Origin of the sequence: Anabaena sp. FACHB-595 (assembly GCF_048568275.1) — a bacterium.
In the GTDB taxonomy this organism is placed as follows: Bacteria; Cyanobacteriota; Cyanobacteriia; order Cyanobacteriales; family Nostocaceae; genus Trichormus.
In genome coordinates this window covers 3,427,743-3,543,085 of the sequence record NZ_CP183473.1, presented here as the reverse complement: position 1 = coordinate 3,543,085, position 115,343 = coordinate 3,427,743, and the positions used below count along the sequence as shown (strand labels likewise).

The 115,343-nt window shown below is 40.5% G+C and carries 88 protein-coding genes, 1 tRNA gene and 2 CRISPR repeat arrays (2 of these 91 cut by a window edge); of the genes, 30 read left to right on the top strand and 59 right to left on the bottom strand.

Annotated features, from left to right (window positions below; genetic code table 11):
- Positions 1–49 carry the 3' end of a Uma2 family endonuclease gene (locus tag ACN222_RS14505; protein ID WP_010997056.1) on the top strand. It extends 521 nt beyond the left edge of the window, so 49 of the gene's 570 nt are visible here — the last part of the coding sequence; its start codon lies beyond the left edge, outside the window; its stop codon occupies positions 47–49.
- A gap of 61 nt (positions 50–110) precedes the next feature.
- Positions 111–1,283, top strand: coding sequence for an MFS transporter (locus ACN222_RS14500; RefSeq protein WP_010997055.1), 1,173 nt, complete (start codon positions 111–113; stop codon positions 1,281–1,283).
- A 9-nt stretch (positions 1,284–1,292) separates the two neighbouring features.
- Here ACN222_RS14500 and ACN222_RS14495 read toward each other — a convergent pair whose 3' ends face one another.
- From ACN222_RS14495 to ACN222_RS14480, 4 genes are all read right to left on the bottom strand, one after another.
- On the bottom strand, positions 1,293–2,111 hold the full coding sequence (locus tag ACN222_RS14495; protein ID WP_010997054.1) for an SDR family oxidoreductase: 819 nt from the start codon (positions 2,109–2,111) through the stop codon (positions 1,293–1,295).
- Between the two features lie 773 nt (positions 2,112–2,884).
- The gene (locus ACN222_RS14490) at positions 2,885–3,295 is read right to left on the bottom strand and encodes a HetP family heterocyst commitment protein (protein WP_010997053.1); all 411 of its coding nucleotides are present in this window, start codon (positions 3,293–3,295) and stop codon (positions 2,885–2,887) included.
- 399 nt (positions 3,296–3,694) lie between these two features.
- Positions 3,695–3,847, bottom strand: coding sequence for a hypothetical protein (locus tag ACN222_RS14485; protein WP_158303717.1), 153 nt, complete (start codon positions 3,845–3,847; stop codon positions 3,695–3,697).
- Positions 3,848–3,902: 55 nt separating this feature from the next.
- Positions 3,903–4,133: a hypothetical protein gene (locus ACN222_RS14480; RefSeq protein WP_010997052.1), complete on the bottom strand. Its 231-nt coding sequence runs from the start codon at positions 4,131–4,133 to the stop codon at positions 3,903–3,905.
- Between the two features lie 245 nt (positions 4,134–4,378).
- Between ACN222_RS14480 and ACN222_RS14475 the strand changes: the two genes are divergently transcribed.
- The 4 genes from ACN222_RS14475 (at position 4,379) to ACN222_RS14460 (ending at position 10,529) form a co-directional block, all read left to right on the top strand.
- On the top strand, positions 4,379–5,281 hold the full coding sequence (locus ACN222_RS14475; protein WP_010997051.1) for a cation diffusion facilitator family transporter: 903 nt from the start codon (positions 4,379–4,381) through the stop codon (positions 5,279–5,281).
- 547 nt (positions 5,282–5,828) lie between these two features.
- Positions 5,829–8,084, top strand: coding sequence for an ATP-binding protein (locus ACN222_RS14470; protein WP_190449567.1), 2,256 nt, complete (start codon positions 5,829–5,831; stop codon positions 8,082–8,084).
- Between the two features lie 46 nt (positions 8,085–8,130).
- Positions 8,131–8,586, top strand: coding sequence for a response regulator (locus ACN222_RS14465; RefSeq protein ID WP_044523073.1), 456 nt, complete (start codon positions 8,131–8,133; stop codon positions 8,584–8,586).
- A 2-nt stretch (positions 8,587–8,588) separates the two neighbouring features.
- Positions 8,589–10,529 carry a PAS domain-containing protein gene (locus ACN222_RS14460; RefSeq protein WP_010997048.1) on the top strand — a complete coding sequence of 647 codons (1,941 nt, stop codon included), beginning with the start codon at positions 8,589–8,591 and terminating at the stop codon, positions 10,527–10,529.
- 156 nt (positions 10,530–10,685) lie between these two features.
- Here ACN222_RS14460 and ACN222_RS14455 read toward each other — a convergent pair whose 3' ends face one another.
- The gene (locus ACN222_RS14455; protein WP_010997047.1) at positions 10,686–10,877 is read right to left on the bottom strand and encodes a hypothetical protein; all 192 of its coding nucleotides are present in this window, start codon (positions 10,875–10,877) and stop codon (positions 10,686–10,688) included.
- A gap of 99 nt (positions 10,878–10,976) precedes the next feature.
- Entirely contained in the window at positions 10,977–11,756 is a 780-nt protein-coding gene (hisF, locus tag ACN222_RS14450) for an imidazole glycerol phosphate synthase subunit HisF (protein ID WP_010997046.1), read from the bottom strand.
- Between the two features lie 154 nt (positions 11,757–11,910).
- Between hisF and ruvB the strand changes: the two genes are divergently transcribed.
- Together ruvB and ACN222_RS14440 are read left to right on the top strand one after the other, a co-directional pair.
- Positions 11,911–13,011, top strand: coding sequence for a Holliday junction branch migration DNA helicase RuvB (gene ruvB / locus ACN222_RS14445; protein WP_010997045.1), 1,101 nt, complete (start codon positions 11,911–11,913; stop codon positions 13,009–13,011).
- Positions 13,012–13,051: 40 nt separating this feature from the next.
- On the top strand, positions 13,052–13,858 hold the full coding sequence (locus ACN222_RS14440) for a tetratricopeptide repeat protein (protein WP_010997044.1): 807 nt from the start codon (positions 13,052–13,054) through the stop codon (positions 13,856–13,858).
- A gap of 15 nt (positions 13,859–13,873) precedes the next feature.
- Here the strand turns inward: ACN222_RS14440 and ACN222_RS14435 are convergent.
- Positions 13,874–13,947: transfer RNA gene (locus tag ACN222_RS14435), tRNA-Val, on the bottom strand.
- Between the two features lie 51 nt (positions 13,948–13,998).
- Complete coding sequence (locus ACN222_RS14430; RefSeq protein ID WP_010997043.1) at positions 13,999–15,495, bottom strand: hypothetical protein; 1,497 nt, start codon at positions 15,493–15,495, stop codon at positions 13,999–14,001.
- A gap of 183 nt (positions 15,496–15,678) precedes the next feature.
- On the opposite strand from ACN222_RS14430, the gene ACN222_RS14425 reads away from it, so the two are divergent.
- Complete coding sequence (locus ACN222_RS14425; protein WP_096637157.1) at positions 15,679–16,455, top strand: SDR family NAD(P)-dependent oxidoreductase; 777 nt, start codon at positions 15,679–15,681, stop codon at positions 16,453–16,455.
- 22 nt (positions 16,456–16,477) lie between these two features.
- Here ACN222_RS14425 and ACN222_RS14420 read toward each other — a convergent pair whose 3' ends face one another.
- The 7 genes from ACN222_RS14420 to ACN222_RS14390 all read right to left on the bottom strand — a co-directional run bounded on the left by ACN222_RS14420 (position 16,478) and on the right by ACN222_RS14390 (position 23,188).
- Positions 16,478–17,257: a photosystem II S4 domain protein gene (locus ACN222_RS14420; protein ID WP_010997041.1), complete on the bottom strand. Its 780-nt coding sequence runs from the start codon at positions 17,255–17,257 to the stop codon at positions 16,478–16,480.
- Between the two features lie 113 nt (positions 17,258–17,370).
- Positions 17,371–17,877: a hypothetical protein gene (locus tag ACN222_RS14415; protein ID WP_010997040.1), complete on the bottom strand. Its 507-nt coding sequence runs from the start codon at positions 17,875–17,877 to the stop codon at positions 17,371–17,373.
- A 137-nt stretch (positions 17,878–18,014) separates the two neighbouring features.
- Positions 18,015–18,392, bottom strand: coding sequence for a hypothetical protein (locus tag ACN222_RS14410; protein ID WP_010997039.1), 378 nt, complete (start codon positions 18,390–18,392; stop codon positions 18,015–18,017).
- Between the two features lie 88 nt (positions 18,393–18,480).
- On the bottom strand, positions 18,481–20,709 hold the full coding sequence (locus ACN222_RS14405) for a TolC family protein (protein ID WP_010997038.1): 2,229 nt from the start codon (positions 20,707–20,709) through the stop codon (positions 18,481–18,483).
- 104 nt (positions 20,710–20,813) lie between these two features.
- On the bottom strand, positions 20,814–22,373 hold the full coding sequence (kaiC, locus tag ACN222_RS14400; RefSeq protein WP_010997037.1) for a circadian clock protein KaiC: 1,560 nt from the start codon (positions 22,371–22,373) through the stop codon (positions 20,814–20,816).
- A gap of 74 nt (positions 22,374–22,447) precedes the next feature.
- On the bottom strand, positions 22,448–22,774 hold the full coding sequence (kaiB, locus tag ACN222_RS14395; RefSeq protein WP_010997036.1) for a circadian clock protein KaiB: 327 nt from the start codon (positions 22,772–22,774) through the stop codon (positions 22,448–22,450).
- Between the two features lie 105 nt (positions 22,775–22,879).
- Positions 22,880–23,188 (bottom strand): circadian clock protein KaiA, encoded by a 309-nt coding sequence (locus tag ACN222_RS14390; RefSeq protein WP_010997035.1) that lies wholly within the window; start codon positions 23,186–23,188, stop codon positions 22,880–22,882.
- Positions 23,189–24,113: 925 nt separating this feature from the next.
- Between ACN222_RS14390 and ACN222_RS14385 the strand changes: the two genes are divergently transcribed.
- Positions 24,114–27,455: an ATP-binding protein gene (locus tag ACN222_RS14385; RefSeq protein ID WP_044523071.1), complete on the top strand. Its 3,342-nt coding sequence runs from the start codon at positions 24,114–24,116 to the stop codon at positions 27,453–27,455.
- Positions 27,456–27,721: 266 nt separating this feature from the next.
- A CRISPR array of direct repeats spans positions 27,722–28,266; the repeat unit is 37 nt; unit sequence GTTTTAACTAACAAAAATCCCTATCAGGGATTGAAAC.
- 174 nt (positions 28,267–28,440) lie between these two features.
- Positions 28,441–28,989: direct repeats of the CRISPR family, unit length 37 nt; unit sequence GTTTTAACTAACAAAAATCCCTATCAGGGATTGAAAC.
- Between the two features lie 70 nt (positions 28,990–29,059).
- On the opposite strand, the gene ACN222_RS14380 is transcribed toward ACN222_RS14385, so the two are convergent.
- The 6 genes from ACN222_RS14380 to ACN222_RS14355 all read right to left on the bottom strand — a co-directional run bounded on the left by ACN222_RS14380 (position 29,060) and on the right by ACN222_RS14355 (position 36,728).
- Positions 29,060–29,692 carry an exopolysaccharide biosynthesis protein gene (locus tag ACN222_RS14380; protein WP_010997033.1) on the bottom strand — a complete coding sequence of 211 codons (633 nt, stop codon included), beginning with the start codon at positions 29,690–29,692 and terminating at the stop codon, positions 29,060–29,062.
- A gap of 145 nt (positions 29,693–29,837) precedes the next feature.
- Complete coding sequence (locus ACN222_RS14375; RefSeq protein WP_044521530.1) at positions 29,838–30,713, bottom strand: lipid kinase; 876 nt, start codon at positions 30,711–30,713, stop codon at positions 29,838–29,840.
- A 639-nt stretch (positions 30,714–31,352) separates the two neighbouring features.
- The gene (locus ACN222_RS14370) at positions 31,353–32,222 is read right to left on the bottom strand and encodes a nitrate ABC transporter ATP-binding protein (RefSeq protein ID WP_010997031.1); all 870 of its coding nucleotides are present in this window, start codon (positions 32,220–32,222) and stop codon (positions 31,353–31,355) included.
- A gap of 122 nt (positions 32,223–32,344) precedes the next feature.
- Entirely contained in the window at positions 32,345–34,348 is a 2,004-nt protein-coding gene (locus ACN222_RS14365; RefSeq protein ID WP_010997030.1) for a nitrate ABC transporter ATP-binding protein, read from the bottom strand.
- Positions 34,349–34,421: 73 nt separating this feature from the next.
- Entirely contained in the window at positions 34,422–35,261 is an 840-nt protein-coding gene (gene ntrB, locus ACN222_RS14360) for a nitrate ABC transporter permease (protein ID WP_010997029.1), read from the bottom strand.
- A 90-nt stretch (positions 35,262–35,351) separates the two neighbouring features.
- Complete coding sequence (locus ACN222_RS14355; RefSeq protein WP_010997028.1) at positions 35,352–36,728, bottom strand: CmpA/NrtA family ABC transporter substrate-binding protein; 1,377 nt, start codon at positions 36,726–36,728, stop codon at positions 35,352–35,354.
- A gap of 579 nt (positions 36,729–37,307) precedes the next feature.
- Between ACN222_RS14355 and ACN222_RS14350 the strand changes: the two genes are divergently transcribed.
- From ACN222_RS14350 to ACN222_RS14340, 3 genes are all read left to right on the top strand, one after another.
- Positions 37,308–38,765 (top strand): protein adenylyltransferase SelO, encoded by a 1,458-nt coding sequence (locus tag ACN222_RS14350; RefSeq protein ID WP_010997027.1) that lies wholly within the window; start codon positions 37,308–37,310, stop codon positions 38,763–38,765.
- Positions 38,766–39,463: 698 nt separating this feature from the next.
- Positions 39,464–44,917 carry a PAS domain S-box protein gene (locus tag ACN222_RS14345; protein WP_010997026.1) on the top strand — a complete coding sequence of 1,818 codons (5,454 nt, stop codon included), beginning with the start codon at positions 39,464–39,466 and terminating at the stop codon, positions 44,915–44,917.
- The gene (locus ACN222_RS14340) at positions 44,914–45,906 is read left to right on the top strand and encodes a response regulator (protein ID WP_010997025.1); all 993 of its coding nucleotides are present in this window, start codon (positions 44,914–44,916) and stop codon (positions 45,904–45,906) included. Before ACN222_RS14345 ends, ACN222_RS14340 begins: the two co-directional genes overlap by 4 nt.
- Positions 45,907–45,950: 44 nt before the next feature.
- On the opposite strand, the gene ACN222_RS14335 is transcribed toward ACN222_RS14340, so the two are convergent.
- Complete coding sequence (locus ACN222_RS14335; protein ID WP_044521526.1) at positions 45,951–46,955, bottom strand: glycerate kinase; 1,005 nt, start codon at positions 46,953–46,955, stop codon at positions 45,951–45,953.
- Between the two features lie 26 nt (positions 46,956–46,981).
- A complete protein-coding gene (locus tag ACN222_RS14330) occupies positions 46,982–47,314 on the bottom strand; it encodes a DUF565 domain-containing protein (RefSeq protein ID WP_010997023.1) in 333 nt (110 codons plus the stop codon).
- 478 nt (positions 47,315–47,792) lie between these two features.
- On the opposite strand from ACN222_RS14330, the gene ACN222_RS14325 reads away from it, so the two are divergent.
- The 4 genes from ACN222_RS14325 (at position 47,793) to ACN222_RS14310 (ending at position 52,993) form a co-directional block, all read left to right on the top strand.
- Complete coding sequence (locus ACN222_RS14325; protein WP_010997022.1) at positions 47,793–48,404, top strand: hypothetical protein; 612 nt, start codon at positions 47,793–47,795, stop codon at positions 48,402–48,404.
- A 310-nt stretch (positions 48,405–48,714) separates the two neighbouring features.
- Complete coding sequence (locus ACN222_RS14320; RefSeq protein ID WP_010997021.1) at positions 48,715–50,640, top strand: ArnT family glycosyltransferase; 1,926 nt, start codon at positions 48,715–48,717, stop codon at positions 50,638–50,640.
- A gap of 319 nt (positions 50,641–50,959) precedes the next feature.
- Positions 50,960–52,264, top strand: a complete 1,305-nt coding sequence (locus tag ACN222_RS14315) for a hypothetical protein (RefSeq protein ID WP_010997020.1) — start codon at positions 50,960–50,962, stop codon at positions 52,262–52,264.
- Between the two features lie 39 nt (positions 52,265–52,303).
- The gene (locus tag ACN222_RS14310; RefSeq protein ID WP_231865460.1) at positions 52,304–52,993 is read left to right on the top strand and encodes a hypothetical protein; all 690 of its coding nucleotides are present in this window, start codon (positions 52,304–52,306) and stop codon (positions 52,991–52,993) included.
- Between the two features lie 178 nt (positions 52,994–53,171).
- Here the strand turns inward: ACN222_RS14310 and ACN222_RS14305 are convergent, their stop codons facing one another.
- The 11 genes from ACN222_RS14305 to ACN222_RS14255 form a co-directional block, all read right to left on the bottom strand.
- Complete coding sequence (locus ACN222_RS14305) at positions 53,172–54,389, bottom strand: glycosyltransferase family 4 protein (RefSeq protein WP_010997018.1); 1,218 nt, start codon at positions 54,387–54,389, stop codon at positions 53,172–53,174.
- Between the two features lie 18 nt (positions 54,390–54,407).
- Positions 54,408–55,247: a glycosyltransferase family 2 protein gene (locus ACN222_RS14300; RefSeq protein WP_010997017.1), complete on the bottom strand. Its 840-nt coding sequence runs from the start codon at positions 55,245–55,247 to the stop codon at positions 54,408–54,410.
- A gap of 2 nt (positions 55,248–55,249) precedes the next feature.
- Complete coding sequence (locus ACN222_RS14295; RefSeq protein WP_010997016.1) at positions 55,250–56,206, bottom strand: class I SAM-dependent methyltransferase; 957 nt, start codon at positions 56,204–56,206, stop codon at positions 55,250–55,252.
- A gap of 22 nt (positions 56,207–56,228) precedes the next feature.
- Complete coding sequence (locus ACN222_RS14290; RefSeq protein ID WP_010997015.1) at positions 56,229–57,407, bottom strand: glycosyltransferase; 1,179 nt, start codon at positions 57,405–57,407, stop codon at positions 56,229–56,231.
- A gap of 38 nt (positions 57,408–57,445) precedes the next feature.
- A complete protein-coding gene (locus tag ACN222_RS14285) occupies positions 57,446–58,501 on the bottom strand; it encodes a glycosyltransferase family 4 protein (RefSeq protein WP_096637154.1) in 1,056 nt (351 codons plus the stop codon).
- Between the two features lie 42 nt (positions 58,502–58,543).
- Complete coding sequence (locus tag ACN222_RS14280; protein ID WP_010997012.1) at positions 58,544–59,950, bottom strand: O-antigen ligase family protein; 1,407 nt, start codon at positions 59,948–59,950, stop codon at positions 58,544–58,546.
- Between the two features lie 66 nt (positions 59,951–60,016).
- Entirely contained in the window at positions 60,017–61,258 is a 1,242-nt protein-coding gene (locus ACN222_RS14275; protein WP_010997011.1) for a glycosyltransferase, read from the bottom strand.
- Between the two features lie 115 nt (positions 61,259–61,373).
- Positions 61,374–62,252 carry an FkbM family methyltransferase gene (locus tag ACN222_RS14270; RefSeq protein ID WP_010997010.1) on the bottom strand — a complete coding sequence of 293 codons (879 nt, stop codon included), beginning with the start codon at positions 62,250–62,252 and terminating at the stop codon, positions 61,374–61,376.
- 129 nt (positions 62,253–62,381) lie between these two features.
- A complete protein-coding gene (locus ACN222_RS14265) occupies positions 62,382–63,146 on the bottom strand; it encodes an FkbM family methyltransferase (protein WP_010997009.1) in 765 nt (254 codons plus the stop codon).
- Positions 63,147–63,171: 25 nt separating this feature from the next.
- On the bottom strand, positions 63,172–64,635 hold the full coding sequence (locus ACN222_RS14260; RefSeq protein ID WP_010997008.1) for a lipopolysaccharide biosynthesis protein: 1,464 nt from the start codon (positions 64,633–64,635) through the stop codon (positions 63,172–63,174).
- A gap of 421 nt (positions 64,636–65,056) precedes the next feature.
- On the bottom strand, positions 65,057–67,267 hold the full coding sequence (locus tag ACN222_RS14255; RefSeq protein ID WP_010997007.1) for a GumC family protein: 2,211 nt from the start codon (positions 67,265–67,267) through the stop codon (positions 65,057–65,059).
- A gap of 1,266 nt (positions 67,268–68,533) precedes the next feature.
- Between ACN222_RS14255 and ACN222_RS14250 the strand changes: the two genes are divergently transcribed.
- From ACN222_RS14250 to ACN222_RS14240, 3 genes are all read left to right on the top strand, one after another.
- Positions 68,534–69,943: a sugar transferase gene (locus ACN222_RS14250; protein ID WP_010997005.1), complete on the top strand. Its 1,410-nt coding sequence runs from the start codon at positions 68,534–68,536 to the stop codon at positions 69,941–69,943.
- Complete coding sequence (gene galE / locus ACN222_RS14245; protein ID WP_010997004.1) at positions 69,940–70,950, top strand: UDP-glucose 4-epimerase GalE; 1,011 nt, start codon at positions 69,940–69,942, stop codon at positions 70,948–70,950. Before ACN222_RS14250 ends, galE begins: the two co-directional genes overlap by 4 nt.
- Before the next feature lie 319 nt (positions 70,951–71,269).
- A complete protein-coding gene (locus ACN222_RS14240) occupies positions 71,270–72,385 on the top strand; it encodes a metallophosphoesterase family protein (RefSeq protein ID WP_010997003.1) in 1,116 nt (371 codons plus the stop codon).
- A 93-nt stretch (positions 72,386–72,478) separates the two neighbouring features.
- Here the strand turns inward: ACN222_RS14240 and ACN222_RS14235 are convergent, their stop codons facing one another.
- Positions 72,479–73,699, bottom strand: coding sequence for an FIST signal transduction protein (locus ACN222_RS14235; protein WP_010997002.1), 1,221 nt, complete (start codon positions 73,697–73,699; stop codon positions 72,479–72,481).
- Between the two features lie 529 nt (positions 73,700–74,228).
- Here ACN222_RS14235 and ACN222_RS14230 point away from each other — a divergent pair.
- The 9 genes from ACN222_RS14230 to ACN222_RS14190 all read left to right on the top strand — a co-directional run bounded on the left by ACN222_RS14230 (position 74,229) and on the right by ACN222_RS14190 (position 82,676).
- Complete coding sequence (locus tag ACN222_RS14230; RefSeq protein ID WP_010997001.1) at positions 74,229–74,465, top strand: Calvin cycle protein CP12; 237 nt, start codon at positions 74,229–74,231, stop codon at positions 74,463–74,465.
- 320 nt (positions 74,466–74,785) lie between these two features.
- Positions 74,786–75,379 (top strand): DUF3177 family protein, encoded by a 594-nt coding sequence (locus ACN222_RS14225; RefSeq protein WP_010997000.1) that lies wholly within the window; start codon positions 74,786–74,788, stop codon positions 75,377–75,379.
- Positions 75,380–75,419: 40 nt separating this feature from the next.
- Positions 75,420–75,716: a hypothetical protein gene (locus ACN222_RS14220; protein ID WP_010996999.1), complete on the top strand. Its 297-nt coding sequence runs from the start codon at positions 75,420–75,422 to the stop codon at positions 75,714–75,716.
- A 36-nt stretch (positions 75,717–75,752) separates the two neighbouring features.
- Entirely contained in the window at positions 75,753–76,865 is a 1,113-nt protein-coding gene (gene cbiD, locus ACN222_RS14215; RefSeq protein WP_010996998.1) for a cobalt-precorrin-5B (C(1))-methyltransferase CbiD, read from the top strand.
- 227 nt (positions 76,866–77,092) lie between these two features.
- On the top strand, positions 77,093–78,715 hold the full coding sequence (gene guaA / locus ACN222_RS14210) for a glutamine-hydrolyzing GMP synthase (protein WP_010996997.1): 1,623 nt from the start codon (positions 77,093–77,095) through the stop codon (positions 78,713–78,715).
- A 395-nt stretch (positions 78,716–79,110) separates the two neighbouring features.
- Positions 79,111–79,923 carry a cation diffusion facilitator family transporter gene (locus tag ACN222_RS14205; protein ID WP_049942525.1) on the top strand — a complete coding sequence of 271 codons (813 nt, stop codon included), beginning with the start codon at positions 79,111–79,113 and terminating at the stop codon, positions 79,921–79,923.
- A complete protein-coding gene (locus ACN222_RS14200) occupies positions 79,920–80,123 on the top strand; it encodes a hypothetical protein (protein WP_010996995.1) in 204 nt (67 codons plus the stop codon). The genes ACN222_RS14205 and ACN222_RS14200 overlap by 4 nt, the downstream gene beginning before the upstream one ends.
- 52 nt (positions 80,124–80,175) lie before the next feature.
- Entirely contained in the window at positions 80,176–82,134 is a 1,959-nt protein-coding gene (locus ACN222_RS14195; protein WP_190449559.1) for an alkaline phosphatase, read from the top strand.
- 47 nt (positions 82,135–82,181) lie between these two features.
- The gene (locus tag ACN222_RS14190; protein WP_044521516.1) at positions 82,182–82,676 is read left to right on the top strand and encodes a PEP-CTERM sorting domain-containing protein; all 495 of its coding nucleotides are present in this window, start codon (positions 82,182–82,184) and stop codon (positions 82,674–82,676) included.
- A 159-nt stretch (positions 82,677–82,835) separates the two neighbouring features.
- Here ACN222_RS14190 and ACN222_RS14185 read toward each other — a convergent pair whose 3' ends face one another.
- From ACN222_RS14185 to ACN222_RS14090, 20 genes are all read right to left on the bottom strand, one after another.
- The gene (locus ACN222_RS14185) at positions 82,836–84,260 is read right to left on the bottom strand and encodes an O-antigen ligase family protein (protein ID WP_010996992.1); all 1,425 of its coding nucleotides are present in this window, start codon (positions 84,258–84,260) and stop codon (positions 82,836–82,838) included.
- Positions 84,261–84,284: 24 nt separating this feature from the next.
- A complete protein-coding gene (locus tag ACN222_RS14180; protein ID WP_010996991.1) occupies positions 84,285–85,232 on the bottom strand; it encodes a glycosyltransferase family 2 protein in 948 nt (315 codons plus the stop codon).
- Positions 85,232–86,377 (bottom strand): glycosyltransferase family 4 protein, encoded by a 1,146-nt coding sequence (locus tag ACN222_RS14175; RefSeq protein ID WP_010996990.1) that lies wholly within the window; start codon positions 86,375–86,377, stop codon positions 85,232–85,234. The genes ACN222_RS14180 and ACN222_RS14175 overlap by 1 nt, the downstream gene beginning before the upstream one ends.
- A 165-nt stretch (positions 86,378–86,542) precedes the next feature.
- Complete coding sequence (locus ACN222_RS14170; protein WP_044521515.1) at positions 86,543–87,430, bottom strand: glycosyltransferase family 2 protein; 888 nt, start codon at positions 87,428–87,430, stop codon at positions 86,543–86,545.
- 68 nt (positions 87,431–87,498) lie between these two features.
- Positions 87,499–88,473 (bottom strand): glycosyltransferase family 2 protein, encoded by a 975-nt coding sequence (locus ACN222_RS14165; protein ID WP_010996988.1) that lies wholly within the window; start codon positions 88,471–88,473, stop codon positions 87,499–87,501.
- Positions 88,474–88,592: 119 nt separating this feature from the next.
- Positions 88,593–89,561, bottom strand: coding sequence for a glycosyltransferase (locus ACN222_RS14160; protein ID WP_010996987.1), 969 nt, complete (start codon positions 89,559–89,561; stop codon positions 88,593–88,595).
- A 186-nt stretch (positions 89,562–89,747) separates the two neighbouring features.
- On the bottom strand, positions 89,748–91,571 hold the full coding sequence (gene hepA, locus ACN222_RS14155; RefSeq protein WP_010996986.1) for a heterocyst formation ABC transporter subunit HepA: 1,824 nt from the start codon (positions 91,569–91,571) through the stop codon (positions 89,748–89,750).
- A gap of 558 nt (positions 91,572–92,129) precedes the next feature.
- Complete coding sequence (hepC, locus tag ACN222_RS14150; protein WP_010996985.1) at positions 92,130–92,897, bottom strand: heterocyst development glycosyltransferase HepC; 768 nt, start codon at positions 92,895–92,897, stop codon at positions 92,130–92,132.
- Positions 92,898–93,673: 776 nt separating this feature from the next.
- The gene (locus ACN222_RS14145) at positions 93,674–95,899 is read right to left on the bottom strand and encodes a GumC family protein (protein WP_044523061.1); all 2,226 of its coding nucleotides are present in this window, start codon (positions 95,897–95,899) and stop codon (positions 93,674–93,676) included.
- Positions 95,900–96,015: 116 nt separating this feature from the next.
- Entirely contained in the window at positions 96,016–97,104 is a 1,089-nt protein-coding gene (locus ACN222_RS14140; protein WP_010996983.1) for a glycosyltransferase, read from the bottom strand.
- A gap of 406 nt (positions 97,105–97,510) precedes the next feature.
- A complete protein-coding gene (locus ACN222_RS14135) occupies positions 97,511–98,824 on the bottom strand; it encodes an NAD(P)H-dependent oxidoreductase (protein WP_010996982.1) in 1,314 nt (437 codons plus the stop codon).
- Positions 98,825–98,893: 69 nt separating this feature from the next.
- A complete protein-coding gene (gene rfbC, locus ACN222_RS14130) occupies positions 98,894–99,463 on the bottom strand; it encodes a dTDP-4-dehydrorhamnose 3,5-epimerase (protein ID WP_010996981.1) in 570 nt (189 codons plus the stop codon).
- 84 nt (positions 99,464–99,547) lie between these two features.
- Complete coding sequence (locus ACN222_RS14125; RefSeq protein WP_010996980.1) at positions 99,548–100,360, bottom strand: hypothetical protein; 813 nt, start codon at positions 100,358–100,360, stop codon at positions 99,548–99,550.
- Positions 100,361–100,367: 7 nt separating this feature from the next.
- On the bottom strand, positions 100,368–101,381 hold the full coding sequence (locus ACN222_RS14120) for a glycosyltransferase family 2 protein (protein ID WP_010996979.1): 1,014 nt from the start codon (positions 101,379–101,381) through the stop codon (positions 100,368–100,370).
- Positions 101,382–101,458: 77 nt separating this feature from the next.
- Positions 101,459–102,487 carry an NAD-dependent epimerase/dehydratase family protein gene (locus tag ACN222_RS14115; RefSeq protein ID WP_010996978.1) on the bottom strand — a complete coding sequence of 343 codons (1,029 nt, stop codon included), beginning with the start codon at positions 102,485–102,487 and terminating at the stop codon, positions 101,459–101,461.
- Positions 102,488–102,563: 76 nt separating this feature from the next.
- Positions 102,564–103,778 carry an L-2-hydroxyglutarate oxidase gene (gene lhgO, locus ACN222_RS14110; protein ID WP_010996977.1) on the bottom strand — a complete coding sequence of 405 codons (1,215 nt, stop codon included), beginning with the start codon at positions 103,776–103,778 and terminating at the stop codon, positions 102,564–102,566.
- A 110-nt stretch (positions 103,779–103,888) separates the two neighbouring features.
- Positions 103,889–104,662, bottom strand: coding sequence for a glucose-1-phosphate cytidylyltransferase (gene rfbF / locus ACN222_RS14105; RefSeq protein ID WP_010996976.1), 774 nt, complete (start codon positions 104,660–104,662; stop codon positions 103,889–103,891).
- 534 nt (positions 104,663–105,196) lie between these two features.
- On the bottom strand, positions 105,197–107,395 hold the full coding sequence (locus ACN222_RS14100; RefSeq protein ID WP_096637153.1) for a tetratricopeptide repeat protein: 2,199 nt from the start codon (positions 107,393–107,395) through the stop codon (positions 105,197–105,199).
- Positions 107,396–107,484: 89 nt separating this feature from the next.
- Complete coding sequence (locus ACN222_RS14095) at positions 107,485–108,267, bottom strand: PP2C family serine/threonine-protein phosphatase (protein WP_010996974.1); 783 nt, start codon at positions 108,265–108,267, stop codon at positions 107,485–107,487.
- A 211-nt stretch (positions 108,268–108,478) separates the two neighbouring features.
- On the bottom strand, positions 108,479–109,153 hold the full coding sequence (locus ACN222_RS14090) for a vWA domain-containing protein (RefSeq protein WP_010996973.1): 675 nt from the start codon (positions 109,151–109,153) through the stop codon (positions 108,479–108,481).
- A gap of 603 nt (positions 109,154–109,756) precedes the next feature.
- On the opposite strand from ACN222_RS14090, the gene ACN222_RS14085 reads away from it, so the two are divergent.
- The gene (locus tag ACN222_RS14085; protein ID WP_010996972.1) at positions 109,757–111,130 is read left to right on the top strand and encodes a response regulator; all 1,374 of its coding nucleotides are present in this window, start codon (positions 109,757–109,759) and stop codon (positions 111,128–111,130) included.
- A gap of 38 nt (positions 111,131–111,168) precedes the next feature.
- On the opposite strand, the gene ACN222_RS14080 is transcribed toward ACN222_RS14085, so the two are convergent.
- From ACN222_RS14080 to ACN222_RS14065, 4 genes are all read right to left on the bottom strand, one after another.
- Positions 111,169–111,807 (bottom strand): hypothetical protein, encoded by a 639-nt coding sequence (locus ACN222_RS14080; RefSeq protein WP_010996971.1) that lies wholly within the window; start codon positions 111,805–111,807, stop codon positions 111,169–111,171.
- A gap of 603 nt (positions 111,808–112,410) precedes the next feature.
- Positions 112,411–112,665: a hypothetical protein gene (locus ACN222_RS14075; protein ID WP_010996970.1), complete on the bottom strand. Its 255-nt coding sequence runs from the start codon at positions 112,663–112,665 to the stop codon at positions 112,411–112,413.
- Positions 112,666–112,966: 301 nt separating this feature from the next.
- Positions 112,967–113,446 (bottom strand): HetP family heterocyst commitment protein, encoded by a 480-nt coding sequence (locus ACN222_RS14070; protein WP_010996969.1) that lies wholly within the window; start codon positions 113,444–113,446, stop codon positions 112,967–112,969.
- A gap of 1,165 nt (positions 113,447–114,611) precedes the next feature.
- Positions 114,612–115,343, bottom strand: the 3' portion of a protein-coding gene (locus ACN222_RS14065) for a cysteine peptidase family C39 domain-containing protein (protein ID WP_010996968.1). Its footprint extends 2,403 nt past the window's final position; only the last 732 of its 3,135 coding nucleotides appear in the window; its start codon lies beyond the right edge, outside the window; it ends in the stop codon at positions 114,612–114,614.

The following is a 115,343-nucleotide window of genomic DNA, read 5'->3' as shown; positions in this document are numbered from 1 at the left end:
TTGGCAATTAACTGTAGAAGATATTTTTAGTTGTTTGAATTTTAGTTGAAAAAACAAATAATACATATTTTGTAGGGGTTTACGGCGTAAACTCTTCTTTTTAAATCTTTATGAATGTATCAAAATCGCATATCTTATGGGTACAAGTTTGGGTATTGGCAGCACTACAGGGAGCAATCACCCTTGCTTGGATCATATATAACGCCTACGTACCCCAACTTCTAGTTCAGTTTGGTTTTCCCGCATCCTTGGCAGTGGGTTTGCTGGTGCTGGAAAATGCCTTGGCTGTGATTATGGAACCACTCATGGGAGGGCTTTCTGATCAAGCACAGCGTTGGGTGGGTAGTCGATTTCTGTTAATCTCCGCAGGGGTGATTCTATCAGCGACACTATTGATCGCTATCCCCTGTATTGTCACTTTCGTTCCCCCTACCGTTGTTTGGCGATCGCTTTTACCAATAGTATTGGTAGCCTGGGCTTTGTCTATGACAGTGTTTCGCAGTCCGGCGATCGCTTTATTAGCCAAATACTCAATGCCTGCCGAGCTACCTTTAGCATTTAGTGTTGTAGTCTTGACAGGAGGTATAATTGGTGCATTTCGACCAATTGCCAATAAGTTTATCCTCAGTTTAGGGCCAATTTTTGCTTTTGCGATCGCTTCTTTCGTGTTACTGGCTGTAACGGCTGCATTGCGCTTCGTCAACCCTCCTAGTACACCCGTTGCCAATCCAAGAGAAATTACACAGTTACCCAACAGAGAATTAAGTTTAATTTTAGGTACTGGTTTTGGTGTGGCCTGGGGTTCGCGGTTAGTCATGGATATTTTAGGAAAAATTCTCCCAGTCCAACTGCAAATCACCAGTAATGATTGGTTGATGGTATGGGTAGGACTAGCGATCGCACTTGCCAGCTTACCTGCGGCATGGTTCACTATGAAAATAGGCGATCGTCAAGCCATGCTGATTGGTATTGCCCTAACTACTTTGTCACTACTAGTTATGGTTTGCTTCAATATCCCAATTCCTTTTTTATTAACCCTAATTGTGGGATTTAGTGCCATTATCAACGGTACAATTCCGTTTTGTTTACGACTAGTGTCTCAACCTTGGGAAGGTTTGGGAATTGGGATGTATTTTGGTGGGTTTGCTTTAGCGATGAGTTTATTTGGAGCAATTTTTCCCCAACCCCAACAAATTACACCAGTTGCAGGTCTAATTGGGTTGATTTTAGCTTTTTTACTAGCTGGGGGATGTATTGCGGTTAGTGGTGAGACTAATTCTTAATTCACCTTTTTAAGTGGGTAATTGTAAAAAAAGTGTTTCCCAATCAATAGTAGGTGGTCTTATTCCCTTATTGACCAGTTCAAAAACCTGTCCTTCACTAGCTGAATAAAAAATAGATTCCACACAAGCTGCGGCGACATCAATTCTACTCGCGTCACCTGCTAAGGTGTCACCTTTGCCAATAACTACATTTAGCTTACCGCCTGTGGTAGCTTTCAGGAGTGTATTCAGGTCATAGGAAGTATAGGGGCCATCAATTAAGCGTCCTGGGCGAATGATGGTATAAGGTAACCCAGAATTGATAATCGCTTCCTCTCCCTTTTTTTTGGCATCTAGCACACCGAAAGCATTCAAAATATTAAAAGGCGGCTGATCCTTGCGAAGAATCCCCACGGAAGATACAAACACAAACCTGCTCAAATTTTTAGGTGCGGTGGCGACTAAGTTACTCACACCCTCTGCATCAACCTTGGCTGGTGTATTTTTTGCCGTTGCTTCTCTATAGTCAGAATCTAGAAGAATTTTACCCCATTCAAACAAGTTGGGTTCTGGGTCAAATTCCCATCTAGCAGAGGGAAAGGCTGTAGTTCCAGTACAACATATAATGTGGGTGACATGATCCACTGCTGCTGGGAGTGTGTTGGGTTTGCGGATGTCGCCTACAAAAACCTCAACTTTGTCATTGAACAGCTTTTTGGCTTTTTCGGCGTTCCGTGTGAGGATGCGAACCTTTGCACCCTTCTCCAATAACTTACCCACGACAATTTGTCCTACTCCACCAGTCGCACCAACAACTAACACCAAATCTTCAGTTCTTCCAAAAGTCATAACTGTCCTAGAGATAGCCTATTTTTAATTTACTCAAAAATATGAGTATGCTGTTTGCTACCACAGGGGGATATCACAGACAAAAGCCCGGTGGTTATGTCCGGGCTTTTGTAAATGCAGTGGGGATATATTCCCCAAAGGTTTTGATATAGAAGTTCTGTATAATTCGTTGTACTGATAGGTAATACCACGGCGTTTTTGGCAATTCCGGAAAAACAGCAGAAATTTTTCGCGGTTTACATGAGGAATATACTGATAGCTTGAAGGCGTAGGATGGCGATAAGCAGAGATTTTGTTGTAATTTACCGCATTTTTACTGATGAATTATTTATCTGGTAGCTGGCAAGAATGGTTAACTGTATCAGCTTATTTGGGTTTGATGGTTGTTGTCATGTGGTTTGTATTTACCACACAGAGGAGATGAATCAATTCAAAATTCAAAATTCAAAATTAAAGACAGCCACCCACAATTCCTGATCCAGTCTCGTGGGCGGTGAGTGCAGCCACACGTGCGGCTATGCCGCCGGGTGGACTGCCGAACCCGAAGGGGTTTCCCGACTTGAGAGAACTGGCGTTGGGGTTTCTACCTACCTTGTGAGATAAGGATTTTTTCGCCCACTAGGGGCGTTAGCGTAGCGGGACGCAAGTCCGGTTTTGAACCTAGCTTTTTCCGATAAAACAGGGGTGTAAGGGTTTTAAGTATTTACGCCCCTATACCCTTACCCCCTTACACCCAGTCTCAACAGACGACCTGGGTACATAAATTCTGCTTTCTATTGATTCCGGCTATACATTACTGCCATTTTTGTTTCTAAATACCCTGGAATATTTCCCCTCTTATCTGGTTCAGGAGTGGTTAAGTAATCAGAATTATTCGACTGGTTTAAATCCTGAGTAGAAGCTTTATTAACTACGCTAGAGTTAGTTATGGGGGAATTGGCACTTATGGATTTTCCATTATTTAATGAACCAGGTATATTGGCAACTTGTCTATTGTCCTTCATAAGACGGCTATAAGTCCGTTGGGGAATAAAGTGAAGAGGATTGTACCCAACAAAACGTAAAATTAAAACACAAGCCCAAGAATATCTTCCATCAGTAATAGCTTCGATGACTTGATTCAATTGTTCAGTCGTAATTATTTTGTGAAACCGATTTTGGGAAGAATTTATGTGGTAGCTCATAGTGTCTTGGAGATATTTATCTAAATATGAAATTTATAGACTGATTCCACCAGTTTTTAGCTGTTTATGGAACATCAAAAAATAAACTATCCGCAATTAATGGTTTGGCAATGTGCGTCAGCATGAACCATTTCTAATTATATTTAGGTACTATCAAATTGATGCGCCATACATTTTGGATATGGTATTTGCATGGAGGCTGAATTAAATGAGAACCTTGCTATTAGTCATTTCATTTGCTATTGAGATAGCCGTCTTAGCTCCATCTATTTTGCTTTTAAACCCCAGTAGTTGAGTTAAGTAAAATCCTTCAACTATAAGAGTTTAGAAGCAATTACCATGATTTTTTAATCAAAAAATGCTTGTTATAAAGATAAGGTCTAGTAATCGTAGAAATAGTTAGCAATTGCCCAAGAAAAGTTTTGCTGATTCGATAGTGTGTAATTTTGTCTGTTCTGGAATGCTGAAGATGGTAAATAAGTGATCAAGAGCATCACTTTGATTGTCCCATTTTTGAACTTTGCCGTTAGAAGATTGAAGATTTATTACCATTTCTTAACCCCAGATACTATTTTCACAGACAAAAAATTTATCGCAAAACAGTTACCTAAAATACAGAATACAATTTTCCTACGTCCAATTCAGCCAGTTTGGCATTTTTTGTCCATTTCCCCAGAAAAACGGAGGGTGAGGGAGATGAAGAATCACTATTGACTGTGCGGCAGTCGCATTCTTCTGTAAGTTCGCGGTAGCGTTGCGTAGCAAAGACAGATACTGCGCCTTCACAAAGTGTCCCGTAGGGAAGATTGCGAGCGGTAGCGACGCTCTTGAGCGTCACCCGGAAGGTTGACGGCTGACTCTTAATGATAAAAATATGCTGTATTCTTTCAAATAATTACTACTGTCTAACTATGTTATGACAGTTTTAAACTATAATTAATCTCAATAAAATAGATATTCAATTAACGATAACAGAGATATATAAGTCTTACAGTGTAAGACTTTGATACATTTGATTGATGTTTAAATATCTACATTAGAAGTAAACTTAGAAGTCATAGAACTGGGTGTTTAAAAATATCTATGGCTTACGATAACCGTGCGGTGGTACGCAAAGTTTTATTGATTACCCTACTGCTCAACTTGTTTGTTATGGGGTTAAAAGCATTTGTAGGGTATTTAACTGGTTCTCTCAGCTTGTTAGCCGATGCGTTGCATAGTGTGACAGATAGTGCTAACAATATTCTCGGATTATTCGCCAGTAGCTTTTCTTCTCCATATCCCGATCGCGAACATCCTTACGGACACCACAAATTTGAAGCTGTGGGTGCTTTGGGAATCGCCGCCTTTTTAGGAATAGCCTGCTTTGAAATTCTCCAAGGTGCGATTGAGCGTATTCTCAAGGGTGGCGCACCTGTCAGAATTTCACCGCCTGAGTTGTGGTTGTTGCTGATTGTTTTGGGCGTAAATATTTTTGTGGCGTTCTATGAACGTAATGAAGGTAAGCGGGTAGGTAGTCAAATCTTAATCGCCGATGCGACTCATACTATGAGTGATGTGTGGGTAACAATCTCAGTAATATTTGGTTTGATTGGGGTTTGGCTTGGGTATCAATGGCTAGATATAGTGTTAGCTTTTCCGGTGGCGTTGTTGGTATTTTGGAGTGGTTGGTCAGTGTTAAAAGAGAATTTACCTTGGTTGGTGGATCAAATGGCGATCGCACCAGAAGCCATACACGCGATCGCCGTTGCTGTACCTGGGGTAATTAATTGTCACGATATCGCCTCACGGGGTGTCCTTGGTCGTCAAATCTTCATGGAAATGCACTTAATAGTTGATGCGCCAGATGTGGAAACGGCTCATCGCATCACCGAAGAAGTCGAAAGACGACTAGAAGAACGCTTCAGTCCAGTCAGGATTATCATTCACGTCGAACCACCAAACTATGAGTCTGAGCAAATCAGTTTTGAAACGGGATCGAAATAGAGAATAGGGGAAAAAGGCTGTGTTCATCGCGCCTAGCTGCGAAAAAATCAAATAGGATGGCGATCGCTTTATTTGATTTAATACAACTACATCTTTATTTATACTTCCACAAGCAAAGTCTTACTGCTATATTTAGCATTTTGAATTGAATTTAAGCCTACTCATGTATACAAGTACAAATAATGAGTAAAGAGATGATTACTCATATCTGCACGAATTGTTATGCTGAGACAGTCAAGTATTCTTGATGGACAAGAATTCAGTATTTTTTAATGCTTCAATATAATTGTTACATCAATAGGACTTACGCATGAAAACGAAAGATCAAGGGTTTGGACAAGGGTGTAGGAGTATAAGGGTATAAATGCTTAAAACCCTTACACGCGCCAGTTTGTAACCTGCGGGAACGCTTAACAGCAAACAAGTAGGGAGACCCGTCCACGCAACTGGCTCCCCTATACCCTGATACCCGGTCTCAACAGATAACCTGTTCGCGTAAGTCCTAATCAAAAGTCTTGGTAATGGTTGTAATTTTAAGGACTGAGAAGTGAACATCAACGATATCACTATTCCCTTTCAGGTAGACCTCAGTAACTGTAGCAAAGAGCCAATTCATATTCCTGGGTTAATTCAACCTCATGGAGTACTTTTAGTATTACAAGAAGTAGACTTAACGATTCTGCAAGTTAGTAATAATACATTCAATATTTTGGGAAGACATCCCGAACAGTTACTCAATCAACATTTAAGCTGTTTACTAGAAGCGGAACAACTTAGTTTATTAAAGGATTGTTTGGCACAGGAAGATTTACAAATTATTAATCCCCTGGAATTTATTATAAAATCCCATAACGAAAGCATTAGTTTTGATGTTATTGCCCATCGTTCTAATAATTTGTTAATTTTAGAATTAGAAGCTAATTTATCAGACAAAACCCATTCGTTTTTCCGATTTTATCACCTTGTAAAACTAGCGATGCTAAAACTACAAGGTACAGCAACCACAACAGAAATCAGCCAGATATTAGCTCAAGAAGTCCGGAAAATTACTGGCTTTGATAGAGTGATGGTTTATCGTTTTGATGAACAGTGGAATGGTAAAGTTATTGCCGAAGTAAAACCAGAATATCTTACATCTTATTTAGGGTTAAATTATCCAGCATCTGATATTCCACAACAAGCTAGAAAACTCTATAGCCAAAACTGGCTGAGGTTAATCCCAGATGCTAAATATCAACCAGTACCAATTGTTCCCATTAATAATCCCCTCAATGACCAGCCTTTAGATTTAAGTCGCTCAGTTCTTCGCAGCGTCTCCCCATTACACATTGAATATATGCAGAATATGGGCGTGACAGCTTCTATGTCGATTTCAATCATGAAAAATCAGAAGTTATGGGGACTCATTGCCTGCCATCATCAATCACCAAAATATATACCCTATGAAATACGGAGCGCCTGTGAATTTTTAGGACAAATGACTTCTGTAGAAATGAGTGCCAAAGAAGATAGTGAGGATACAGAAGATAAAATTCAAGTGAAATCGGTGCATAGCAAATTAGTACAATATATGTCGGCTGAAAATGACTTTATTAATGCCTTAATTGACCATCAGCCGAATATACTTGACCTGGTAAAAGCACAAGGAGCAGCAGTTTGTTTTAACGGTAATTCTTGTACAGTTGGTCAAGTTCCTCCCATGCCAGATATTCAAGTTCTTGTGGAATGGATGAGTCAAAATATACATGAGGAGATTTTTGCCACAGATTCACTCGCAACAGTTTACCCAGATGCCGAAAAATTACGGGATGTGGCTAGCGGCTTGATAGCGCTTTCTATTTCTAGAAGTCAGAAAAACTATATTTTATGGTTTCGGCCAGAGGTGGTAAGAACTGTAGATTGGGGAGGAAATCCTCATAAACCTGTAGAAGTTATAGCAAATGGTGAAATACGCCTATCACCTCGCAAGTCTTTTGATTTATGGAAAGAAACTGTACTTTTAAAATCACAACCGTGGAAATCTCATGAAGTGAATGCAGCACTAGAGTTAAGAAGCGCAATTATTGGTATAGTGTTGCAAAAAGCGGATGAACTAGCACAGCTCAATATTGAACTGGAACGCAGCAATCAGGAACTAGATGCTTTTGCTTATATCGCTTCTCACGATTTGAAAGAACCACTAAGGGGAATTCATAATTATTCTAATTTTTTGATGGAAGATTATGGCGAAATTATCGATGCACCAGGAAAGGAAAAGTTACTCACCCTGATTCGTCTCACCCAACGGATGGAAGATTTGATTGATTCGCTGCTGCATTTTTCCCGTTTGGGACGGGTTGATTTATCCATGCAGGACACCGACCTCAATGAAAATGTGCATCGCATTCTAGATATGTTAAGTGGGCGAATTGAGGAGACAGGGGTGGAAATTAGGATTTTACAATTACTGCCTGTAGTGTACTGCGATCGCATCCAAATCGGCGAAGTCTTCAGTAATCTGATTGCCAACTCCATCAAATACAATGACAAAGCCAACAAATGGATTGAAATTGGCTACATCGACAATCCACCGCTACCACCCACATTTTACGTGCGAGATAATGGCATTGGTATTCGAGAAAAACACTTTGAAACTATTTTCCGCATCTTCAAACGACTACACAGCCCTAGCAAATATGGCGGTGGTACAGGTGCAGGACTCACCATAGCCAAAAAAATTGTCGAACGACACGGCGGTAAAATTTGGGTGGAGTCAACCTACGGCGAAGGTAGTACGTTTTATTTCACGCTGCAAGATGTGTAGCAACATGACCAATTCAAAATTTAGAGAACTTTTAAGCACTCCCCAGATGATTGGTAACAACACCCAACCTTTATTAGTAATTGAAGATAGCGACGAAGACTTTGAAGCCTTCCAGCGAGTCATGCAACGAGAAGTAGTGTTAAATCCTGTTTTTCGTTGCACTGATGGCGAGGATGCTTTAGATTTTCTCTACCATGCAGGAGCTTATCTCAACCTGGAAATGGCTCCTTGTCCCTCGATTATTTTGCTTGATCTTAATTTACCGGGAACTGATGGACGAGAAGTATTAGCCCAAATTAAACAGGATCATAACCTGAGACATATTCCTGTGATTGTCCTCACAACTTCTTGTAATCCTAAAGATATTGAAATATGTTACCGATATTGCGTCGCTAGTTATATCCTTAAGCCTATAGATATAAACCGTTTAGTTAAAACAATTCACAGTTTTTTAACTTACTGGTTAGATATTGTGATTCTTCCTGATGCTGTTAGCAATTAGTCATGGCACAACCGCTAACCGTTCTAATTATTGATGATTGTGTTGAAGATCGCCAAGTTTATCGCCGCTATCTCCAGCAAGACCAAGAGCATAACTATACAATTCTGGAAAAAGACTCAGGAGAGGAAGCACTGGAATTATGTCGGCAGTTGCAACCTGATGTAATTTTATTAGACTTTTTACTGCCAGACCAAGATGGACTAGAATTTCTGGCTGAATTACAAAAGCTGGTCAAGGGAAGTATGCCAGCTATAGTCATGTTAACTGGTTACGGTAATGAAGCGATCGCCGTACAAGCAATGAAAAGTGGTGTTCATGACTATCTGGTAAAAGAACAAACAACAGCAGAACGTTTACGCTCAACTCTCCACTCAGCAATTATCCAAACGCGATTACGTCAAGAACTCTCCCGGAGTGAGGAGCAATTACACAATAGCCAAAAATTTATTAAACGCATTGCAGAAACCACTCCGGGAATTCTATACGTTTACGATTTAGTCGAAAAGCGCAATGTTTATCTCAATGGTAAGGTTGGAGATTTATTAGGTTATACTCCCCAAACGATTCAAGATTTGGGAAAAGAATTTCTCATCAAATTAATGCACCCTGAGGATTTAGTTCAACTTCCGCAAGTATTTCAGCAATTTGACTCAGCCAAAGATGGGGATATCATCGAACATGAGTATAGGATGCACCACGCTAATGGTGGATGGTGTTGGTTTTTTAGTCGTAATTCCGTGTTCACGAGGAATGCTGATGGTTCACCACGCCAAATAGTTGGTACAGCCTTTGATATCACTGCTCGTAAGCAAGTTGAAGAAGAACTGCGCTCTAGCAATGAACGTTTCCGACTAGCAGCCGCCGCCATTAATGCTCTCATTTATGAATGGGATGTAAAAAAAGGTACGGTGACCAGAACGGAGGGACTGACGCGGATTTTAGGCTACTCTGTGGAGGAAGCCACCCCAACTATTGAATGGTGGCAAGAGCAAATTCATCCTGAAGACCAGGATTTTTTGGTTCAGCAATTCCAAAATTTACCTGTTAATCAAAATCGTTATACTTTTGAATATCGCATTCGACACAAAAACAAACAGTATTTATACGTATTAGACCAAGGGGTAATCACCAGAGATGAAAATGGCCAGCCAGTGCGAGTAGTCGGCAGTACAACCGATATTAGCGATCGCAAACGTGCGGAAACAGAACGCAACCAACTATTGCAATTAGAAAAATTAGCTCGTGCAGAAGCGGAAGCCGCCAATCACACAAAAGACGAGTTTGTGGCCATGGTATCTCATGATTTGCGATCGCCTCTGAATGCAATTCTCGGTTGGTCACAATTGCTACGTACTCGCCAGCTTGATGAAACCACATTTACCCGTGCCTTAGAAACCATTGAACGCAATGCTCAATCACAGTCAAAACTTTTGGAAGACTTACTGGATATGTCTCGTGTCCTCAGAGGTAAGTTACAGTTGGAATTTTGCCAAGTAGATTTAGCTGCCATTATTGGTGTAGCAATTGAGACTGCTTATCCCTCAGCAAAAGCTAAGAATATTCATTTAAAGTCTGTGATAGATGAATCAATTCCACTGATTCCTGGTGATATCAATCGCTTGTTACAAGTTTTAGGCAATCTGCTCTCAAATGCGATTAAGTTCACACCCCCAGAGGGACAGATCACAGTCCAACTATCATATACAGACTCTGAAGCCCATATCACGGTTACTGATACAGGTATTGGTATTAAGTCAGAATTTTTACCCTACGTTTTTGATCGCTACCGTCAAGCAGACTGCCAACATAAACAACATGGTTTGGGTTTAGGGTTAGCGATCGCCCGTTATCTCATAGAATTACACGGTGGGGCGATTCATGTCACTAGCCCTGGTGAAGGACAAGGAACTACTTTCACTATTAAATTACTTTTGTATAAATAATATTTGTGCAAATTGGTAATGCGTAAAGATTCCCTACTCTCCATCTGATGCGGTGATTGGTGATTTTTTATTTGCCAATCCCGAATTCCTCACAAGTTCCTCAAATTTAATCAATATCATAAATACGATCTCATGATCTTGGCTTGTGGGTACCGATTACTTAACTTGTAACAAATAGCTCATGCAATGCCCCATGAGAAAGTAGACTACTAACATAGCCGCAGCAGCTAACGCCACCAATGTGCCTGCCAACATGAGAGAGAATTCCTTATGTTCTACAGCCTTCTCCATTAGGTGCAGTGACCAAGCCACCAGCGCCACATCAAATAATAAAATAGGAATCAACATATTTTTTAATATTTATTAATACTTGTAAAACAATCTTAACATCCTTTTCGAGAACTGTACCCGACTTGTGCTAGACGTAATGTAAATTCCATGATGTCTTTAGAACTGTGTGTATAAGCGGACAGGAACTTGGCTCTCGTGCAAATAATTCTTAATTTCAGCCACGCTGAGTTGACCATAATGTAGCAGCGATGCCAATAACGCAGCTTCCGCTTTCCCTTCAGTTAAGGCAGTGTATATATGTTCACAGTTACCCGCACCACCGGAGGCAACGACTGGTATTTCTACTGACTCAGCAATTGCCCGTGTTAACTCGATATCATAACCGGCTTGAGTACCATCAGCATCCATACTTGTTACCAATAGTTCTCCTGCACCCCGCTTTTCTACTTCCTTCGCCCATGATAAGGCATCTAAACCAGTGTTTTCCCTACCACCACGCACGTAAACATCCCAGCCGGGATTACTAGGATCTACTCTGCGTCTAGCATCAATTGCTACAACAATGCACTGATTACCAAAGTGATCGCTCGCTCGATCAATTAATTCTGGGTCACGTACCGCCGCAGAGTTAATACTAACCTTGTCTGCCCCAGCGCGTAACAAAGCTTTAACATTTTCTAAGGATTGAATACCACCACCTACAGTCAGGGGAATAAAGACCTGCTCGGCAGTCCGGTAAACAACGTCAATGATAGTATCTCGGTCTTCATGAGTAGCCGTAATATCCAGAAACACTAACTCATCAGCCCCAGCATCGTTGTAAACCTTCGCCAGTTCTACAGGATCGCCAGCATCCTTAAGATCAACAAAGTTAACTCCTTTAACTACCCGTCCCGCCTTCACATCTAAACAAGGTAAGATTCTTTTAGATAACATAATAATTTTTTTACTCCTGGGTAATTGTCCGGAATTTAAATTTTAAATTGACCTGTGTATTTTCTCACTAAAATCTTCGCCGCCATTTCTACTACCAGTATTACGGCGAAGAATTAACGCAAACAGTCCTAAACTTAGAGTTGCAAGCTGAATTATGGCGATCATCTCCTCAAAAAAACAGCCCCCAGAACCCAACGGACAACCAAACAAGCGCCCGGAGTCAGCACCATCCGTTCCCAAAGAGAAGGTTTTGCAACCTGAAGCTGCTATTGATGAGCAAGGTAAGCAAGAAGAAAGTATCAGACCACAAAGATTTGCCGACTACATCGGGCAGAAAGACCTGAAAGACGTGCTGGACATTGCCATCAAAGCAGCCAAGTCGCGGGGTGAAGTTTTGGATCACTTGCTACTGTATGGCCCGCCAGGATTGGGTAAAACAACAATGGCAATGATATTAGCTTCGGAAATGGGAGTCAATTACAAAATCACTAGTGCGCCTGCTTTAGAACGTCCCAGGGATATTGTCGGGCTACTAGTGAACCTCAAACCCGGTGATATTTTATTTATTGATGAAATCCATCGACTTTCGCGGATGACCGAAGAAATTCTCTATCCGGCAATGGAAGACTACCGCTTAGATATCACGGTGGGTAAAGGTTCCAGCGCCCGGATTCGGAGTATACCTTTGTCCAAGTTTACCTTAGTGGGGGCAACAACCCGCGTGGGTGCATTAACTTCACCACTGCGCGATCGCTTCGGCTTAATTCAAAAACTGCGCTTTTACGAAGTTGACGAACTCAGTCAAATAGTCCTGCGGAGCGCTCAGTTACTCCAAACCCAAGTTACCGACGACGGAGCCACAGAAATTGCCCGTCGTTCACGGGGAACACCACGTATTGCCAATCGCTTACTTAAACGCGTCCGCGATTATGCACAGGTAAAATCCTGTGCAGAAGTTAGCCAAAACATTGCCGCCGAAGCACTACAGCTATTTCAAGTAGACCCATGCGGACTCGATTGGACAGACCGCCGAATGCTCAGTGTGATTATCGAGCAGTTTAACGGTGGCCCCGTAGGTTTAGAAACAATCGCCGCCGCTACCGGAGAAGATACCCAAACAATAGAAGAAGTATACGAACCTTACCTGATGCAAATTGGCTATCTCAGTCGGACTCCCCGTGGTCGCACAGCCACCAAAGCCGCATATAAACACATGGGCTTTACACCACCAAATGAGCAGCTATCTTTACTGTAGTAATTAGTCAACAGTCAACAGTCAACAGTCAACCCAGATAATGATTAAGTTAATTAGTGTTGTTCTCAGCTTATTAGTTTTATTTGGCTGGGTTACACCAGTCATGGCACAATCTCAACAACCATGGATTACCCAGGAACAAATAGAACAAGGGGAGGAATGGAAAAATCAGGCATTTACTGCCACAAATAAAGGTGATTTTGTCACCGCAGAAAAGTATTGGACAAGAATTATTGATAATTTCCCTACTAATGCTGGGGCTTGGAGTAATCGGGGCAATTCGCGGGTGAGTCAGAATAAGTTACAAGCCGCGTTGACAGATTTCAACAAAGCTATAGAATTAGCCCCAAATGTTACCGATCCGTATTTAAATCGGGGTACAGCATTAGAAGGCTTGGGGAAATGGTCTGAAGCGATCGCCGATTATAATCATGTCTTAGAACTCGACCCCAACGATGCAATGGCCTATAACAATCGGGGTAATGCTAAAGCAGGTTTAGGGCAATGGTCTGAAGCGATCGCTGATTACCAAAAATCCTTTGAAATTGCCCCCAACTTTGCCTTCGCCCGCGCCAACTATGCTATTGCCCTCTATGAAACTGGGCAAAAAGATGAGGCAATCCGGGAAATGCGTAATATTGTTCGTAAATACCCCAACTTCGCAGATGTTCGCGCCGCCCTAACAGCTATCTACTGGGTAAACGGACAACAGGGTGAAGCCGAAAGCAACTGGGTTGCGGCTTATGGTTTAGATACCCGATATAAAGATATGAACTGGGTAAAAAATATCCGTCGCTGGCCGCCTAGTATGGTGTCAGCCTTAGATAAGTTTTTGCAAATCAAATAAGATATGTTTACTTTATGGACGTAACTGGATTCGAACCAGTGACCTCTACGATGTCAACGTAGCGCTCTAACCAACTGAGCTATACGTCCTTAACCACACGATTTATAACAGTAACACACATTTTTCATAAAAGCAAAGTTTTATTGTTTCAGTCGCTTCTGCGCCAAAGCCAGTAGTCTTTGCCCTTCAGGGTAGGCGGTTGTTCCCGGCTTGATAGTGTTGAGTTGGTTGATAATCCCTTGTATTTGACCTTGGAACCGTTGCGGGTCGGAGGGAGGAGCAGCAATCAAACTTTGAATTTGCTCATTAGCTTGTTTCAGTGATGACTGCGACTCAGTTTCAGCTTGCAGTCGAGTTTCGATAATTCCTAAGTTGGTTTGGTACGTTGCTAATAATTTCTGCGCTTCCACATAACCTGGTTCTTCTACGCGCACATTTTCTAATTGCTCAATTGCTGTTGACCACAGTTTAGCAATTTGCCTCCATTGTGTTTCTGTATGTGGTGGGTTTTGGGAGGCTTGAGCAGCAGCCAAGGCGAATTGTTTGGCTCCCTCAATCAATTTGCCACTTTTAGGATCAACAATGCCCTGAATTTTGCCTTGGTAAATTGCTAATAACTTTTGTGCTTCCAAGTATCTAGGGTTTTCTAAGGGAACTTGGTTGATGCGATTCATGGCTTGTTGCCATAATTCCGAGGCTGTCTGTGGCTGTGTTTGCTTGATTTTCTCGGCGGCGAGATCAAATTCTTGAGCCGCGACAATGAAACTACCAATTCGAGCGTTTTCAAAATCCCGTGTGTAGGCTCTTAGCTTCGCTTTTGCGGTTTTTGCGGCTAATGTTTGTGCGGGAATTTCTTCCAACTGGTCGATTCCTGCTTGCCAAGAAGCGATCGCCTGTTCTCTATCTTTGCTATTAGTAGCTTGTTCATATTGTTTTTTCGCCAATTCTATCGCTAGTTCACCTTGATTGAGAGGTGTTAAAGCGTTCTTATCTTGAAAAACAACGGCACTAATTCGCGCTGTCCGTTGACGAGCTGCTTCAAACTCATCTAAAGTGAATCGCCAACTGCAACCAAACAAACTACAGTAAGCCTGGGGATAATATCCCAAAAACCAAACTGGTAGATTATCTAGATGTTTTTGTGCTTCTTTGACCTTTTTTCCTCCCTCCTCAATATCAGATGAACTCGTAGCTTTATTAATTAACTGGTCAGCTTGCTCCAGATTTTGAATTACTCCCCGATAGTGATAATCCATACTCATATAGCTGGGTAACAGTAGGATTGGTAATGTTCTCGCCACAGGCCAGCGAATCATGGGATAAGGTAAATTCACTACCCAGACAATCCCCGCCGAACTACCCACGAGAATTACTGTCCATTTGATTTTGGTAAATATTCCAGGCGCTTGATTAGCTTTTGCAGCTTGCTTGAGGATTTTCTCACTGAATTGTGGATATATGTCCACCACTGTATCTCTTAGTTCGTCTATCTGTGCAGGAGAGCCTTTTTCTGAACGTAGCTTTTCTAACCTTTTATTTACTATTTCCCGTTCAATCTTACTAACTTGGTCATTACCACTACATTTTTCCACTTCTGCTAGCAATAGTTTCCAGGCTCTTTGATTAAGGCGATACATAGAGATAAAATAGAACTTATGATACTAGTATTCCCAGGATTACCTAAAAAATTAACTGGCAGAAATAAAACAGCGTGTAATCAGGTCAATAGTCTACGGTACTAGATTTTTACTAATGACTAATGACCAAAAAATCTATTGTTAAAATTTATAAGTAGCATAAGAAAATACTTATTATCTAAAATGTCAACTGCTTTAATTACGGGTGCTTCTGGTGGTATTGGTAAAGCCTTTGCTCAAGAATTAGCTGCACGTCAGACCAATCTTGTACTTGTGGCGCGATCGCAACATAAGTTACATCAATTAGCTCAAGAATTACAACAGCAACACAAAATTCAAGTAGATGTAATCGCTAAAGACTTAACAGAAATAGATGCGGTCGCGGATGTATTTGATATAACAAAAAGCAAAGGATTGACGATCGATTGTTTAATTAACAATGCTGGCTTTGGTGATTATGGTGACTTTGCTCAAAGCGATCGCACAAGACAAATTAAAATTATCCAGTTAAACGTTTTAGCATTGGTAGATTTGACCCATAGATTCTTGCCTTTAATGCGTCAAAACCGTTCGGGAAGTATTATTAACGTCGCTTCCATTGCAGGCTTTCAACCGATACCTTATCTTTCAGTGTATGCAGCGAGTAAGGCTTTTATTGTCAGTTTTAGTGAAGCTTTATGGGCAGAAAATCGCCAATATGGTGTTCGTGTTTTAGTTACTTGTCCAGGCCCAACGGAAACTGACTTTTTTGCTGAGGCTAATTTTCCCCAGGCTTTGGCGGAAACCACCAATAAGGTAATGAGTTCTGAGGAAGTTGTCTTGAAATCACTCAAAGCCTTGGAAAACTGGGAACCAACTGTAATTATTAGTGATACCAGTACCCAACTGAGAAGCAATGTGGCTAGACTTGTGCCGCGCAAAACTTTGCTTAGTCTTTTAGCTAAACATTTCAAAGCTTAGTTATCAACTGTCAACTGTCAACTTACATATACCTGGTGAGTTGGACGCGATAACGTTCTTTTTTCGTCACGGCAATTTCTCCAACTTCTAAGCGTCCTTTACCGCGAATGGCGATTAAGTCACCCGATTTTACTTGTGAACTAGCTTGGGTGACTTCTTTCCAATTGACACGGACATCACCGGAATCAATGAAGTCTACCATCTTACTACGGGACATCCCAAAACCAGCAGAGGCGATCGCATCTAACCGTAAAGAAGCTTCCACTGTAGTCAATTCTTTCTTTTTCGGTTCCCGAACTTTTAACTCAGTTAGCTCAATGGGTTGGGTTTTTACAGGAACAGAACGCACCTGATTAAGATGAATTTGCAAAAATTCTGCCAACTCTGGAACAACGATGGCTTGCGCTCCCCGTTCACCCAGAACAATAATATCGCCAGTTTTCTCCCTGACAATCCCCGTTCCCAGCATTGCGCCTAAAAAATCGCGGTGAGTCGCCGAGTCAAATAGGAAATTACCAGCGATTTCAAGCACCAAAAGACTAACTTGAGATTGATCTAAGGGTAACTCAGCACGGGCGATCGCTAATCTTTGGCGTTCTGCTTGCGGATATCCACCCCAAGCCACCAACTGCACGTCTGTTAACCGACTAAACACCCGTTGAATCTCTGCCAACTCTGGCGGAGACAAAAAATCTGTCACAACCACTTCCCAAGTCTTAATAGCTTGCTCTGCTTGATCAATTACACGAGCTACACTATCTCGATTTTCAACACCCTTTAAAAGTTCTTCTCGTGGCAACATTTTTATATAGTCGGTTGTCGGTTGTCAGTTGTCAGTTGTTGGTTGTCGGTTGTTATCTTCCGATACTTACCTAATCCTTAGTCCCCAGTCCCCAGTTTCCAATCCCCAATTCCTCACACAGGACTTGTATCAGCGTAACCTTGGATATTTTCTGGCTCAAACTGACGCAATATTCGGGTTGCTTGGCGAGACAGAGTTTCCGAACCTTGAACTACAACTAAATATTTACCTGCATCTAAGCGATTACGGTAAGGTAAAGCGTCACCACCACCAATAATTAAGCCCACTCCTCCGCCAACAACTACACTACCCATAGCACCACTAGCAGCGCCTAAAATACCGCCAACAACGTGATTACCAATTTCACCCGCCCAGGCGAAGGTATTCAAACCAGTGATGTAGCTAAAGGTAAAACCGGCGAAAAAGCCGAATGGCACTAACCAATATGCCATTAACTGTACTTGCTTTTTAGCTTGGAGATTGGGATCAATCAAGCCAAACTCATCAGCAGTTTTATATCCTCTACCTAAGATAGTGCTATTAATACCTTCTCTTTCTAAGGCTAAGTAAGCAGCTTCTGCTTGGATGCGATCTGGTAATACGGCTACAAGGTAATTCATTGATAGAAAAATTTATCTGATAAAATTTTGCCCTAATTACCAGGGTATCAGTCATTGTTCCATCAATGCAGGCAATGAGGAGATGAGGCAGGGGAGCAGGGGAGAAAAATTTACCCAGTCCCCAATCCCCTACCTCCTCACTTAAGCGCATCTAAAGGCTCACAAAAGTCATTAACACCTTGCTTGAGAATATATATCAAAACTGGTGTTGCCAAAATATTCGGAAATGTGGGCATGGTTTTGAGATGAGCCATCATCTCGGTAATTGAGCCGTTAAGCAAAGCACTACGGAATTCTGGCTCACAAATAACAGCACGCCACTTTCTCGCCAGAGCATCTAACCACTCGGCGTTAGCTCGTTCTGGTTCTTGTCCTGCTTTGATGGCTAGTGTCATCGCCGCATCTTCTAAATCTCCTTCGCAGTCCTCAATTAAGTCCAAAGCCTCCATTGCCCCCAGATCGTCTGCCAATTGAGAGCGAAACAATGCTATTTCTTGTGATGTAACTGTAGTCATGAGTAAATAATCAGTAGTGCATAGTCCATAGTTTATAGTCAGTTGACCGTTGACTAATGACCGTTGACTAATGACTACTGACTACCGACTACTGACTACTAATTAATGCTCTAGAAGTGACAGCACGTTGTAGTTCAGCTAAGGCGCGGTTGTAATCGAGAATTGCCGTGATTCTGTTACCTTCAGCTTGTGTTAAGTCATTTTCTGAGTTAATCACATCTGTTTGAGTGCCTACACCAGCTTGGAAACGCAACCGCGCTAGACGCAGTGCTTCTCTAGCCTGTTCTAAGGCAACATTGGCAGTTTGCACGTTTTCTAAGTTGGAGCGTTGGTTGGTAAAGGCCTGCTCTACTTGGAAGCGGACTTGGTCTCGCTGGCTAGCAAATCGAGTTTCGGCGATCGCAATATTAGCTCTAGCTTGGGATGCTCTGGCTCTAGCGGCTCCACCATCGTACAAGTTTAAGGTCGCCCTCACGCCGACAGAATAACCGTCAGTCAGACCGACACCATCATCAAACTGATCGAGCAGGTTGTAGTTAGCAACAAAGCTGACTTGTGGCCCCAAGGTTGCTAATGCTTGCCGGCGTTGTTGCTCGCTGATGTTTCTTTGTGCCAATTGCTGATGCAATTCGGGACGGTTTTGATAGGCGAGGATGATGCTTTGTTCTAGGGATTGGTTCCACAGCCCTGCTAATTGTACAGGGTCGGCAGCGCTGATATTTACAGCCTGAGGAACGCTTAACAGGGTTGCTAGTTGACGACGAGTCGTTTGTTGCCGAGACAGGTTATTTGTTAGCTGTTGGGTGTTATTAGCTAAGTTTACTTGCGATCGCAGCACATCAAATCTAGTACCCACCCCAGCCCTTTCTAAGGCTTCCGCATCTCGCAAGCTAGCTTGGGCATTTTCCACAGCCGACCGAGCAATACGGACTTGTTCATCTGCCTGTTGCAAGTCGTAATATGCTCTAGTCACACTCAGGCGAATTTCTTCTGACTGGCGCTCTACATCCAACTCATTAAAACGTACCTGTTCCTCAGCTTCTTGAATAGCAGCTTTCCTTCTCCCAGAAGTATAAAGGTCGTAGGATAATTGTGCTTGGCTATTAAAGGCTGTACCAGGTTCATCGTTGTTGCCAACTCCTCCCTGCTTACTAATCAATTCGTCCTGAAGTTGACCGCTTGCAGACTGACTGCGGGTAACGTCACTACTGACAGATAAGTTGGGTAATAAAGCGGCCTGTGCTTCTTTTAGCAAGGCTTGAGTGCGTTGCAGTTCCAACAAAGAAACTTGTAAATCCCGATTGCTCCGCCGTGCCAGTTCCAGCGCTTGTGTCAAGGTAATCGGCTGATTCTCCTTGAGTGTCACTTCTTCTGGTTTGGTGGGAAATTGCAGAGGATTGGCATTGGGAATCAGGTTTTGCGGCACTTCTACAGCACCCGCAGGTGCTTGAGTATTGACTGGCGCTGATTCCGTCTGGACAGGTGCAACTCTTGGTGACTGAGTATCTGCTGGTGCTGATTCAGTCGATACAGGAGTATCTGTCGGTGCTGATTCGTTCGGTACAGGAGTATCTGTCGGTGCTTGAGTATCTACTAGCGTTGATTCGTCCGGTACAGGAACAGAAGCAGGGTCTTGTGTAGTATTACCCTGAGCTATCTGCTGTCCAGTTAGCTTGGTCAGTTGACAAGTTTGTGGTGAGCAACTGCTGATATTTAAGAGTTTTGCTGCGCCGACATGATTTGCTTTGGTCTGCAAAAGCATTGGTAACTGGGTTTTCAGTTTTTCCTGTGGCGCAGGATTTTGTAAATAAGACGGAGAAAAAGTTTGTTGTCCAGCCAGCAGGGTAGAGGAGGTAGTAGAAACTACTTTTGTTACTAATTTCGGTTTAGTAATCCCTGAGTTAATTTGTTTTTGTTGGCTGGAAAAACGCCTTTGTTTTAGCCTTTGAGAAAGAGTCAGTTTAGATTTGAGAGGGAAATTTTTAACTTCATCTTGTCGAGATTTTTGTTCTCTATCGATACCAGTATTTTCTGTCAAGATTATTGGGTGACTGTGACTACTGGAAAATTGTAAATTTGGTGTAGTCACACCAGAAGTGGGAATGATGTCTGGAAAAATCTGGACTGTAGCATTAGGCAGTTGTGTCTGACTTTTGTCTACTAGCAAAGTTTGACTATTTTGAGTAGCCACAACACTAGAAGAAGGCACAAGTTGTACACTACTTACTTTCATGGCTTCAGCCACAGCTGGCTGAGTCGTCAATACTGCTGCTGTTACACCAGGCAAGAAACTATAGAATAAGTGTTGTCCTTTCACCGCATCCCCTCACACGAAAATTAATCTGGCGGCAGAAAACTTTTCTTCACCACAGAATATAGCACGATACTAAATTTAAAGAGGAATATAGTACGATACCAAATTTAGGAATCGGAACCCTGTTTGTCTTCAAAACGTCTGACTATCCGAGAAAGTTCCGCTTTCTCGTCAATACTAACGCGGGTAGGAGAGCCACTGACAATTCTTTCGTAGTTACGGAAAGAATCTTGAATTTCTGGGCCATCTGCCGTGATATTATATTCTCTGATTCCTTTGTCGTGCCAGGAACCTCTCATCTTAAATACGTTAATTGCTCTTGACATTTCCCCACGAATCTCTACGTACTGTAGCATTAAGATTGTGTCGGTAATTGTAGAGATGTGAGAGTCAGTTATGGAATGAGACCCCATAAATTGGTCAGTTGTGTTAGTAAAGAAGCCAGTAATTTCTTCTTGTTTGGCATAACCTGTGACACCAATAACAAACTGCCGGAAAGCATTATTACTTACACCTCTAGCAAGTGCTGACAGTGAATCAATAGCAATTCTCGCTGGTTTAAAATAGGCAATTTCGGACTTAATAATTTGCAGGTGGTCTTCTAAGCCAGTTGATTCTGGGTAGGTACAAATAATTTTCAGTAAACCTTGGCTTTCTAATTCTTCAAAATCAATACCCCAAGAATAAGCATTCCGAGATAGTTGAGCGCGTGATTCTTCATAAGCGAATAATATCGCTCGCTCGTTGTTGACGCAGCCATTTTGTAAAAATTTGCTCACTAACAGGGTTTTACCTGTACCTGTAGCGCCTGTGGCTAAAATAATTGAGTCTTTAAAGAACCCACCACCGCACATTCCATCTAGAGTTTTAACACCAGAAGAAACCCGGACATTAGAAGACCTTTGAGTCAAGCGCATTGCTCCTAATGGGAAAATGTTCACACCATCATTGGTAATTGTGAAAGGATACTCACCTTTCATGTGAGTTGTACCGCGCAATTTCAGTATTTCAATGGTGCGGCGGCGACGTTCTCCTTCTAAAACGTTACGGGCTATGACCACGTTATCGGATACAAATTCCTCTACACCAAAGGAGGCTACTGGCCCATATTCTTCGCTGCGTTCGGTGGTAATTATTGTAGTGACATTCAGTTGTTTGAGACGCGCTACTAGGCGAAAAATCTCTCGACGCACCACTCCCACTGCTTCATACTGCTGGAATACGGCGGTGATGGAGTCGATGGATACTCTTTTGGCTTTGTATTTGCGAATGGCATATTGCAAGCGCTCAATTAATGCAGAAAGGTCAAAGTTACCAACGATATCTTGACCTTCTGGGTCGGGGGATGCGTCCAGAATAAATAATTTACCCTCATTAATTAGGCGTTGTAAGTTCCAGCCAAAAATATGAGCATTTTTGATGATGTCGCTGGGCGATTCTTCAAAGGTGACAAATACACCTGGTTCATCAAAGAAGCTGATGCCGTTAAAGAGAAACTGTAGAGATAATAAAGTTTTGCCTGTTCCAGAGGTTCCACTGACTAAAGTAGTTCTACCAACGGGCAAGCCGCCATGACTAATATCGTCAAAGCCTTCAATCATCGTGCGAATTTTTTCTACACCATTACCAGATGTATTTTGTTGTTCCTGCTGCTCTTTCTCACTCATCGTTTGCTAATAATGGGGTGCTATCCCCAGTTTTTATATGACTAAAGTTGGTAAATTATTTTTAACACCAAAGATTAAAGATTACTTTGTGCTTCCCAATCTTCTTCTGTTAGTTCTTCATACAACAAATCTAAGCCAATCAGAACTCTTTCCCGATCTGAAAGATCACCAATGATTTTGCGGACTGGTGGGGGTAAAATCTTTGATAATGTCGGGGTGGCTAATATTTTATCTTCTTCTGCTAATTGTGGGTTTTTCAGCACATCTATTACTTTTAGGGCATAAATACCTTGAAACTCCTGTTCTAAAATATTTTTGAGTGTTTTTAACGCCCTGACTGAATTTGGTGTGTTGCCTGCTACGTAAAGCTTGAGGACGTATGTCTTTCTGGCTTTATTCATAAAGGTAGATGATAGAAGTAAGCATTTCAATATAAGGTATCTTCATGAATTTTGTAGTCAGTTAGGTTTCTTTTTTGTGACCACTTATGGTGTAGGGAAATCCTATTATTTAAATATTGCCCCTCTATAGGCTTCACAAAGATGAGCCAGGATATCTATCAGGGTGAGGCGATAATCCATTAAAGTTTCATCACCTCTGCCCTCTAGTCGTAGCTGCTTAGAAAATTCATCAATTAGTTCCATATGAATTTCAATAATTTCTGGCACAGGAATATTAGCACAAAATACTGCATTGATAAATTTATCAATTTTTTCTTTTAATGCTTTGTCTGTAGTAAAGTAACTTAAAAGAATCTGGCGATAATCTGATTTGAGTTGCTGCAATAATATTTGCTGATCAACTTCTTGAGTCATGTGCTGACAAACCTACAGTGCTTGTTGCTTTTGGCATACGAATAAGGAGATTTACTGAAAAAATTTCCGTTAGTCTCTGGGTTTAACCATCTCAGTAAGTAATAGGTTTTTGTACTGATGGCAGGAAATAGAGACAAGAGGGATGGGGAAATGTTTGCAGACCACCTTAAAATCCAAGGCCATGTGCGTAATACTGCACTAGTAGCTAGTTTTAATGGATGATCTAAATTTTCTTTAACATCTGGTGGAAGAATCAATATTAATAGTAGCATTTACATACTTGTGTATTTTGCAATCACCGTCATCCATAGAGGTATGAAAATTAGTGAAAATAATTGGTATTTTTTAAATTAGTAATCCCATTGTTAAAAGATACTCTATGTCAAAATATAGAGTCATAGCTTTTTACTCATTTGTCTATCTGTAATAGTAAATAAGTAAAATGGTTACATTTTGTAAAGTTGTTCATTATCCAAAATAAGTTAGCTAATTCATGATTTACAGATGTATATCTATCCGTGTAGAGATTTCCTATTCTGCTCCCTGATAAGATACTTAAACGGAATTAAAGTATTGTCTCATTCCTAATCATTATAATTCCTCAAGGTTCTAAAGCGAATGTTTGGAGCCATAATTGTTCTAGCCGTCATTATCAACAAAAAATTGAAACATCTGTAGAAAACTGGCGTGCTGATGTTGCCAGAGTTCGGAGGAGCAAAGGAAAATGTCACCGCTCTGAAAGCTAATGAATGCAAATAGTAGTGTTCGAGAGAACCAATCTATTGTTTCAATAGTGTTAAAGCTCTACCAAAATCTCTTATATGAGTCTTCTTGAAAGATATTGCCTCCGGCAGTAACACTATCTGCTCCAATGCTCATGGTGGAGCCAGAGGCTTTCAGAGGAAGAATGATCCCCCAAAGCCTTATGTCAATGCTACAGTATCCGCTTGATGAATTTCTAGCCAATGTAACCAGTTGCTTAGAAACAAGTACTCTGGCAATGGTGCTGGAGATTTTTGAGCAACAGCAATGCGATGGGCGTTCGCGTAGCGTCTCAAAGAGAAGCCCCGCCTTGGGCGATCGCTTGGTGATAGTAAATGAGCAGCAATGCCCCGTTGGGTTGCTGCACTCTGGCCAGCTAGCACGAAAGTTGTTAGCAGCCACAGGTAATGAACTATTTTTAAACTTACAACAGCCACTGTCAACCTTTAGTCAAGCCTTAATTGAACCAATACAGATATTACCAGCCAGCCATAGTGTAGAGCAATTAGGCGTATTCTGGCGGTATCACCAAGCCCATAACTGGGAATATGTATTGGTTGATGGAGAAGGTAAATTCTTGGGTATTCTCGACAGTGTGCGTTTATTGGCAGCATTGGCAAAAGAGCAAACAGCGAATCATCCTCATGCCCCTAACTCTACATATATAGATGGTGTCGAGGCTGGTTTGAGGGGATCACCTATGGGGGGTGGAACGCCATCTCTACAAGAGGCTGCGCCAACGCGACGTTCATTGCGGGATGTCGCCCGTTCTCTGCGAGAGACACCACCAGCGTCTAGAAGCGACCAACTCCAACCATTGGTACAGTTATTAGAGCGCCTACCTTGGCCTTTAATGTTGCAAACCAGTGCAGGTGAGGTGTTAACACGAAATTTAGCTTGGTGGCAACAATTGGGAGCCTTGAAAGATCCAGAGGGTGTGCGTCAACAAGTGGAAGCAATTTTGGCAGCTACCAGGATTAAACAGCCAGAATACGTTGGTCAAAGAAGTACCACAGGCACAAATCATATTCAAGGCTATGAGCAAGTAGGAGAGGAGTTAGCGCAAATACCTGCCACAGGTTTGCTACCCCTATCACCCTACGAACCAACAACCAGCGCCAAAACTAGCTCTAGTCGCTGCTTTTTAGATAGTCAAATGGGTACTTGTACCTGTGTGGTAGAAGTACAGAACGGACAGGAGCGAGTTTGGCAGTTTGCCAAAATTCTGTTAGATAATACCGATTTAAAATTGCCCAACACCGATGATTTATGGCTGGTGTTGGCGACGGATGTCACAGAACAGCAGCAACTTTGTAAAGAACTTGCTGCCAAAAATGCTGATCTCATTCAGTTAAATCGCTTAAAAGATGAATTTTTAGCTTGTATCAGTCATGAATTGAAAACACCCTTAACAGCAGTTTTGGGCTTATCGCGGTTGTTGGTAGACCAGCAATTGGGGGAACTCAACGAACGCCAAGCTCGTTATGCGGGGCTAATTCACCAAAGTGGTCGCCACCTGATGAGCGTGGTGAATGACATTTTGGATTTAACCCGCATGGAAACAGGGCAAATGGAATTGACCCCAGTACCAGTGAGTATTAGGGCTGTGTGCGATCGCGCTCTTTCAGAAGCCAAAGCGATCCATAATCAAACTAGTAAAGGCAGCACCACAGAAGCCACTCGCCAATCTACTCCTGAATTTACCCTTTCAATGGAACTGGACTTAGACCAGATAGTGGCTGATGAGTTGCGTCTGCGCCAAATGCTGGTTCACCTGTTATCTAACGCTTTCAAATTTACAGAAATATCCGGCGAAATTGGCTTAAGAGTCAGTCACTGGGAAGGATGGATTGCCTTTACAGTTTGGGATACAGGAATTGGTATTCCCGAACACCAACAACATTTAATCTTTCAAAAGTTCCAACAATTAGAAAATCCCCTCACCCGCCAATTTGAAGGTACAGGCTTAGGATTGGTCTTAACTAGGGCTTTAGCTCGTCTCCACGGCGGCGATGTCAGCTTTTTGTCGCGGGAAGGTAAAGGCAGTCAATTTACCTTGTTGTTACCACCTAGCCCACCCAGCAGTGGTTTTGCTGAGTCGGAAACGGTGGTGGAAGATATACCCACCGCCAACACCAACACCCGCAATCGGGTAACTAATACTGGGCAAAATCATAATATTTCCTCCCAAAGATTAGTCTTGGTAGTGGAAGCCGTAGCCCGATATATAGAAGACTTGACAGACCAACTCAAAACTTTAGGCTATCGAGTAGTAATTGCGCGCTCAGGAACAGAAGCTGTGGAAAAAGCCAGGCGTTTGCAACCGAAAGCCATCTTTTTAAATCCCCTGTTACCTTTGCTGTCTGGTTGGGATGTGCTGACTTTGCTAAAATCCGATGGTGCAACTCGTCATATTCCGGTAGTTGTCACTGCTACAGGCGCAGAAAAAGACATAGCCTTTGCTAACCGCGCCGATGGTTTCCTCAGCTTGCCAGTAGAGCAGCAATCTCTAACACCATTGTTAGATAAACTATGTGGCAAACCGACGGTGCAGTCACTAGGTTTAGGGATTAATGAAAAGAATCAATCAAAAAAGACTCTAAGGATTCTGCGGTTAGTTGATGCGGAACTGGAATCTATCAATCCCCATCCTTCACTACAGGAACACCGGGTGATTGAGGTGGATGATTTAGACCAAGCCGAACTTTTGGCTAGGGTTTGGCAGTTTGATGTCATTTTGTTGGATGTAGAAACTTCTCTAGCCCAAACTTATCTACAACAATTAACTCAGCATCCCCGCCTAGCCGCTTTACCGTTAGTAACTTGTGATGTAGAAACGACCTTGGCTGCTTCCCAAATTCCTGGTCTTTCTGTGTTTCCTTGTTTAACACCCCGTGTGAGGGATAACGATAGTGAGCTACGCAAGGGCAAACTAGATCCCTTACTATCTGTGCTACAAATTGCCTCTGGTATCTGCTACCCACCAAACATCTTTGTAGTAGACTTGGCAATGCTAGAGGATTTACCACAAACTAGACGCAAACCAGCCAAGGTTTCTGGTACAGAGAGAAAAACTGTCAGCCGTGGGGAAGTTGCAGAACGGGGAACTGAATGGTTCCAAGCTTTAATTCAGTACTTACAAACAGCCGGCTTAAAAGCCACAATGGCGCGCTGTTGGGCAGAAGTCTTACAACAAATTCGCCACAATAGCGTTGATTTACTGCTGATTTGTCTAGGAGAATCAGCTATCCATCCAGAAGCAGTAAAAGCTTTGAAAGCACTACAGGATTTACCTTGCAATTTGCCACCGATTTTAGTTATTGACCAACAACTAAGTCGCTCTCAAGTTACTTCTCGCAGTAAACTGACTCATGCCAAAAAGCAGGAATCTGAATCTATCGCGGGTGTGGCAAAAGCGATCGCTACCCAAATTGTCCCACGTTCCATCTCAATGGAAGACTTATTAACTCAAATTCATCAAACTTTGACTCTCAATGAACGCTAAGGAGTGGCGAGGATTAGCGTCAATCTATAGGTGTTTTTTTCACAGTACCAAATTTTACGGCTAAAATGCTTATACTGTCATGGCTTGAGTCAGTTTAGCTTCAGTATGAGGTTGACGCGATCGCCTGAACCTTTGCTAGAGTATCTTTTTCGGTATTTTTTAAGATGCTACTCTTGACAACCCAATGGCTGAAAAGCTACCTTAGTTTCAGATTGACGCAACCGCACCTTGAAAACTAAATACAGTAAGCCTTCTAGACTCAGGCAGTTTTAACTAACAAAAATCCCTATCAGGGATTGAAACGCTCTTACTGATGCCACATCAATCGCTGTAGATGGTTTTAACTAACAAAAATCCCTATCAGGGATTGAAACTGATGTCTAACCCCAGCAATCTAATCGCTGGCGGGTTTTAACTAACAAAAATCCCTATCAGGGATTGAAACGAATCTTCACCCACCCCCCCCCCATCCCGCAAAAAACGTTTTAACTAACAAAAATCCCTATCAGGGATTGAAACTGTTTACTTAGCAAAGAATAGCTTAAATACTTTTGCTATGGTTTTAACTAACAAAAATCCCTATCAGGGATTGAAACAAGAGAAGAGGCAAAGTGAGCCACCCCCCTAGCAGTTTTAACTAACAAAAATCCCTATCAGGGATTGAAACACCCTCAGCCTCTCTATCACGCAATCCAAAGCTAAAGTTTTAACTAACAAAAATCCCTATCAGGGATTGAAACTGACTGTATTAGACGATTTGCTGATAATGTGTGTGTTTTAACTAACAAAAATCCCTATCAGGGATTGAAACCAGACTCATTGATTACAGGTGATCGCTTCTTGTGTTTTAACTAACAAAACGCCGTGTGCAACTTTCTCCCAGACCTAACCCCCAACCCCTTCCCTACAAGGGAAGGGGAGTAATAATTAAAGCCTCTCTCCTTGCAGGGGAGAGGTTTGGAGAGGGGTTTTAAGAATAAGTCGCACATCGCGTTAACAAAAATCCCTATCAGGGATTGAAACTCGCTTATACAACAAAGGGATCTTCTTCAATGTGTGGAACGAAGGTTTTAACTAACAAAAATCCCTATCAGGGATTGAAACTCGCTTATACTGCGTGGGGAAAAACAAGAAAAGGGTTTTAACTAACAAAAATCCCTATCAGGGATTGAAACAGGAAACAGCATCAAAAATAAATAATCTAGCCTCAAGTTTTAACTAACAAAAATCCCTATCATGGATTGAAACTGAGCTTTTTTATCAAGCTATCTTCACTCATGTTTTAACTAACAAAAATCCCTATCAGGGATTGAAACTCGCAGGGCAACCCTCAACAACGGAACCATATCGGTTTTAACTAACAAAAATCCCTATCAGGGATTGAAACAAGTACAGATTCAAGTTGCATCAGCAGTAGCTGCAAGTTTTAACTAACAAAAATCCCTATCAGGGATTGAAACGCTAAAATGCTAAAAAAACAGCAATAACGATTGATAGGTTTTAACTAACAAAAATCCCTATCAGGGATTGAACAAACTCTTAAAACAACCTGCACCTAAAGCCGCTTTACGTAGGGTTTCAAAAAACAAACCCTGGCTAATTATCTATTTAAAAATAGACGGTAGAATGCTAGGAGCCAACCATAAACCGTAACCAATAAATGCAAATATAACTGTAATGACAGCAGTGACGACATAGCTGAGGCAAATTAGTAAACCATCAGATTCAATTGTGGCGATCGCTAATAATAAAATACCAACAGTAGGTATCGGGTTAGTTAAGGGAATTGGTGAGATAAGTAATATTGTCAACCAAGATATACAAAACCCGTTGATACGCCAAATTAATGGGTTATGAGCTATTTTGCTTAACCGGGGACGGGCGATTTTCTCTACAACCTTGGTGACACGCCGCAGATTTTGGAGGAGAAACTGGGCAAAAGGACGGGGGAATTTATAATGAGCGATTTTTTTAGGTAGCCAAGGCGATCGCCTACCCAAAAGCATCTGTACCGATAATATCAGACAGGCAGCACCAAAAGGCCCTGTTGCCCCTGGTGGCATGGGAAACAAGAAAGGCAAAACCAATAATGCAATTACCAAGCTAAAACCACGTTCTGAGGTTTCTGCCAAAATGTCGCCAAGTGTCAAATGCTGTTCGGCTAAACGTTGCAGCAATGACTTAATTTCTTGAGAAAAGCTCAAATGTATTTGGTGTGAGTTGATGTGAATTGCCACAATAATCCCACTTAATCTAACTTAAAATAAATACGAAATATCAATACAAATGCACCCACCATTATTTCTTACGATATCAAGTCAGTTGTCAGTTGTCAGTTGTCAGTTGTCAGTAGTTATGATTTCCCTCTGCTTCGTCTCTACCTCACACTGGCGGAACTAAAACAGCTACGGCTTTAGGAAGAACGCGAAATGTGGCGGGGGTGTAGGTTGTGATTTCACCATCCGTATTGATGGCACGGGGTTTACGTGTATAAACTTCAAACTCCTGTCCGTTGAGGGCGCGGACGTTTTGTCGATGAATGTGTCTGCCATTTCGCATTGCAGGTAATAAGGGAATAATTTCCCACCAATGACTAATTTCTAAACTATAAAGGTCTAGTCTTTGGTCATCAATGCTGGCATCAGGAACTATAGCCATACCACCGCCGTAATAGCGACCATTTCCAACAGCAATTTGTACAGTTTTAACACGGAATACTCTATCTTTAGAGCGAATTTCCGCACTGAAAGGACGAGATTCCCAAATAACTTGTATTGCTGTGACAGCATAAGCAAATACACCCCAACGACGTTTAAATTCTTTAGTAAGTCGGCGGGTAATTTTTACACTTAGCCCTAAACTGGCAACATTAAAAAAGTGTTTACCATTTACCCAACCTAAATCAATACGTCTTAATTCTCCTTCGGCAATTGTTTTACAAGCTTCAGGCAATGAGTTAGAAATTCCTAATGTTCTGGCTAAGTCATTAGCAGTTCCTAGTGGCAAAATTCCTAAAGGTAATTGTGTCTCTACTAAAGCGTCAACGACAGCATTTAATGTACCATCACCACCCCCAACTATAACTAAATCAACTTGATCTTTATATTTATGTATAACTTGCGAAAGGTGTTTAGGATGTTCTGTTGTCTCTTCAATTAACTGAAAATTGAATTTTTTCAGATGATCAATTGCTTCCAATAGACGTTCTTGTCCTTGGCGGGCATGACGATTTACTAATAGCAGTGCGCGGAGGCTCATAAGAGTTCGTAATTTGTAATTCGTGGTTAAGATATAGGAATCTGATTTGATTAGTGTTGGCGTAGCCTGCACTGGCGTATAAAAATCTCAGTATGTGTAGGGTGGGCAATACCCACCGAAACCATGATACGGTGGGCATTGCCCATCCTATGTATATTTCATAAATCAAATATGAGTCCTATATATGGGAATCGAGTTTGACTCTGAAAAGCTTGCTGAAATTTAAAGTCTAAGTGTAAAATGGGCAATTCTCACTATTGACTTTTGTACTATATAGGTTCCGTTATATAAGCTACCAATAACTGTATTTTTGTTAGCAATTTGTACTGTTTGAAGTCAGCTAGTTTAGCTTTAGTTGGCTATTGGTGTGTTAATTCTAACGTAATGATATGGTCATAGATGATTTAGAATATAGCAAGGTCGTTTCCTAAAAAACATCTATATTTATCATAGTTAAAAAATATAATAATTGTTGCATACCAAAGATCCCCGAATTCTCAAAGGAGTCGGGGATCTAGTATCTCACAAATTATTGATGATTGCTATTTAAAAAAAAGGTAGAAGATAAGTGGTAAAACCGGGTGATTTTACCTTTTATCTTTTACCTAAGTGCTAACAGTCATCATCTGGGGAACGTTGTTATCCCACATCATCATGGGCAAATCTATTAAAGAGAAAATCTAGGGCATAGTTACGCAGTTTATAGTATTCTGGATCTTCCATGATACGGGCGCGATCGCGTGGGCGAGAAAATGGAATTTCCAACACTTCACCGATTTTGGCGTGGGGGCCGTTGGTCATCATTACCAATTTGTCGGCTAAAAATAGCGCCTCATCGATGTCGTGAGTAATCATCAATACTGTGCAGCGATTATCACCCCAGATTTTCAACAATTCTTCTTGTAATTCTTCTTTGGTAATGGCATCTAGCGCCCCAAAAGGTTCGTCTAAAATCAGGACTTTGGGACGAATTGCCAAAGCACGGGCAATAGATACCCGTTGTCTCATACCACCGGACATTTGCATGGGTTTTTTCTCCATCGCGTCAGCCAGTCCCACCATTGCCAAATGTTCCCGGACAATAGCCCTTTTCTCCGGTTCTGGCTTGTTGGGGTAAACGGCGTTCACCGCTAGGTAGATATTCTCAAATGCAGTCCGCCAAGGAAGGAGGGCATAATTTTGAAACACCACCATTCTATCGGGGCCTGGTTGGGTGATGGGTTGACCTTCTAGTAATACTTGCCCGGAGCTAGGAAAGTTAAAACCAGACACCATATTTAGTAGTGTGGATTTACCACAGCCAGAGTGACCGATAACGCAGAGAAATTCACCCTGTTCTACATTTAAGTTAACGCCATCAAGGACGGTGAAGGGGCCTTTCTTGGTGGGATAGACTTTGCTAACGTCTTTAATTTCTAGGAAAGGTCTGTTGTAATTAGTCGCATCGGCTGACTGTCTTTCCTGTATGCTTCTGGTGGTTTCGGTAACGCTTAAACTGCGGTTTTGCATGGTGGTGAAGGGGGTATGATTTGGGGGGGTTTGTAGGGTGTGTTAAGGACGTTAGTCCTAACGCACCGATAATCTTGGATGGTGCGTTAGCCTGCGATAGGAGTATTTTGAATTTTGAATTGTTAAGCTACTCTTCTGCTTGGTGAGTCGAGGATGACTTCCGCAATGGAGAAATCACGCTTAATATGCAAGCTGTTGAGATAGGCTATGGGGTCGTCGGCGTTAAAGGGTGTGCCATCAAATAATTCGATGGGTTGGCGAGTATAGCTGATGTCCAGACCTAATTCTCTAGCGGCGGTACTGAAGACGCGCACACGGCAAACCCGTTCTACAACTTCTACCCAATTTCTGGGGAAAGGCGTATCACCCCAGCGCGCCAACTGACTCATAATCCAGATTTGTTCGGTACGGCTGGGGCGGTTGATGGCTGACTCGGCAAAAAATTGGTGGTGGGCGTAGTCCCGTAATGGGTGGTCTATATCACAGACAAGGCTATTCGGGTCTTCCAGTTGAATGTAATCTAAATCTGTGCTGACGTAATCTCTACCCGCTACTATTCTTCTGACTTCTTCGACATTTTCTGGTCGAGAACAATATTCGCAGGCTTCCAGCAAAGCTTTAGTCAAGGCGATGTGGGTGTTGGGATATCTTTCTGCCCAATCTTCCCGCACACCGAGGACTTTACCAGGGTGTCCTAACCACACTTCCAAATCGGTAGCAATGGTAAAGCCGACATTTTCCACGGCGGCGCGGTAGTTCCAAGGTTCACCCACGCAATAACCATCAATACTTTTGTTTTGCAAGTCGGCTACCATCTGGGCTGGTGGGATGGTTCTCATGTCCACATCTAAATCCGGGTCAATTCCACCAGCCGCTAACCAGTAACGTAGCAATAAATTGTGCATCGATGCGGGATGGACTACCCCCATGATGTGGCGTTGGTCACGGGTACGCAACAGGTAATTTTTAAAATCCGATAAGCTGCGGACACCTTCATCATAAAAGCGTTTTGCCAAGGTGATGGCGTTACCGTTGCGGGTCATGGTGAGGGCGGTAACCACTGGTAGGGGTTGGTTATCATGTCCACCCAAGGTTAACCACATAGGCATCCCGGAAGGCATTTGGGCTGCGTCTATGTAACCGCCTTTCATGCCATCAACGATACCCCGCCAGCTAGTTTCCCGCACTAAGTTAACTTCATCTAAACCATGCTTGGTAAAGAAACCTTTTTCTTTGGCTACAGCTAAAGGGGCGCAAGCTGTCAAGGGTAAGAAACCTATTTCCAAGTTAACTTTTTCTAACCCATGACGAGCCACATCTGCGGTTTTCCGGGCGCGAATTTTCTTCACCCGCTTCTGCTGGTTCAGGAAGTAAATCATTTCACTCCGCAAACTGTAGTAGCTTGGGTGTTCTACTACTTCCATGCGTTTGCGGGGTCTGGGAATATCAACTTCCAGGATGTCACCAATTTTGGATTCGGGGCCGTTGGTCAACATGACAATTCTGTCAGACAACAGCACGGCTTCATCTACGTCGTGAGTCACCATTACCGCAGTGACTTCATTTTCTTCGCAGATTTGCATTAACTGTTCCTGCAAATTACCCCTGGTGAGGGCATCCAACGCCCCAAAGGGTTCATCCAATAGTAATAGTTTAGGACGAATTGCCAAGGCGCGGGCGATCGCTACCCGTTGTTTTTGTCCCCCAGACAACATCCCCGGTTGTTTATCTGCGTGGGGACGCAAACCCACCATATCTATATATTTTTCGATAATTGATTTGCGTTCAGCTTCCGGCATCCCCTTCATCACTGAGTTTACAGCCAGGGCAATATTTTCTCTCACCGTCCGCCAAGGCAACAAAGAATAGTTTTGGAAAACCACCATCCGGTCTGGCCCCGGTCTACTCACTCTCTGTCCTTCCAGAGTGACTATACCTTCACTCGGCAAATCCAAACCAGCAATCATATTCAATAAAGTGGACTTACCGCAACCGGAGTGACCAATTAAAGAAACAAACTCACCTTTTCTAATCTGGAGGTCAATTCCTTTAAGGGCGATATATTTCCCACCACCAGTTAATTCAAATACCTTATCAATTTGGTCAACTGCAACAAATACGCTCATTTCCTTTGTTCCCCATGACTTTGTTAGTTGCTCATTAGTCATTAGTAAAAAACTAAGGGCTAATGACTAATGACTACTTCTGTTCTGTTGGTAAAATCAAGTTTTGAATCCAAACCATCAGCTTGTCTAGTAACAAACCCACTGCACCAATGTAAACAAGTGCCAAGATAATTTCGCTGATGTAGTTATTTTGGTAAGCATCCCAGATAAAAAAGCCAATACCTACAATACCTGACATCACAATTTCTGCGGCGATAATCGCCAACCAAGCTAAACCAATTGCAATTCTCAAACCTGTAAAAATGTAGGGTAAGGCAGCAGGAATGAGGATATTCAAGAAATACTCTTTTTTTGAAAGTTGCAGAACTTTGGCGACGTTATTATAGTCTTGAGGAATTTCTTTGACACCAACCGCAGTGTTGATAAGAATCGGCCAAATTGCAGTGATAAAAATTACGAATAGGGCGGCAGGTTCGTTTTGACGTAGGGCTGCTAAGGAAATAGGCACCCAAGCTAAAGGCGGTACAGTTCGTAATAACTGAAATAGAGGATCTAAAGCTTTAGACATGGTTTTATTAACACCAATGACAATGCCTAAAGCAATACCAACCACGGCAGCAAAAAAGTAACCAATAGCTACCCGTTGTAGACTAGCAAAAATCTGCCAAAATAATCCTTTATCAATACCGCCTCTATCATAGAAAGGATACAAAATCAACATCCAAGTATCCTGTACAACCTTGATTGGTCCTGGTAATGTTGCCCCAGGAGTCCAAGAAAATAATTGCCACAAAGCTAGAAAGATAGCAATGGCGATCGCTGGCGGTACAATGTTGGGAAATTGCTTTTGTAGTTGAGACAAAAAGCCGTGGTCAAATTTAGGATTAGCGGTTCTTCTTTGAGCTACGGTCATGACTTTAATGTTCCTCAGATGACGAATAACGCGTGGAAAAATGTTGCAAGAGTGTAGCGATTTTCTTGACTGATGACTGATGACTAACTGCTAAACGCTCACTTTCTTAATTTGCAAACTCTTCAGATATGCTTGAGGATTTTCGGGGTCGAATTTTACACCATCAAAAAATTCTTCTATACCACGAGATGTGCTAGTGGGAATGTCAGCAGCCGCAATACCGGCTTCTTTCGCTGCTTCTTTCCAAATATCTTCGCGGTTAACTTTATCAATTAATGCTCTCGCTTTAGCAGCATTATTATCAATGTAATCCTTGGGTAAGAATCCCCAACGTACACTTTCGGTAATGAACCACAAATCATGGCTCTTATAAGGATAAGAAACGCTGCCTTTCTCATCTTTCCAATACAAGGCTGCCATTGATCTATCATCAATTTGGCGACCTTCACCCATGTCATATTTACCCATATATGGGTCGATTAAAACATCAACTGGCACGTTGAAGTAAGCCCGTGCTGCGACAATTTCTGCCAGTTCTTTGCGGTTATCAAAGTTATCACACCATTGTTGAGCTTCCATCAGACCTTTTAACAGTGCTTTCGTCGCTTTGGGATGTTGGTCAACCCAGTCAGATCTCATAGCGAGATATTCTTCGGGGTGATTCTTCCAAATTTCTGCTGTTAATGCAGCCATGAAACCGACTTTGTCTTTAACGATGCGGAAAGGCCAGGGGTCTCCAGTGCTGAACGCATCCATTGTTCCTGTCTTCATGTTGGCGACAGTCTGCGCTGATGGAACTGTGAGCAGTTTCACGTCTGCATCAGGGTCAATACCACCAGCTGCTAACCAGTAACGAATCCAGAAATCTTGATTAACTGCGGGGAAGGTTTGAGCAGCTGTGAAGGGTGTGGGGGAGGCTTTGAGTTTGGAAAATAAAGACTTAGCACTAGCTAACCTTAGGCCTATACCACTACCTTGATGTTTGTTGGCGATCGCAATTCCATTCCCATGTGTAATTAATTGACATAATACATACATGGGGATCTTTTGATTACCTTTGGTAATTAAACCTTCGGTAATTAAATGTGGCATAGGCATTTGCCATTGACCACCATCAATTCCACCACCAGCAGAACCAATTTCTACGTTATCTCTAGCAGAACCCCAAGAAGCTTGTTTAGAAAGCTCTACATTCGTCAATCCATACTTAGCAAAGAAACCTTTTTCCTTAGCAATAATTAAAGGAGCAGATTCTACAATGGGAATGTATCCTAACTTCACTGTAGTGACTTCCGGTGCTTGCTCTGCGCTAACATTAGCAGCAGGTTGCGCCGTTGGTGCAGATTGTGTTCCTCCAGTAGTTTCCGGTGGATTTCCCAAGCAACCTTTGAGGAACACAGCACTTGCCGAAGCTCCTGCGGTAAATATAAATTTACGGCGAGAAAATTGATTAAAAAACTCTGTCATATATAGCCTCTTAAATCGAATTTAAATTTTTGTAAACATGACAATTCATGCAGGCAAAATAGATGTTTCGTGCAATATACGAAAACCTTTTTCACCATACTAAGTAAGTCGATCCCCCCTATTTCTGTGCAGAAATAGATTGGATCACTACTGAGTAAATAAAAATAGCTGCATTAGTTGGCTTTACTTGAGCGTTCCTTGCGGTCGCTCGCTGTATTGAAATTTAGTGTACAGGTTTTATTCTCAAAGTGGTTAACTCTGAACAGGTAATTATTAAATAAATATTAGATTGGTTATATAAGTAAAAATTGATCTTCGCAGACAAAAGTAAGCATATTGATTCAATGTATCGATGTTTATCAATGATGAGCATTCATTAAGAAGAGGATTGACTCAATTGATCCATATATTGATGTAATTTTCCAATAGAAACCTGGGGATTTATCAATGCAAATTATCATCTAAAACTATAGATATAGTTTTTATACTTACTGAATTTGTAAATTAAACTTGGCGATTCACAAGAACTTGCTGAGGACGATAGTATTGAGGGAAGAATCAATTAAGCCCGGCTTATCAATGACTTTAGCGGAAACTTTCAATACCGAAAATCATGGCAATCCTCTGATTACCCTGAACTACGAACCAGCCTTAGAATCTTTGGGTAACGACTACTATGATGAGGTGACAGCAGCCGAATTTCCCCAACTTACCCTACGCTGGCGGAATGACGCGATATTACCCAGGCTGGGACTAAACCCGCAAATAGTGACAGATGAAGATTTCATCACAGCTTTTGGTCTATTCCAAGGACGCAAGCCATTGTTAGCACTGCGTTACCACGGCTATCAATTCGGTGAGTATAACCCCAACTTGGGCGATGGTAGAGGCTTTTTGTATGGACAAGTTCGCGGTACTGATGGCGAACTGTATGACTTTGGCACCAAAGGTTCTGGAAGAACACCCTATTCTCGTGGTGGTGACGGAATGCTGACACTCAAAGGTGGTGTGAGAGAGGTTTTAGCCGCCGAAGCATTACACCAATTAGGAGTTAGAACCTCTCGCTGTCTCACCATGATAGAAACGGGTTTAGGTTTATGGCGTGGTGATGAACCTTCACCTACCCGTTCATCCGTGATGGTAAGAATGAACAAGTCTCATATCCGTTTTGGAACTTTTGAGCGTCTGCACTATTTTCAACGCTCAGATTTAATTAAAAAACTGTTAGATCATGTAATTGAGCATTATTACCGACACTTAGCCCATGAATCAGATAAGTATGCTTTATTCTATGCGGAACTAGTGAAACGGGTAGCAGAATTAGTCGCTCAATGGATGGCCGCAGGCTTTTGTCATGCAGTTCTCAACACTGACAATATGTCAATTACTGGGGAAAGCTTTGACTACGGGCCTTATGCGTTTATTCCTACTTATAATCCCTACTTCACGGCTGCGTATTTTGATTATTACGGACGCTATTGTTACATCCAACAACCAAGTATTTGTCAGTGGAACCTGGAAATGCTGCAAGTCCCATTAAGAGCAGTTATTGATAAAGCTGATATGGAAGCAGGATTAGCCAAATTTAGTGAGTATTGCCATGCAGAATATAACTCTTTGATGTTGAAAAAATTAGGCTTTGAGGAGTTAAAGACCCCAGAAGCGGAAGAACTTTTAAGCCTCACCCTCAAGTTCTTACAAGAAAGTCAAGTTGGCTATCACCAGTTTTTCTATGAGATGGCGCGTACATTTTCAATTAAATGGAGAGATGAGCCAGGACTAGTATTAAGTGGTTCAGATATTGTTCCTCCATCAGGTACAGATGCAAATTTTGATAATTGGTGTGTGCTTTACCATAAAATTCTGAATAATTTCGACTATGAACAAGTGAAGATAATTGCTCAGAATCTAACTCACTATAATCCAAAAACTTCATTATTAAGACCCACAATCGAAGAAGCTTGGGAACCGATTGTTCAAGAAGATAATTGGCAACCTTTTTATGATTTAGTTAAGAGCATTCAATCAAGAGGCTAGTAACGTAAACAGAAGGTTATTAAGGCGGGATATCCTACGGGGAGGCTTACGCCGACCCAGGGACGCAAGCTAGAGAAATCAAATTTCATACAAAGTAAACATTTTTGTGGGCAATGAGTTATTATTTATGTTGTGATCTATTAGTGGATATTTCATGATTTTACCCTCCTTTCATAGGCAGCTAAATCTAACTCTATCTACGACCTTCATTCACGGGCTTTTTAGCAAATGTTTTAACCATGAGGTAATAAATATGTTCTATTTCCTCATGAAAACCATTAACAATAGAGAATTTTCATGGGAATTATCTAACTAATATATATGTCTTATTTTTACCAAAACCAATAGTTATATTTAACAGCAGATAACAGGTTAATAGCCACACATTTAAATTATTTTATTGATGGTTTAAGTTCATAACTTTGATACCCATTAGATATATAAATATTAAAGTTAAATTAATTTTTGTTGTGAAAGAACCAAATATAAATTAATATCGCTTGCACGGCTTTTATAAAGAATTTACCATAAAGATTCTTCAATAAAAACTATCTAACTCAGGTGAGGATTTCCTACCTCATTTTTCCTAGAAATAATTTAGGTGAATGTCCTGTTGTTATTAGTATTTTTATTGACATACAAATGAAGACTAGTGTTAAGTAGTGTGACCCATATTAAATGTGCTGGAGGTGAAATAAGTGAATAGGCAGCACAAACATCACCGATGTAATTCAGTGAATTTGTTAAGCAAACAAAATTTGCTGCCGTTTTTGCTTGGTATTGTGATTTTATTGGTTGTGGTGATGCTGTGGCTGAGACTACAAGCCGAAGAAGAAATCAAAATTCAACAGTTGATTAAACAGCAAGCGATCGCCACCCAAACTGAATTAGTAACACAACTTAATACTCGCATTCTGGCATTAAAACGCATAGGTAAACACTGGGAAATGCACGGTAACATTCCCCAGGCGCAATGGGAACTGGAAGCAAAAGCATATCTTGAAGATTATGGAGGTTATCAAGCCATCAAGCTAGTTGACCCATCATGGCAAGTGCTGCGGGCTGTTTCTGTAGCAAACAACAAAGCAGCCGAGAATTTAGAGATGATACCAAAATTCCCACAATGGACGGGAGCGACGAGCCATGAAACTACGGTAACTCGTACAGTTAACCTCAACCAAGGCGATCGGGTATTCTTCGCTTGTGTACCTCTATGGATGGGAGATAAATTTGGTGGTGCCGTCTTAGGAGTTTTTCAAGTTAAACAGTTGTTTGAGTCAGTTTTACACATAGCACCAGGTTACAAAATTAGAGTATTTGATGGTCAAGAGTTGATCTATGACCAAGATAGACAGTCGTCAACCCTGCCATTATGGCAACAGGCAGTGAACATCGACTTTTATGGGATGACTTGGCAATTGCAGATTTACCCAACTCCAGAGCTATTAAAAGATTTATTTTCACCTCTGCCAACAGTTGTATTAGTAGCCGGAATTTTCAATGCTGGGGCAGTTACCCTACTCATTTATTTTGCTCAAGCCACCAAACTCAGTAACCATAAGATTGGCAGAATCAACCAAGAACTAGCTGACAGAATTGAAAAACAAACACAGGTAGAAATTGCCTTGCGTGCCAGTGAAACCCGTTTGCGAGAGTTAGTAGAAACAGTCAGAGTTATACCTTGGGAATTTGACTTAAAAACTCAGCATTTCACCTATGTTGGGCCGCAAGTAGAAACTTTATTGGCATACCCCGTTGCTCAATGGTACGAAGAAAATTTCTGGGACAATCATCTACATACCCTTGACCGGGATTGGGCAGTGAGATTTTGCCAGGAGGCGGCCAACAAAGGGCAGAACCACGAGTTGGAATACCGAATGCTAGCGGCTGATGGCAGAGTTGTCTGGCTACGAGACGTTGTGAATGTAGTGCAAGTTGATGGAACTCCCGTAATGCTGCGGGGGTTCATGTTTGATATTACCGACCTCAAGCGAGTTGAAGAAACTTTGAGATTACGGGAACGAGCATTAGCTGCCAGCAGTAATGGCATTGTTATTAGCGATGCTAAACTTCCCCATTATCCAGTCATATATGTTAACTCTGCCTTTGAGCAGATCACAGGTTATAAAGCGACAGAAGTTGTCGGACGCAACTGTCGTTTTTTGCTAGGTAACGACACTCAACAATCAGCAATCGAAGAATTGAGGTCAGCACTCAAAGCAGGCAAAAATTGTAAGGTGATTCTGCGTAACTATCGCAAAGATGGCAGTTTATTTTGGAATCAGTTGAGTGTCTCTCCCATTTATAACGACAATGGCCAGTTAAGTCACTTTATTGGCATTCAAACTGATATTAGCGATCGCCAGCAAGCAGAAGCCTCTTTACGTCGGCAAGCCCTCACCTTTGAAAATATTTACGATGGTGTGATTATCACCAACTTACAAGGGCAAATTCTGGACTGGAATCCCGCCGCAGAAAGGATGTTTGGTTATAGCAAAAATCATATTTGTGGACAAAGTATTAGTACTCTGCACAAGGTAGACGAGGATGCAGCCCTAAATAGCGCCATTATTGCAGAAATCACCAAGCAAGGACGTTGGTCAGGAGAAATTAACTTTGTTCGCCAGGATGGCAGTCAAGGAATTTGTGAAACAACCATAGTTGCCCTACAGGATGACCAGGGACAAAGTATGGCAACAATTAGCGTCAATCGTGACATTACTGAACGCAAGCACGCTGAATTATTGCTCAGGCGTAGCGAAGAACGTTTTCAAGCATTCATGAATCATAGCCCCACACCTGCTTGGATTACGGATATAGATGGCACGATTGTTTATGTGAGCGAAACTTATCGGCGTACTTTTCAATTACCAACACAAGAACTTATCGGTAAAAATATTGTTGACATTTATCCACCCGAATTGACTCAAACTTTCCGAGAAACTATCCAAATAGTTGCTCGTACCCGTCAAGTTATGGAAACTGTAGAGTCTGCACCCTGTAGTGATGGCACAGGACGAGATTTTTTGGTTTATAAATTTCCCATATCTAGTAAACCTGACGAGTGTTTAATTGGCTGTATTGCTATTGATATTACTGAACGCAAACAAGCCGAAGCAGCCCTGAGAAAAAGTGAAGAACGTTGGCAATTAGTCATTGAAGGTAATCAAGACGCTATTTGGGATTGGAATATCATCACCAATGAAACTTTTCGTTCTGCGCGGTGGGCAGAACTGATCAAAGAACAAAACTATCAACCCATAGCTGATCACGCAGATTGCGTTAGCCGCATTCATCCCGATGATTATGAGCGGGTTATGGCAGTTAAGCAAGATTGTCTCAGTCGGAAAATTCCTAATTATGTAGTGGAGTATCGTTTGCGTTGTAACGATGACAGCTATAGGTGGGTATTAGTTCATGCCACTGGTCAATGGGATGAGCAGGGTAATCCGGTGCGGATGGTTGGTTCTATCAAAGACATTACTGAACGCATAGAAGCTCAAGAAGCCTTACAAAGACAATTACACAGAACCTTATTACTAGAAAAAATTACCCAAAAAATTCGCCAGAGTCTCGATAGTAAAGAAATTTTTGAAACAGCTGCCACCCAAATTGGACAGGCTTTAGCAGTCGATCGCTGCCTCATACATTCTTACATTAGTCATCATGACCCACATATTCCCTTAGTCGCTGAATATAACAACGTTCTCGATTACTGCTCAATGCAGAAATGGGAATTTACTACCACGGGGAATCAGCACATTTTAAAAATGATGTCCCAGGATAAGGCGATCGCCTCTGCCAATGTCTACACCGATCCTTTACTACAAACAGCAGTACCTAGCTGCTGTGAAATTGGGGTCAAGTCCATGCTAGCCGTCCGTACTTCCTATCAAGGGGAACCAAGCGGAGCTATTTGTTTACACCAGTGTGGGTATTTTCGCCAGTGGACTAACGAAGAAATTGAATTACTAGAAGCCGTGGCGGCTCAATTGGGTATAGCCTTAGCCCAAGCTCAGTTATTAGAGCAGGAAACCCGCCAACGGGAAGAACTCACTATCAAGAATTTTGCCTTAGAACAAGCAAAAAGGGCAGCAGAAGCCGCCAATCGGGCAAAAAGCGAATTTTTGGCCATGATGAGCCACGAAATCCGCACTCCCATGAATGCTGTGATCGGGATGACAGGATTACTCTTAGATACGGAATTAACTTCCCAACAACGAGACTTTGTGGAAACAGTTCTCACGAGTGGCGATGCTTTGTTGAGTATTATTAATGACATCCTAGATTTCTCCAAAATTGAATCTGGTAAGTTAGAACTGGAAGAACAACCTTTTGAGGTGAGGACTTGTGTAGAACAAGTCATCGACCTCTTAGCCGCTAAAGCTGCCCAAAAAGATATTGAACTCGCTTACCTGATTCATCCTCAGGTACCCATGCAAATCGCTGGAGATTTAACTCGCCTGCGGCAGATTTTGACGAATCTCCTCAACAATGCGATCAAATTTACCCCAGAAGGAGAAGTTGTAGTCTCTGTGCGTAGCCAGCCATCACCCAACCAAAAAAACAAGAACTGCTGCGAAATTATCTTTACCATCAAAGATACAGGTATTGGTATTGCCCCGGAAACAATGGATTTGTTATTTCAACCATTTGTCCAGGCTGATGCTTCGATGACAAGAAAATATGGCGGTACAGGACTAGGACTCGTTATCAGTAAAAGATTGGGTGAGATGATGGGCGGCTATCTTTGGGTAGAAAGTCGGGGGTGCGTTGGTGGCAACCCTCCCCCTGGATGGCAAACTAAAAACTCAATCTCATCCGCTTCTGTGGCTACAGGTTCCACCTTTTATTTTTCTATGACTGTGCCTGTGGTGGCTCATGCAGATTTAGAGACTCCCATCACTTCCCCAGTCCAACTAAGTGGTAAACGGTTGCTAATTGTCGATGATAATCCGACAAATCGCCAGATTTTGAGATTACAAGCCGAACCTTGGCAGATGGAAACTTACACAGCTCCATCTGGTGCTGAAGCTTTAGCTCTGATAGACCAGGGAATGGCCTTTGATATTGCCATTTTGGATGTGCAGATGCCGGAAATGGACGGTCTGACACTGGCAAGGCAAATTCGTCAGCGTCCTAGTTATCAACACCTACCCTTGGTGATTTTAACTTCTTGGGGTCAACCAGATACTGACTTGAGTGATATCGAATTTGCAGCTTGTTTGAATAAACCAATTAAACAATCTCAACTTTATGATGTCTTAGCTTCTACTTTGGGCAATCAACCTATCCGTGCTAGCGTTGTTCCTGATCGTTCCACTGAAATCAATTCATGCCTGGCACAGCAGATACCTCTACGCATTTTGCTAGCAGAAGATATAGTGGTGAATCAGAAAGTGGCTCTGCTGATCCTGAAAAAAATGGGTTATCGAGCAGATGTAGTGGCTAATGGACTAGAAGTGCTGGAAGCTTTACAGCGTCAGTTCTATGATGTAGTGCTGATGGATGTGAATATGCCAGAAATGGACGGGTTGAAAGCCAGCCAAATCATTTGTCAAACTTGGAGTCCTAGTTCTCGTCCATATATTATCGCTATGACAGCTAATGCCATGCGGGGCGATCGCGAAGCTTGCTTGGCGGCGGGAATGGATCACTACATTAGCAAGCCTTTACAACTTGAGGAGTTAGCCAAGGCACTGGGCAAATGTCACCCCTCAGGTAGTGCTATAGAGAAAGCACTGGAAAAAACCAGTAGCCAAAATCAGACTTTTACAGACATTAGTGATTTAAAATTTGCCACAATAGATACAAAAATTTTACAAGCATTACGGGATATGTTAGGAGGAGATAAAGTAGCATTTGCTGAATTAATCAACTGTTACCTCACCGAATCCCCAAAATTGATTCAAAATATAGATGTAGCTATTAATACGAAAGATACTCAGGGAATATGGAAGACAGCGCACAAATTTAAATCTAGTAGTGGCTCAGTTGGGGCGGTTTTTTTAGCACAACTTTGTAAATTACTAGAAACGAAGGGGCGCAATAACAATCTAGAGGGTTGTGTAGAACTTGGCTCACAGTTACGTCAAGAGTATGAACTAGTCCAAACGGCTTTGCACAGAGAAGTGAACAAGGAGACATCATGAAAAATACAGTTCCAGAGAGCCAATGCCTCATTCTCATTGTCGATGATGAACCATTCATCCGAGCGCAGTTACGGCTCTCTCTACAATGCGAAGGCTACCGCACAGCCGAGGCTGAGGATGGTAGACAGGCTTTGGCTATTTTTCAAGAACTGCAACCTGATATCGTACTGCTGGATGCAATCATGCCTGACCTAGACGGCTTTGAGTGTTGCACTCGTTTGCAGTTATTAGAAGACGGTAAATACACACCAGTCTTAATGATTACTGGACTAGAGGATCAAGAATCAGTTGATCGGGCATTTGAGGTGGGAGCAATTGATTATGTTACCAAACCCATTCACTGGCCAGTTTTGCGTCAACGGGTCAAACGTTTAATTCAGCAATTCCATCTCCAACAAAAGCTAGAAGCGGCTAACAGAGAATTGCAAAGGTTGGTGACGATTGATGAGTTAACTCAAGTAGCCAACCGCCGCAGATTTGAGGAATATTGCGCTCAAGAGTGGCAACGCATGGCGCGGGATCAACTACCGTTATCTCTGATTTTGTGTGATGTCGATTTTTTTAAAGCTTACAACGATACTTATGGTCATCGGGCGGGCGATCGCTGTTTACAATTGGTGGCAAAAGCGATCGAAAGCTGCGTTAATCGGCCTGCTGATGTAGTCGCTCGTTATGGTGGCGAAGAATTTGCTGTGATCCTACCCAGAACATATCCTGATGGAGCTATTCATTTAGCTAACGCTATCTGCACTGCTGTCAGAGAATTGCAAATTACCCATCTCACTTCTCAAGCTAATACTTGTGTCACTATAAGTGCTGGGGTAGCTACAGAAATTCCCGTACCCAACTCTGATTTTCAAGAAATTATTAATGCAGCCGATCGCGCATTATATCAAGCCAAAATGACCGGACGTGATGGCTGTCAACAATATATTAAACAATCATCCTCTCCTGTTTATTTTTTAAATGCTCACCATCGACTAGCTTAAGCAAGAAGTTAGAAGCTAAGGTAGATATTTCCTTCAATAACCGATTACCAATTCGGTTGATAAACTTGACCAAATGTATGATCAGGGTGAATCTCAACTACTAAATCGACTAGAGCAGCACATTGAGATAAGGGTTGAATAAATAATTCAGGATGTAGCGATCGCCAGAAATAATTTACAAATTCTTCTATTTGTGTATTTGACATTCCTGTTTTACCAGCAGCAATCATTTTTTGTTCGGCTTGTTTGCGCCATTCCAGAGAGCAACGGTAATCAGTGGGATACAACAAAATTAAACTGTCTAATTTCTCCCATAGTGGTAAATAATGATTTAGCCGAAGATTCATATCACGAGCAAAGGCTTTATCTTCATCGGTGAGAATCGGCGATGGGGGGAAATTAAAGAGGCTGGGATCAATTGGGCGGACACCAACAAACCATCCCTCAAAAATTAAAATATCAACTCCTGTAATGACATCTGGCTTAGTGCGATCGCCTGCACCAGCATGAGCAGATTTATCAAAGCGGGGAACAATTACAGGGCTTTTTCCTTGACGGATTTGTTCTAAAACATTCAAACCTAAATCAATATCATGGGTTCCTGGTGGGCCACGCCAAATTAAACGAGGGTCTTGTTGGAGTAAAACTAGGCGATCGCTATAAGTTTTATATAAGTCATCTAACGACAAACTCAAGGTACGATATCCCAAATGCTGGAGAATGAGCTGAATCACCAGGGACATGGTAGTTTTACCCGTTCCTTGACTACCTAAAATTCCTTGAATAAAGGGGCGTTTTAACTGTTGATGTTGTGCGGCTATTTTCATCCCCAGTGGTAGCCATAAGTCCCACAAAACCGGGAACATTTGTTCTGGTGGTATTTTCAGATTATTTTGACAGAACTGATTAAAAGCTGGCAGCACCCCTTGTAAAAGCTGCGATCGCTCTTGGATCATTTCCTCTACATTTGCCGCCGTGATCCCAAAAGCTTTAGCCCTTAATTCATCTGCTAAAGCTGCTGCCTCCGCTTCTTTCTGCCCAACTTGCATCACGTCGCCCAACTCCTCATTCCTAACTATGATCCCAGCTTAAAGGCTTCAATAAACAGGCTATAGATAAAACCGACTTTGAGAAGATTGAGTGATTCTACTAAGAGCGATCGCCTAGCGAAAAAGCCTTGCATATAAAATATTCTGCTGGTAACCTCTGTCAGGAATACTAAAAATGCCGCGATCACAATATCTAGTTCTGACCTTTGACCTGCCGTGGTAGAAATTGCTGTACCTAGAAAAATGCCGAACAGAAAGCTAATCAATAGTAGCGACAACCGCCGCCAAGGATTTAAAAACCATTGCCCCAACTGCCGAGCAATGGTATCGAACAAGTTGTTAAGACGAGTGTTTTGCATCGGTGAGGTTTTTGGGAAATGATGGGCAGTCAGGAAGGCTTCATCAAATTAGTTTAAAGCAAGGGGTTCTGATTAATTCACTGGGGTAATGTTACGAAATGTAAACATTTTTTTTGCCCAAGACCTAGTTTTGGGGGAGAATAGCTTGTGCCTCAAACTACTTACTTCCCAAAAATTATTATTGTCTTTATCGGTATAAATATATAATTAATGTATTTTATAATATGGATATTCCGGCTAAAATTATACGTCATTCCCAGCATAATTAAGCTTTTAAACCCTTTCTCCGTTAAAAAATCAGGTAATTATTCATGCTTCCAGTTTTTGGGAAAACTGATACTTATGCTACATTCTTGAGCAAAATTCTACAGAATTACACACCCAGGAAGTAAGCAATTTTATTTGATTATCTCTAGGGAGAATAGGCTACTATTTGGTCAAGCCTACAAAAATAATTATTTCTAAAATCAATATCAATATGAAATCTTCAGTGTATCGTAACGCTGTGGTAACAGCTTGCGCCTTGGGTCTACTGGGGTTACTGGTAGGTTGCTGGGGAATGACAGTATCAATTGAAGCTACAAATCCAGATATACCTTCAAGTATGTCTACCGATATTCAGGAGATAAAAAACAACCCGGTTTTACCGGGTAATTCTACTGAAGTTGTAAATAAAACAAATTCACCCACGAATTTAATTACGCAAAAGAGTAAGCCAACAAATTCCGTTTTGGCTGCACGCCAATCATTACCCAGTGACACCAAGTATCTGGGTAAATTACGCATGAGTAATCAAACAGATCAACCTGTGCGATTGGCTTTATTAGCTCGCCAGTCAAGTAATAAAGGCTCAATTACCAAAGAAAGTGGTGTTCCTGCTCATTGGGATTTTGATCCCCAAGAAGGTAGTGAAAGAGGGTTAATACTCTCTCTACCAAATGGAAGCATGAAACTGGAAAAAGGCGATATTTTAGTAGCCTTTGCTCAAGATGGTTCCCGACGCTACTGGGGCCCTTATGTTGTCGGAGAAACGCCTCAACCCAGTTGGAATCCCCAAAGCCAAGAATGGGTTTTAGTTCTTAGTCAATAGTTATGAATCAATTCAAAATTCAAAATTCAAAATTCAAAATTTAGGAATACTCAAGAACAAAACAGAGCCACTGAACGACTTATGATCAATGCAAGATATAAAAAGTTAATAGTTTAACGCCGTGTGCAACTTTCTCTCAAACCTAACCCCCAACCCCTTCCCTGCAAGGGAAGGGGAGCAAGATTCAAAGCCTCTCTCCGCTTCGGGGAGAGGTTTGGAGAGGGGTTTCAAAAATAAGTTGCACATCGCGTTAGTTTACAGCCAAAAAGCGACTATTAACTATTGACCATTGACTAATGACTATTGACTGATGAGGTTAAAATTGAGCGTTCTTGGCGCTGTCGAGCGGTGCTTCAATAATCTAGTAAAGCGTCCAGCCCTTGCTGTGACTGCCTCAATTCTATGGTTGATTCTAATTGGTTGGATAGGCTATGGATGGAACTTAGGCAGTGTTGGCTTGGTTGACGAAACAGAGCCATTATTTGCTGAAGCTTCACGGCAAATGTTAGTTACGGGTGATTGGATCACGCCGTTTTTCAATGGTCAAACTCGTTTTGACAAACCTGCTTTAGTTTATTGGTGTCAAGCGATCGCCTATGCGGTGTTTGGTGTGAATGAGTGGGCGGTGCGTCTTCCCTCCGCGTTAGCAGCAATGGGAGCAGTATCCTTAGCTTTTTATACCGTCCATTGGTCTCTAACGAAAAAAGATGAGTTAGAACAAGTGACATTGCCAGCTCGCCGCTACTTAACAGCTGGTGTAGCCGCAGGTGTCATGGCACTTAATGCCCAAATGATTGTCTGGGGAAGAACTGGTGTCTCAGATATGCTCTTGACTGGGTGTATCGCCTCAGCTTTGTTATGCTTTTTTCTCGGATACGCACAAATGGGGACGGGAGATGAGGTGGTTCCCGTCGTTCGCGCAGCGTCTCCGACAGGAGAAGGAGATGGGGGACTGCCGAACCCAAAAGGCAGGAGAAATAAGCGATCGCTATTGCCTAACAAGTGGTATTTGGCTTGTTATGTGCTAACTGCTGGGGCAATTTTGACTAAAGGCCCGGTGGGTATTGTTTTACCGGGGATCACTGTCTTGGCATTTTTGCTATATGTGGGGCAGTTGCGGACAGTGCTGCGGGAAATGCGGGTCATTTTAGGGGCAGTTATTATCTTAGGTTTATCTGTTCCCTGGTATGCCTTGGTGATTTGGCGTAATGGTGAGAGTTATATCAACTCTTTTTTTGGATATCACAATGTGGAGCGTTTTACGGAAGTAGTTAATGGTCACTCGGCTCCTTGGTATTTTTACTTTGTGATAGTCACACTATTTTTCGCTCCATATTCGGTCTACTTACCTTTAGCAATTTTCAGAGTGAAGTTATGGCAGCGATCGCACTGGCAAAATCAAGAACGTTCTCAGCAATTGGGTTTATTTGCCTGTATTTGGTTTCTGAGCGTCTTTAGTTTCTTTACAATCGCTGTGACCAAACTACCAAGCTACGTCTTACCTTTAATGCCGGCGGCCGCTATTTTAGTAGCATTGTTGTGGGGTGATTTCTTCCCCAGTGGTGAACAAACAAACAAGATAGAGATTACTTATCCGTCTTCTCTTTTACTAGCCAGTGGCTGGGTAAATGTCATATTTTTAACCATAGTGGCGGTAGCCTCATTTCACATATACCATCTGTTGGGTAATGATGATGCAGCCCCCAACTTCCGCCAAAATTTACAGGATTCTGGGTTGCCGGCGATCGGCGGCTGGCTTTGGCTTGTGGGGGCAATTTTTGTTGCTGCTTTAATATTACGTCGCTATTGGCATTCTATTATCGGCGTTAATCTGCTGGGATTCGTGGCTTTTTTGCTACTTGTCACCATGCCAGCTTTGTTTTTGATGGATCAAGAGCGTCAACTACCATTAAGAGACTTATCTGCTGTTGTAGCTCAAGTCCAACAACCAAAAGAAGAAATAATCATGGTTGGTTTCAAAAAGCCAAGTGTAGTTTTTTATAGTCACAAACAGATAAATTTTGTCCGGACAACAGAAGAAGGTGTGGAATATATCCGTAATTTAGCTAATCAAGCAGTCAAACCATCTTCCCTGTTACTTGTGACTGACAAAAAAAACTTTTTCAAAATGGACTTGCCTCCAGATAATTACGAAAATTTAGAAATTCAAGGTGCTTACCAATTGACTCGGATTAATTTCAGGAAGATGAAAACTGAAAAAGTTAAAATCTCTTAATTGGTAATCATTTAGAGTTTCATATCCCTGACTTTTTGGAAAAGTTAGGGATTTTTACATGAATTTTGTTTTTTGTGTTATAACCCTAAGTGTGTTGCCCAAAGGATGTATGAAATGATAGCTTTTTGGGCAAAATTTGAGTTAGATCAGGTCACTACCTTAGAGCGAAAATTGCTGCGTTCCACTACAGGCGATCGCCAAAATTTTGGCTCTATATAAATAAATTATATTTCCGTAAGATCACTATTTTCAATTAATAGATTTTACGTATAAATTGCTGGCATCTTTGCGTAAAGTTTTTGACCGTAGGAAAATTTAGATGAATAAAATACAAACCAATATAAATACTGGTGATTTTAGCTCTCCATTTATTGGTACTAACTATACTTTCTGGAACGTGGGGACAAGATTAATCACTCTGCTGCTGGTATTTACGGCTATTGCTAACAAATCGGCAGTTGCGGCAGATAATATTGCCACTGAAGACCAACAGCCCCAATTGAGTAACTATCAAAAACCGCAAGACTTTTTTACAGCATCTAAAGTTAATTTACAACCCAATATTAGCCTGAAGCAAAGGTTACAAGCACATCAAAAAAGTCGCCAGATGGCTCAGTCTGAAACTATCAAAATTAATGATGGTTTTACTGCTAATGTTGCACCAGAAAACTTTAGCAATTCTTTTGCTGAAAATACATTTTCCCCTATAGCTCAAAATGGGTTAGCCACAAATGAGCATTCCCTCCAAGAGCGATTTACTTCTCCAGTTAGTAAGCCGGAATTACTGACAGAGCAACAGGTTAATGTATCCCAACAAATACCATCTCAAATTCTTGCCCAAATAGACTCATCAGAAACAGTGGGTGATACTTTTGGCGATACTAATAGGTTACGCCAAGAACTTTTAATTGAACCAATTGTTAAACCCAGGGAAGCTTCAAAAGCTTCTCCTGGTTCAACAGCTGGTACTCCTTCTGCCTATGGTGCAAGTTTCGGTCAGGCCTATATTGGTGGTGGTTTATTTTTTCCTCTAGAAGATAACAAAGATAGGGTAGATGGTTCTTTATCTGTTGGTTTTGGGTTAGGAGATTCTGCTAAATCTGTAGGGCTGGAAGTTAACGTCAATATTACTAGTGTGGGTGGTGGCGACACTTTTGATTTTGGTGATAGCGGTGGTGTGGGATTCAAGCTACATAGGTATTTGGGCGATGGTACAGCAGTAGCTGTAGGATGGTCAAATGCTATTAAATGGGGAGATGTAAGTAGCTCTAAAGATACCATCTATGGTGTAGTTACTAGGGCGTTTCCACTGCAACCCAAGAACCCAAATAATCAATTACCTTTGACTATTTCTGTCGGCCTTGGTAGTGGTGCTTTCCGTTCTAAAGGTGCAATAGATGCCAATGAAAATCCGGCAAATCTTTTTGCTAGTTTAGGTTTGAGAGTTATACCTCAAGTATCTTTAGTCAGTAGCTGGACGGGAAATCGTCTCAATATGGGTGCTTCTTTTGCCCCCTTCAAGAAGACACCTATAGTTATCAATGCTGTTTTCACAGATGTTACTAGTAACTTTAATAGTGGTCTGGGTTTTTCCCTGAGTGCTGGATACAGTTTTCGGTTCTAACTGCTGAGTTATCTTGAAATTTCCTCAAAAGTAATGGCAATGAAGAAACAACAATTTTCTCTGAGTCTCGTTCTAACTTTGATTATTTCCGCTTATTTAGCGGGTGCGCCTGTGAGAGTATATGCTGGTGGCGGTGGCATCACAGGCGGAAGTGAAGACTCTTCCTCATCATCTGGTGATAGTTTTAATCCAGCAGATTCTCAATCTTCTCCTGAACTTGCCCCTGGTGTGAATATAGAAATTGGTAGTGATGGCGGTCTTAGCACATCAGCAGAAACTCAAAGTAGTTTAAATGCAGCGATCGCTAATGTATTAAGCCAAACCCCAGCAGCAAATAGTGTAGCAGCAAATATCATAGCTATCTTGCAAGGAGGGGCAAATGCGGCCGCAGCAGCTAATCAGCTACAGTCTTCTTTAGTAAGTTTAGGAGTTCCCGGCTCTTCAGCGCAGGCACTGGTCAGTGCTTTATTGGGTCTAGCTGGGAATAAATCGGCATCTGCGTCGGGTTTTATTGTAGGCACTAAAGGTTTAATCACCAATTCAGTAATAGCCCAAAAAGAAGCTTCCCCAACTCTCAATATTAATAATTTGAATGCTGCTATTAATGCTTACAACAAAATTGTGATGGAAAGTAGTCCAGAGGTTCTTCAACAACTGGCAAAAGATGCAAATTTTCGGGAAATTGGTAATTTACTCAAGCAATTAAGGGCTGCTTTGAGTCAAAGTTAAAAGTTCAATGCGATGATATTAAAGTTATTAGAGGTGCAATTGACAATCCTTTGGCTAAAGCCAGAGGATTATTGTTTTCAAAATCCAAATAGTATGAGATGAGACGTAAACTGAAATTAGTAAAACGGATACTGTGACTAATTTCACGACTTTGGCAGGAGATTTTGCTGACCAGAGGTTACAGCATATTTATTTCTTGGTAAGCATCATCTTCAAATAAAATTTGTTGATATTCCTCTAAGGCACGCTGAAAAGTGTATCTACTTTCATAAATTTTACGTGCCTTTTCACCCATTATCTTAACTCTTTGGTTGTCATTAGCTAATTCATAGATTAAATTGGCAAGTTGTTGCGGATTATGGGGAGGTATATTTATACCGCAATTAGAATTTGTTAAAAGCTTATCGATGTATGAATTGGTTGCAGAGATAGCAATAATTCCTCTACCTGCGGCTAGCATTCCGTAGAGTTTAGAAGGTGCAACTATTGATTCTGCTCCAGGTATTAGACTAACTAGTGAAATGTCGCAAGCTGTAAGAGATAGAGGTAGCACTTCTCTAGACTGGTAAGGTAATAAAATTATATTCTTTAGTCCATCCGTTTGAATTGCTTTCTCAACTAATTTCGTTTTCGCTCCAGCACCAATAAAGACAAATTGAATAGGACTATCTTTTAGGATTTTGGCTGCTTCAGTAATAGTTTCTATATCATGCAATCTCCCCAAATTACCGGAGTATAAAACTGTGAAATTTTTATCAAAATTGTGCTGTTTAGCAAAATCATTTTCTTGCTTATCACAGCCAATAATATTTTCTAATGCCCAATTTTCAATTACTTTAATTTTGTGTTTTAATTCAGGATATTTATTTTCTAAAAAGCACTGCATAGAAGTACTGAGTACTACAATTTTGTCTGCAAACTTATAAGTTAAATAATTTAATTTACTAAAAAAAATAAATGAAAAGCTATTTTTTTGTAAAATGCCAGACATTACAGCAGATTCAGGGAATATATCTTGGAGTAAAAAATAATATTTACCACCGCAAATAATTTTAAAAATAGTACCTAAAAGGCCTGCATACGGTGGATTAGATGCAATGAGTAAAGTAGTAGTATGGGGTAGAGAAAATAATAAATATTTCAATCCTCCCAACAGGAAAAATATTGAGCTAATCCCTTTACTTAAAATACTAGTGCTAGATGCAATGGGAGAAAAGGCACGTTGGACTGTGAGTAGGTTGGATAATGCAGGTTTAGTATGATCTGCCTGAGAACCTGTAAATATATCCACATGATAACCTTTTTGGGACAGTCCTGTGGCTAAGTCAGTCATTAATTGGGCAGTAGCAGCATAGCTAGGATAAAAATATTGAGTAATAATTGCAATTTTTTCCATGTATTTATTTTGGCGTTATCAAAGAGGTAATCCAGATTTTTTACGTCTTAGTTCTATGATTTTGACAACTGTCATAAATTCATACATGGCATAAAGTAGACAGAAAATAAGAGCCGTTATTCCTTCTAAAAAACCTAATCTTAGGAAATACATTTGAATAAATCTGACAATAGGACGCATAAACCAAAGTTTAGCCGCCAATAATCTCAGTTTTAGTTTGCGTTCAGTTCCTAATGCAGATGTTTTACCTGTTTCCAGAAAATCCACAACTTTTTGAGCATCCCAAGAAGAATAGCGATTATGCCGTTCTAACCAATCTCCAAATCCTTTAGAGTTAGCATAATGATCGTAAGGAATATTAATTCTGCTAACTTTAGTACCAGCAGAAAAATGTTCCCAAACGCCACCTGTAAATGTAACTTCTCCTAGTTTAAGTAACCGAGAATGCCAATTAGGATATCCTTGTGTAAGCTTCAGCCATTTACCCCAAAATAGATAACGCGCAGGCAGTTCATAAGCATTATATTCTTGATTATTAGCAGAACAGATACGTTGTATTTCTGCTGCTAAATCGGGTGGAATAATTTCGTCAGCATCTAAAAAAAGCACCCATTCACTCTTTAATTGACAGTTTTCTAAAGCCCAGTTGCGTTGTTCAGAAATTTTGAATGGTGGAGGTTGAATATGGGTAAAAACTTTGATTCCTAAAGCTTCTGCTAACTGTATTGTTCCGTCAGTGCTACCTGAGTCTACAACAATAATTTCTTGACACCACTGTAAAGAATTTATACATCGTTCCAGGTTGCAGACTTCATTCTTAGTCAGAATAATAGCTGAAACTTGACATAAATGTGACATACTTATTTTTTGAAAATGATTAACATTTCTTCTTCTAGCAATGCTTGTTTTAAGAATGGTTGCATGGGTGATGAAAGAAAATCTAAAAAATCAACAATTTTGAGTGCAGCACTTTTTAAACTACTCAATTGTTGGTTATTTGGCTTTTCATTAATGCCGCCCAAGTTTACTTTTGCTTTTTCTTTTCCCCCAAACATTAAACCAACACTATTTAAAAGTGCTTGGTGGAAAATTGATATTCCTCTACCACGACGACTGCTTTTATGGATACAAGTAAAACCTAATTTTTCGCACGCCATTATCAAAGATATAAAATTAGGAAAACTAATATGATCGGGTGGAGAAACCCAAGAAACATTTTTACCAAATAATCGTGAACTGATAGAGTCTAGATTTGGTCCTTCTAAAATGAATAGTCCGTCTTTCTTAATGGAATCATAAATTTTTTCTAGTAAATCTTGAGGATCTGGTACATGTTCTAGTACGTGTCTAAGAATTAAAACATCGAATTGGTTATATTGTGTTTCAAAAAAACCTGAAGTTATGTTTATTCCTAATTGTTTACTACCCATCTCTGCTGTTGTTTTACTTAATTCAAACCCTTTAGCAGAATAGCCAAAATTTTGCAGGTTATATAACAAGTACCCCCAGGAACAACCTATTTCACCCACATTGTGGGCTTCCGGGTGATGCAACTTAATTAAATTTGCATATTCCTTCGCTTCGGCAGTAATTTTAGGATTATTTGCAGCATCAATTAAATTATTTTCAGTTTTCGCATATGAGGCCATGAAATAACTTTGAGAATAATAATTCTCTAATTCATGATCATCGATTATTTCATGTAAAAACAAAAAGCTACAGTCTAAACACTTACTAACATTATACGATCTAACATTTTTCCAGTGAGGGACAATATTATGAGAACCACAGAGAATACATTTTTCAAGGTTTTTCATGGTTTATTCCTGTTCAATTCACTTATTGATTAATAATTTCAAAATAATTATTAGCCATTTGTAGAGCAGTTCTTTTTATAGAATATGTAGATTCTACATATTTTCTAGATGCCAATATTACCTCTTGCATTTTTTTAGGATATTGAATAAATTCCCTAATAGCCTCAGTCCACTCTGATACCACTCTAGAACGCACCCATCCCACGCAACCTTCAGTCACTTCATCATGTAATCCTACTTTGTCTGAAATTAAAACAGGACATCCACAGGCTAAAGACTCGACGACAACGTTACCGAAATTTTCATGTCGGCTGGGTAAAACAAACAAATTAGCAGCAGAGTAGATTACCGGTAGTTCTTTAGGTTCACATCTTTCTAGGAAAAGAACTCTATCTGAAAGGTTAGCAGATTGAAACTGCTGCTGTAGTTTCACTTGAGTACCATCATCATCACTACCTACAAAAATCATTCGCCAGTTCAGGTGTTGTAACGGTACTAAAGATTGAGATAATAAATCTAATCCTTTTTTATGATGAAGGCGGCCTACATTTAAAAATATGAATTCATCTTCACCGATGTTATGCGATTTACGCCACGCTTTTGCTCCTTCTAAAGTAGGTTGCCAAAACTCAGTATTTAGGCCGTTAGGAACAATAAAAGATTTTCCTGGTAGTTGTAGCCAATGGCATTCTTGTAATTCTTGCTTGCTAGTGTAGTGTACACCAGCTGCATTTGTCACATTAAAGTGTTCTTGCCAGAAGTAATACAGTATTTTTTTAGCTGTTTTTTGCTGCCAAGAGTAAGGACCAAGTGCGCCTCTAGGTGAAACGATATAGGGAACACCTTGATTTTTAGCTGCTTTGCAAGCTGCGCCACTAGTACGCTGCCACACACCTGTGATATGGATAATGTCAAATTCCTTAGCTCTTGCTGTTACAGCTTGTTCCATACCTGGGCAATTAATACCCATACCTGGTTCTTGCTGAAAATATTTGACTTTGACTTGATTACGAATGACTGGCTGATTAAGGGGTAATTCTGATTGATTTTCTAGTCCAGCATTAGAGGTAAATACCTCTACTTCATGACCAAGGGCGGCTAGTCCCTCACAAAGTCGGCTAACACTGAGAACAGGCCCCCCAAATTTCCAAGCTGGAGCATAAACCGGGATATAGTGTAAAATTTTCAGATTGATTGACATAAAAATAAATACAATAAAGCTGCTATTTAAGTTACATATTATTTGGAGATTTTCATATCTTCAATTATCTGTATAAAAGTTGTTGCCCATATATCTGGATTAAATTTAAATGACAGCCTCAAGCTTTCGTTAAATACCAATTCAAGCTCAGATTCATGGATTGAGGCTGCTTTTACCATAGCTTCATACAAGCTATCTACTGAACTAGGCATGAATAGAAAACCATTTTTATCAGATACTAAATCTGCTGAAGCTCCAACATTTTTACTACAAATAATTCCACAACCAGAGAGAGCTGCTTCATGTACCACAACCCCCCAATGTTCTTCACGGCTAGGTAGTATAAAAAAACGGCTTTCCCTCATAACTTCAGCAATATATTGAGACGGTTTAAAGTCATCTATGATAATATTCGGATTATGATGAAAAAGATTTGCCATGTCACCACAACCAATTACATGGAGGTGCCAATCAGAAAATTCTTTTTGAAACCGATTAAATGCTTGAACAAGTAAATCAACTCCCTTACGTTTAATAAAACGGCCTACAAATAAAAATTTTTTTTTCCTTTGTGATAAAGGTAAGCCAGGATAAAATGTTTCTTGAGAAGCACAGTATAGACCTGTATATATTATTTTAGTTGGTACACCCAGAAAAGAACACAGCTTTATTCCAGATACACCAGGTACCCAAACAGCATTAAACCAGTATCTATAAATAAATCTAAAAACAATGCTGCCTAGCCATTGTCTAGGGTTGTTTTTCCAAGAATTATCTATCATTGAAATAACATGACCCCCATTCTTTCTAACTTCCTTTGCTAAGTCATTAAATCCTTGATTCCTCCATCCTGTTTGAAAAAGAATATCAGGAATAGGAAGTTTCAATCTAGACCAAGAGCAGGAGCTATGAGCATCAATCCAATGTATGGTTTGTCCTATTATATGTTCCATTCCCTCTACAGGTACTGATGGGTGGGAACCTATTACAATTACTTTTTTATTAAATTTATCAATCGCTTTCTTTATTGAATTAGCAGCATATATTGGTAACCCTGACCAAGCTATAGCGACTAAAGGATAATCTTGCATCATAGGAAGTAAATTTTTACAAGGATAAGTAAACGAAAATAATTTTTACTTAGAAAAGTTCTCATTTAATGAAGCAAAAGCAAAAGCAATTGCAATAAAAAACCAAAAGTATTGACCTGCTCCTCCAAAAGAAAAAATATTAAACTCTCCAAGATTTACAAAGAAACATGATAAGTATAAGGACAATATTGACATATTTGAATTATCAATAAAATATTTTATTGAAGAAAATAAGAAAAGTATAAAAGCAATAGTTCCAATAATTCCAGTTTCTTCAAGTATTGCTGATGGTAGTGAGCCTTTTAACGTAGGTACACTAATAGGAACACCTTCGATACCCTCACCAATTTCAAACATTTCATAATCTGAAGGTATACCAAAACCAATTCCTGTAATAGGATAATTATAAAAATTGTTTAGTGATTTTTCTATAACATTACCTCTAGAATCTTCAGCAAGTCTATCAAAAGATTCATAATAACGTCCCTTATTCAAGAAATTATTAACTGGAGATAGTAAAGTTTCATTTAAATTAAATAAAGATAGCGACAAGCTGGTTAAAATAATTATTATTATTGAAAATATATATAATAATTGTTGTTTTCTACAATGTATTTGCAACCTGAGTAAAAAATTAGGTTTAAATATAGCAAATAAAATGATTGAAGTAATTACCGATGCTAATACAGCTAATAAAGCTGTTCTAGTTCCTGAATGAAAAATAGAAAATATCCCTATAAAAATTGCATAAAATATCAATATATTGCTTTTGTTTATATTAATTTGGAAAACTAATAAAGATATAAAAGGAGAACAAAATATACCAAATAATTGGGGATGATCAAGAATACCTTGAAATAAACCATTTTTAGTGAAATAACCTAATGGAGATCCAAGTAAAAATAAGCTTATAGTACAAACAAACAGATATAAAGTAAATAACCATGATAACCAATAAGATACGTCTTTTTTTACAATATGAATTCCAGAAACTAAGGAAAAAGAAAAAAAGATAAAATTCGCAAGTTTCAAATAAGAAATAACAGGATATAAGCTAAATAATGAAATTGAAAATAAAACTAAATAGCATGAGGATATTTGAACTAAAAATTTTTTAGGTACTATTTTTTTATGTAAACAGACAACTAGTATTTTAATACTAGCAACATATAAAACAATCCAGTGAAATTTAGCAAAATTTTCTATGTTATTGAATAAGCCAGAATTTAGGCTTTTGATTAAAAAAGCAATCAATATTGATTGTATTGATTGATTGATGCCAAACAAACTATAAATGCCTAAACCAATAAATATAATTGGTGTTAAGGAAGGAAATAAAAATAGGATAAATATTAATAAAATAAGGTAAACAAAAATATTCCAAAGTATTTTTATATCAATAATATTGCTTTTAATAAAAAAATCATGAATATTTTCTTTAGTATTTATCATCAGAATTTGGTTCTCATCTAGTTATTATAGAACTTAATTAAAGCAAAGAAATATATATCTGCCCATTTATACATAATCATTTATTTGTGCATAAATATGTTGAAACAAAGTATAAGAAAAGTTTTTTACTGAATTTTCCTCTATAAAACTATTTATCATTTTTAAATCAAGATAAGCTGTTTGATGCTGATCATTATTAATAAAATATATGATCCCATTAGCAATTGCTTGAGGTGATGTTGAATCAACAGCTAACCCAAGTCTATTCTGAATTACCAACTGACCCATCAGACCGTAATTAGAAGCCAAAACAGGCTTTTCAGCCGCAGCAGCAAGTAATAATATCCCACTCATCCCAACATGTTTTTGGTAAGGCGCTAGTATCACATCAGCTAGCTGAAAATAGAGGTTAACCTCCTCTTCTGCAATAAATTTATAACAGGTAATTATTTGTATAGGTAAAGATTGAGAAACTATTTTTATTTGACTCTGTATTGATATTTCGTCTGCTGATGATATGGAACCTACTAATAATAAAGATAGCTTTTTACAAAGTCCAGAAGGCATAAGCTTAATAGCCTCTAGTAGCTGATAAATTCCCTTGCGAATAGTTAATTTACCAAACAAAATAAATATTTTTCTGTCATTATCGATTCCAAGCTTTTGACGTAGCTTATCTATTTTAGCTTGGTCAAAATTATATTTTATCACTGGGTCAGCTAAATGAAAGACTTTTGCTTGAGTATGAAGATTTTCGATATGTTTAACTGCGAATTTGTCTAAGGAAAACAAGTATTGAAATTGTGGATTATTTAAAACTCTAGATAAAAGCAATTTTTGCCGCCATCGTCGAAAGATATCTTTCCAAGAAAATGCGTATTTATCAAAATCTGTGTAATGAAATGTAGGTCTAAAATAAATACCAGAAAACTTACAAGGAGATTTTTTTCCAAAAACTATAGGTAATTGAAGAGTATCTAAATACATTAATAAGCAGTGTTCTGCTTTTAGTTCATCAGCATATTTACAATATAAATTCCATTCTTTAAAATATCTTTTTAATAAAAACTGTTTACTAATTAAACCTGAATATTCTTCTAGAGTTATTGATATAAATCTAATTTGTGATTGATCATTCTCTATTTGAATTTTTACAATATCAGAGTGGTCATCTATAAACTTAGGTGATACAACTATATCTAGTTTAACGGGTAAGTTTTCATTACGCCAATAATTAATTAAATGACGAATATAACTTGGATGATGTCCTCCTGCTGCCAAATCGAAAAGCATTATACGGTGATCCATATTAACTAGATTCTGCTTTAGGTATAAATCTTCAAGACTTGAAATTAACTATTTCATGATTATTCAATTTATTGAATAATCATGAAATAAAATGGAACATTTTGTATCTAATTATTCATTTAGGAATACATAGTATATCTCCGTAATCCCGTTCTCCTGGTAATTCTTTAGGAAATCCAGGAACGATAATATCGTATTTATAAGAATAAATAGTATCAATTACAGACTTAGCAGATGAACCATTTTTTTTCAATAAGGCATCTGAAACTTCCATTAAAATAACAGGATGATTTTCTGTTAATACTTTTTTGCACCCTTCTAAGACTAAGTTTTCAGCACCTTCAACATCAATTTTGATGAAGCCAGGCTTCAATGAGTATTTTTCAACAAGAAAGTCTATAGTTGAACTTTCTACCTTACAAGATGTATAAGAATCTCTGGATATTGATGGATGGCTCATCGCGCCAAGACTTGAATATTCTTCTTTGCCAATAACTGTATTAATTTCAACTTCCCCTATTATATTAGAAGCAACACCATTATATGAAATTACTTTTAAGTTAACCTCATTTAGTTCTAGATTATGAATTAACTTTTCAAAAGCATTTTTAGTTGGCTCAATTGATAAAACTCTATTACGCTGATTAATTTTTTTAGCACATAAAACACTGTAAAACCCTATATTTGCACCCACATCTATTATATCTTTATTGAAATCAATATACTTAGAACAATATTCAACAAGCTTTGGCTCATAATATCCTTCTAGAAGAATACGACGCAATAAAGTTGAGCGTTTATCAATCAAAAAATTTCCATTAAACTCATCAACGTGAATTACTGGATCTGTGACTAATATTTCGCAAAGTTGATTATATGCTTTAATTCTAAAATCACTATTTTTCCTCAAAAAATATCTTCTGATATTTATAATTGGTGAAATCAGTTTCATTAAAGTAGGATTATGTTTGATATATGAATTCAAGGTAAGCATGATTTTCCTTCATTTATATTTTACTAATCAGGGCTGTAGAAGATTTTTCTATTTTAAGATATACATTTTAAATTAATCCTCTAGCAAGACTTTAAAAAATGAGCTTTTTTCATTGAATTGAAATCAATATTATCGTACATAAATGTTTTCAAATATTCCATCTACTTGAAGATGCACTCCAGATGGGCTAATCAGAGGGCTAGAAAGACCTATTAGCCGAAATCCTAAATCACACACATAACGGTAAATTTCATCAAATTGAGGGCTATCTTCATACAAAGTCTGGAAGCTCATTTCTATAAAGCAATACTTTGAGTGGCGGACTGTATTAATTCCTCCTTCAATAACTTTTTTTTCAAACCCCTGAACATCTATCTTAACTACATTAGGTTTTGGAAGCTGATTTTCCTCCACATATTTATCTAGACAAGAAACTTGAACAGGTATTTTGTAACTATTACCCATACCAGATATTTGTTCTTTTAAATACTTGGAAGTTGGAAGAAAAGAACTGCAAGCAGTCCAGTTATTAACATACATGGGAAAACAGCCTTCTTTATTACCTAAAGCAACATTATGACAATTAACTTTATGGAAAGGCTTCATACGAATTTCTAATTGCTCAAAAACATCTATAAGAGGTTCAAATGCGTGGACAGAGGAAACATTTGGAAGTTTAGCAAGACAACTAGATACGGTACCTTTAGCTGCACCAATATCGTAAACTACTAAATTTTCTCCTCCTAATGTAGGTTTCAATTTAAGAAAAAACTCTCTTTCATCTGCGTTTAGCTTATGGGAAGCTGCTAAACCAGTTTCACGAACTTTGTAGGATGAGTAAGCATGTGCGTGAATAGAGTGTACCCATAATGCAATTTTTTTCAGATAAGTCATTAGTATTCCTCTAACAAAAATGTAATTATACCTTCAGCATTTTATTGATTGATAATTTCTGTTCTTGAAGAAAATTTTTTCCTAAGAAAACAACTTGAAAAGCCAGTATTCCAAATCTTAGCCATATTGATAAATAATTTCCCAAGTAAATTTCCAGGAGACTTATCAAAATAAAAATTATTAGATATTTTTCAATCCATTTCAAATATTCTTTTAGCTTCAAACCGAATTTTTTAAAAAGAATAAAATTTAAAGCCTGGGTTACAATAAAACCAGAATTTCCGACAATAGCACCCAGTAGTCCATAGAAAGATGCTCCAACATAAATCATAAGTAATGAAAAGAGGCTACAAGAAAGTATAACTTTCATCAATGAACCACTTAGACCTATACCCAGCAAAATATAGTACGCCGAACCACTGATTGAATATAAAGTGTAAATAATGATTCCAATCTTAAATGCTAATAAATATATCTCTGAATAATCTTGCTTAAAAATAAATTTACTAAAAATTGGGGAAATTACTAAAAGCATCCCACCAAGACCAAATGCAATTCCTGCATTCATCTGATAAGCTTGCTTTATTTTAATTTTTAAAGCGTCACTATTGAAATTATCCTGAGATGCTATAGTTGATAACTTAGGTAATATGGGTTGTACAACAGTTGCTGAAAAATTGTTTATTTGAGAACAAACACTAGTAATTGCCGAATATACTCCTAACAATTTTGAACCTAGTAATGCCCCAACGATAATTTTATCAAACTGACTAAATAGAACATTACCAATAGAGGTAATCCAAACTGAACAACTATATCGAATAATCTCTAATACCTTCGCCCAATTCCAAGATATTCTAATTCTGTGATCAGTTATTTTGAGTAGCGTCAGAGTTAACCAAGCATGACACCCAAGAGTTATAACACCAACGAAAACCTGCCATTCCATTAGAACAATTATACTCGCACCCTGCCAAGCTAGAATCATCATTCCAATATTTGCAAATACACCTTGCAGAGTATTAAGTAAATTATTCAAAGCATACTTCTCATAGGCTTGCTCTGTACCACCAAAGACACCTTGTACCATGCGACACCAAATAGCTACACCACCCCACTTCAGTGTTGGTGTAATTATTAAACGCTGTGCATCACTCAAGTTTGGAAATGAAGCTGCAACAATAGGTGAAATAAAAAATAGGATGGTAAATATCAGTGTCGCTAAAACAAACATAGCCCCACCGATCATCGTTAAAGTTGTCAGAAGGTCATCTTTGTGACCACGCCCTAAATCTCTCGATGTAAAAAATGTAGTTGATGCAGATAATCCACCTTCTGCTAAACTCACAACTACCAATGTACTTGAAACAAGCGTCCATAATCCATAGTTTTCAATTCCAAGGGAACGAATTAGAATAGGAGTAGAAACAATACTCACTAATAGGCGAGTAGAATTTCCTACAAGATTATAAAATCCGTGTCTAAGCATTAGATTATCTGATGAAAAGGAAGCATTATTTAGTAACTCAAACTTTCAAGGCTACTTAATTTTATAAGTAGCATAAAAGCTTGATGTACTAGCGGATTTTATACCTGTTAAATGTTCTTTATTAAACCTATTTAAAATCACTTGATTCAAATAAACAGTAATATTGAACTTTGGAAAATCATCTCCAACTAAATTGAAACAAACTAGTTTTACTAGGAAAACATGCTTCTGTTCCAAAAAATTTAAAGTCATCAATGTTCTTTTACAAGACAAGCTTTTAGCTAACTAGCTTGATTTTTCAGAGATCGAACTGGATTCTTATATACCAACCGTATTAACTTCATGTTTCGCCTATAACTTTACCCAAGCTAAATCTTTAACACCTCAGAGATAACACGGGTTTCTCTAAAATATTAACCAGTTACAGCAGTCTTAACCCAGTAATCTTACTTAAATTAGACTTAATCCTATCCTTCTTGCTAGAATTACTCTCTCCAGTATTTTTATGGGAGTAGTAGTAACTGTAGTCATTACTATCAGTAGCTACACAATTCACCACCATTCCCAAGACTGGCACACGCGAATGCTCAATAAGTGTCTTTGTAGTCTTAGCCGCAGCCGAATTAACCACACCAGGACGTACAACCAATAGCATTCCATCCGCCATCTTGCTTACTATCGAAGCATCCGCCAAAACACTTAAAGGTGGAGTGTCAATAATTACGCAGTCATAATCTTTAGCCGCTTGTTGGAGTAACGCATTCATACGCTGTGAATCTAGTAGTGCAGCTGGGTTAGGCGGTATAGTACCAGAAGTAAGTAATTCTAGATTAATTACCACTTCCTTAGCAGCTTCGGCTAGGGTAGCCTGACCCACTAAAACATTGCTTAATCCCATCAAGTTAGGTTGCTGCCACATTTCATGTTGACGTGGGCGACGCATATCTGCATCAATCAATAATACTCGCCGTCCCATTTGGGCAGTTGCTACCGCCAAATTAGCAGCAATAAAAGACTTACCCTCATTCATCACGCAACTGCTAACCACAATTACCTTCAGTTTCTTATCAGAAAAGGTGAAACCCAGATTAATCTGGAGCATTTCAAAGGCTGCATTAACTGAAGAGTAAGGGTTATTGAGTACTGGTAATTCGGTAATACTCTCACCACGAGCCAGTCTCACTTTTTGATCAAAAACTGGAATTGTACCCAATAAAGGATAATCCAACAACTGTTGAGCTTCTTCTAGTGTCCTCACAGACTTGTCTCCAGCCTCTAGCAATAAAGCTGCACCAATAGCTAAGAAAAAGCCTAAAAATCCACCAAGTGCTAAATTCAAGAGGATACGAGGAGAAACTGGTGTTTTGGGAAGTAAAGCTTCAGAAACAATCCTGGCATTACCCACATTCTGATTTTCCACCACCTCAACATCTTGCAATCGTTTTAGCATTTGTTCATAGGTTGTTTGGGCTATCTGTAGCTGTCGTTGTAACTGTAGTTGTTGTTGTTCTAACTTGGGTAGGACTCTCAGACGTGCTTGATAAAGTACAAATGCCTTCATCAACACACCAACTTGATTTTCTAATCCCAATCGTTCAACTTCCACCTGCACCAAGTTAGCGGTTAGAGCCTGTTTGAGTTCCCCTATTTGTAAATCTTGCTCTGGAATCGGCTGCGAACTACCTAAAGTTTTGCTAACTCTTCCTTCTAGCTGTGCTTTGAGAGCTTGTTCTTTATTTAATAAATTAGCAATAACCGGGTGTTCCTCAGTAAATCGTGACCTCTCTACAGCTAACTGGTCTTGAACCTTTTGGTATTCTGATAGCACTTGTTGTACTGCATTGGATTGGCTTAAGCTGCTCAGTGCCATAGCTTGCTTGGTGTTCAATTCCAATTGATTTTGCAAAGCACCAGAACGAGTTCTAGCATCAACCAACTGTGCGCGCAGTAGAGTCACCTGTCCGGATAATTCATTGAGCCTTTTGACTCCTTGTATAGCTTCTTCTTGTAGGGAAACAACCTCGTATTTTTCTTTGAACCGACGTAGTGCTGCTTCTGCTTCTGTGACTTTCGCTTCGACTAGAGGTAATTGCTTGCTTAAAAATTCCCGTGCGGCTGTAGCTTCAGAACGGTTATTGCGAACATTGTTCTCCAAATAAGCGCTCATTAACTTATTGACAATCGCTGTTGCTTCTTTAGGATCAGCACTACGATAAGAAAGTTGTAAAATATCCGTCCCTCGGACACTTTTAATTTTTAAGTTCCGGAGAAAATCATCTATTTCTAAAGGTTGTCCCTGTTCATCCTTAAGCTGGGACTCAGCAATGGTTTTTTGAATTATGGGGTTTGAGCGAATGATTTCTGCTTCAGTTTCCAAAGGATTAGAAAGATTTGTCACCCCACTGAGTTGCCCCAGTTGCTCACTTACCCCTGTTAGGGAAGAAACGCCACTTTGCTTATTAAAAAGGAGTTTGCCATCAGCTTCATAAATTGGTTTTTGGCTAAAAGTAACCAACCCTGTGACTCCAAATACCGACCCTATAATCGCGGCTATCAGCAACCAACGTCTTTTTACAATCAGCCAATACTGTTGGAAGTTAATCAGGTCTTGATCGTCTTGTTGGGAAGGCATAGTTCAGATAATACCCTAAAGATTGACACTACTAAAAATTAGTTATTTCATTTATATTGATGTAGAACAGTAATGCAGCCAAATAAAGGAAATATTCAACATTTATTCAGTTATATAGGAATCCGATTTGATTTCTAAAAAATTCTCATTATCTGTAGGGTGGGCATTGCCCAACGCCACTTGCTCCAAGCCGGGAAACCCTTTCAGCAGTTACTCCACTTGGGGAAACCCCAAGACCGTACTGCTTCACCAACGCAGTGGCTCCCCTACGTATATTTCAAAAATCAAGTATGAGTCCTATAGAATTCCTAGAATTTTTTTGAAATCCACCTAGATCAGTACCTATCAAACTAGGGGTATTGTAGGCATTGTTCACTCTAAAATTAAGCTTCGAGTGTCCGGGCTTTTTTCAAGCATTATGCTAGGTTTTTCCATTGATTAAAGCTGTGAAACTGTAATCATTGTTCGCTGATTTATTTTCCTTAATTACTGCTACTGATTGAATGCAACCTGATTTAAATAATCAATAAAGATTTAATAAAAGATTATCAAGCTTTTTCCCCAGAATAGCCTACGTATTTTCACTGTTCTTTTGTCTGGCGTAATATCTATTTATCTAGCAGATCAAATAAAAGCCGTGTGTGTTGTCACACAGTCCAACGTAAAATCTTGATATATGTTGCTAGACGTTAGCTACTGCATCATACATCCCACTTTTGCTAAGTTTTTACGCTTTTATTACGCTTTTATGTTGTTCTGCGTGCTTACCTTGGTAAATACTAAGTTATATTTATTTTTTTATCAAAAATCTTGGCGATCGCTGAAAGACCATACAAGCGTATTGCAAAAATTAGATATGGCATATCTTTCATTTAAAAATTTCAAACTCAAAAAATGAAAATCATCTGACATTAAAAATAGGAATAGATTGATTTTGTATATTTTTATTAAAAATTAATTTGATTAATCCATCAAATATTCTCAGCATTTTACGTAATATCCACATGGTTGTATCACTATAAACAGGATTAAAAATAAAGGGTTAGTAAATTACTCTCGAAAACTCGTCTTTTTTTGACTGACCATACATTGCTTTTCTTTTTGGGTATTAGAATTGCACTTCTTCATGTCAATGCTGAATATTTTGTGTTTTGACAGATTTTCAAGTATTTGAGATTTTCACATCTACCGCTAAGAGTTCCAGAGTAATTACTTTTTGTATCTCATCTTATCTGTAATCTTGGAAATTTTTAGTAGCCTACATACATGGTTATTACTCTTACTGCTGGAAAAAAAATCAGTAATTCACATCAGACCCGTAATATTCTCTGTGTATTGCTGCTGATAGGAGATATTTTGGGTTTGGTGTTGAGTTATTCCATGTGTCTATGGTTGAGATTGGGTAAGAATTTGCATGGTTTTGACCCGTTAATTTATGTATTTTTCTTTCTAGTTCTCGCAGGGTTGTATTTAGCAGATACCTACCATCCAGATAGACAAATTGCAGGTTTACGCGCCCCATCCCGCATTTTGATTAGTAATTTTGTAGTTGGCGCTATCATTGCAGCACTCATTTACTGTACCAGTGCTTGGGGAACAGACTTGCTTCTGAAACGGGGAATTTGGCTTCCTAGCTTAGGGCTATTTACTATCTGGGCTATGTGGTTAAGAATAGGAGCAGCAAACTGGGCAAAAACCCAAGCTCAACACAGTCGTTGGTTAATTTTGGGCGCAGGTAAAAAAGCCATCCTCTTTGGCAAAACTTTTCTCGAACGCAGTTCGTTGGGGCGCTTGATTTTTCTCACAACAGCAGAGCAGAACAGCAATGAGTTAACAGAAAATCATCGAGTTTCTGTAGGAAGTCTGAATGACTTATCCGAATGGAGCCAACAACCTTGGTCAGGGGTAGTAGTGACGACTCCAACGGAGTTATCTGATGTACAAATGCAACAACTGATGCAGTTGCGTTTATCTGGGGTTTCCATTTACGGTCTTCCCGATGTTTGTGAAACCTTGTGGTATAAACTTCCCTCATCTCTGCTTGAGGATAATTGGCTGGCTTTTGGTAATGGTTTTAATTTAACTGCTGACAGCATTAGTCAAAAGCTCAAGCGCTCAGTAGATATTATGCTGACGTGCTGTTTATGTGTGTTTTTATCTCCATTGATGTTGTTGGCAGCTTTAGCAATTAAGTTAGATAGCCCTGGCCCGGTGTTCTACTCTCAAATACGCACTGGACTAGAAGGTAAGCCTTTTAAAGTTTACAAATTTCGCTCCATGTATCAAGATGCCGAAAAACGTGGGGCGCAGTGGGCAGATGAACGAGACCCACGAATTACCAGAGTAGGGCGTTGGTTACGCCTAACTAGAATTGATGAATTACCACAGATATTAAACGTTATCTGGGGAGAAATGAGCCTTATTGGCCCTCGTCCAGAAAGACCAGAATTTGATGTCAAACTGCGTCAAGAAATTCCCTATTATGATTTGCGTTATGTCGTCAAACCTGGTATTACAGGCTGGGCGCAGGTCATGTATCCCTACGGCGCATCAATTGAAGATGCTTACGAAAAGCTAGCTTATGACCTCTACTACATCAAGAATTACTCCCTAGCTTTAGATTTAGCGATCGCTCTCAAAACTATTCGAGTAGTATTATTAGGTAAAGGTAGATGAATCAAAAAGTTTTAGTTACCGGTGGTGCTGGCTACATTGGTTCTCATGTGGTGCGCCAGCTAGGTGAAGCCGGCTACGATGTTGTTGTGTATGATAACTGCTCTACAGGTTCACCCCAAGCCGTACTACATGGTGAGTTAATTATCGGTGATTTAAAAAATTCCGAATGCCTTTCTCAAGTATTTCATCAACATAAATTTACGGCAGTTTTACACTTCGCCGCTAGCCTGAGCGTACCAGAATCTGTTGCCCGTCCCCTAGACTACTACGCTAACAACACGCGCAACACTTTAAATTTACTTCGTTGTTGTCACGACACAGGTGTTAACCAAATAATCTTTTCTAGCACCGCAGCCGTTTATGGACAACCGGAAACTGCCGTTGTCACCGAATCTACAGCAACTGAACCGATTAATCCCTATGGACGCTCAAAACTTTCTTGTGAATGGTTGATTCGTGACCACGCCAAAGCTTCTGATCTACGCTATGTCATTCTACGTTACTTTAATGTTGCCGGAGCCGAACCCGGTGGGCGATTGGGACAGATGACAAAAGACGCATCTCATTTAATTCGTGTCACTTGTGATGCTGCACTCAAACGCAGATTAGGAGTAAAAATTTTTGGTACAGATTTCCCCACACCAGACGGAACGGCAATTAGAGACTACATTCATGTAGAAGACCTCGCAACAGCACATTTAGACGCTTTAGTTTATTTAGAGCAAGGTAACAGCAGCCAAATTCTTAACTGTGGTTATGGACAAGGCTATAGTGTCCGTCAAGTTATCGACCGGGTGAAGGCAATTTCTGGCGTAGATTTTCCGGTGATAGAAGCGGAGCGTCGTTCTGGTGATCCGGTTTGTGTGACAGCTTGTACTGATAAAATTCGTCAAGTATTAGGATGGCAACCTAAATATGACGATATAGATCAAATAGTTCATAGTACCCTCGCTTGGGAAATGAGTAAACAAGAATTGTTCCTCAATTCACTAGCTGGCGCTGCTTAACTAATTCGCAATTCGTAATTAAGGACTCAACACTTTTTACTCATCACTCAATACTTTGTTCATCGAGAAAGTCTATGTGATCACTAAGGAACAAAATCTTAGTTAAGAATTGCAAATTCTGAATTATAAATTGATAGAAACCATAAGGGATCAAAATCAGACTGAGGATTTAAGCAAGAGACTCACTGAAAAAGCGATAATTTTATCCGTTTGTACAAATATTAAGACAAGTAGTTCTTAAGCAGGTTCACGAAGCAAAGGTTATACTTTGTGGAAAAGACCTGCTTAAATTACTGTTTTTAATCACTTTTGGAAATCAATGGTGCTAAATTTTCGCTTTGCTGTAGTCAGCGACTTACACATCGCGCTTCCTCACACAATCTGGGATCATCCTAGCCGATTTCATTTGGTAGAAGTGGGTATTCCCGCTTTTGAAAGTGCCATCAAACATTTAACAAAACTTAATTTAGATTTTCTTCTGCTCCCTGGAGATTTGACCCAGCACGGTGAACCAGAAAACCATAGATGGTTACAAGAAAGATTATCTAAACTACCTTTTCCTACTTATGTTGTCCCTGGTAACCATGATGTTCCTGTAGTCATGGCCAATGAGCAATCGATCGCTTGTGCTGATTTTCCCCAGTATTATCGTCAGTTTGGTTATGACAACACTGAGCAACTTTACTACACTCAACAATTATTACCTGGAGTAAGATTAATTGGTCTAAATTCTAACTTTTTTAACGAACAAGGCCAGCAAGTAGGGCGTTTAGATGCCCAACAATTCCAATGGTTAGAAGAAGTATTAGCAGCAGCAGTTGATGAACTGGTGTTAGTGATGGTGCATCATAATGTAGTTGAACATTTGCCCCATCAATCTCGCCACCCAATGGCATCTCGCTATATGTTGGAAAATGCACCAGAGTTAGTGCGGCTATTGCAACGCTATGGGGTCAAATTAGTATTTACAGGCCACCTACACGTCCAAGATGTTGCTTGTGCTGAAGGTGTATATGATATTACCACAGGTTCTTTAGTCAGCTATCCTCACCCCTACAGAGTTTTAGAGTTTCATCGTGATCAGCAGGGTCAGGAATGGTTGCAAATTCTCTCTCATCGGGTGGAATCAGTCCCAGAGTTTCCCAATTTACAACAATTATCACGAGATTGGATGGGCGATCGCTCTTTTCCTTTCCTAGTAAAACTACTTACTCTATCACCATTAAATTTACCATTAGCCCAGGCACAAGAACTAGCTCCCAGCTTGCGGGACTTTTGGGCAACAATCGCCGATGGGGATGCAGTATTGGACTACCCCCAATTCCCGCAACAAGTACGCCGCTATATTCAAACCTATAGTGCGATCGCCCACACTGGTACCCCCACCATGATTGATAACAACAGCACCCTATTGTTAGACAAAATTGGGAAATAAACTAGGATTGGGGATTGGGGATTGGGGGGAGAGTTACTTTGACTGTTGACTGTTGACTGTTGACTGTTGACTATACAAATTCTTACTTGTCCCTTAATCTTCTGCCGACAACTCTCGGCAAATCCCAAATACTGATGTATAACCATGTAGAAAAGTTCTGCCGCCGACTGGGCCGATTTCACCACCGCAGAAAAAACCACCTACCGGGACATCTTGAATATAGCGTTTGAATAGCTCAGAATCAAAATTAGGTTTGCCGTAGAGTCCTTCACCACGTCCTACACAGGAAAACATCAACGCACCAACAGCAGCGTTGTCAAATTCAGCTTTTGTTTGATACCTTTCTAACAGAAATTCTAATTCTTCGGCGGAGGCTTGAGAATCTCGCAGGTGGAATTGTAGACGTTGACCAGGACGGACAAGATCACCGATGGCGATCGCACCTCCAGATGGATCTACACCCAAAATACTCCGAATTAAGAAATCTCCTTGCTGCAAGGATAGCTTAAATTCATCCATTGCCACGCCAACAAACAATGAATGTTGTGCCAAAGCTCGTTCGTGTTCACTCAAGCTAGCAATCAAATCTCGCAGCACCACTAGCGGCGCTTTCTCATCAAGTTCCAGAATAATATTGCGTTCAGCTTTAGTTACTTGTAGTGGTTCACCAATCGGTCTGCATCCTTGCGCCACAATCGGCTCTAAAACTATATTGCCACTCAAAGCCAAGCCCACTGTACCCTCACGGTGTAGGCTACCATTACAAAACAAAGCTAGACGACCACCCATCCCGCCGACGCTAGCTTGTCCACCTAGAATTACTGACCCTGGGTAAGCAAAATCTAGTCCTTGTAATAAATCGTTAATTCCTGAAGAGAAAGCACTAGACAGCAAAATAAAATGCGGCGTTGGCGATGGAGGCACACCAATCAAATTAATCCATGTATCTGGAGGACTATCTAAATCGGGTAACTCTTCTCCCAGAACATGAAAAACCTGTAAATTCACCCCTGGTAGGTGCGCCAAAGTTAAGCTGAGGGCGGCTTCTGCTTCTAATTCTTGGGTCTGTCCACTAGCAGCCGTACCAATCACGCCACCACCACTACAGCCAATCATCACTGGCACAGAAAGTTGTTCAGCCAGCAGGGGTAACACCCTAGAATACTCACTAGCAAAGGCAGAAGAAATGAACACTAACCCCAAATCCGCAGGAGCTGTTAAGGTCGAGACAGCCCGTTGTACTACATCTGTAACAGCTGCTTCTAAAGAAGGGCGGGTTGATAGGGCATTTGCCCACTGCATTCGGTCTGCCATGAATTTTGGGCTTCTTTTTCTGTTGTGGTTGGTTGTTGTCTGAGTTATCAGTGATGAGTAAGAGTTAGGACAAGTAATTTTTATTCTCTCACCCCGTGGAAACTATCGCCACATCTCCCTGATCTTCTTCATCTCCCCTACTTCCACATTTTATTTATAGGACTTACGCATGAAAAGGTTTGGATAAGGGTATAGGGGTATAGGGGTATAGGGGTATAGGGGTATAGGGGTATAGGGGTATAAATTTTTGAAACCCTTACACCCTTACACCCTTACACCCCTGTCCCCTTAAACCCTTACACCCGGTCTCCACAGATAACCTGTTTGCGTAAGTCCTAATTTACTTCGTTACCATTTTCTAAAATCTTAAAATAAATGCTACAGTTGGCGGTAATTTTAATCGATACATCAAGGTACCCAACTAGCTGATGCAGCTCATTAGGTAGAATGGTGATTGATAGAACAAAAAAATAGCAATTTTTGCAACTTTTCTATACTGTTATTATCAACACACAACGAGACTAAAGCAATGACCGACACTCAATCAAAAGACATTCAAGACCAAATCCAGGAAGAAGTAGAACAAGCGCGTGCCGTTTGCGATATCTCAGGTAGCAACTCAGCCGAGTGTGCTGCGGCGTGGGATGCAGTTGAAGAACTGCAAGCAGAAGCCTCCCACCAACGCCAAGACAAAAAGAAAAATTCTCTAGAACAGTACTGTGACGATAATCCAGAAGCTGCTGAGTGCCGTGTTTACGATGAATAACAATTAAGTTTGTGAACTTTTTCGGCAGACAAGCAACCAGAATCCTGTAATTCAGTAGTTTTCACCTCTGTTTATGAGGCTTTTGCAGCCCATCTCCTTGAAACTTAGACAAGTTTAAGCTGGTTGAGCTAGTTGTAAATGAGATACTTCTCAGAGCAATTTGCTACAGTAGGTGCAAAATATTGGCGCTGAGATTCTTTCAGTTGCTTGTTTTTTTACACTCGGACATGGTGACAACAAAATCATCAAAAGTATTTCTAACTTAAAATATCCTTCACTCCTTATTCCTAGTCCCTATTCTTAAAAACTGACAATTAACTATGCCAAACAACGTATTGCGCCAGTTAGTCTGGATTGATTACCGACTAGCAGTGTTATTTCTGATGATTGTGCCGATAGTTCTGTTAATTTGGGCTTATGCTCAACAAGCAGAAGCAATACAAAAGCTATTAATGATTTATTGGCGAGTTTCTAGCCTACTAGCCATCACCATCTACTTAATGATTGCCCAATATCCAGTTAGTTTTATCTCTGGGTTAATAGGACAAATCCTCATTCCGATTTCCCTGTGGTTTTGGGTGGACATCAACGATGAAATTGAGTATCAACCCAGTGGAGTGTTAAAACTCGCTTTTACTTCTTGGCGCTGGGCTGTCACCGTTTATTCTCTTATAGGAACTATAGCCTTCGTACCTTTTTTGGGTTGTGCTTTTTCTAGCAATGTTGGACAAAATCCCACTTGCAGTGTCTGGTTAGAAGCTCCCTTACTGTTTAAAGATTATTTTCATCACAATAGTAAACCCGGTTTCTTAGGCTTCTTAGGTATAGTTTGTCTAGTTATTTATGTATTATATTTAAGCTACTTTGTCGTCGTAAAGCTGGGCAAGCAGGGACGCTCGGCTACACCACAGTAAACTCTCACTGCGCTTCAGTTCTAAATTTCCAGCTTTCAAAATGAATTCTATTGGCAAGCGGCTAGAACAATACACCACCAAACGTCCACAAGAGGTTTTATTAGTAACGGTGGAAATCGCTGATGAACAAGACAAAATAGCCATCTTCAAAGGTTTTTCTAGTTCATTGATGCGTCCCACTGCATTTGATCCCGATGTCCCAGTAATTCCAGATGAGGCAAGAGTTATTAGTGTAGATCGCATAGCCAGCCCTTATAGTCCTGAATCTCCCCGTTATATCCAACGTGATATCTCCTGGGAAGCGATGGAAAATGTTCTCACGGAAGTGGGTGTTTAGGAGGCTGGGGAAAGAACTAGTGACAACTGACAACTAATGCGTAGCGGATATACTTTACCTGTTTTTGCTTGTGCTGGTGCGATCGCAGCTTTACACTGGTTACGTCAGCGTCAGTCTATACAAGTTGCATTGGTAGATTTAATTGAGCCTGCACAAATCGCCGAAGTACCTATTGAGCAGGTAGCTGGACTATCAGCAAATATGGCTTTGGCAATTACCCGCAGTGATCCGGGTGATAATCTTGACTTGACTAAAAATACCCCGATTTGGGCTGTGGTGGAATGGGGGAAAACTGGGGGTGAACAGGTAACTATCAAGGGTGGGGAAGGGATTGGTAAGCAAGTTAACGCTGATAACCAAGCAGCTATTTATAGTTATGCTCAAAGATTGTTGCAAGCCAACTTAACTCGATTATTAGCCCCAGAGGAAAGCATTATTGTCACTATCATCTTACCGGAGGGGCGATCGCTCGCTGTGCGGACTTCTAATTCCGCCTTTGGGGTTGTCGAGGGATTATCCCTACTAGGAACCACGGGTATTTCTCAACCTTTGAGTTCACCAGATCAATTAGATGCGTTTCGCAGTGAGTTACAACACAAAGCTAGTTTGTATGAGAGTCTGGTATTTTGCATTGGCGAGAATGGTTTAGATTTAGCGCGAAAAATCGGTATTAATGCTGAGAAATTAGTAAAAACTGCTAATTGGTTAGGGCCGATGTTGGTAGAAGCTGATGCCTTGGGTGTTAAGGAAATCTTATTGTTTGGCTATCACGGTAAGTTAATGAAACTAGCCGGGGGCATTTTTCACACCCACCATCACTTGGCTGATGGACGACGAGAAGTTTTGGCAACACACTGTGCTTTGGCGGGTTTAAGTAAACAAGATATAGAAATAGTGTTTCACTCTCCTACGGCTGAAGCTGCACTCAAGCACTTAAAAGCGTTAGATATTTCCACAGGTAATGATTGGGTAAATCAAGTTTATAGTGCGATCGCCGAAACCATCGATTCTCGTTGCCAAGAATATATGCAAAGCCATAGCAGCAGAGGCACAGCAGCCACAATCTGCGGCTCAATTCTCTTTGACCGCGATCGCAAAATTATCGTGAAGAGCAAAACTGCTTGTAACTTAATGGGAAATTTATGTTAATTTATTATGAATAATCATAAATAATCCCCATAAATATCTTTTTCAGTAGTGGTCTTAGTGTAATTTATACAGTTTAATAAAATCCCTTAGTGGCAAAACAAACGCATTCTACCTAGCGTTTGTCACGGATTAACTCACCATTTATCAGTCTAAACAAGCTGAAAAATGGTGTTTATGTTCAGAACCCAAAATAACCATCTACTACCAGACTCACACTTTCGCCATTTATGAATACAGCGGTGACTCTACTAACCGAACAAGCCCCTCAACCAATAGAAGAGTTTGGGCAGCTTGAGCGTCAAATCATTATCATATTAGACTTCGGCTCTCAGTATTCAGAACTGATTGCCCGACGCATCCGCGAGACTCAAGTATACTCTGAAGTTTTGTCTTATCGCACCCCTGCTGAACATTTACGCCAACTCAATCCCAAGGGAATTATTCTTTCTGGTGGCCCCAGTTCAGTTTATAGCGATCGCGCTCCCCATTGTGACCCAGAAATCTGGAATTTGGGAGTCCCCATTTTGGGTGTCTGCTACGGAATGCAGCTGATGGTCAACCAACTCGGTGGCGAAGTAGCCAAAGCTGACCGGGGTGAGTATGGGAAAGCATCATTACACATTGATGATCCCACCGATTTACTGACCAACGTTGAAGATGGCACAACAATGTGGATGAGTCATGGTGATTCAGTCACAAAAATGCCCCCAGGGTTTGAAGTGTTGGCACATACAGATAATACTCCCTGTGCTGCTGTTGCTGACCACGAGAAAAAGCTTTATGGCGTGCAGTTCCATCCAGAAGTAGTCCATTCCGTTGGTGGTTTGGCATTAATTCGCAACTTTGTTTATCACATTTGTGAGTGTGAACCCACCTGGACGACGGCTGCTTTTGTGGAAGAAGCTATTCGGGAAGTCCGGGCTAAAGTTGGTGACAAGCGAGTACTATTGGCGCTTTCGGGAGGAGTCGATTCTTCTACCCTGGCTTTCTTGATGCACAAAGCCATCGGCGACCAATTGACTTGTGTATTTATCGACCAAGGCTTTATGCGGAAGTATGAGCCAGAAAGGTTGGTGAAACTATTTCAGGAGCAGTTTCATATCCCTGTTGAATATGTTAACGCCCGCGATCGCTTCTTAGATATCATGTCAGGTGTGACAGACCCAGAAGAAAAACGTCGTCGCATTGGACATGAATTCATCCAGGTATTTGAAGAAACATCTAAAAATCTGGGCCCCTTTGACTATCTAGCACAAGGGACTCTTTACCCAGATGTCATTGAATCGGCTGATACCAATGTTGACCCCCAAACTGGGGAACGGGTAGCGGTAAAAATCAAAAGCCATCACAACGTTGGCGGCTTACCCAAAGACTTGAGATTTAAACTAGTTGAACCCCTGCGGAAACTGTTTAAAGATGAAGTCCGTAAAGTAGGGCGGTCTGTTGGTTTACCAGAAGAGATTGTTCAACGCCAGCCATTTCCTGGCCCTGGTTTAGCTATTCGGATTTTGGGTGAAGTCACCGCCGACAGATTGAACATTCTCCGCGATGCTGATTTGATTGTGCGCCAAGAAATTAACCAACGCGGTTTATACAATGAATATTGGCAAGCATTCGCAGTTTTACTACCTATCCGCAGTGTGGGCGTAATGGGTGATCAACGCACCTATGCTTATCCTATCGTCTTACGCATTGTCAAGAGCGAAGATGGCATGACAGCAGATTGGGCGCGTGTACCTTACGATGTTTTAGAAGCAATTTCTAACCGCATTGTCAACGAAGTTAAAGGCGTTAACCGCGTGGTGTTTGATATTACTTCCAAGCCACCCGGAACCATTGAGTGGGAATAATAGCAATTTTAGAGTATTAGGTAGGGTGGGCAATGCCCACCTTATTTTTTGAGATTCCGGCTGATTCTGGCGATATAGCTGGGGACTGGGGACTAGGGACTGGGTGAAAAGTCTTGTTGTGTCTAGGTTGTATCATCTATTAATGTCCTAACACTACTGGCGACAGCTATATATTCATCTAATACCAATTCAAAATACCCTTCTCCTGTCAGAGACGCTACGTGTAAGTACTTATTACTATAAATAGAAAGTAATTAATAAAAGCAAATGATAACCATTCTTGTAGAACCCAGTCTCAGACTGAATTTTACTTAATATTAAACCTTAATTATAAAATCATTAACCTTAGGGCTGATACATTAATGCAGGAATGTACAAATGTTCAGGTATCGAAAATGATGCTTTCAGCACCACAGCATCTGGTGGGTGGCTCGGTATCCGAGATAACTCCCAATCGTGACCTGAGTTTAGATTCAATGCACACAAGCCAGGTTAAGCAAAATATCCGGGCGCTGTGGACTGCACTAGTATTACTCAGTGTCTTTTTTTGCATAGAACTTAGTGCAGGAATCTGGAGCCACAGTCTGTCCCTGTTAGCAGATGCAGAACACATTCTTTCAGATGTAGCAGCATTAGGCTTGGCACTAATTGCCTCTTGGCTATCTCAATCAATATCCCAGCGAACTATATTTGGGCGCTACAAATTAGAAGTTTTAGCAGCCTTAATCAACGGTATTAGTTTAGCTTGTATTGCTTGTTGGATAGTGAGAGAAGCCTTAGTACGCTTGCAATCTCCAACCACAGAGATTCTGGGTGTACCGATGTTAACAACTGCATTAATAGGTGTGGGAGTTAACAGTTTTAATGCTCTGTGTCTACACAAATGTAGCCATAAAGACCTCAATATTAGAGGTGCATTGCTGCATCTGATAGCAGATTTAGCCAGTTCTGTTGGCGCAGTGTTAGCAGCGATCGCTATTATCTGGCTGAACTGGACTTGGGCTGATGGTGTGATCAGCTTGGTTGTAGCAATGTTAATAGCTAGTTTTGCCGCTTATTTGTTGATTCAAAGCGTGCAGTGTCTACGGGGTCAAATAGCCGATATTAGCGATATTGCCTGTATGTGTCCTCCACAATCAGAAGTTTGTGTAGACCGTCAGCAGGCAGAAAAACTATTGTTTCCTACCTTGGAGGAACTTGTGCAATGATTTCCTTACTCAAACGTCATAAACGTTTTTTAGCTTGGTTTGTGTCTGGTTTAGTGGCAGTAATTTTCCTGTCCTGGGGAATTTCCGAAAAACAACCAGCCGTAGTTCGTGGAAATAATTTTCCTGCTGTGACTCAACAAAATGTTTCTGGCTATCCAGACTTTTTCGCTAGTCACACAGAACCAAATTTTTATCAATAGTTAACTCACAAGTTAACTCACACTTACTTAATTAACTGCAAGGCGCACTGCAATGATTTCACTTTTGGAAAGATGTCGGCGAGCGTTCAGCTTTGCTATGGCTTGTTTTTTCTGCACTATGGGGCTAGTGTTTGGCACACCAGGCGTTGAATCTGCCCTAGCGGCTGGTAATGGAATTAACGTCATCATCATGATTGGTGATGGGATGGGTTGGGAAATGGCCAGAGCCGCAGCCGTAGCTAAAGGCGCTCCCTTCTATACCAGTGGGAAAGGTTCTGGTCTGAGCTTTCAAAAGCTAACTGGATATGGAATTGTGACAACCTACGGGACAACAGTCCAAGGTAGTACATCAACTAATCCAGATAATGAGACACGTTCAGCCAATAACTCGGCTCTAGATGGAAGCAATCCATTAACTGGCGCAAGTCCTGTGCGTCCCAACTTCTCATTCTCACCTGCTCCTTTTAACCCAGGCGATCGCGCTGATGGTAACAGTCCAGCACCCGGTAACTTGGCTGGTTATGACCCCAGCAAAGGCGGCCCTGTACCTTGGATACCTCTATCTCCCGCTAATCCTGGTAACTACGATAAAGAGTACATCAAATATAGCTATCCCGACTCTGCAAACACCGCTACAACTCTATACACAGGTGTTAAGAGCTATAACAACGCAATGGGGGTAGATATTTACGAGCAGAAGTTAAAAACTATCCTAGAAATTGCTAAAGAAGAGGGCAAAGCTACAGGGCTAGTAACTTCTGTACCCATCACCCACGCTACACCAGGGGCTGCGGCTTCTTACGTCAACCGTCGTAGCAAGTACGACAGTGTTTATGACCCTACCAAGACCAACCAAGACAGCATCTTACAACAGATGTTGCTAGACTTTCAGCCCAACATATTGTTAGGTGGTGGTCATCCTCTCGATATGCAAAATAGAGGCGCGACAGGCCCAGTTAATAACTACACCTTCATCACCCAAGACACTTACGAACATCTCAAAAATAACCCCACTCCCACATCTAACCGTTATGGTTATACCTTCTTGGAGCGTGGGCCTAATGCTACTCAAACATTACTAAACACAGCAGCTCAAATTGATCCCAATAGAGGCGATAAACTCTTGGGTCTATACGGCGCTCGTGGACAAAACGGTAATATTCCTCTAAGTTCTTCCAAGGGAGACTACAGCACCACAGGTTTAGATAACTTCTCTGTCTATAGCACTGTTGTGAGAGGTGGAACCCCCGCTACTTGCCCATCAGGACAAATCATTCCTGGCTCTATCAGTGAGTGTGTACCCGTGCTGGATGGCAATGGTAATCCTGTGACTGGCCCCACACCTGATAGAGTCCGTCCCCTCGCTCCCGGTGAAACCGATGCTAGTTTCATCGCCAGAGAAATTAACGAAAACCCTACCTTGGCTGATTTAAGCAAGGCTGCTCTCAATGTCTTAGGTAAAGACAAAGATGGCTTTTGGTTAATGATTGAGGGTGGTGATATTGACTGGTCTGCTCATGATGACAACATGGATAACCTGATTGGAACCATGAATGACTTTGATAAAGCAGTCCAAGAGGTGATCAGTTGGATTAACAAAAATGGTGGTTGGAGTAAGAACCTGTTAATCGTGACAGCTGACCATGACCATTATTTGACTCTAAATAATGACTTTGTTTCTAAGCTGACTCCTAATCCCCACCCCAATCAATCCAGAGGCTTGAAGTATAACGCCAAAGAAATTACTTACAACAAGCACAACCCTCAAGATGCGGGACACTTCTGGGGTTCTGATCCCACTCAGAAATACCTCTGGGGAAGTCACAGCCGAAGACCTGTCCCTGTTTATTTCCAAGGTGCTTATTCTTCCAACCTCGTGAGATATTTTGGTCAACCGGTGCAGTTCACAGATAGTTCTGGTTCCTACACTGCATCTGGTATTCGCAGTGTTGTTGATCAAAGCCACATCTTCCAAGCCATGAAAGCTGCATTAACTCAGCCACCACTCTAGTGGAGAGTTTACATAGCTCATATATATTCTGTAAATCAAGGAAAAAAATGACTAGCTCTATCCTCAAAAAAGTAGCAGGTGTAACAGTAGGAACTACTTTAATGTTTACCATAGGGGAAACTCTGCCTGCTCAAGCGGCCAATATCACATACAATTTCTCTAATACTAGCAATACTCTGACTGGCTCTTTCTCTTTCGATTTAGCCGCAGTAGCAGATGATCAACAAGCTACAATTGCCGAAGGTTTAAAGATTTTTGCTGAATATAATGGTCAGATATTCACTGAAGCAGATGATTCTCTTGCGTCTGTTTTTACTGATTTTTCAGGCAGAATTGTGAATGGACAATTCTTGGGATTGAATTTCGTCGTACCTCAATTCTCAGTCGTCACAGATAGTTTTATTGATGCGAACACTGTAGAGTCTGTTACTTACAGTACTGTCCCTGAACCAGGTTCCATCTTTGGTTTATCTGTGATTGGACTCGGCTTGTTAGCGGGTAGAAAAACCCTATCTTTCAAAAAAGCCAACACAAAAGCTTGAGCTAATTTTTCAGTTCTGTTTTTAAGAGTCCACAACCGAATTATTTCCGCCGACCTGTACTATTAGTATGGCAAGTCAACTTTGCTAGGTTAATAGCAGCAAAAAAATCGCTTTCTCCCCCTGCTTGCCTTAGCCTAGCAATTTTTGGTTGGTGAACTACTAGTGATGCCTAATTCTTTGCTGTGCGTGATATTTATGCCCCGCCATAGCCATAGCTACAAAGCTCCAAAGAACCATACCCGGCATCCCCAACATCCCACTATTACCCAATAATGTTGATAACATACCCAGACTAATAGCTCTAGCGGCAGCCATGAAAGAGTCAAAACTATACTCTGAATATTGGAATGCTTGGCTAAACACCATAAATAATGCCAGTAAGTAGAATACACCACCAAACCAACCCAATGTGAAAAACATATCCAGAATGCCACTATCGACTACAATCGGTTCTAATACGCCTTTTTCATTCACAATAAAAGTGTTGCCTACTCCATTACCCAAAGCATTAGTTAAAGCACTATTAAGACCATCTTCATAGATTTTCTGTCTGACCCTCGCACTATCATCATCCTCAAGATTAGAAAATGTCTCAAAGCGAGTGGTGATGGGTTTAGAAAATTGCTCTATTTGTGTTAAAGGAATGACACATAACGCCATAATCAAAATAGTAATAAATAGGCGTAGTTGTAAACGTGTCTTTAGTGAAGTTAAAAAAGTTAGAAAAGCTATTAACCATCCTGCCCACAAGGTGCGTACTGTTGTCAGTAGGAAAGCCAAATAACCAGCCGCCGAAGCAGGAAGGCGAATAAAACTTTTATTGGTAAATAATAACAACAAGCCAGCCATCATCATGGCTGCATAAGGTGCGGGGGATGCCATTGTACTCCAAATACGCAGTTTCAGAGGTTCAGGATCACCCATGCTAGTTAATTTTGTACTGGTTAACCAAAATAAATCCCATTCAGGAGGGTTAAGAAACTGCACAATTCCATAGATTCCTGTCACCAAAACACCCCAGGTAAAGGTGCGCTCAATAGTGCGGCGATACAAGGGATAATCACGCCAGTGGACAAATAGATAAAAAGCAAAGGTGATTGGCGTTAACCAATCTAGAAGCCCCCTCGCCGCCGTGAAGGGTGATGTTTTAATCATGCCTATGAGAAAGCCATAAAACACACCTAGAAAAGCCAGAACAAAGGGTAAACTACCTTGGCGCAAGGATTTTGGTAGCTCTTTGAGGAAGGTATGTAATGTTAATAGTGTCACCAAGTATTGTGACACCAACATAAAACGTGTGGGGTCCCAACCACTTTTATAATCAACTACACGAGCTACAAATGGTGTAACAAACCAGATCCACCACGCAAAACCTGTATAAAGTACGGGGTATCGCACATATAAGAAAGCACCGACAGCGAAGGACAGAATTACATAAGCTGTACGGAGAATGCCAGCTGCACCACCAAAAATACACACGGCTGAAAACAAGACTAGAGATAATATTGCTAGCCAAGCCAACAGTGGTTGTTTGCCAAAACCCAAGTCTGTGGTAGAAGAACTATCTGTAAGAATATGATTCACTTCCTACTCCCAACTTTTTAATTTTTAATTTTTAATTTGAGCAAAGCGAATTGAACTTTGCCAGGTTCGCCAACCGCGCCAGCGACCATACCAAGCTGCTAATAACTTTTGCCCTGCTAAGGCGCGATCGCTCGGTAAAAAGCGTAAAAATTGAATCAAACCCATAGAGTCTCTAGTACCCACCAAGGTTGCCCAAAGCAGAAATGTTAATTGTTGAGTTGGTGATAGGTGTTCTAATAAGGCTAATGTTTCGTTGTGGACGGCATTAGTTACAGCCAGATGATTGAAGCTTTGACGCTGGTCTTCATCAAATCGCTGCGCCGGATAATGGTTTACTCCGATTTGGGGGTCGTAGATGAGCTTCCAACCAGCCCGCTTTAAGGCTAGACAAAAGGCTACCTCGAAGTGAACCTGTGCGCCTGTACCGAGCATTCGTTGATCAAAACGTAATCCGTGGACAGCCGATCGCCGAAAGCTCATATTAACTCCCTTGAGAACATCGACCTCGCGGGGTTTTCCTATACCTATATGGTGATTACCAATCACTCGGCCAAACCAATGAACCTGACCAACTACTGGGCAAGTACCATCTTCTAGGCGATCGCCATGATATACCCAATCCCGTCCACCAACACCGGCAATCTGTTCATGGGCGAGAAAGTGGGTTTCAATTTGCGCTAACCAATTACTGTGGGGAGCTGCATCATCATCTGTAAAAGCAATGATATCTCCTTGGGCTATATCTAATCCTGCATTCATCGCTGCGACTACACCAGGAACGCGTACCGTTGTCGTGTGTAAGGGTAAAGAGTGAGGCGCGATGGTTTCCAGAAATTGCCAAGTCTCCACATCAGTATCTCGGACTACCACCAATACCTCATCGGCTGGTCGAGATTGCTTTTCTAATGACTCCAAGCAGCGTGTTAGGTCTTTGGTACGGCGGTAAGTAGGCACAATGACTGTAATTTTCATTACTGGTGCAACTCCTCGAATAAATCTATATAACGCTGTGCCATATTTGTCCAACTGTGTTGCTCGGCTATGGTGCGGGCAACTTGTCCCATTTGTTCTCTTAAAGTGCGATCGCTTGCTAATAAAGACAACGCTTGCGCCAAAGCTTCTACATCGTCTGAATCCGCTAAAACTATTCCAGATTCCGGCGTTAACAAATCTGCTGCACCTGTGGAACTAGCAGTAATCACAGGTAAACCAGAAGCCATCGCTTCAATCACCACCAAGCCGAAAGGCTCATAACGTGAAGGGAACACGAAAAAATCTACGGCTTTCATCAGTTCGGGAACATCCCGCCGCAGTCCTAAAAAATGTACTCTTTCATCCAATCCCAGGGATTGCGCTAACTGAAGATATGGACTTCCTTCCGTAATTCCCGCAACTGCTAGATGTAAATCTGGCACATTAACTAAAGCTTTCAGGACTGTATCCAAGTTCTTACGGGAGATTCTAATATCACCAGCAAATAGAGCTAAAGGAACTCCTGCCGGTAATCCCCACCGTGAACGCTGATTATTTCCCGGTGAAAATTCCTGCAAATCCACACCATTAACAATTACCCGAATCCTTTCTGGTGCTACACCGATGGCTTGCAAATCCTCAGCCACCCGACTAGAAACAGCCACTACCACGCGTGCGCGACGAAAAGCCTTTTTTTCCCAACGTGCATTTAAAACGGTGTACAACCACTGGTAAAAATTATAAAAAATCCTGCGCGATCGTGTAGTTTTAGCTGAATTTGACTGAGCCTTGCTAGAGGAAAAATTCAACCAAGAACTATGGACAAAATGCACCGCATTCACATCACCAGAGGCATGAGTAATTGCCCCATTAATTTTGACTAAATCAACTTGAGAACGGTGTTTGTGCAACCAATTGGCACTGATGAAAGCGAAAATCAAGTTGCGGAGTAATTCTGTAGGCCATTGCTTAACAGAAATAGCAACCCAATTAACTTGCTCACTCTGTTGTAATTCTGGAGCTACTTGACTAGCTAACAAAATGACACGATGACCACGACGAATTGCTTCTTGGGCAATTTCATAATTAACCCGTCCTTGACCATCACCTTTAATCACATTATGTGTAACAATACCTAGTCTCACAATATAAATATCCTCTAAGTTTCTACCCCTGATGGGTGTAGGGGTTTAGGGGTATAAGGGTGTAGGGGTTTAGGGGATAAAACTACTATTTTTTTGTTAGTGCGATAGTCATCACTCATCACTTGATTAAAAACCTACACCTGCCCCCTGCCCCCCTGCCTCTTCTCATCCCCAATTCAACTGGGACGGCTGCCATAATTTTTGGATATGAGAACGGCGAATAATTTCTGGCCAGGCTTGTAGGGAACCTCGCTTGCAGAGGTAAGCAGTCATGTGCAGGAAGTATACAAAGCAAAAACCTATGAGTTTTAAGACATTAGGGAATAAATCTTTGTAACGTTTAATCCCGATGTAGAGCCTAGCCGCTTCTATAGAAATTTCGTATTTAGTGAGTTTGCCGATATCCGATTCCATCAAGGAACTTTTACCATTACCTCCAGCATTGAGGGCGCGTAATTCTGGACAATTTAAAATCTTATAACCCCGTTTCAATGCCCGTAAACAAAGTTCTGCATCTTCATAACCAAAAAATATATTTTCATCCCACTGTTCCTGCTCAAAAAACTGACGGGGGAAAATAGAGGCATGAATAGCTATAGTTTCGGGAACATCACTAGCACGGAAATATCCGCGAAAAGATAACTTTCCCGGAGCCATCACATATCCATCGGTAGTGTAGCTAATGCCAGAAAGAATGGTGTGCTGACTTTGTTCTGGTGACATTTTTGAGTATTGGGCGATCGCACTACCAATAAACTCTGGTTCAACACAAATATCATCATCAATAAAAGCAATCAAGTCTGTTTCTGATGCGGGGATGGCGTTAACTGCATTGTTGCGGTTAGCACAAACACCAATTCGGGGGCCTGTAATATAAATTGTCTGGGGATATTGTTCAACAATCTTTTGATTTTGCTGCTGCATCTCCATACTTGGCGAGTCATCAGACACAATGACCGAGTGTGGTTTGGTCTGGGAATCCCACAGCGATCGCAAGCAATTTTCCAAATCCTCAGGGCGATTTCTAGTTGTGATGCAAGCCGATAGCCGCATTTTATTTATACCTCTTTAGTTAGTTTTTTAGATCTCCGACTTCTTAGAGAAGTCGGGGATCTGACTGATTAAAATCTTGATGCGATCGTCGGGGGTGTAAAACTGAGCATCAATCCCGCCATAGTTCTCAGCTTTAAACTTTGCTTTAAAGAGCGCCAGAAGTAAGAACGGGCTAATTTCATCTGCTTACTACGCATGAAACCAATGCCTAAGGTTGTGCTGACATGGGCCCATTGCTGCTGAAAATAGGGTTTAAGTTCCTGTAGGCGTTCATCGGCCATAAACTGCTCATAGCAAAACATATCAGCTTGAGCCTTACGGATTTTTGCCTGAGCATCGCGCTTACCACTGAGCATGGTTTCTGTTTGTTCATGGACGCGATAGCGCGTCAGTTTTTCAGGATAAAAATATGCTCCTAAGCCAGAGCGACAACAGAGGTAGTTTAAATATATATCCCAGGAACCGCCAACCTCAGCCGGAATGGCATCCCAAGCGATCGCATCTCGACGCATCACGGCTGCTGTGGCTGTCGAGACTGATCTATCTACTAAGCCCATCCGATAAAAGGGTTGATAAATTCCTTCTGGCAAATCAACTCGTTTATATGAACGGGAATATTCTTCTGTGAGTGCATCATCTATATTGCCGTTGGCATCCATGATGTAGTGGTCACAAAAAGCTAAGGCTAAATTGGGGTTAGCTTCCAAGGGCGGAACGAGCTTTTCGAGAAAGTCTTCTTCCCACAGATCATCGTCTAGCAAACAAGCGACATATTTTCCCCGCGCCATTTTAAAGGCTTTGATGGTATTGGCAAACATTCCCATATTTGATGAATTGCGAAAAAAGCGAATGCGCGAATCATCAAAGGAATCAACAATTGCCTGAGGATTTTGTGGACTACAATTGTCGCAAACAATAATTTCAATATGGGAATAAGTCTGTCTGACGGCGCTTGTCAGCGCAGCTTGTAAATAGTTTGGGCGGTTATAGGTAGGTGTAATAACGCTAACTAATGGAGTGGAGGAGTTAGTATCTATAGCCATAATATTAATAGGGGGTTAGAGACTGGGATTTTTACTCAGTACTCAGCACGGGCTGAACGCCCCGCTATCGCTAACAGCGCCTTCAAAGGAGGAGAGATAACGGCTAAACATACTTACGGCTAAATTGTGGTGCTTTCCGTATGAACATCGGAACGAAGCAAAAATTTTCCACTTTTGAATAAAAATCGAGCTAGGTAATAGGCTCGCTCTTGCCCAGAGTAAAAAGGCCATCCCAGTATTAAGCGTGAGATACCCCACACCTCCCGGAGATCCCATTGAGAGCGTTGATAATATTTTGTGCGTCGATATTGGAGATTGCGGGATAAGTCAACTCTTGCACCATAACCAATACGTACTAAAAAATCGTTGATATATTGGTTCGTCATCTCAATTCCCGCTTGAGATTTGGCTTCTTGTTCACTGGTGGCGCTCGCTGCACTCATGTGATTGTTCGCACCATGTATGCGATAGTACGCCAAATTTTCCTGTAATGTCTTAATTTTACCGAGGAAGGCTGTGCAGTAAATAATGCAACCATCAGCCCAAATGCGCCATTTCACGGGATCGATGGGAAATACTTTTTCCAGCACTTCACGACGATAAGCTAGTCCAGACGTGGGCGGAAAACACCAAGCATTCCCTGTCTGCAATATGACTGAGGCTAAATCTTCACTCAGTTTCGGCCCTTGAGTCGAAGCTTGATCAATTGTTTTGTCATTGCCATCTATGATATCCAAATGGTGCATGACACCAACTACATCCGATGTCTGAAATACCTCAACAATACGCTGTAATTTATGAGGTTTCCACACATCGTCTGCATCAAGAAAAGCTACGACTTCGCCAGTCGCCGCCGCAAACCCCGCATTGAAAGCGCCTCCCTGTCCTTGATTTGCTTGAAAGATGGGCTTGATTTTATCCGGTGCTTGTTCTTGCAGTTGGGTAATAACATCACGGCTGTTATCTGTAGAACCATCATCTACGATAACGATTTCAATGTCTGAGTGAGTTTGAGCGAGAACAGAGTTGATTGCTCTAGAAAGATAACGAGCATAGTTGTAATTCGAGATGATGACGGAAATTTTCATGGGATTGGGGATTGGGGACTGGGGATTGGGGATTGGGGATTGGGGATTGGGGACTGGAGATTGGGGATTGGGGATTGGGGAGTTATACCGATTTGAAAAAAGAATGGGACAGATACATACCCCAAAACCATGATTCTGCTCGGCTTCCCTAATTTTGAATTTTGAATTTTGAATTTTGAATTGATATTACGAATTAGTCTGTCCTGATTCGTGTTGCATCTGGTGATATTTCCAGAGCTTTCCGCGTTGTTCTAGAAGTTCTTGATAATTTCCCTGCTCAACAATTCGCCCTTGTTCCATCACCACAACCTTATCTGCTTTGGCAATTGTGGAGAGTCTGTGAGCGATCGCAATTACTGTTCTACCCACGGAAAGTTTTTCTATAGACTCCTGAATTAATCGCTCGGAGACTGAATCTAGGGCGCTGGTGGCTTCGTCAAGAATGAGGATTTCGGGATCTCGGAGTAATGCACGAGCGATCGCAATCCGTTGTCTCTGTCCTCCAGATAAACGGACACCGCGATCGCCTAACTTAGTATCAAACCCTTCGGGCATTTCTTCGATAAATTGCAACGCATTTGCTAGCCGCGCTACTTCTCTAATTTCCGCTTCACTCGCCCCAGATGTACCGTAGGCGATATTGTCTCTAATAGAAGTGTTGAAAATAAATGTATCTTGACTAACTACAGCCATTTTGCGGCGGAGGGAATTGATTTCAAAGTACTGTACATCAAGCCCATCTACTAAAATCTGTCCCTCTGTCGGATCGTAAAATCGGGGAATTAAATCAGCTAATGTGGTTTTACCAGCGCCCGATGCACCCACCAGAGCTGTTGTTTTACCACGCTCAATTGTCAGAGTGATATTATTCAACACTAAATTATCAGCAGTATAACCAAAATCTACGGATACTAAATCAATTGAACGCTTCAACCCTTGGAAATGAAGTTTGCCATTTTTCAAGTAAGGTTTATTATTCGTCTGCAAAATATTTTTAATGTTTTCTGATGACCCTTGTAAAGTACTCAGAAAAGCAACCGTACCATTAATATCTTGAATATTAGGAATCACCCTGACTAAAACAAAGAAGAATGTCAATAATGAGGCAACTGGTAATGTAAAAGTCGCGAAGGAAATCACAATCAAACTAATTAAAACCGTAGTAGCTATACCTTCAGCTATAGGTTTTACTAGTGTCCAAGCTAAAACAACTTTGATAGCTGCATTCAGTTGATTAGTACTCGCTTTATAGAAACGTTGCCGTTCAAATTCTTGTGTCCCAAAAGCTTGAATTGTCCGAATCCCATTGATGAACTCTACAGCTACAGCCGTAAATTGAGCATTAGCATGAGAAATGCCAAAGCTAGTTTCTCTGACTCGCTTATTCAGCGTAGATAATCCCACTGCTAACAGTAAAAATATCAGCACAGAAATAATCGAAAGTTGCCATGATATAGAAAACATCACAACAAAGTAAACGCAAACGGTCATGATTCTGGTTAACACAAAAGCTAACCCACTAAAACCCTGTTTGATTCTTTCAATTTCTGTAGTAATCGTATTAATGAGTTCACCCGAACGAGTTTGAGCAAAGTAACTCAACCTCAGAGCTTGTAATTGCTCAAAAATTTGCTTATGTAAGCGATCTGCTAAATTAAGTTGGGCTGATTCAGTGTATACTCCGCCAAAATAATTGAAGGTAGCACGCATCCAGGTACTCAACAAAATTAGTAGAGATATCCTGTATATGGGGGGAATCGGCCAAGCATCAGCAGCCAAAATCATGTCAACCCAGCTAATTCCTGTTTGAATTGGATCATTAGGACTAGTCAATTTTTGTAAAAATGACAGTAAAAAACCAATACTAACACCTTCAAAACTGGCAGCTAAAAATGAAAATATTACGGCTAATATAGCTATTTTGCGAAAATGTTTTATTTCTCGCAATATTAAATTGTTCTCTTTCCAGAAGCTATTAGCTTTAAATAATTTATGTGGTGATTTTGGCATTTTTAAATGCGTTGTATATTTTCTAAGACAATTTTTTGAACCGTGACAACCTAATTTTTAACTAAAGTGTAGTAATTCATCTATAGGAATCGTACTTGAATTTTGCTACGTATACTGAGAAACAAAGCTCTGTATAGCAAGCTTCTAGCCAATTTGGTTTTTCAGAAATCAAATATGAGTCCTATATAGGATTTTTACTTGCTTGCTGAAATAAGTATAGGGTGGGTATTGCTCACAATTTTATAGTTGTGCAGGGCATTATTCACCCTATAGATACTTATATTCTTCAATCATCAAATAGAAATCTTGTGTTTACAACACTGAGTAAAAATAATGGAATTTAGCATGGTCAATGATGTAATTAGATGGTGCATTCCCTGGGAAATGGATTGAATACAATCCTCATTAATTTAGGATATTCGGATTTTTTTTACTCTTTCAGGATAAACCTAATTCTAGTTTTTATATGACTAGTATTTGATTTCTGAAATATAAGTATTATGGTGGGCATTGCCCACCATAAGCATGATAGGCACCCTACAGATACTGTATTTAATTTTAAATTTTGTAGGCTTGCGTTCCTGTAGGGTATGTTGTACTCTTACGGAGAACACGCAGGGTATTTTGAATGGATTCATCTGCCTGTTCTTGCCCTGCAAAACTGAGTCGTACAGCATCCTCTAAAGTACAACAAGCAGATCCCGTTAAACTCATTTCTCCCCGCAATACATTCCATAACTGTGGTAGATGAGATAAACCAAATTTCTTTAACCAAACTTGCAAGATTCGAGGATGATTTTGAGTAGGAGTTAACTTGATGACTCGAAAGATTTTACCCCGTTCTCCTACACGCCACTCATAAGTAAACAAAGATTTTTGTGAATCAATCTGCATCAATATAACTAATGCCAAAAGCATTGGACTTACTAACAGCGTCAATCCAAAAGCCATTAGCCAGTCTATTAATCTCCACAACCATCTAATAGATTGACTAATTAATGTGGGTGCGGATGGCTTGCGGTGAGCAGGTTTACTGAGAAAAATAGGTTTATGTGCTTTTTTACAAGCTTCAACCCAGAACTTTACCCAAGTTTCACCTAATTTACCATCTATACTCACCAAATTGACTGGAGAGCGTTTTAAGCAATCAACTAATAATTGCTCATCGTTCAGAGAAGGTAAACATAACTGTTGAACTTTGTTAGCAGGTTTCACTAATAACTGGCCCCGTCTCCACTGAAGCGTGTAATGTGAGGAACCATGATTTTGATTGAGTGGAGGTACTATATCGTAACTCTCAACATTTGGAACTATTACGCTTGTCATAATGTCTTTGGATTCATCCAAATTAAATTGCTGAGATAATATCCAAGGCCGTCAATGCCAAAGACTGTGATGGAAATTGGATTCTGCTTAAATAATCTGTAAATTATTACGTGCAGAATCAGGTTTTATAGATGGTAGAAGTTGCGAGTAAATATATTACTGAATACGATTTTTAAAATCAGTATCCAGGACTGCCATATTGTGTAGATAATTAGCCGTAAACATATTGGTAAATCTGCTTGGGAAATATAGATTTTTCTATAAAAATGAAGGATGTTGGAAATTTATAGAGGCAATTAACCTAACCTTTGTAATATCCGCCTTAAGCCTCAAAACTCCTTTGACCCAGCACTTTACATTTACGTTGAATGACAGCTACTTGTTTACTTGCACAATAATTTTCAGACCATCAGTTCATTTCTACTTTGAAACCATTGGAATTAGATTTCAATCTCTAGGATATAAGACTCTGTAGAAATGACTATATACTCAAGCTAATTCTTTATTTACTCTTTAAATAGTCATAGCTTTAATTAGATATTTATAAAGTCGAGATAAAATACTTAAATATTGTGGATTTTTCATGGATTAAATTATCACATTTAAAAAGCTTAATCATGACAACTTTAATTGGCAATTTATGTTAAAAAATCGATTTAATAAATCAAAATTGAGAATTATTTGCTGAATAAAAAGATGTGTGCGATCGCACCCCGCAAGAGGCGATCGCACACAAAAAATATTAGGGTATGGGGATCACATTCTCCCCCCACTCATTACTTTTCTACTGCTTGTTGCAAAGCAAAACGGTATTCCCGCGCATAAGGTACATAGGTGCTATCAGAGTTAGAAACCCCATTAGCCACAACACCGATGAGGTTTAACTTGCTCAACATGGCTGTAGCTTGAGCGATTTGATTGCGAGTCACTTTTCCCAGACTAGCTACCATCACCACACTTCTACAAGATGATGCTGTCAACAAAGCATCTACTAGACCTATCACTGGTGGCGCATCAATAATCACCAAATCGTAGTTCTCTTCAAATGCTGCCATTAACTGTTTCATCCGTGGAGAACTCAAGAGATTTGCTGAGTCACTAGGCGAGGGGCCAGCCGTCAAAATATCGATGTAGGCTGAACCTACGTTATGAATACCAATCTGTTCGGGTAAAGTAATTTCACTGGCTAACAACGTTGATAGCCCTTGGTCGTTGGGAAGATTGAGATGTTCATGGAGGCTAGGATCTCGCAAATTTGCATCAATCAGTAGCACCCGTTTGTGTAACCGGGCTGCACTCATTGCCAAACCCAACGCCAAACCAGATTTACCTCTATCCAGCAGAGGTGAGGTAATCATCAATGACTTCAAGCTAGATACCGAGTTTAACAACTCGATATTTTTGTAAATCAGATCCAACGATTCCCAACGGATGGAAGATTGTAGCACCTCTACAGTCCAAGGCCCTAAAACCTCAGGCTTGCCAAAAGGCAACTTGATCACTGATTCTCTGCTCTTCGCCGGGGGCAATTTCGGGGTGCTTCCTAATAAAGGTAAAGCTACTTGTTTTTCCAACTCAGCTGTGGTGTGAACAGAATCATCAGCAGCTTCTCGAATAAAGGCAGCAATACCTCCCAGCATTAACCCAACAACTGCACCCAACATCAAATTCTGTTGGAGATTTGGGCCTAGTTTCATCCCTAACTGGGGTTCTTCCACCACTTCCCAGTTAAATCCGCCTTTAGCCAGTTCTTGCCGTAGTTGTTGTTCTGCCCGTAATAACTGCTCTAGTCGCTCACGACTGAATTGCAACTGTGGTTGTATCCGATTGTAATAAGCTAACAGGGGCGGGAAACGTTTAATTTCCAGGCGTAATTGATTTTCTTTCTGTGCCAGAGTTTGATCACGGGCAGTCAATGAAACTATCGTTGTCTGGGTTTCTACTAACTGACTAGCCAGAGTTAGATCAATTTCACCAAACTGTCCCTGTTCTAAAAGCGGTTCTGCTCCACGGAAGGCATTAGCAGATTTAACACCTAGAGTCCTACCTACTTCCTGTTGCAATAATTCTTTTTGGCTCTGCAACTGTTCTTTCAGCTTCTGGACACTGGGGGTTTCATCGGTGAAGCGTAAACGCTCTTGAGCTAATAACAGTTCTGTTTTTTGAATTTCATTGAGTAAGCCTTGATAGCGGACGGACTGACTCAAACGAGAAGTAACTAAAGCATTTTTGGGAGAACGATTTAATTGCTCCTCTAAAGATTTTTGTTTTGCTAAAGCCTCTTCGTATGTAGAACGAGTAGTACGACGTTCTTGCTCAATAGTATTTAAAGCAACTTCTAGAGCTTTTGCTTGCTCTTCTGGGTTAATTAGATTTTGGTTTCTGCGAAATCTTTGCAAGTTGGCTTCAGCCGCATTCACTTCTTCACTGGCTTTGCTCAACTGTTCTCTAATAACTTGCAGACCTTTTTTGAGTCGGTTGTCTTGCTGCTGTTTGTTATATTCCACATAGACTTGCCTGATAGCACTGAGAACTTTTTGAGTCTCTTCAGGGTCGCCAGAAGTATAATCTACTTGAAAAATTTTCGTAGCGACATTATCCTCTTTTGTCCTAACTTGATTTAAGACTAAGGCATTTTTAATATCAGCTACAGTAATATTTGGATATTCTGATTTCAATTTGTCAACTGCTTTGTGAATTAGTCCTGAACTTTGCATCAAGTTCAGTTGTGTAGCAGTATCTATTTGTATATCGGGTTCGAGAAACTGAGTCTCTGGAGTACCACCCTCTCTCTTACCTTGATAGTTAGGTTCTACTAACAGTTGCATTGTGCTTTTGTAAGTAGGCTTGGTTCTTGCAGTCATCAGGGCTGCTAGGGCAATTGTTGTTAAAAATGCCGTTAAGAACCAAGGAGACCTACGCAGAAAAACTGAAAAGATTTTGCCGTAACTGGGTTCTGAATCAGCGCTGTTTATATTTGTACTTAGATTAGTTTGAACCACTTTGATGATCCTTGTATTCGAGACGCTAATAAAATAAATGAATGTTGAGTAATCAGTAATGAGGGTTGAGCGATAAGTGATATTTTCCACTCAGCACTTTTTAGCTAGTTACTGATTTAATTGAGGCTACAAGTTTGAGTAATAACTCGCTCAACTTTACTAAAGAAAACTGGCTCAGAAAAATTATTCACAGCATGATTACGAATATTTTCATAATCCCAAGTGATTTCTCCGGACTCTAATAATGCTTTTTGTAAAGATTCTGGTGTTTGTCGTTTGAAAAATACGCCAGTCTGACCGTTTATTTGAGTGTCTAAGACTCCACCTGCACCAAAAGCAATCACTGGTGTACCACTAGCATTAGCCTCTACAGGGACTAAACCATAGTCTTCTAAAGCGGCTACGATAATAGATTTAGCTTTAGAAAATAATTCTTTGCGTTGGTTGTCACTAACATGACCTAAAAATTTAATATTATCCAAAGCTTTGGCTTGTAATCTTTCTCTTTCTGGCCCATCCCCGGAGATGATTAATGGCCATCCTAGCCAATTAAAAGCCTCGACTATAATATCCAGACGTTTATAACTAATCATCCGTGCTGATGCCAAGTAATATTCGTCTTTTGTATCAGAGAAAACAAAGTTACTGGTATCAATTGGATAGTTAATCATTATTGCTTGTTTGCCATAAATCTGTTGAATACGACGGGCAACAGTGCTGGAGTTAGCAATATAAATATCAGGTTCCTGAGCATATTTCAGGTCTACATCTCGCATTAACTGAAATACTTTTTCGATTAAAACTGACAAATATCTATAATCACTATACTCTCTTAAATAAGTTTCTGTATCCCATAGAAAACGGGTGACATTATGACAAAAGCAAATATGTTTAGCACCTGGTTTTTTCCTAACTGCTTTGGCGAAGCTGGTGCTACTGCTAATAATTAAGTCATAATCTTGCAAATCTAATGCCCGAAAGGCAGGAAAATATAAAGGAGCCATCAATCTAAAGTATTTGGCTGCACCAGGGATTTTTTGCAAGAATGTTGTGTTAACTATCCGCTCACCCATATCAATAGTTTTTTGCGGGTCATACAATGATGTAAAAATATCAGCTTCAGGATAGCGTTTACAAAGTAATTCAAATACCCGTTCTGCCCCACCGCGCTGGGTCAAATAATCATGGACTAGAGCAACTTTCATATCAGTCTAAGTTTGTAAGTATTTCCCTTAAAATATTTCAGCAGATATCAGTCATTATTTTGGTATTTTGGATGATATTTTTTAACTATTTTTTGATACATTTATCGAATTTTGTAGAATCAGAAGTGATGCGCGCTAGTAAATAATAGTATTTACAAATAAACTCAAAATTGATTCTATCTTTTGAATTATTTTGCTATTTAATTATGAAATTAATTGTTGTCAGATAGCTTCAGCCCCCCTTTTGATGGAAGGGGGGCGTTTTTGAGATGGGTAATTGGTAATTGGTAATAGACTATCCAGTAGGGTGCGTCAGTGCGATAGAACCTAACTATACTCAGAAATCTTCATACTGACGCACCCTACCAAACAATCAATTGTGGCTAATTCATTTTTTGGTGTTCCCTTAACCAACAGTTACCAGAACTTTTTCTGGGGCAAAATATTTGTCTTGCTCGGCTCGTAGTTGGTCACAAAGTCTGCCTTCTGGTAGTTCTACATCATCGTAGGTGAGGACTTGATCTTTAGGAACATCACGTTTGAGACGACATCCTTCTGCTAGACCCATTGGTAAGAGGTTTTGCTGTTGGACGATATCGGAATTTTCACATTGTCCATAGGTCATGTAGTAACCAATGCCATCTAAGGTTTCCCCTGCTTTGAGGTCTATTTTGGCAGTGGTGATAACATCTACCGAGGGGCCTGCTAGAGGAGCCATGACAGCATCAGAGAAGAGGACTGCACGGGCTACAGATAAAGGAACTTCAAAATGGCACAGGTGGTAGGGGGTATAGAAGCTATAGAGGGGGCCTTCGCCTAATTTGTAGAGGTTGAGGTAATGGCGTTGTTTGGGGTCGTCGTGAGTTGCAAACACATATACACCAGGGCCGGGTTTTGCGCCGACTACATAATCAACAATACCGCCTAGTTGCTTGAGTTGTTCCACATCGTACATATTGGTCATCTCATCAACATGACCGGTGAAGTCATATCCCAACATTCCCCGCTTGGCTACTTTCATACCTGTAGCGTTAGCCACGATCGCCTGTTCAAAGGAAATTTTGCTACCATCAGCAAAGCTGGTTACCATGTGGGCTTTTTGTCCCCAACGCTTGGCGAATCCTTCTTGGGTGGTGGGGTTGCGGTAGGGGTCTTGCAAGCCTTTGATGTTACCGCAAAGCAAGGGAGTCAGACCAATGCTTTGGACAAATCGGTAAAGGTTCATCTGTACCCCTGGTTGGTCGCCATCACAAGCACTGAGAATCACGCCAGCTTTGTCTGCATATACTTTGAGAATGGGGCCGATTGTACCGTCAAGTTCCGCATTCATCATGATAACGTGTTTGCGGTGGGCGATCGCTTCCATGACCACATGAGCGCCAAATTCTACTGCACCGGTGACTTCGATAATTGCGTCGATACCGTCGGCTTGGCAGATGATTGTGGCATCTTCGGTAATAGTATACTTACCTTGAGCGATCGCACTTTCTAACTCACCGACAGAATCCACAATTTCAATATCTTCGATACCAGCTTCGCTATAAGCTCGTTTCGCACCATCAATACTGCGGTTAGAAATAGCAACTAATTCCATCCCTGGAACGGAATTAATAATTTGGTTGGCAATACCCCGACCCATAAAACCAGCGCCAATCATTCCCACTTTCACGGGATTACCAGCAGCAGCACGAGCTTTTAAGGCGTTATCAATAATAATCATTTTGCTTAATCCTTTATTTTCTAAAACAAGCAACAGAAGCAGAATATCTTACTCACAACTCAGTATTTTTTAACAAACTGCTTCTACTGGGTCTGGGCTACCGATAGGGATAGTTTCTAACAAAGGCCAACTGGCATCCTTGTCAGAAATTACAGTGACATCTAAAGGCCATTCAATATTAAAGAATGGGTCATTGTAACGCAGGCCTTTTTCATATCCTGGGGTATAAAATTCACCTACTTGATAAACCACTTCTGCATCATCGGTGAGGGCTTGATAACCATGAGCAAACATCTCTGGTACATACAAAGCGCGACGATTATCAGCCGTGAGTTCTACACCAATATGTGATAAAAATGTCGGTGATTCGGGACGCATATCAATAATTACATCGTAGATAGCGCCTTTAATACAACGAATTAATTTTGTTTCGGCGGCTGGTCTGAGTTGATAGTGCATCCCCCGCAGTGTACCTTTTTTATAGTTATAAGATAAGTTACACTGAGCAACTACTGGTTTTAAACCATGATTGGCAAATTCATTAGCACAAAAAGTTCTGGCAAAAAAACCACGATGATCTGGTTTTTCTTCTAAATCAATAATAAATGCGTCTTTGAGTGATGTAGCGGTAAAAATCATGGGTTTCTCAACTATGAATTAATGATGGGAGAATAATGACTAATCACTTAGTCTTTACAAAGATGAATAAGCTAAACAGGAACTTTAGCTATAATTTGGTTTAGGAAAAGTATCATCCCAATATTGAGTACAAAGCCCTGGTCTTTTGGCGGGGTTAGCAGTGTAGGCATAGAACAGCGTTGAACGTTCTTCTGTGCGGACTGTGCCATGATGTAAAAGTCTTTGGGTATCAGCAATAATTACAGTTCCTGCTGGGCCAATACATGACTTCCAAGCTGATTTAGGAACAATTTTATTTAATGCCTCATCGTTGATACCCGACTTATGAATCTTTTGGTACAGTCGATAAAAATTCAAACTATCTACAGAAGTAAAAGATACTGGTACATATTCAAAAGGCCCGTGTTTTTCTTCTACATCATTTAAGTAAATGATGATTTTGACAATGCGGCGATCTTCTGAATCTCTATGCCATAACATTGTACTGAATTGATTGGCGTTTACAAAATCTTTGCGAATTTGTACACCATGATAGGCGACGGGAAGACCAATATAATTTTCTAGAATATTCAATAATCTTGATTCACTTCCCCAATTATGAAAATCTGGTATGTGGGTAACTGTGTAGATTTCTGGGGGATTTTGGGATGAATCTTGATAGTTACCTTGTCCCATGCTGGGTAATAAAGCATGAGAAGCTTTAAGTAATTGTGCTGTGGATGGAAGTCCTAACTCTTGTAGTGTAGTGACGTAAATTCCCTCACTTTTAAGAGTATCAACAATCTGGCGATCGCGTGATTCTATTGTAGGTAGCTTGGGAGCATATTGCCAGAGTTTGACTCTATAAGAAACTTCTGAATTTAGCGCTTCAATTTTCTCTTTGACCGTAGTTAACATAGAATGCTCACTTTGTCTTGCTATTAGATTTTATGAAGTCACGTCTGTTGTTGCTATTACTCCTGCTGATGACTTCTTGTGAAACCCCTTCTTTAGTAAGAATAATAGTTTCTAAAACTGATAAACTAACTAGCCCAAAGTATGGAATAACTGTGGTCAATGCTAGAACAGGCCATCTTCTTAAAGCCCCTAATAAAACTCGCCAATTATTATTATTGAAATGATTGATAACCAGGTTTCTGCAAAAACTATCTGAATAGCCTATTTCTTTCAGCTTGATATTTACTTCTGGGGAATATGTATATTGCATTTTTAGCAACATTTTTGGTTTAACCATCCAATGGCTAGCACCAAAAGCATTTTCTAGATACACATCTTTGCTGATTCTGACACTTCCATGAAAAGCACAGAACCCAGTTAAATATACTTGGTAATCTAAATTATTCACCCCATCAGACCAGGTTTTTAATGCACGTTGTGCCAAATCTGTTCTATATACTTGGGCTGACATTAGTTGTACGCCAGAGCGATTTTCTTGGATACAATGTTCAAAAACTGCTCTCCCATCAGACTCAACAACTTCATCTTCAATTTGGTAGCAGCTTTGGTACAATAACTCACCCGTCACTTCATGGCGACAAGAAAAATTTAAAATCAGCAAACCTAAATTAACTGATGTCTTTAATGTGTTGATGAGGTAAGAAATCGTTGCATCTTCGATTTTATCATCATCGCTGATTGTCCAAACATATTGGCTAGTTGCAGCATTAAGACAATAAGCAATATTTCTCATCACTCCCAGATTTTGACTGTTTCTGTGGGAGTGAAAAGTTGTTTCTGGCAAAGCCATCTGCCATTTTTTCACAATTTCTTGTGTGTTATCTTCTGAACAGTTATCAGAAATAATGATTTCACATTCAGATTCAAAACCTTTGATGGATTTAGCTAGCCATGCTAATTGTTGATCCAGTAACTTAGCTCGATTATATGTGGGGAGAGCAATTGTGAGTAATTTATTCATGATCAAGAATAAAAATCTGATATTTTCAGGCGGTTAGATACCCGACTTCTTCAATAAGTCGGGTATTTATTCAGATGTTACTTAACATTCCAAAAGAAATCTTGGTCAATTTGTTCAGTACGAATGAGATACTCTAATTGCTTTAAGCGTGTAAAACCTCTAAACAAGAATGTATCTTCTGTCATATCTATTTGACTGAATAAATCAAATAATTGTCTAGCGCCTTTTTGAGCATCCCAATCACACTTAAATCCTGGTAAAATGCTGTTGATTTTCTCAAAAGATACGCGGTAACTGCGATTATCTGCACCATTATCACCGAAGGATAATTTACAGCCGGGGAAAGTATCGGCGATGATTTGGGCGATTTCTTTCACGCGGTAGTTGTTGGTAGTATCGCCAACGTTAAAGACTTGGTTGTGAACAATATCACGGGGTGCTTCTAAAGCACAAACTATGGCTTTGCAGATATCTAGTGCATGGACTAATGGCCGCCAAGGTGTACCATCACTAATCATTTTGATTTCTTTGGTAGTCCAAGCTAAACCTGCTAAGTTGTTCAACACAATATCAAAACGCATTCTGGGAGAAGCACCAAAAGCAGTGGCGTTACGCATGAACGTAGGCGAGAAGTCATCATCAGCGAGGAGTGTGACATCTCGTTCTACAAGGGTTTTGCATTCTGCGTAGGCTGTTTGGGGGTTAACTGGAGAGGCTTCTGTAACATCACCCTCAGTAGCAACACCATACACACTACAAGAAGACATATAGACGAAGCGCCGCACACCCATTGTTTTGGCTAAGTTAGCGAGACGGACTGAACCTATATGATTAATGTCGTAGGTAATATTTGGTGATAGTTGTCCGGTGGGGTCGTTGGAAAGTTCCGCCATGTGAACGATCGCTTCTACACCTTCTAAGTCTTCAGGGGTAATATGGCGGATATCTTTGTTGAGGGTTTTGGCGGTTACTGGAGTACCGTTGTATAGCCAGCCTACTTTGTAGTAACCAGTATCTACGCCAATTACTTCATGTCCTTTACCAATTAACAAAGAAGGCAATAAACAACCTAAATATCCTTCGGTTCCGGTTACTAAAATTTTCATTTGTGTCAAATTCTCTATATTTGTTAATGGGGAGTGAGGAGGGCTGAGTAATAAACCCTGCCCCTTGCTTAACTATCTATGCAATCACTACATTCTCAAGGTGTGATTGCTGGGGGATTTGTGCAGCGATCGCTTTGCCAATTTCTAGGGAAGAAGTCGCGGCTGGTGAAGGTGCATTGCAAACATGAATGGAGTTTTCACCAGGAACAATGTAGAAGTCGTCTACAAGTTTGCCATCATCCATTAAGGCTTGGGCGCGTACCCCTGCATGGGTGGGAACTAAATCCTCGGCTTGGACTTCGGGAATGAGGTTTTGCAAACTTCTGGTGAAGGCGGCTTTGCTGAAGGAACGAATGATTTCTTGGATACCTTCGTCGGCGTGTTTGCCTGCAAGTTTCCAAAAGCCAGGGTAGGTCATCACTTCGGCAAAGTCTCTCAGGTCAAAGTCGGTTTTTTTGTAACCTTCGCGCTTCAGACTCAAAACTGCATTCGGCCCCGCGTGGACACTTCCGTCAATCATGCGGGTGAAATGGACACCCAGGAAGGGAAATTCAGGGTTGGGAACCGGGTAAATGAGTGTTTTGACCAAATACCGTTTTTCGGGGGTTAGTTCGTAATATTCTCCCCGGAAGGGTACGATTTTGGCGCTTGGTTTGACTCCACCTAACTTAGCGATGCGATCGCTGTGCAATCCGGCACAATTGATCACAAATCTGGTTTCAAAGTTACCGTTATTAGTTTCCAGTACGTGATTGTTACCACTGGGGGAAATTTTTAAAACTTTGGTGTTAAGCCTTAAATCTCCGCCTTGTTGTTGAATTAATTCGACGTATTTTAAGCAAACTTGCTTATAATTAACAATACCAGTAGAAAATACCCGAATCCCCGCTACACATTTAACGTAAGGTTCAATTTCCTTGACTTCTTCGGCGCTAATTTTCTGAACTTGTGTACCATTTTCCAAGCCACGTTGGTAAAGGTTTTCTAGGCGTGGTAACTCCTGCTCATTTGTCGCTACAATTACCTTGCCACAAACCTCATGGTCGATGCCATAATCCTGGCAAAATTTTACCATTGAGTCTCTACCATCACGGCAAAATTTAGCTTTAAAACTACCTGGCTTGTAATAAATTCCAGAGTGAATTACACCACTATTATTACCAGTTTGGTGAAATGCCCACTGGCTTTCTTTTTCTAATACTAAAATTCTTGCTTGAGGATAACGCTTACCTAAAGCCATCCCTGTAGATAGCCCAACTATGCCCCCGCCAACAATGGTAAAATCGTACATTGTTATTACTGCAAAAATTACACTAAATCAGTAAAGAATACCTTACAACGGAAGTCAAAATAAGATAGGACAAAATGCCAAAATGTTTTTTGAATTCCGTGTACTGTTAATTACCACACTTTCCAAGGAGCTTGGTTATTTTTCCATAACTCCTCTAGATAGTTTTTATCACGCAATGTATCCATTGGTTGCCAAAAACCATTGTGTTTAAAAGCAGATAATTCCTCCATATCTGCTAGCTTTTCTAGTGGTTCTTTTTCCCAAACGGTAGCATCATCAGCAATTAAATCTATGACTTCTGGTTCTAAGATAAAATAACCACCGTTAATCCAAGCACCATCACCTTCGGGCTTTTCCCGGAAACTGGTTATTTTAGTTTGTTCGTATCCCAGGGAAATTGCCCCGAAACGTCCTGCTGGTTGGACTGCTGTCAGGGTTGCTAAACTCTTTTGTTCTCGATGAAACTTAATTAATTCGGTGATATTAATATCACATACACCGTCACCATAAGTAAAACAAAAAGTATCATTCCCAAGATGTTCGCGGACACGTTTTAAGCGTCCACCAGTCATAGTATTATCGCCTGTGTTGACCAAAGTTACTCGCCAAGGTTCAGCGTAACCAGAATGGATATTCATCTGGTTAAAACGCATATCAAAAGTTACATCAGACATATGTAAGAAGTAGTTAGCAAAATACTCCTTAATCACGTAACCTTTGTAACCACAACAAATAATAAAATCATTAATGCCGTGGCTAGAATAAGTTTTCATGATGTGCCAAAGAATTGGTTTACCACCAATTTCTACCATCGGCTTAGGCTTGATACTGGTTTCTTCACTGAGGCGTGTACCAAGCCCTCCAGCCAAAATCACCGCTTTCATACAATTACCTTGGGGATTTGCAGTTAGATTAATTTTTGAATATCGGGATGAAGAGGATGCACATGGATGGGAGAAAAATTCACTTCTCTTTTATTTTTCTCCGTACATAATCTAACTGTTTTTCTGAGCTTTTGTATAAAGAATGAGTAAATATAAATCTTTTAGATATGAAAGCTTAGTGAATGAATTAATTGTTAGTTGTCCGTTGTCCGTTGTCAAAAATAAAGAGTCTAGTCCTAAATTATGAACGATGAAATATTGAACATTATTTGGAATTTTGCAATACAAGTAGGGTGCGTTACCCTAAGTGATAACACACCCTAGATACACTTGAATTTTTCAGTGTAGGCACAAACTAAGGCAACAGAAATTAATACCAATTCAATTAATGATTGCAACACATCCTTGGGTGAAGAAGACGCGATGAATCGCGTCTCTACAGATGGTTCATTTGTCCCATTCTTTTTTCCAATTGGTATAACTCGAATGACGATGTAAATGATTGATTATTAACACCTGACAACTGACAATTAATTACTGTTTTGCTATCAAGTCTGTGCTGGCATATCCTCGCATTGTAGAGCTTTGGAATAAAGCATTACATTTGCTTTCCTCAATGATACAGATACTGCTGAGTGCTTGTTGATAACTTTCTGTATCTTCTTGTTCTAAAGAAAGTTTGGCGGCTAGCTGTAAATCTGCAAGAGCTTTGGCGTTATTGACATCAGATTTATTACTAGTAATTTGTGCTAATTCGTAACGCACCATGCCGCGTTTAAGATACACTTTGGCTAGTTTGTCGTTAATTTTTAATGCTTGATCAAAATCGGCGATCGCCTGATCATATTCCTTTGTCGAATCACCTGTATATTGGGCAATGAGATAGCGGACGGAAGCACGCTGAAAGTAAGCTTCGGTTTTCGCGGGATTAAGTTTCAGGGCTTGGTCAAAATCGGTGATCGCTTCTTGGTAATCTTTAATGGTGTCGCTGCTATATTTAGCCATTTGCGTTCGCACAATCCCTCGGCGGATATAGGCTTCGGCTTCCTTCTCGTTGAGTTTCAGGGCGTGATTAAAGTCGGTGATCGCTAATCTATACTGTTGGTCAGGGTCATTGCTATATTCAGCCAGCATTAAGCGGGAGTTACCCCGATTCACAAAAGCTTTGATTTCTCTGGGATTAATTTGCAAAGCTGCCGTGTAATCAGCTAAAGCACCTTCATAGTCTTTCAGGTTATAACGCGCATTACCTCGATTAACCAAGACTCTGGCATTTGCTGGTTCCTGCTGAATGGCATGGGTGAAGTTATCCACTGCCTGTTTATAATCACGCACTTGGTAAGCAGCATGACCCTGTTTGTAGTACTCTGCAAAACTCAGGGCGATATTACCACTGGCTTGCTGAGGCATCAGCGCTTGTTGAGCATAATTATTGCGCGATACTAAAGGACTGGTGAATTTTGTCACCACATCCAAGTACCCCAAAACCCCAAAACCCAACAAACAAAAAACTACCGGATAAAACTTTCCTTTCCAGCGATTGCGGTAAGGTGAAAAACTGGGGGTGGGTGAATGCCAATTGCTTTGATACATCGGCATCACTGGCTGCGGCAAGTTAGCAGGCTGATGGCTGTGGCCGTAGCGTCTCTTGGTGGGGATGCGGGGGCGGAGATGTTCTCTATTTTCAATTGCTTGCACCGAAGGAAATGGGTCACGACCACCCAAACGTAAAGCACGTTCGCACCAAGGACAACTGTGCAGGTGATTACTGTAGTGATGTTGAGAATTAACTGTACAGGTAGTCAGGGAATCTTCAGCCTCAGCTATAGCCGACAGCCAAGCTTGGGCATTAGGGCGCAGTTGGGGTTCATTGTGACCATCCTCAAAACAACGAATAAACAGCGCTTGTAAACTGGGATGGAGAATTTCCCAAGGCGGGGCGATGGGAGTAGGTATGTAAGGTACTTGCCGTTTTTTACTATAGGTGAAATGTCCCGACGCAATTCTGGCTTCATAAGGTGGTGGTTCAGGAATGCCTTGATAAATACCAGAAAAGGGATGGGTACCTTCCATCAGCAGTTGGAAGATTAGCACCCCTAAACCAAATAAATCATGAGTAGGTTGGCGATCGTGATGAGCAAAGATTTTATTCTGTAGTTCTGGTGGGGTAAACTCTGGTTTCCCTACCGGGCAACGATAAACAATATCATTATCCGGGTCACATACCTGGAAAGAATCCGTATCTACCAAGGTAACCAGGGCTGTGTCACTTACCAAAATGTTAGATTCGTTGACATCGCCTACAGAATAGCCACTATTATGTAAAGCCGCAAAAGCCGCCGCCAAATTCCGCGCTGTCCGCAGGAGGTACTGATAATTAAATAAAGGACAGTGTTGACGGCGAGTCCGGGGGTTGTAAAAGTCGATGATGGGACGCATCCCCCGAATACGCGGCATCAAAAAGCCAATAACGCGTTCGCTTTCATCTGCTCCCCACAATAATTCTTGCGGCCAAGCAATGGAAATATGACCCAAACTAGCCGTAGGATTTTCCGGTGGGTTAGCAAGCATAGCCCGGAGTTTGCTGGCGTGGGCAACTGTCGGCTTGTGATAAATCTTTGCCACACAATCACCGGCCGACGGCACAGCATAAATACACGCTTCACCGCCACGCCCCAAACTCACGCTGAGGCTGATAATCTCTTCCTGAGGAAGATAACGTAGTACCTTCATGATTAAATTACGGTTAAGGGTATAAGAAAGGCAGGGGGCAGGGGGCAGGGGGAGAAGAAAACTATTGACGACTGACCACTGACACACCTTTACAAATGATTAAAGGCACCTATAATCAGCGTTAAATCATCGTCAGTACGTTGTGTAATCCTCTCAGAGCCTAGAAACTTTACTAGCTGCTCTTTTGCTTCTGCTTGATCTTCGGCGTTTTTTACAAAGTCGAATAACGGAAAAAAGAAGGGTTTGTGAGGTTCACTAACAACCATATTTAAAGCCAGCATTTGCAGCCCATCGGTGAGGAGTCCAATGTTGACGATGGTTTCGCGCCATAATCGCATCTGCGCCGTTTCTAACGCACCTGGTGACGTTAAAAAAGTTGTCTCGTTAATGTATTCGCCGTTGTCTGGGATGGTTAATGCCAGTAAGTTGCCCAAATGATCCTTAGCTACTGCCATCCCATCACCGATTTGTGCAGCTGCTACCATTTCTGGTGAGGCGATCGCAATAATTAAGGTAGTCGCTAAATCCTGGGGCTGTTTTTGACAAGCTACTGCTTCATCTTCCACAGCTTTTTTGGCAGCCAGCAAAGCCTCAGTTAAAAGCGATCGCACAGTTTCATCATCAGCCAGGGAATCTCTGGTAATATCTCTCAGCGATAAACTCTCAATCGCTGTTTCTACCGCCACCATCGCTCCAACTTTCCCTTGACTTGCAGAACCCGCGCCATCTGCGGCCGCCGCCACCAAAACATTCCCCGGCAATAATTGCCAGTGGTGAGCATCCTGACACAACTGCTTAGTTTTCATGTGGCTTGTTCCACAGACAGAAGCGGCGACTACCTGCCAATGAGGGTTCTGTTTTGATGTTTTCATATAGTTTGTTGTGTCAGCTAGCTGTGTAAGTGTCAAGCCGCAATGGAACTACGCAATGAGGGTGTAAGGGTGTGAGGGGTGTAAGGGTGTGAGGGTGTAAGGGTGTGAGTATTTTAGTTACCCCTATACCCCCGCACCCCTATACCCCTATACCCCTGTACCCCTACCCCCCCCATACTCTCGATTCTTCGTCTTCATGCGTAACTCCTATTTAGATAGATCCCCAGCCAATCGGCGGTAGCGCTACCTGCTCATCAATTTGCGAATGAGAAACTGCCGACATACTAGCCGATAGCCAAACAAACATTTCAATAAAGTTTAGTCCTTTGAGTTTAAGTGGCGTTCTGACAGCTATTTGGTTAAGCCGTGTCATGTTCGCATTTTCCACACCTACGCTGAAAAATGCCACACGTTTATTAACTTCATCACCTTGTAAACGCAACGCTGCTTGTTCTACTAAATGATCTAGTTCACCTTGTGGTTCACCATCAGTAATCATAAACACCCAAGGACGATAGTAAGCAACACCATTGGCACGATACAAAGATTTGCGCTCTTGTACCATGTCCAAGGCTTTGTGAATACCAGCCCCCATACTAGTTAATCCTTGCGCTGTCAGAATTGGTGGGTTAAATTGATCGGCAGTCACAAAGTCTTGTATTACATTGATATGACTATCAAAAGTAACGATCGCAATTTCTACCCGTCTGGCTGCTATGGAATTTTTCATCAGCTCATCTTTCAAACTGAGCAAGCCCTGATTTAGAGCTTCTATAGCAGCACCTTGCATCGAGCCAGATGTATCGAGCAACAACACGCAAGGACAGCGTGGTTCTGGGTTCTCAGCAAACTCTACTACTTCATCTAGGGTCAAAGTATCATTCATAACGTTTTGTGTTATGTTATAGTCCAAAGCTCTATTTTCCTTTTTTCAAAGTATATAGTTTCCACAGCCGAAGCCGACAAGACCACAGGTAGATGTTTGGCGGTAGCTGGTTTAATCTTCATTAATAAAGATCCTTCTCACCGAAAGCTCTACACATTTAAGAAAATCTTAATCAAAATGTAGAGTCAATAATAAATCGTAGGTTTCCATTCGAGACATTAATCCATCTATCAAAATTTATATAGAGCAACCACAGAATATAATAAATAGTTTGATTTTGCCTACATAAATTTTTAAAGATTTTGTGTGGAGTTTTTGTTTTTCTATATAGAAAATAAATTGATAATTCAATTAATCACTATGAACAAAATACCTAATGTAACCAAGAGAACTTGAATGTGAAAATTGCTAAAAGAATAAGATTTCAGTACATGGTTTGCAAGTTAACATCCTCTTGAGTGTCTAAAGCTTCTAGTTAGTAAAAAATGTATCTGTCTTTATTCCAGAAGAACCAAAAAAATATCCAAACATGATGAATATCTCATAGTAAAAGCTCCAAATCCGGACATAAATCTTGTATCTTTTGACAAAGTAATTAACAATATGAAATATCACGGCACATTTACAGCACTAAGTCCTCAGGGTTTGTTAAGACATTTATCTAGTTGTTTTGACACCACTTGTTTACAAGCTTTTAGCAACTCAGTCACTTGGTCAATTTACTTAGAAGATGGAACAATAACCTATGCAACTCATTCTGTAGAACCATTCGATAGATTAGAACGCCATTTGCGCCGCCTCAGCCAACACTTTTCTCAAGTGACAAATGAAATTCGGGTGCAGTTACGCTTGCTGTTTGAAATCGAAGCGCAAAATTCCAGCGATACTATTCATCTGCCTGATTACCAAGCTGTTAATTGGCTTGTCGAGCAAGAATATTTAGATACTGCACAAGCCACGATGCTGATTCAAGAATTAGTTAAGGATGTAATTGAATCATTTCTGTTAATTAAAAATGGCACTTATGAATTAAGTAATTCACAGGTGAAATTACCTGCAATTTGCCGACTTGATACAGTCAAGGTAATGGAACGTTGTCAAATTAGACTACAAAATTGGCAATCTTACTTACCAAACATCACATCACCCTATCAACGTCCATATCTGTTGATTAACGGTAAAAATTCTCCAGAACTCCAGCCAAAATTGACTTACTGGATGAAGGGTTTCAGCCTGCGTCATCTGGCTATAATTATGAATCAAGATGAAATCCAGTTAGCTCAAAATTTATATCCTTACATCCTCACCGGAGAGATTATATTACATGAACCAGATCCACCATTTGATCAATTACCCAAAATTCTAGCAGAATCAACATTAACTCCTAAATACACAACTGCATTACTGAGTAGAAAATTAGTAGATACAGTCGTAGAACTCAGTAGTAATGCTACGCCAATCACCCCAATTCTTGCAGTAGATAATTTAGCTCCTGTGGTGCGATTACCACAACCTTATACTCCTGCCAAAGCAAGCCATCAGGAACTAACATTATCAAATACCACAAATTCTATTCCGGAAAGAGTAATGCCTGCTACCGGAACTACTCGACAAGTTTATAAAATCGTTTCTGTAGATGATAGTCCGACAATTCTCAAAGAAATTAGCTATTTCTTAGAAAGTGAGAATTTCACAGTAATTGCTATCAATGATCCGCTCAAGGCTGCTATGTCAATTATCAGACATAAACCAGACTTGATTTTACTGGATCTGAATATGGCTGGTATTGATGGCTATGAATTGTGTAGGATTATTCGCAATAATTCCATGTTTAAAAATACGCCGATTATATTCGTTACAAGTTATAAGGGATTAGTTGACAAAGTCAGAGCCAGATTAGCTGGTGCATCTGGATATCTAACTAAACCTTTCACCCGTGCAGAGTTATTAAAGATTGTGTTTATGCACTTAGCTTAATGAGTTTATATATAGGAATTGTTAATTAGTCAGGTTTTCTATCTGTTGACAAAAATGAAAGAGTTGACAATTTGTTGGTAAGCTCTGCGATAAATTGCATCATCATTAGTACTATTTTTCGATAATGATACAACTATAATTCGAGCATCCTTAGGGTTGATAAAGACAACACTTTCGTTTTCATATAAGCCGCTAGACTGAAATTTGATTCCAGTTTTGCCAGCAATTCTGGCAATTTTGAAATCGCGGCTCATAGTAAATTGATTACTCTGCTTAACCCATTGCTGCAAAGGCAATTTTTTTGGATTGTTGTAAACTCTAATGCTGACATTAGCAGGGTATTCAGTACCACCTTCATAGGCTCCGGCGCGAATTTTCTGAGCGTGCTGTTTAGTCCAAACATCAATAGTAGCGAATGGAGCATCAATACCATTTGAAGGTGTAGAGATATCATTATCTATGACAAAGTCTTTGGAGGAATAGGTAAACCGAAACAGAAAGCGATCGCTCCGATAAACTCCTTGACTTTGTGACACAATTGTCGGTGTAGATACTTCTGATTTCGCAGCTTCTTCCAGGGTTACAGGAGAAGCCAGTCCAGGTTTGTCAGATATTGCTCCTACTATGACCAAACCCATCATGATGGAATTTAATACTGGTTTATATGCTACTTGCATTTTTGTGAACTCCAGTTTTTAGTTTTGGTTACATATAGGTCTAGTATTTGATTTCTGAAATATGCGTAGCATCGCCTACTACAATCATGATACGGTGGGCATTGCTCACCCTACAGATACTTAGATATTTATGCACAAGCGCAGACTACACCAACAATAATCAAATCAGATTCCTATAGATAGATCCAATCTCCAAAAGAATATTTCCGCTAAATTAAAGACTTGAGCAGAGCGCGTACTACTAAGGTATAATTCCTTACCTATTCTATTACTTATGCAATTAATTCATAACTTCAATGCTTTTTATACAAAAATGTCTTTTAAAACACGCCCAATCACTGCCATGATGGATTAGTTCATAGTGTTGTTGTTTGTTGTGATAGGCGGAGTTTCCTTGAGAAGCCGCCTACTTTATCTCTTAGCTATAGCTGCGTGGATGAGACAATTAATCGCTTTATCACACGCTTTGAAAAAATGTAGGGGTTTAAATCCCCGGCTTCTATCAAGCCGCAAGTGTTGTGGCTCTTTGTGTCTTCCAAAGTTCAGATGCTTGTGGCAAGCCGCTTGCACCTCTACGCCGGAAGCCGGCGCTCTGACTTTGCGCTAAATCCCCTTTACAACACAGAAAAAGCGAATTGCGTTTTGCGGTATTGCGAATTGGTTTAATTGTGCGTTTTCTAACTCAAGCACCACAAACTCTTCAATTGCTATCCGATTGCCAGCAGTTGTGGAGGAAAAAGCGCCTGTATTCAGATGGTGGTAAGTGACGGGAATAATTTCTATTTCATCGACAAGACAGACAAGATATGTGGCGTGGCGATGATGATGATTCAGGAAATATTTGGTGTCAAGACTCACATTCGAGAAGTTGCAGAGAATTACCCAAAAAGGGGTAAGTAAATAGGCATGAATAAACCTAACTATGTAACAAAATGTAAATCTCTCAAAACGCTTGCGATTGCTTCACTCCGTTCGCAATGACATAGTTACAAATTTCCGCACCCAACTACTTATGTAGCAATGTCCAAGGACAAGCCGCTTCTCCTTCTCCTGTCGGAGACGCTACGCGAACGAGAGGCTAGGCCAACGCGTCTACGCACTAACACTATACGAACACGTCTGGTTTCAAGGTAGGATACACAACCCCGAAGTCACATCATCAATTATGAATAAAATCTAGGTCTGACAGTTTGAAGGTAATGTCTTGATTGGATATTGCTTGTGGTTCCAAGTACATATCTTGAAACTCATGAACTTGTTCTGTTAACCATTGATCTAAATTACCACCATGAATTTCTGTTGTTTGTTTACCTACTACTTCCAGATAGGCTAAGTCTTTGATTTTACTTAAGCAACTGGACGGCATATTAGTATTAGACCTAGAAACAGCAGCTACTTGACTGTTTTTTAGATTATCGTGTTGTTGTTGCTGTACTTTGCTAGCTTCGGAGTTTTCTTTGAGTAAGCGGTTATATGTGCGGTAGGGAATGTAGTGCATAGGATTGTACCCAGCAAAGCGCAGCATGAGAACACAAGCCCAAGAGTATTTACCAGCCAGAATTGCTTCAACCACTTTGTCAAATTGTTGAGGATTGATAGCTTTGTTGTAGTTGGTTATGCCTGTAGTGTTTTGGTTCATGGTTGTTATTGTTTTGGATGAAAATATCTCAGCTATTACGTGAATCAATAAACCTTGAAAGTGGGGAGTGGGGAAAAACCACTTTCATGCTTGGCTTGTGAAAATTACTTTGTCCTTGTTGTGTCCCGCTCTAGGGGGATACTTCAGGCTATAATCCCCTGTAGTTATGTTGAATTACAAACTTGGTAATTATTACTAGGGCGTTTTGATACTTGTAAATATCCTTGCTGAGTTATTAGATAATAAAGCGACATCATTACTATTAATTAATCGGATTTTTAAAGCTAAATTTATATCAGTATAATTACGTTTTAGCTTCATCTATTAACTGCCCCTTGTTATTTAGTGTTATGACAGATAAATATCTGTTTATACCCTTACGTAAATACGAATTACTGTTATTCATCTAGCAAATTTTGTAATTCTTATCCCTGATTGAGTTATTAAATTTTCACTTACTTAAGTATAGGCGAAGCACTAGACTTTCTGTATGTATTTTAATCTTTAACATCATCATTGCTTCTCCATACTCTATTCAGAGTCATATTAGTATTTATACTATCTTTTTTCATGAATGTCACCCGTTATCAGAATTTTATTACTCAATTTTACTGAATATTTTTAATGTTGAGTTATACGCTATATCAATGGGGATTTTGAGCATTTTCTACTAGGTAATGAGGGGTTAGACCCCTCGCCTACTGTGCATTTGAGACTTTAAACCTACTAAGAGAATTTACCACTAAATAGGTTGATAAGCAATTATTTAACGTGAAAAATTAGCTGATCAAATTTCAGTGAATTTTTCACATTCATATATAAATGCTAATGGTTGCTTACCAATAGTATATGGATATAAATTTGCACTAGATTTATGATGTAGATAATATTGTTGCAACCATAAATCCGGAAAATTTTCTATAAAAGTGTCAAGATTTTTTTACAAAGCTAGCAAACCGTCACTAGGACTTCTGTCAGTTTTGCGATTTTATGCTATAGCAATAAAAGCTAGTATTCTTTATATGAGTTGTATCGATTGGAAAAAAGAATAGAACAGATACCTTGATAGGGGCTTACAAATGTAAGTAGGTTGGCGTAAATAATTATTGTTGGAATAAGGCAGGGGGAGAATAAAACTATTGACGACTGACAACTGACTAGACAACTATAGTTGCAGTTGAGCTAAGTGGTGATAAAGACCAGCGATCGCCATTAGTTCCTGATGAGTGCCATGTTCAATCACCATTCCTTGGTCTATGACAAAAATATGGTCAGCATAGCGCACAGTAGAAAGACGGTGAGAAACGATAAAAGTAGTCCGTTCCTGACTAATTTGGGCTAAATTCTGTTGAAAGCGGCGTTCTGATTCTGCATCTAAACCGCTAGTGGCTTCATCTAAAATCAAAATTTTGGGATTTCTTACCAAAGCACGGGCGATCGCAATTTTTTGCCTTTGTCCCCCAGAAAGCATGAAACCTCGTTCTCCCACTTGGGTGTCGTAACCCAGAGGTAAGGCTTGGATAAAATCGTGTGCGCCGGTTAACTTGGCGGCGGCGATCGCTTGGATTAAGCTCAGTTCTTGATCGTGCAAAGTAATGTTTTCTAAAATCGTTCCCGAAAATAGAAAACTGTCTTGTGCTACTAATCCGACTTGACTCCGCAAGGATTGGGGAGATACCCCAGCCATATCATGTCCATCAATCAAAATCCTGCCTGTATCAGGGCGATATAAACCAGCTAATAAATTAGCTAAAGTACTTTTACCCGAACCACTTTGACCAATGATGCCGATAGTTTGTTGGGGTTTGATACCAAAAGAGATATTTTGTAAGGCGTTGCGTTCTTGAAACGAGTTATAACGAAACGAAACATTCTCAAATCTTACCTCGCCTCGAAT

Excerpts from the sequence above, each read along its gene's own strand:
- ACN222_RS14335 (WP_044521526.1), bottom strand. The coding sequence starts at position 46,955 with ATGCAAGTTGGGCAGAAAGAAGCGGAGGCAGCAGCTTTAGCAGATGAA.
- ACN222_RS14090 (WP_010996973.1), bottom strand. The coding sequence starts at position 109,153 with ATGAATGATACTTTGACCCTAGATGAAGTAGTAGAGTTTGCTGAGAAC.
- ACN222_RS14350 (WP_010997027.1), top strand. The coding sequence starts at position 37,308 with ATGACTTTAGCGGAAACTTTCAATACCGAAAATCATGGCAATCCTCTG.
- ACN222_RS14165 (WP_010996988.1), bottom strand. The coding sequence starts at position 88,473 with ATGGCTATAGATACTAACTCCTCCACTCCATTAGTTAGCGTTATTACA.
- ACN222_RS14115 (WP_010996978.1), bottom strand. The coding sequence starts at position 102,487 with ATGAAAATTTTAGTAACCGGAACCGAAGGATATTTAGGTTGTTTATTG.
- ACN222_RS14235 (WP_010997002.1), bottom strand. The coding sequence starts at position 73,699 with ATGGCAGACCGAATGCAGTGGGCAAATGCCCTATCAACCCGCCCTTCT.
- hisF (WP_010997046.1), bottom strand. The coding sequence starts at position 11,756 with ATGTTATCTAAAAGAATCTTACCTTGTTTAGATGTGAAGGCGGGACGG.
- ACN222_RS14455 (WP_010997047.1), bottom strand. The coding sequence starts at position 10,877 with ATGTTGATTCCTATTTTATTATTTGATGTGGCGCTGGTGGCTTGGTCA.
- ACN222_RS14275 (WP_010997011.1), bottom strand. The coding sequence starts at position 61,258 with ATGGATCACCGTATAATGCTTTTCGATTTGGCAGCAGGAGGACATCAT.
- ACN222_RS14070 (WP_010996969.1), bottom strand. The coding sequence starts at position 113,446 with ATGAACCAAAACACTACAGGCATAACCAACTACAACAAAGCTATCAAT.
- ACN222_RS14200 (WP_010996995.1), top strand. The coding sequence starts at position 79,920 with ATGATTTCCTTACTCAAACGTCATAAACGTTTTTTAGCTTGGTTTGTG.
- kaiC (WP_010997037.1), bottom strand. The coding sequence starts at position 22,373 with ATGAGTGAGAAAGAGCAGCAGGAACAACAAAATACATCTGGTAATGGT.
- ACN222_RS14410 (WP_010997039.1), bottom strand. The coding sequence starts at position 18,392 with ATGACTACAGTTACATCACAAGAAATAGCATTGTTTCGCTCTCAATTG.
- ACN222_RS14495 (WP_010997054.1), bottom strand. The coding sequence starts at position 2,111 with ATGACTTTTGGAAGAACTGAAGATTTGGTGTTAGTTGTTGGTGCGACT.
- ACN222_RS14330 (WP_010997023.1), bottom strand. The coding sequence starts at position 47,314 with ATGCAAAACACTCGTCTTAACAACTTGTTCGATACCATTGCTCGGCAG.
- ACN222_RS14305 (WP_010997018.1), bottom strand. The coding sequence starts at position 54,389 with ATGGAAAAAATTGCAATTATTACTCAATATTTTTATCCTAGCTATGCT.
- ACN222_RS14135 (WP_010996982.1), bottom strand. The coding sequence starts at position 98,824 with ATGATTATTATTGATAACGCCTTAAAAGCTCGTGCTGCTGCTGGTAAT.
- ACN222_RS14085 (WP_010996972.1), top strand. The coding sequence starts at position 109,757 with ATGAAATATCACGGCACATTTACAGCACTAAGTCCTCAGGGTTTGTTA.
- ACN222_RS14285 (WP_096637154.1), bottom strand. The coding sequence starts at position 58,501 with ATGATGCAAGATTATCCTTTAGTCGCTATAGCTTGGTCAGGGTTACCA.
- ACN222_RS14300 (WP_010997017.1), bottom strand. The coding sequence starts at position 55,247 with ATGTCACATTTATGTCAAGTTTCAGCTATTATTCTGACTAAGAATGAA.
- ACN222_RS14125 (WP_010996980.1), bottom strand. The coding sequence starts at position 100,360 with ATGTTAACTACGGTCAAAGAGAAAATTGAAGCGCTAAATTCAGAAGTT.
- ACN222_RS14080 (WP_010996971.1), bottom strand. The coding sequence starts at position 111,807 with ATGCAAGTAGCATATAAACCAGTATTAAATTCCATCATGATGGGTTTG.
- ruvB (WP_010997045.1), top strand. The coding sequence starts at position 11,911 with ATGGCGATCATCTCCTCAAAAAAACAGCCCCCAGAACCCAACGGACAA.
- ACN222_RS14280 (WP_010997012.1), bottom strand. The coding sequence starts at position 59,950 with ATGATAAATACTAAAGAAAATATTCATGATTTTTTTATTAAAAGCAAT.
- galE (WP_010997004.1), top strand. The coding sequence starts at position 69,940 with ATGAATCAAAAAGTTTTAGTTACCGGTGGTGCTGGCTACATTGGTTCT.
- ACN222_RS14500 (WP_010997055.1), top strand. The coding sequence starts at position 111 with ATGAATGTATCAAAATCGCATATCTTATGGGTACAAGTTTGGGTATTG.
- ACN222_RS14370 (WP_010997031.1), bottom strand. The coding sequence starts at position 32,222 with ATGCAAAACCGCAGTTTAAGCGTTACCGAAACCACCAGAAGCATACAG.
- rfbF (WP_010996976.1), bottom strand. The coding sequence starts at position 104,662 with ATGAAAGCGGTGATTTTGGCTGGAGGGCTTGGTACACGCCTCAGTGAA.
- ACN222_RS14190 (WP_044521516.1), top strand. The coding sequence starts at position 82,182 with ATGACTAGCTCTATCCTCAAAAAAGTAGCAGGTGTAACAGTAGGAACT.
- ACN222_RS14475 (WP_010997051.1), top strand. The coding sequence starts at position 4,379 with ATGGCTTACGATAACCGTGCGGTGGTACGCAAAGTTTTATTGATTACC.
- ACN222_RS14270 (WP_010997010.1), bottom strand. The coding sequence starts at position 62,252 with ATGCTTACCTTGAATTCATATATCAAACATAATCCTACTTTAATGAAA.
- ACN222_RS14255 (WP_010997007.1), bottom strand. The coding sequence starts at position 67,267 with ATGCCTTCCCAACAAGACGATCAAGACCTGATTAACTTCCAACAGTAT.
- hepC (WP_010996985.1), bottom strand. The coding sequence starts at position 92,897 with ATGACAAGCGTAATAGTTCCAAATGTTGAGAGTTACGATATAGTACCT.
- ACN222_RS14250 (WP_010997005.1), top strand. The coding sequence starts at position 68,534 with ATGGTTATTACTCTTACTGCTGGAAAAAAAATCAGTAATTCACATCAG.
- ACN222_RS14310 (WP_231865460.1), top strand. The coding sequence starts at position 52,304 with ATGAAGAAACAACAATTTTCTCTGAGTCTCGTTCTAACTTTGATTATT.
- ACN222_RS14120 (WP_010996979.1), bottom strand. The coding sequence starts at position 101,381 with ATGAATAAATTACTCACAATTGCTCTCCCCACATATAATCGAGCTAAG.
- ACN222_RS14315 (WP_010997020.1), top strand. The coding sequence starts at position 50,960 with ATGAATAAAATACAAACCAATATAAATACTGGTGATTTTAGCTCTCCA.
- rfbC (WP_010996981.1), bottom strand. The coding sequence starts at position 99,463 with ATGATTTTTACCGCTACATCACTCAAAGACGCATTTATTATTGATTTA.
- ACN222_RS14195 (WP_190449559.1), top strand. The coding sequence starts at position 80,176 with ATGATTTCACTTTTGGAAAGATGTCGGCGAGCGTTCAGCTTTGCTATG.
- ACN222_RS14180 (WP_010996991.1), bottom strand. The coding sequence starts at position 85,232 with ATGAAAATTACAGTCATTGTGCCTACTTACCGCCGTACCAAAGACCTA.
- ACN222_RS14420 (WP_010997041.1), bottom strand. The coding sequence starts at position 17,257 with ATGTTGCCACGAGAAGAACTTTTAAAGGGTGTTGAAAATCGAGATAGT.
- ACN222_RS14440 (WP_010997044.1), top strand. The coding sequence starts at position 13,052 with ATGATTAAGTTAATTAGTGTTGTTCTCAGCTTATTAGTTTTATTTGGC.
- ACN222_RS14385 (WP_044523071.1), top strand. The coding sequence starts at position 24,114 with ATGTCAATGCTACAGTATCCGCTTGATGAATTTCTAGCCAATGTAACC.
- ACN222_RS14425 (WP_096637157.1), top strand. The coding sequence starts at position 15,679 with ATGTCAACTGCTTTAATTACGGGTGCTTCTGGTGGTATTGGTAAAGCC.
- cbiD (WP_010996998.1), top strand. The coding sequence starts at position 75,753 with ATGCGTAGCGGATATACTTTACCTGTTTTTGCTTGTGCTGGTGCGATC.
- ACN222_RS14325 (WP_010997022.1), top strand. The coding sequence starts at position 47,793 with ATGAAATCTTCAGTGTATCGTAACGCTGTGGTAACAGCTTGCGCCTTG.
- ACN222_RS14095 (WP_010996974.1), bottom strand. The coding sequence starts at position 108,267 with ATGAAAACATCAAAACAGAACCCTCATTGGCAGGTAGTCGCCGCTTCT.
- ACN222_RS14160 (WP_010996987.1), bottom strand. The coding sequence starts at position 89,561 with ATGAAAATTTCCGTCATCATCTCGAATTACAACTATGCTCGTTATCTT.
- lhgO (WP_010996977.1), bottom strand. The coding sequence starts at position 103,778 with ATGTACGATTTTACCATTGTTGGCGGGGGCATAGTTGGGCTATCTACA.
- ACN222_RS14365 (WP_010997030.1), bottom strand. The coding sequence starts at position 34,348 with ATGAGCGTATTTGTTGCAGTTGACCAAATTGATAAGGTATTTGAATTA.
- ACN222_RS14260 (WP_010997008.1), bottom strand. The coding sequence starts at position 64,635 with ATGCTTAGACACGGATTTTATAATCTTGTAGGAAATTCTACTCGCCTA.
- ACN222_RS14355 (WP_010997028.1), bottom strand. The coding sequence starts at position 36,728 with ATGACAGAGTTTTTTAATCAATTTTCTCGCCGTAAATTTATATTTACC.
- guaA (WP_010996997.1), top strand. The coding sequence starts at position 77,093 with ATGAATACAGCGGTGACTCTACTAACCGAACAAGCCCCTCAACCAATA.
- ACN222_RS14375 (WP_044521530.1), bottom strand. The coding sequence starts at position 30,713 with ATGAGCCTCCGCGCACTGCTATTAGTAAATCGTCATGCCCGCCAAGGA.
- ACN222_RS14460 (WP_010997048.1), top strand. The coding sequence starts at position 8,589 with ATGGCACAACCGCTAACCGTTCTAATTATTGATGATTGTGTTGAAGAT.
- ACN222_RS14225 (WP_010997000.1), top strand. The coding sequence starts at position 74,786 with ATGCCAAACAACGTATTGCGCCAGTTAGTCTGGATTGATTACCGACTA.
- ACN222_RS14390 (WP_010997035.1), bottom strand. The coding sequence starts at position 23,188 with ATGACTCAAGAAGTTGATCAGCAAATATTATTGCAGCAACTCAAATCA.
- ACN222_RS14265 (WP_010997009.1), bottom strand. The coding sequence starts at position 63,146 with ATGACTTATCTGAAAAAAATTGCATTATGGGTACACTCTATTCACGCA.
- ACN222_RS14430 (WP_010997043.1), bottom strand. The coding sequence starts at position 15,495 with ATGTATCGCCTTAATCAAAGAGCCTGGAAACTATTGCTAGCAGAAGTG.
- ACN222_RS14170 (WP_044521515.1), bottom strand. The coding sequence starts at position 87,430 with ATGCGGCTATCGGCTTGCATCACAACTAGAAATCGCCCTGAGGATTTG.
- ACN222_RS14320 (WP_010997021.1), top strand. The coding sequence starts at position 48,715 with ATGAGGTTAAAATTGAGCGTTCTTGGCGCTGTCGAGCGGTGCTTCAAT.
- ACN222_RS14220 (WP_010996999.1), top strand. The coding sequence starts at position 75,420 with ATGAATTCTATTGGCAAGCGGCTAGAACAATACACCACCAAACGTCCA.
- ntrB (WP_010997029.1), bottom strand. The coding sequence starts at position 35,261 with ATGACCGTAGCTCAAAGAAGAACCGCTAATCCTAAATTTGACCACGGC.
- ACN222_RS14340 (WP_010997025.1), top strand. The coding sequence starts at position 44,914 with ATGAAAAATACAGTTCCAGAGAGCCAATGCCTCATTCTCATTGTCGAT.
- ACN222_RS14415 (WP_010997040.1), bottom strand. The coding sequence starts at position 17,877 with ATGAATTACCTTGTAGCCGTATTACCAGATCGCATCCAAGCAGAAGCT.
- ACN222_RS14290 (WP_010997015.1), bottom strand. The coding sequence starts at position 57,407 with ATGTCAATCAATCTGAAAATTTTACACTATATCCCGGTTTATGCTCCA.
- ACN222_RS14205 (WP_049942525.1), top strand. The coding sequence starts at position 79,111 with ATGATGCTTTCAGCACCACAGCATCTGGTGGGTGGCTCGGTATCCGAG.
- ACN222_RS14490 (WP_010997053.1), bottom strand. The coding sequence starts at position 3,295 with ATGAGCTACCACATAAATTCTTCCCAAAATCGGTTTCACAAAATAATT.
- ACN222_RS14230 (WP_010997001.1), top strand. The coding sequence starts at position 74,229 with ATGACCGACACTCAATCAAAAGACATTCAAGACCAAATCCAGGAAGAA.
- ACN222_RS14240 (WP_010997003.1), top strand. The coding sequence starts at position 71,270 with ATGGTGCTAAATTTTCGCTTTGCTGTAGTCAGCGACTTACACATCGCG.
- ACN222_RS14140 (WP_010996983.1), bottom strand. The coding sequence starts at position 97,104 with ATGAAAGTTGCTCTAGTCCATGATTATTTGACCCAGCGCGGTGGGGCA.
- ACN222_RS14100 (WP_096637153.1), bottom strand. The coding sequence starts at position 107,395 with ATGAAGGTACTACGTTATCTTCCTCAGGAAGAGATTATCAGCCTCAGC.
- hepA (WP_010996986.1), bottom strand. The coding sequence starts at position 91,571 with ATGCCAAAATCACCACATAAATTATTTAAAGCTAATAGCTTCTGGAAA.
- ACN222_RS14465 (WP_044523073.1), top strand. The coding sequence starts at position 8,131 with ATGATTGGTAACAACACCCAACCTTTATTAGTAATTGAAGATAGCGAC.
- kaiB (WP_010997036.1), bottom strand. The coding sequence starts at position 22,774 with ATGAATAAAGCCAGAAAGACATACGTCCTCAAGCTTTACGTAGCAGGC.
- ACN222_RS14295 (WP_010997016.1), bottom strand. The coding sequence starts at position 56,206 with ATGAAAAACCTTGAAAAATGTATTCTCTGTGGTTCTCATAATATTGTC.
- ACN222_RS14485 (WP_158303717.1), bottom strand. The coding sequence starts at position 3,847 with ATGGTAATAAATCTTCAATCTTCTAACGGCAAAGTTCAAAAATGGGAC.